The 111,708-nt window shown below is 67.8% G+C and carries 104 protein-coding genes and 1 tRNA gene (1 of these 105 only partly in view); 63 read left to right on the top strand and 42 right to left on the bottom strand.

Annotated elements, in window-relative coordinates; all coding sequences use genetic code 11:
- Both WAS25_RS04200 and WAS25_RS04195 read right to left on the bottom strand, forming a co-directional pair.
- Positions 1-824, bottom strand: the 5' portion of a protein-coding gene (locus tag WAS25_RS04200; protein WP_422310254.1) for a TolC family protein. It extends 490 nt beyond the left edge of the window; 824 of the gene's 1,314 nt are visible here — the first part of the coding sequence; its start codon is at positions 822-824; the stop codon falls past the left edge of the window.
- Positions 825-826: 2 nt separating this feature from the next.
- Positions 827-1,501: a CerR family C-terminal domain-containing protein gene (locus WAS25_RS04195; protein WP_422310253.1), complete on the bottom strand. Its 675-nt coding sequence runs from the start codon at positions 1,499-1,501 to the stop codon at positions 827-829.
- Positions 1,502-1,650: 149 nt separating this feature from the next.
- Between WAS25_RS04195 and WAS25_RS04190 the strand changes: the two genes are divergently transcribed.
- Positions 1,651-2,001, top strand: a complete 351-nt coding sequence (locus WAS25_RS04190; RefSeq protein ID WP_422310252.1) for a hypothetical protein — start codon at positions 1,651-1,653, stop codon at positions 1,999-2,001.
- 67 nt (positions 2,002-2,068) lie between these two features.
- Here WAS25_RS04190 and WAS25_RS04185 read toward each other — a convergent pair whose 3' ends face one another.
- The 4 genes from WAS25_RS04185 to WAS25_RS04170 all read right to left on the bottom strand — a co-directional run bounded on the left by WAS25_RS04185 (position 2,069) and on the right by WAS25_RS04170 (position 6,914).
- On the bottom strand, positions 2,069-2,272 hold the full coding sequence (locus tag WAS25_RS04185; protein ID WP_243287678.1) for a cold-shock protein: 204 nt from the start codon (positions 2,270-2,272) through the stop codon (positions 2,069-2,071).
- Positions 2,273-2,456: 184 nt separating this feature from the next.
- The gene (locus tag WAS25_RS04180) at positions 2,457-3,248 is read right to left on the bottom strand and encodes a hypothetical protein (protein ID WP_422310251.1); all 792 of its coding nucleotides are present in this window, start codon (positions 3,246-3,248) and stop codon (positions 2,457-2,459) included.
- A 41-nt stretch (positions 3,249-3,289) separates the two neighbouring features.
- Positions 3,290-5,416, bottom strand: a complete 2,127-nt coding sequence (locus tag WAS25_RS04175; protein ID WP_422310250.1) for an alpha-ketoacid dehydrogenase subunit alpha/beta — start codon at positions 5,414-5,416, stop codon at positions 3,290-3,292.
- A gap of 262 nt (positions 5,417-5,678) precedes the next feature.
- The gene (locus WAS25_RS04170) at positions 5,679-6,914 is read right to left on the bottom strand and encodes an ammonium transporter (protein WP_422310328.1); all 1,236 of its coding nucleotides are present in this window, start codon (positions 6,912-6,914) and stop codon (positions 5,679-5,681) included.
- Positions 6,915-7,051: 137 nt separating this feature from the next.
- Between WAS25_RS04170 and WAS25_RS04165 the strand changes: the two genes are divergently transcribed.
- From WAS25_RS04165 to WAS25_RS04145, 5 genes are all read left to right on the top strand, one after another.
- Complete coding sequence (locus tag WAS25_RS04165) at positions 7,052-8,959, top strand: ATP-binding protein (RefSeq protein WP_422310249.1); 1,908 nt, start codon at positions 7,052-7,054, stop codon at positions 8,957-8,959.
- On the top strand, positions 8,956-9,654 hold the full coding sequence (locus tag WAS25_RS04160) for a response regulator (RefSeq protein WP_422310248.1): 699 nt from the start codon (positions 8,956-8,958) through the stop codon (positions 9,652-9,654). The genes WAS25_RS04165 and WAS25_RS04160 overlap by 4 nt, the downstream gene beginning before the upstream one ends.
- A 39-nt stretch (positions 9,655-9,693) precedes the next feature.
- Positions 9,694-10,644: a biotin synthase BioB gene (gene bioB, locus WAS25_RS04155; RefSeq protein ID WP_422310247.1), complete on the top strand. Its 951-nt coding sequence runs from the start codon at positions 9,694-9,696 to the stop codon at positions 10,642-10,644.
- Positions 10,645-10,648: 4 nt separating this feature from the next.
- Positions 10,649-11,308: a hemerythrin domain-containing protein gene (locus WAS25_RS04150; RefSeq protein ID WP_422310246.1), complete on the top strand. Its 660-nt coding sequence runs from the start codon at positions 10,649-10,651 to the stop codon at positions 11,306-11,308.
- A 177-nt stretch (positions 11,309-11,485) separates the two neighbouring features.
- Positions 11,486-13,261, top strand: a complete 1,776-nt coding sequence (locus tag WAS25_RS04145) for a methyl-accepting chemotaxis protein (RefSeq protein ID WP_422310245.1) — start codon at positions 11,486-11,488, stop codon at positions 13,259-13,261.
- Here the strand turns inward: WAS25_RS04145 and WAS25_RS04140 are convergent.
- Together WAS25_RS04140 and WAS25_RS04135 are read right to left on the bottom strand one after the other, a co-directional pair.
- Positions 13,252-13,986 (bottom strand): efflux RND transporter periplasmic adaptor subunit, encoded by a 735-nt coding sequence (locus WAS25_RS04140; RefSeq protein WP_422310244.1) that lies wholly within the window; start codon positions 13,984-13,986, stop codon positions 13,252-13,254. The two genes, WAS25_RS04145 and WAS25_RS04140, sit on opposite strands and share 10 nt — an antisense overlap.
- 44 nt (positions 13,987-14,030) lie before the next feature.
- A complete protein-coding gene (locus WAS25_RS04135; RefSeq protein ID WP_422310243.1) occupies positions 14,031-14,390 on the bottom strand; it encodes a cytochrome c3 family protein in 360 nt (119 codons plus the stop codon).
- A gap of 209 nt (positions 14,391-14,599) precedes the next feature.
- Between WAS25_RS04135 and WAS25_RS04130 the strand changes: the two genes are divergently transcribed.
- The 15 genes from WAS25_RS04130 (at position 14,600) to WAS25_RS04060 (ending at position 29,837) form a co-directional block, all read left to right on the top strand.
- Positions 14,600-17,212 (top strand): valine--tRNA ligase, encoded by a 2,613-nt coding sequence (locus tag WAS25_RS04130; RefSeq protein WP_422310242.1) that lies wholly within the window; start codon positions 14,600-14,602, stop codon positions 17,210-17,212.
- A gap of 32 nt (positions 17,213-17,244) precedes the next feature.
- Positions 17,245-17,667: a hypothetical protein gene (locus WAS25_RS04125; protein ID WP_422310241.1), complete on the top strand. Its 423-nt coding sequence runs from the start codon at positions 17,245-17,247 to the stop codon at positions 17,665-17,667.
- On the top strand, positions 17,664-18,302 hold the full coding sequence (locus WAS25_RS04120) for a PolC-type DNA polymerase III (protein WP_422310240.1): 639 nt from the start codon (positions 17,664-17,666) through the stop codon (positions 18,300-18,302). Before WAS25_RS04125 ends, WAS25_RS04120 begins: the two co-directional genes overlap by 4 nt.
- Before the next feature lie 30 nt (positions 18,303-18,332).
- The gene (locus WAS25_RS04115; protein WP_422310239.1) at positions 18,333-18,902 is read left to right on the top strand and encodes a hypothetical protein; all 570 of its coding nucleotides are present in this window, start codon (positions 18,333-18,335) and stop codon (positions 18,900-18,902) included.
- Positions 18,899-19,297, top strand: coding sequence for a YraN family protein (locus WAS25_RS04110; RefSeq protein WP_422310238.1), 399 nt, complete (start codon positions 18,899-18,901; stop codon positions 19,295-19,297). The genes WAS25_RS04115 and WAS25_RS04110 overlap by 4 nt, the downstream gene beginning before the upstream one ends.
- Complete coding sequence (locus WAS25_RS04105) at positions 19,294-20,016, top strand: hypothetical protein (RefSeq protein ID WP_422310237.1); 723 nt, start codon at positions 19,294-19,296, stop codon at positions 20,014-20,016. The genes WAS25_RS04110 and WAS25_RS04105 overlap by 4 nt, the downstream gene beginning before the upstream one ends.
- A 48-nt stretch (positions 20,017-20,064) precedes the next feature.
- Positions 20,065-22,164 (top strand): flagellar biosynthesis protein FlhA, encoded by a 2,100-nt coding sequence (gene flhA, locus WAS25_RS04100; protein ID WP_422310236.1) that lies wholly within the window; start codon positions 20,065-20,067, stop codon positions 22,162-22,164.
- 10 nt (positions 22,165-22,174) lie between these two features.
- On the top strand, positions 22,175-23,458 hold the full coding sequence (gene flhF / locus WAS25_RS04095) for a flagellar biosynthesis protein FlhF (protein ID WP_422310235.1): 1,284 nt from the start codon (positions 22,175-22,177) through the stop codon (positions 23,456-23,458).
- On the top strand, positions 23,455-24,324 hold the full coding sequence (locus WAS25_RS04090) for a MinD/ParA family protein (protein ID WP_422310234.1): 870 nt from the start codon (positions 23,455-23,457) through the stop codon (positions 24,322-24,324). The genes flhF and WAS25_RS04090 overlap by 4 nt, the downstream gene beginning before the upstream one ends.
- 10 nt (positions 24,325-24,334) lie before the next feature.
- Entirely contained in the window at positions 24,335-25,252 is a 918-nt protein-coding gene (locus tag WAS25_RS04085; protein WP_422310233.1) for a FliA/WhiG family RNA polymerase sigma factor, read from the top strand.
- 3 nt (positions 25,253-25,255) lie between these two features.
- Positions 25,256-26,272 carry a flagellar motor switch protein FliM gene (fliM, locus tag WAS25_RS04080; RefSeq protein WP_422310232.1) on the top strand — a complete coding sequence of 339 codons (1,017 nt, stop codon included), beginning with the start codon at positions 25,256-25,258 and terminating at the stop codon, positions 26,270-26,272.
- A 3-nt stretch (positions 26,273-26,275) separates the two neighbouring features.
- Entirely contained in the window at positions 26,276-27,205 is a 930-nt protein-coding gene (gene fliN / locus WAS25_RS04075) for a flagellar motor switch protein FliN (protein ID WP_422310231.1), read from the top strand.
- 253 nt (positions 27,206-27,458) lie between these two features.
- Entirely contained in the window at positions 27,459-29,291 is a 1,833-nt protein-coding gene (gene glmS / locus WAS25_RS04070; protein ID WP_422310230.1) for a glutamine--fructose-6-phosphate transaminase (isomerizing), read from the top strand.
- Between the two features lie 284 nt (positions 29,292-29,575).
- Positions 29,576-29,698 carry a hypothetical protein gene (locus tag WAS25_RS04065; protein ID WP_422310229.1) on the top strand — a complete coding sequence of 41 codons (123 nt, stop codon included), beginning with the start codon at positions 29,576-29,578 and terminating at the stop codon, positions 29,696-29,698.
- A gap of 64 nt (positions 29,699-29,762) precedes the next feature.
- Positions 29,763-29,837 (top strand) — tRNA-Val (locus tag WAS25_RS04060).
- Between the two features lie 38 nt (positions 29,838-29,875).
- On the opposite strand, the gene WAS25_RS04055 is transcribed toward WAS25_RS04060, so the two are convergent.
- A complete protein-coding gene (locus WAS25_RS04055; protein WP_422310228.1) occupies positions 29,876-32,926 on the bottom strand; it encodes a BamA/OMP85 family outer membrane protein in 3,051 nt (1,016 codons plus the stop codon).
- Positions 32,926-33,261 (bottom strand): STAS domain-containing protein, encoded by a 336-nt coding sequence (locus WAS25_RS04050; protein ID WP_422310227.1) that lies wholly within the window; start codon positions 33,259-33,261, stop codon positions 32,926-32,928. The genes WAS25_RS04055 and WAS25_RS04050 overlap by 1 nt, the downstream gene beginning before the upstream one ends.
- 164 nt (positions 33,262-33,425) lie before the next feature.
- Between WAS25_RS04050 and flgB the strand changes: the two genes are divergently transcribed.
- From flgB to yidD, 14 genes are all read left to right on the top strand, one after another.
- Positions 33,426-33,845 carry a flagellar basal body rod protein FlgB gene (flgB, locus tag WAS25_RS04045; RefSeq protein WP_422310226.1) on the top strand — a complete coding sequence of 140 codons (420 nt, stop codon included), beginning with the start codon at positions 33,426-33,428 and terminating at the stop codon, positions 33,843-33,845.
- A complete protein-coding gene (flgC, locus tag WAS25_RS04040) occupies positions 33,845-34,264 on the top strand; it encodes a flagellar basal body rod protein FlgC (protein ID WP_422310225.1) in 420 nt (139 codons plus the stop codon). The genes flgB and flgC overlap by 1 nt, the downstream gene beginning before the upstream one ends.
- Before the next feature lie 73 nt (positions 34,265-34,337).
- Positions 34,338-34,658: a flagellar hook-basal body complex protein FliE gene (fliE, locus tag WAS25_RS04035; protein WP_422310224.1), complete on the top strand. Its 321-nt coding sequence runs from the start codon at positions 34,338-34,340 to the stop codon at positions 34,656-34,658.
- Between the two features lie 49 nt (positions 34,659-34,707).
- The gene (gene fliF / locus WAS25_RS04030; RefSeq protein WP_422310223.1) at positions 34,708-36,396 is read left to right on the top strand and encodes a flagellar basal-body MS-ring/collar protein FliF; all 1,689 of its coding nucleotides are present in this window, start codon (positions 34,708-34,710) and stop codon (positions 36,394-36,396) included.
- Between the two features lie 3 nt (positions 36,397-36,399).
- Positions 36,400-37,404, top strand: coding sequence for a flagellar motor switch protein FliG (fliG, locus tag WAS25_RS04025; protein WP_422310222.1), 1,005 nt, complete (start codon positions 36,400-36,402; stop codon positions 37,402-37,404).
- Positions 37,405-37,416: 12 nt separating this feature from the next.
- Complete coding sequence (locus WAS25_RS04020; RefSeq protein WP_422310221.1) at positions 37,417-38,145, top strand: FliH/SctL family protein; 729 nt, start codon at positions 37,417-37,419, stop codon at positions 38,143-38,145.
- 5 nt (positions 38,146-38,150) lie between these two features.
- Positions 38,151-39,503, top strand: a complete 1,353-nt coding sequence (locus WAS25_RS04015; protein WP_422310327.1) for a FliI/YscN family ATPase — start codon at positions 38,151-38,153, stop codon at positions 39,501-39,503.
- Complete coding sequence (fliJ, locus tag WAS25_RS04010; RefSeq protein WP_422310220.1) at positions 39,503-39,952, top strand: flagellar export protein FliJ; 450 nt, start codon at positions 39,503-39,505, stop codon at positions 39,950-39,952. Before WAS25_RS04015 ends, fliJ begins: the two co-directional genes overlap by 1 nt.
- Positions 39,953-39,967: 15 nt before the next feature.
- Complete coding sequence (locus WAS25_RS04005; RefSeq protein WP_422310219.1) at positions 39,968-40,519, top strand: hypothetical protein; 552 nt, start codon at positions 39,968-39,970, stop codon at positions 40,517-40,519.
- 707 nt (positions 40,520-41,226) lie between these two features.
- The gene (locus WAS25_RS04000; RefSeq protein WP_422310218.1) at positions 41,227-43,386 is read left to right on the top strand and encodes a flagellar hook-length control protein FliK; all 2,160 of its coding nucleotides are present in this window, start codon (positions 41,227-41,229) and stop codon (positions 43,384-43,386) included.
- 39 nt (positions 43,387-43,425) lie between these two features.
- Positions 43,426-44,085 (top strand): flagellar hook assembly protein FlgD, encoded by a 660-nt coding sequence (locus WAS25_RS03995; RefSeq protein WP_422310217.1) that lies wholly within the window; start codon positions 43,426-43,428, stop codon positions 44,083-44,085.
- A 42-nt stretch (positions 44,086-44,127) separates the two neighbouring features.
- The gene (locus WAS25_RS03990; RefSeq protein ID WP_422310216.1) at positions 44,128-45,399 is read left to right on the top strand and encodes a flagellar hook protein FlgE; all 1,272 of its coding nucleotides are present in this window, start codon (positions 44,128-44,130) and stop codon (positions 45,397-45,399) included.
- Between the two features lie 93 nt (positions 45,400-45,492).
- Complete coding sequence (gene ispG / locus WAS25_RS03985) at positions 45,493-46,599, top strand: flavodoxin-dependent (E)-4-hydroxy-3-methylbut-2-enyl-diphosphate synthase (protein WP_422310215.1); 1,107 nt, start codon at positions 45,493-45,495, stop codon at positions 46,597-46,599.
- 73 nt (positions 46,600-46,672) lie between these two features.
- Complete coding sequence (gene yidD / locus WAS25_RS03980) at positions 46,673-46,897, top strand: membrane protein insertion efficiency factor YidD (protein ID WP_422310326.1); 225 nt, start codon at positions 46,673-46,675, stop codon at positions 46,895-46,897.
- Between the two features lie 17 nt (positions 46,898-46,914).
- Here yidD and WAS25_RS03975 read toward each other — a convergent pair whose 3' ends face one another.
- Positions 46,915-47,133, bottom strand: coding sequence for a hypothetical protein (locus WAS25_RS03975; RefSeq protein WP_422310214.1), 219 nt, complete (start codon positions 47,131-47,133; stop codon positions 46,915-46,917).
- Positions 47,134-47,178: 45 nt separating this feature from the next.
- On the opposite strand from WAS25_RS03975, the gene WAS25_RS03970 reads away from it, so the two are divergent.
- The gene (locus WAS25_RS03970; protein WP_422310213.1) at positions 47,179-47,928 is read left to right on the top strand and encodes a lysophospholipid acyltransferase family protein; all 750 of its coding nucleotides are present in this window, start codon (positions 47,179-47,181) and stop codon (positions 47,926-47,928) included.
- Positions 47,929-47,941: 13 nt separating this feature from the next.
- Here WAS25_RS03970 and WAS25_RS03965 read toward each other — a convergent pair whose 3' ends face one another.
- Positions 47,942-50,476 (bottom strand): protein kinase domain-containing protein, encoded by a 2,535-nt coding sequence (locus WAS25_RS03965; RefSeq protein WP_422310212.1) that lies wholly within the window; start codon positions 50,474-50,476, stop codon positions 47,942-47,944.
- A gap of 119 nt (positions 50,477-50,595) precedes the next feature.
- On the opposite strand from WAS25_RS03965, the gene WAS25_RS03960 reads away from it, so the two are divergent.
- Both WAS25_RS03960 and WAS25_RS03955 read left to right on the top strand, forming a co-directional pair.
- Positions 50,596-52,128: a sigma 54-interacting transcriptional regulator gene (locus WAS25_RS03960; RefSeq protein ID WP_422310211.1), complete on the top strand. Its 1,533-nt coding sequence runs from the start codon at positions 50,596-50,598 to the stop codon at positions 52,126-52,128.
- A 28-nt stretch (positions 52,129-52,156) separates the two neighbouring features.
- A complete protein-coding gene (locus tag WAS25_RS03955) occupies positions 52,157-52,918 on the top strand; it encodes a YIP1 family protein (RefSeq protein WP_422310210.1) in 762 nt (253 codons plus the stop codon).
- Here the strand turns inward: WAS25_RS03955 and WAS25_RS03950 are convergent.
- Positions 52,896-53,660 carry an enoyl-CoA hydratase/isomerase family protein gene (locus WAS25_RS03950; protein WP_422310209.1) on the bottom strand — a complete coding sequence of 255 codons (765 nt, stop codon included), beginning with the start codon at positions 53,658-53,660 and terminating at the stop codon, positions 52,896-52,898. The two genes, WAS25_RS03955 and WAS25_RS03950, sit on opposite strands and share 23 nt — an antisense overlap.
- On the bottom strand, positions 53,657-54,538 hold the full coding sequence (locus WAS25_RS03945; protein ID WP_422310208.1) for a tRNA (adenosine(37)-N6)-dimethylallyltransferase: 882 nt from the start codon (positions 54,536-54,538) through the stop codon (positions 53,657-53,659). The genes WAS25_RS03950 and WAS25_RS03945 overlap by 4 nt, the downstream gene beginning before the upstream one ends.
- Positions 54,539-54,625: 87 nt before the next feature.
- Here WAS25_RS03945 and WAS25_RS03940 point away from each other — a divergent pair, with 87 nt between their 5' ends.
- Entirely contained in the window at positions 54,626-55,003 is a 378-nt protein-coding gene (locus WAS25_RS03940) for a hypothetical protein (RefSeq protein WP_422310207.1), read from the top strand.
- Positions 55,004-55,005: 2 nt separating this feature from the next.
- Here the strand turns inward: WAS25_RS03940 and WAS25_RS03935 are convergent, their stop codons facing one another.
- Positions 55,006-55,341, bottom strand: a complete 336-nt coding sequence (locus WAS25_RS03935) for a hypothetical protein (RefSeq protein ID WP_422310206.1) — start codon at positions 55,339-55,341, stop codon at positions 55,006-55,008.
- 57 nt (positions 55,342-55,398) lie between these two features.
- Between WAS25_RS03935 and WAS25_RS03930 the strand changes: the two genes are divergently transcribed.
- On the top strand, positions 55,399-56,100 hold the full coding sequence (locus WAS25_RS03930; protein WP_422310205.1) for a hypothetical protein: 702 nt from the start codon (positions 55,399-55,401) through the stop codon (positions 56,098-56,100).
- A 1-nt stretch (position 56,101) separates the two neighbouring features.
- Here the strand turns inward: WAS25_RS03930 and purF are convergent, their stop codons facing one another.
- Positions 56,102-57,469, bottom strand: a complete 1,368-nt coding sequence (gene purF / locus WAS25_RS03925; RefSeq protein WP_422310204.1) for an amidophosphoribosyltransferase — start codon at positions 57,467-57,469, stop codon at positions 56,102-56,104.
- 78 nt (positions 57,470-57,547) lie between these two features.
- Between purF and WAS25_RS03920 the strand changes: the two genes are divergently transcribed.
- Positions 57,548-58,282 carry a hypothetical protein gene (locus tag WAS25_RS03920; protein WP_422310203.1) on the top strand — a complete coding sequence of 245 codons (735 nt, stop codon included), beginning with the start codon at positions 57,548-57,550 and terminating at the stop codon, positions 58,280-58,282.
- Between the two features lie 9 nt (positions 58,283-58,291).
- Here the strand turns inward: WAS25_RS03920 and WAS25_RS03915 are convergent, their stop codons facing one another.
- The gene (locus tag WAS25_RS03915; RefSeq protein WP_422310202.1) at positions 58,292-58,885 is read right to left on the bottom strand and encodes a hypothetical protein; all 594 of its coding nucleotides are present in this window, start codon (positions 58,883-58,885) and stop codon (positions 58,292-58,294) included.
- Between the two features lie 65 nt (positions 58,886-58,950).
- On the opposite strand from WAS25_RS03915, the gene WAS25_RS03910 reads away from it, so the two are divergent.
- Positions 58,951-59,592 carry an HAD family hydrolase gene (locus tag WAS25_RS03910; protein WP_422310201.1) on the top strand — a complete coding sequence of 214 codons (642 nt, stop codon included), beginning with the start codon at positions 58,951-58,953 and terminating at the stop codon, positions 59,590-59,592.
- A 12-nt stretch (positions 59,593-59,604) separates the two neighbouring features.
- Here WAS25_RS03910 and WAS25_RS03905 read toward each other — a convergent pair whose 3' ends face one another.
- Genes WAS25_RS03905 through WAS25_RS03895 form a run of 3 tightly spaced genes read right to left on the bottom strand, consistent with a single transcriptional unit; the run spans position 59,605 to position 61,946 of the window.
- On the bottom strand, positions 59,605-60,111 hold the full coding sequence (locus WAS25_RS03905; protein WP_422310200.1) for a hypothetical protein: 507 nt from the start codon (positions 60,109-60,111) through the stop codon (positions 59,605-59,607).
- 33 nt (positions 60,112-60,144) lie between these two features.
- On the bottom strand, positions 60,145-61,389 hold the full coding sequence (locus WAS25_RS03900; protein WP_422310325.1) for a tetratricopeptide repeat protein: 1,245 nt from the start codon (positions 61,387-61,389) through the stop codon (positions 60,145-60,147).
- A gap of 2 nt (positions 61,390-61,391) precedes the next feature.
- Complete coding sequence (locus WAS25_RS03895; protein ID WP_422310199.1) at positions 61,392-61,946, bottom strand: TlpA family protein disulfide reductase; 555 nt, start codon at positions 61,944-61,946, stop codon at positions 61,392-61,394.
- A 97-nt stretch (positions 61,947-62,043) separates the two neighbouring features.
- Here WAS25_RS03895 and WAS25_RS03890 point away from each other — a divergent pair, with 97 nt between their 5' ends.
- Together WAS25_RS03890 and WAS25_RS03885 are read left to right on the top strand one after the other, a co-directional pair.
- Positions 62,044-62,874 carry a sulfurtransferase gene (locus tag WAS25_RS03890; protein ID WP_422310198.1) on the top strand — a complete coding sequence of 277 codons (831 nt, stop codon included), beginning with the start codon at positions 62,044-62,046 and terminating at the stop codon, positions 62,872-62,874.
- On the top strand, positions 62,838-64,043 hold the full coding sequence (locus WAS25_RS03885; protein WP_422310197.1) for an MFS transporter: 1,206 nt from the start codon (positions 62,838-62,840) through the stop codon (positions 64,041-64,043). The genes WAS25_RS03890 and WAS25_RS03885 overlap by 37 nt, the downstream gene beginning before the upstream one ends.
- 50 nt (positions 64,044-64,093) lie before the next feature.
- Here WAS25_RS03885 and WAS25_RS03880 read toward each other — a convergent pair whose 3' ends face one another.
- From WAS25_RS03880 to rocD, 4 genes are all read right to left on the bottom strand, one after another.
- Positions 64,094-64,759 carry a tetratricopeptide repeat protein gene (locus tag WAS25_RS03880; RefSeq protein WP_422310196.1) on the bottom strand — a complete coding sequence of 222 codons (666 nt, stop codon included), beginning with the start codon at positions 64,757-64,759 and terminating at the stop codon, positions 64,094-64,096.
- Complete coding sequence (locus WAS25_RS03875) at positions 64,756-65,358, bottom strand: tetratricopeptide repeat protein (RefSeq protein WP_422310195.1); 603 nt, start codon at positions 65,356-65,358, stop codon at positions 64,756-64,758. The genes WAS25_RS03880 and WAS25_RS03875 overlap by 4 nt, the downstream gene beginning before the upstream one ends.
- A 118-nt stretch (positions 65,359-65,476) precedes the next feature.
- Entirely contained in the window at positions 65,477-65,938 is a 462-nt protein-coding gene (locus WAS25_RS03870; protein ID WP_422310194.1) for an MOSC domain-containing protein, read from the bottom strand.
- A 79-nt stretch (positions 65,939-66,017) separates the two neighbouring features.
- The gene (gene rocD, locus WAS25_RS03865; RefSeq protein ID WP_422310193.1) at positions 66,018-67,229 is read right to left on the bottom strand and encodes an ornithine--oxo-acid transaminase; all 1,212 of its coding nucleotides are present in this window, start codon (positions 67,227-67,229) and stop codon (positions 66,018-66,020) included.
- A gap of 219 nt (positions 67,230-67,448) precedes the next feature.
- Here rocD and WAS25_RS03860 point away from each other — a divergent pair, with 219 nt between their 5' ends.
- From WAS25_RS03860 to WAS25_RS03845, 4 genes are all read left to right on the top strand, one after another.
- On the top strand, positions 67,449-68,189 hold the full coding sequence (locus tag WAS25_RS03860) for a YIP1 family protein (RefSeq protein ID WP_422310192.1): 741 nt from the start codon (positions 67,449-67,451) through the stop codon (positions 68,187-68,189).
- An 82-nt stretch (positions 68,190-68,271) separates the two neighbouring features.
- Positions 68,272-69,654 carry a 1-acyl-sn-glycerol-3-phosphate acyltransferase gene (locus WAS25_RS03855; protein ID WP_422310191.1) on the top strand — a complete coding sequence of 461 codons (1,383 nt, stop codon included), beginning with the start codon at positions 68,272-68,274 and terminating at the stop codon, positions 69,652-69,654.
- Positions 69,655-69,681: 27 nt separating this feature from the next.
- Entirely contained in the window at positions 69,682-71,040 is a 1,359-nt protein-coding gene (locus WAS25_RS03850; RefSeq protein ID WP_422310190.1) for an acyclic terpene utilization AtuA family protein, read from the top strand.
- 101 nt (positions 71,041-71,141) lie between these two features.
- The gene (locus tag WAS25_RS03845) at positions 71,142-72,383 is read left to right on the top strand and encodes an FG-GAP repeat domain-containing protein (RefSeq protein ID WP_422310189.1); all 1,242 of its coding nucleotides are present in this window, start codon (positions 71,142-71,144) and stop codon (positions 72,381-72,383) included.
- 139 nt (positions 72,384-72,522) lie between these two features.
- On the opposite strand, the gene WAS25_RS03840 is transcribed toward WAS25_RS03845, so the two are convergent.
- Positions 72,523-72,981 (bottom strand): Hsp20/alpha crystallin family protein, encoded by a 459-nt coding sequence (locus tag WAS25_RS03840; protein WP_422310188.1) that lies wholly within the window; start codon positions 72,979-72,981, stop codon positions 72,523-72,525.
- 175 nt (positions 72,982-73,156) lie between these two features.
- Between WAS25_RS03840 and WAS25_RS03835 the strand changes: the two genes are divergently transcribed.
- Positions 73,157-74,251: a S1C family serine protease gene (locus WAS25_RS03835; RefSeq protein WP_422310187.1), complete on the top strand. Its 1,095-nt coding sequence runs from the start codon at positions 73,157-73,159 to the stop codon at positions 74,249-74,251.
- On the opposite strand, the gene WAS25_RS03830 is transcribed toward WAS25_RS03835, so the two are convergent.
- The 6 genes from WAS25_RS03830 to WAS25_RS03805 all read right to left on the bottom strand — a co-directional run bounded on the left by WAS25_RS03830 (position 74,248) and on the right by WAS25_RS03805 (position 81,750).
- Positions 74,248-74,682, bottom strand: coding sequence for an SRPBCC family protein (locus WAS25_RS03830; protein ID WP_422310186.1), 435 nt, complete (start codon positions 74,680-74,682; stop codon positions 74,248-74,250). The genes WAS25_RS03835 and WAS25_RS03830 overlap by 4 nt on opposite strands.
- A gap of 58 nt (positions 74,683-74,740) precedes the next feature.
- Positions 74,741-76,516, bottom strand: a complete 1,776-nt coding sequence (locus WAS25_RS03825) for an NADH-dependent [FeFe] hydrogenase, group A6 (RefSeq protein ID WP_422310185.1) — start codon at positions 76,514-76,516, stop codon at positions 74,741-74,743.
- A 74-nt stretch (positions 76,517-76,590) separates the two neighbouring features.
- Positions 76,591-79,632: an NADH-ubiquinone oxidoreductase-F iron-sulfur binding region domain-containing protein gene (locus tag WAS25_RS03820; RefSeq protein ID WP_422310184.1), complete on the bottom strand. Its 3,042-nt coding sequence runs from the start codon at positions 79,630-79,632 to the stop codon at positions 76,591-76,593.
- Positions 79,633-79,646: 14 nt separating this feature from the next.
- A complete protein-coding gene (locus WAS25_RS03815; protein ID WP_422310183.1) occupies positions 79,647-80,147 on the bottom strand; it encodes an NAD(P)H-dependent oxidoreductase subunit E in 501 nt (166 codons plus the stop codon).
- 221 nt (positions 80,148-80,368) lie between these two features.
- The gene (locus WAS25_RS03810) at positions 80,369-81,178 is read right to left on the bottom strand and encodes an MqnA/MqnD/SBP family protein (protein ID WP_422310182.1); all 810 of its coding nucleotides are present in this window, start codon (positions 81,176-81,178) and stop codon (positions 80,369-80,371) included.
- A gap of 50 nt (positions 81,179-81,228) precedes the next feature.
- Positions 81,229-81,750, bottom strand: a complete 522-nt coding sequence (locus tag WAS25_RS03805; RefSeq protein ID WP_422310181.1) for a tetratricopeptide repeat protein — start codon at positions 81,748-81,750, stop codon at positions 81,229-81,231.
- A gap of 73 nt (positions 81,751-81,823) precedes the next feature.
- Between WAS25_RS03805 and WAS25_RS03800 the strand changes: the two genes are divergently transcribed.
- From WAS25_RS03800 to WAS25_RS03770, 7 genes are all read left to right on the top strand, one after another.
- On the top strand, positions 81,824-83,677 hold the full coding sequence (locus WAS25_RS03800) for a tetratricopeptide repeat protein (protein WP_422310180.1): 1,854 nt from the start codon (positions 81,824-81,826) through the stop codon (positions 83,675-83,677).
- Between the two features lie 83 nt (positions 83,678-83,760).
- On the top strand, positions 83,761-85,200 hold the full coding sequence (sufB, locus tag WAS25_RS03795) for a Fe-S cluster assembly protein SufB (RefSeq protein ID WP_422310179.1): 1,440 nt from the start codon (positions 83,761-83,763) through the stop codon (positions 85,198-85,200).
- A gap of 14 nt (positions 85,201-85,214) precedes the next feature.
- Positions 85,215-85,979 (top strand): Fe-S cluster assembly ATPase SufC, encoded by a 765-nt coding sequence (gene sufC, locus WAS25_RS03790; RefSeq protein WP_422310178.1) that lies wholly within the window; start codon positions 85,215-85,217, stop codon positions 85,977-85,979.
- Positions 85,976-87,253, top strand: coding sequence for a Fe-S cluster assembly protein SufD (sufD, locus tag WAS25_RS03785; RefSeq protein WP_422310177.1), 1,278 nt, complete (start codon positions 85,976-85,978; stop codon positions 87,251-87,253). The genes sufC and sufD overlap by 4 nt, the downstream gene beginning before the upstream one ends.
- A complete protein-coding gene (locus WAS25_RS03780) occupies positions 87,250-88,485 on the top strand; it encodes a SufS family cysteine desulfurase (RefSeq protein ID WP_422310176.1) in 1,236 nt (411 codons plus the stop codon). Before sufD ends, WAS25_RS03780 begins: the two co-directional genes overlap by 4 nt.
- Positions 88,482-88,931 (top strand): Fe-S cluster assembly sulfur transfer protein SufU, encoded by a 450-nt coding sequence (sufU, locus tag WAS25_RS03775; protein ID WP_422310175.1) that lies wholly within the window; start codon positions 88,482-88,484, stop codon positions 88,929-88,931. Before WAS25_RS03780 ends, sufU begins: the two co-directional genes overlap by 4 nt.
- Positions 88,932-89,037: 106 nt before the next feature.
- Positions 89,038-89,595: a NifU family protein gene (locus WAS25_RS03770; RefSeq protein WP_422310174.1), complete on the top strand. Its 558-nt coding sequence runs from the start codon at positions 89,038-89,040 to the stop codon at positions 89,593-89,595.
- Here WAS25_RS03770 and WAS25_RS03765 read toward each other — a convergent pair.
- The 3 genes from WAS25_RS03765 to WAS25_RS03755 all read right to left on the bottom strand — a co-directional run bounded on the left by WAS25_RS03765 (position 89,592) and on the right by WAS25_RS03755 (position 92,125).
- On the bottom strand, positions 89,592-90,335 hold the full coding sequence (locus tag WAS25_RS03765; protein ID WP_422310173.1) for an NRDE family protein: 744 nt from the start codon (positions 90,333-90,335) through the stop codon (positions 89,592-89,594). The genes WAS25_RS03770 and WAS25_RS03765 overlap by 4 nt on opposite strands.
- A 79-nt stretch (positions 90,336-90,414) precedes the next feature.
- Entirely contained in the window at positions 90,415-90,825 is a 411-nt protein-coding gene (locus WAS25_RS03760) for a hypothetical protein (RefSeq protein WP_422310172.1), read from the bottom strand.
- A 10-nt stretch (positions 90,826-90,835) separates the two neighbouring features.
- The gene (locus tag WAS25_RS03755) at positions 90,836-92,125 is read right to left on the bottom strand and encodes a hypothetical protein (protein ID WP_422310171.1); all 1,290 of its coding nucleotides are present in this window, start codon (positions 92,123-92,125) and stop codon (positions 90,836-90,838) included.
- Between the two features lie 233 nt (positions 92,126-92,358).
- Here WAS25_RS03755 and WAS25_RS03750 point away from each other — a divergent pair, with 233 nt between their 5' ends.
- Positions 92,359-94,116, top strand: a complete 1,758-nt coding sequence (locus tag WAS25_RS03750; protein WP_422310170.1) for a 30S ribosomal protein S1 — start codon at positions 92,359-92,361, stop codon at positions 94,114-94,116.
- A gap of 106 nt (positions 94,117-94,222) precedes the next feature.
- Positions 94,223-96,574, top strand: coding sequence for a prolyl oligopeptidase family serine peptidase (locus WAS25_RS03745; protein WP_422310169.1), 2,352 nt, complete (start codon positions 94,223-94,225; stop codon positions 96,572-96,574).
- On the opposite strand, the gene ggt is transcribed toward WAS25_RS03745, so the two are convergent.
- Positions 96,575-98,227, bottom strand: coding sequence for a gamma-glutamyltransferase (gene ggt / locus WAS25_RS03740; protein WP_422310168.1), 1,653 nt, complete (start codon positions 98,225-98,227; stop codon positions 96,575-96,577). It lies immediately after the preceding gene.
- Between the two features lie 56 nt (positions 98,228-98,283).
- On the opposite strand from ggt, the gene trhA reads away from it, so the two are divergent.
- The 3 genes from trhA to WAS25_RS03725 are packed head-to-tail and all read left to right on the top strand — an operon-like array spanning position 98,284 to position 101,320.
- Positions 98,284-99,039, top strand: coding sequence for a PAQR family membrane homeostasis protein TrhA (trhA, locus tag WAS25_RS03735; RefSeq protein ID WP_422310167.1), 756 nt, complete (start codon positions 98,284-98,286; stop codon positions 99,037-99,039).
- 7 nt (positions 99,040-99,046) lie between these two features.
- Positions 99,047-99,763, top strand: a complete 717-nt coding sequence (locus WAS25_RS03730; protein ID WP_422310166.1) for a helix-turn-helix domain-containing protein — start codon at positions 99,047-99,049, stop codon at positions 99,761-99,763.
- 39 nt (positions 99,764-99,802) lie between these two features.
- Positions 99,803-101,320: a sigma-54-dependent transcriptional regulator gene (locus tag WAS25_RS03725; RefSeq protein ID WP_422310165.1), complete on the top strand. Its 1,518-nt coding sequence runs from the start codon at positions 99,803-99,805 to the stop codon at positions 101,318-101,320.
- 318 nt (positions 101,321-101,638) lie between these two features.
- Here WAS25_RS03725 and WAS25_RS03720 read toward each other — a convergent pair whose 3' ends face one another.
- The 7 genes from WAS25_RS03720 to WAS25_RS03690 form a co-directional block, all read right to left on the bottom strand.
- Positions 101,639-102,595, bottom strand: coding sequence for a YihY/virulence factor BrkB family protein (locus tag WAS25_RS03720; RefSeq protein ID WP_422310164.1), 957 nt, complete (start codon positions 102,593-102,595; stop codon positions 101,639-101,641).
- A 9-nt stretch (positions 102,596-102,604) separates the two neighbouring features.
- Entirely contained in the window at positions 102,605-102,805 is a 201-nt protein-coding gene (locus WAS25_RS03715) for a hypothetical protein (RefSeq protein ID WP_243287799.1), read from the bottom strand.
- Positions 102,806-102,838: 33 nt separating this feature from the next.
- Entirely contained in the window at positions 102,839-105,283 is a 2,445-nt protein-coding gene (gene lon, locus WAS25_RS03710; protein ID WP_422310163.1) for an endopeptidase La, read from the bottom strand.
- Between the two features lie 9 nt (positions 105,284-105,292).
- Positions 105,293-106,537: an ATP-dependent Clp protease ATP-binding subunit ClpX gene (gene clpX / locus WAS25_RS03705; RefSeq protein WP_422310162.1), complete on the bottom strand. Its 1,245-nt coding sequence runs from the start codon at positions 106,535-106,537 to the stop codon at positions 105,293-105,295.
- Between the two features lie 25 nt (positions 106,538-106,562).
- Positions 106,563-107,033: a GreA/GreB family elongation factor gene (locus WAS25_RS03700; protein ID WP_422310161.1), complete on the bottom strand. Its 471-nt coding sequence runs from the start codon at positions 107,031-107,033 to the stop codon at positions 106,563-106,565.
- 50 nt (positions 107,034-107,083) lie between these two features.
- Positions 107,084-108,061: a lysophospholipid acyltransferase family protein gene (locus tag WAS25_RS03695; protein ID WP_422310160.1), complete on the bottom strand. Its 978-nt coding sequence runs from the start codon at positions 108,059-108,061 to the stop codon at positions 107,084-107,086.
- 119 nt (positions 108,062-108,180) lie between these two features.
- Positions 108,181-109,482, bottom strand: coding sequence for an arginine deiminase family protein (locus tag WAS25_RS03690; protein ID WP_422310159.1), 1,302 nt, complete (start codon positions 109,480-109,482; stop codon positions 108,181-108,183).
- Positions 109,483-109,724: 242 nt separating this feature from the next.
- Between WAS25_RS03690 and WAS25_RS03685 the strand changes: the two genes are divergently transcribed.
- Together WAS25_RS03685 and WAS25_RS03680 are read left to right on the top strand one after the other, a co-directional pair.
- On the top strand, positions 109,725-110,306 hold the full coding sequence (locus WAS25_RS03685; protein WP_422310158.1) for a peroxiredoxin: 582 nt from the start codon (positions 109,725-109,727) through the stop codon (positions 110,304-110,306).
- Between the two features lie 335 nt (positions 110,307-110,641).
- Positions 110,642-111,708 (top strand): patatin-like phospholipase family protein (locus WAS25_RS03680; RefSeq protein WP_422310157.1); only part of this gene is annotated, 1,067 nt, incomplete at its 3' end.

The raw sequence follows: 111,708 nt of genomic DNA, 5'->3' as shown, positions 1-111,708 counted from the left end.
TCGTTGGCGCGGTACATCGCCTCCTGCTGCTTCAGCTGGGCCAGTTCGCTGCGCTCGGCGCCTGCAGGCTTGGCGGTGGCTTCCGGCAGCCCGAGTCTGCCAAGGGTGAGCGGCGTCTTCGGATCCAGCCCCAGCTGCCCATTCAGGACCTCAAGGGCCCGCTTCACCTGGGCATCGGCCTGGAGGGCCTCGGGAATCACGGCCAGGAACTCGCTCTCAGCCCGTAGGCGGTCCAGCTCGGTGGCCGTCTGGGCCTCCAGCCGCGCCTTCACGTCCGACACGAACTGCTCGGCGGTCCTGCGTCGGCTTTCGATGACCTCTTGTTCCGCCTGGGCTGCCAGGACCGCCAGGTAGGCCTTGGCCACGCCATGGAGTACGTCCAGCTCCGAGGTGGTGTAGGCCAGGGAGGCTTCCTGCTCACCCATCAGGGCGATGTCCACGGCCGTGCCCAGCTTGCCCCAGTAGAAGAGGGGCTGCGTGAGGTTGGCCTGGGTGGTGTAGATGCTGCGGGCCCCCACCAGGGAGTCCGGGGACAGGCCGAAGTTGGCGGCGCTGTCTGCGAAGCCGCTGTTGAGGATGGACACGTCCCGCGCCCGGGTGAAGTCGCCCACCAGGGTCAGCTGAGGCAGTGCGTCGGCCCGAGTGGTGGTGATGAGGCCGCGGCGCTCGTCGATGCGGGCCTTGGCGGCGCGGAGCATGGCGTTCTCGGACCGGGCCCGGGACAGGGCCCCGGAGAGGTCCAGCGCAAGCGGGGCCTGGGGCCTCTCCGCAGGGGGGGGCGTCAAGAGTGGAGCCTGGAGCGCAGGCGGTGAGATCAGGAGCATGGTCAGTTCCTCGGCTGCGGGAAGGCCTCGGGGACGCCAAGTCCCCGCAGGCTGAAATCGATGAAGTGCTGGATGACCCTGCCCAGGTCATCGGGGTAGGCCGGGTTGCCTCTAATGAGGCGGATGATGCCCAGGGAGTTCCGGAAGTGGATCATCAGTCCCTGGATGCTCACGCCCATGGCGAAGAGCGCGTCCTCATCCAGGTCCGGCCGCAGGATCTGGAGGCAGTTTGTCAGATAGGTGACGTAGGGCTGGATGTGTTCGACCAGCAGCGCCGAGGAGGCCGCCCGGGGGGACTGCATCTCCCTGGACATGAGCACCATGGCCGCCTCATCGATAGGGTCGGCCCCCTGGCAGGACATGATCTCGGTGGTGAAGGCGCGGATGTAGTCCTGGAAGCCCTGGAGGGCGGCCTTCCGGGCCCCGGGCGACCCGGGCGGGGGCAGACCGGCCAGCAGGGATACGGGCGAGACCTTGCGGGAGAAGATCGCCTTGAGGGCCTCCAGGTAGAGCCCCTCTTTGCCGCAGAAGTGGTAGGCCACCAGGGCCGAGTTGGCCTGGGCGCTTTTGGCGATCTCCCGGATGCCGGTGCCATCGTAGCCCTTGGCCGCGAAGTGGAGGATGGCCGATTCGATGAGGCGGGTCCGGGTGTCTGCCTGCAGGACGGGAAGGTTCATGGAGGTGCCTCGCACTATCAATCAATCGAATGATTAAGCCACGAATTCATATTAATCAATCGTTTGATGTTGTCAACCCGGGAATTTTGTCCTGCGCCATCGCATCTATGACTACCCCATGCGATCCTGGATCCCTTCGGAGTCAGCCCATGCTCTTCCTGGTCTTCTATTTCATCCTGTTCGTCGTCCTCATTTTCCAGGGCACCCATGTGGCCGGTGAGATCAAGACCCCACTCGGCACCCTGCCCGAGGAAGTGGGCCAGAGCCCGGTGGCCGCGGCACGCTGGGGAATTCTGCTCATCAGCATCGGTTTTATCGGCGCCATCCTCGGCCTCCTGGGCTTCCGCGCCCCCGGGCTCGCCGCCCTCCGTCCTGCCTTCATGGCGGTGGGGCTAGGAGCCCTGGCCCTCTACGGCCTCTGGGTGATCTTCCTGGGCCGAAAGGCCGAGTTCATCGGCAAGCCCGCCGTGGCCGACGACCACGGACACGGACACCACTAGAGCGGATTAAAGCCCAACGAAAAAAGGCAGCCCAGAAGGCCGCCTTTTCTGTGTGAAGCGAGGGTGACTAGAGCTTCTGGACGTTGGTGGCCTGAGGGCCTTTCTGGCCCTGGGCGACTTCGAAGCTGACGCGCTGGTTCTCGTCCAGGGTGCGGAAGCCACCGCCCTGGATGGCGGTGTGGTGGACGAAGAGGTCAGCGCCGCCCTCGTCGGGGGTGATGAAGCCGAAGCCCTTTTCAGCGTTGAACCACTTGACGGTGCCTTGAGCCATGACTGTTTCCTGCAGTATGTCTGGTGATGTTGTAGCGATGACTTTCCCCAGACAAGGCCGTCATTGCATAGGCGTGAGGTCCGCCCCTGGCGGGTCACGCGAACAGCATGACAGGATTGCCCCGGTCCATACTTTTTTTTTGCAACCAATCCTGTTCTGGGCGCACTGAGGTCCTGGCGCTCTCTCAGAAGCGGATCACCAGGCCCAAACCGGACAGTCTGGAATCCGCCCGGAGGTCCAGGTTGCCCTGGGTGGAGCCGGCCGGCGCCTTGGCGGTGGCCGCCTCGTAGAAGACCCTCAGGCCGAACCGGGGATACAGGTAGGCCCGGGCATCCAGTCCATAGCGGGAAAAACTGGCTCCGTGCAAACGGAAATAGCGGTAGAAGACCCGGGACTCGAGGAGCCCCCCGGCCCCGGAAGACCACCCCGAGATGCCCACCTGGGGGAGGACCAGGGTTGGACTGATGGCAGAAGAGGCGGGTGGTCCGGAGAGTGTGAGGGCGGAGAGCTCCGTCTTCAGGACCTGGGCTCCCAGGTCGAGCCCGACCCAGGCATCGGCCTGGCGGAGGAATTTGTAGGTGTAGAGCCCCTCGAGCACCATGAACTTCGCCTTTGACCGGAGACCCGTCCCGGCCGAATAGGGCTGGCCATCCAGCATGATGTCCCGCGTCAGGGTCCGTTCCCCCTCGAAGCGGAGGGCGTCGTAGCCCAGCCTGAACCCATGCGCTTGTCCCGAGTATTCCAGGAAGGCGCCGGTGGGGCTGCCCGAGCGGCCCAGCCCGAGGTCCGCATCCGTATCCACCAGCGAGGCCTTGCCATCCTTGGTGCCGACCGCCGTGGCGGAGAAGGTGGGCTGGCTCCGGTGGACCCCGAAGGTCCAGTCCAGCTGCGGTGCTGCGCTGTATTGCGACGAGCTGCCGATTTGGGCGAAGGCGGTCACCCCACCGAGACAGAGCAGGACCAGAACCTTGCGCATGGGGCCTCCGGACACAGGCCCATCCTAGCGCCCTTGTTCGCTCAGACCGCCATGAGCTTCCGGTAGGCCTCGAGGAAGTCCTTGGGCTGGGGCAGGATCTCGTCCTCCAGCGCGGGGTAGTAGGCCACCCAGGTGTCCTTGGCCGCCACCCGGCGCACGGGGGCATCGAGGTGGAAGAACAACTCGTCGGCGATGCGCGCCGCGATCTCGCTGCCGTAGCCCCAGCTGAGGGTGTCCTCATGGGCCACGATCACGCGATGGGTCTTCTTCACGGTGCGCTCGATGGCGGACCAGTCGTAGGGATTGAGACTGCGGAGATCGATGATCTCGACGGAGATCCCTTCCTTCTCGGCCTCGCGGGCAGCCTGAACGGCCCGGTGGACGGTGCATCCATAGGTGATGACAGACAGGTCGGCACCCTCGCGCACGGTGCGCGCCTTGCCGAAGGGGATCATGAAGTCGGGGCCGGGGTCATTGCCCTTGTTGTGGGTCTGCCGATAGAGGTGCTTGGGTTCCAGGAACAGCACCGGGTCGTCGCAGCGGATGGCCGTGCGCAGAAGGCCGGCCGCGTCCAGGGCGTTGCTGGGGCAGATCACGCGCAGGCCCGGGATGTGGGTGAAGGTGCTCTCGCCGCACTGGCTGTGGTAGGTGGCGCCGCCCATGAGGTAGCCCGCGATGGGCACGCGGATCACCATGGGTGCCTTGAAGGCGCCGTGGGAGCGCCAGCGGATGTTGGCCAGCTCGTCCCGCAGCTGCTGCATGGCGGGCCAGATGTAGTCGAAGAACTGGATCTCGGCCACGGGCTTGAAGCCCCGCGCCGCCAGGCCGATGCCGCGGCCCACGATGGTGGCCTCGGCCAGGGGCGTGTTGAACACCCGGTGGGCGCCGAACTGTTTCTGCAGTCCGTGGGTGGTCTTGAAGACGCCCCCCTTGCCCTTCACCTCGTCGAGGATGTCCTCACGGCTGGCATCGGCCACATCCTCGCCGAAGACCAGAATGCGCGGATCCCGCGCCATCTCGTGCTTCAGCGTGGCGTTGATGAGGTCGAGCATGGTCTTCTTGCCGACTTCCTGGTCGCCCGGGGCGTACTCGGTGTCGAAGGCGATGGAAGTCGGATCGACCTCCTCGCTGTAGAGGTGGCGGTAGTAGCTGCCGGGCTCGGGCCGGGGGGCGGCGTCAGCCTCCTCCCAGGCCGCATCGATCTCGGCCTGCACCTCTTCTCTCAGCATCTGCAGCTGGGCTTCGGTCAGATCACCCGAAGCCACCAGGAACTCGGCGTAGGTGAGCACCGGATCCCGCTGGGCCTCGGCCTCGCGCTGGGCCTTGGATTTGTAGAGCTGCTCGTCATCCGAGAGCGAGTGGCTGTAGGGACGGATCACCTTGGCCCGCACCAGGGCCGGCCCCTTGCGCGAACGGGCGTGGTCGGCGGCCTGCTTCAGGGCCTCGTAGCTGGCGATGGGATCGCAGCCGTCCACCTCGTCCAGGATCAGCAGGCCGTGCTCCGCATAGCCCTGCAGGAGGGCCGCCACGTTGCCGCCGGGGTATTGCACTTCGCTGGGAGTACTGATGGCGTAGCCGTTGTCCTCCACCAGGAACACCACGGGGGCCTTCAGGTTCACGGCGTTGCTGATGGCCTCCCAGAACTCGCCCTGGCTGCAGGTGCCGTCGCCGGTGGTCACCAGGGCCACCTCGTCGGCCTTGATGCCGAGCTGTTCAGAGACACCGCACTGCTCGGCGCGGACCACCGCCTCGACCGCGCCCACGGCCTGCAGGAACTGGCTGCCGGTGGGGCTCGACGTCGTGAAGATGTTGAGGCCCTTGTGGCCCCAATGGCTGGGCATCTGGCGGCCGCCGCTGGCGGGGTCGTCCACGGCACCCACGGAGCCCAGGAACATCTCCCGCGCCGTGTAGCCCAGACCGTAGGCCAGGGCCCGGTCGCGGTAGTAGAAGAAGAACCAGTCGTGGCCGGGACGGAACACCATGGCCGCCGCAGCCTGGACCGCCTCGTGCCCCACGCCGTTGATCTGGAAGAAGACCTTGTTCTGGCGCTTGCCCGTGATCTCCTTGTCGTCGATCCGGCGGGCCGCGTAGATGGTCCGGTACAGCCGAACCCGTTGCTCGCGGGTCAAGCTTGTGGCGATCGCAGGCTGGACAGCATGTTCGGCCACAGGCACTCCTCTCACCAGGGTGGTCAGTGGCCCAATCTAGCACGTGGAATGATTGCCCGAATTCCTACCGGTATGTTCCATGTTCTAGGGGTTCATTCCACAAGAAATGAGGCGAGAGCACAGACCGCCACAGATCAATTAACGACACTGCGGTCGATAAACTTCCCGCCTGAACGAGCCTCCCGAAAGGGCAAGGGGCGGCCCCACGAAGGGACCGCCCCTGTTGTGCTGGCAGCCCCCATTCTCTCAGGGCCCCGAAAACTCAGAGCCCCTGAGGGTAGGCCTCCTCGCCCTGCAGCTCGGCATCGAGGCCCTTTTCCTCGGCGGCCAGGGTCACACGCACCGGGGTGATCCGGTCGATGATCCATAGCATCACGTAGGTGAAGCCGAAGGCCCAAATGGAGGAGATGGCCACCGCCGCGCACTGCTTGAAGAAGAAGGACGGGTTGCCCCGGAACAGGCCATCCACACCGGCGGGATTCCATGCCTTCGAGGCGAAGAGGCCGAGGAAGATCACACCGATGAAGCCACCGACCCCGTGCACCCCCCAGACGTCCAGGGCATCATCCCAGCCCAGCTTGTTCTTCAGGGCCACCGCGTAGTAGCAGATGACACCGGACAGCACGCCGATGAGGGCGGCGGTGGCAGGGGAGACAAAGCCGGCGGCGGGGGTGATGGTGGCGAGACCCGCCACGGCGCCCGTCAGCAGGCCCACGAACTTGGGTTGGCGCGCGTTCGTCCATTCCACAAAGAGCCAGGTGGCGGCGGCGAAGGAGGCGGCGATGTCTGTGTTGAGGAAGGCGGAAGCCGTGACACTGTCTACCCGGAACTGGGACCCGGCGTTGAAGCCGTACCAGCCGAACCAGAGCAGGCCGGTGCCCAGGGCGATGAGGGGCACGCTGTGGGGGATGTTCTCCACCACCTTGCGCTTGCCCACGTAGAGGATCGACGCCAGGGCGGCCATGCCCGCGGTGTTGTGCACCACGATGCCGCCGGCGAAGTCCAGCACGCCCCACTTGGCCAGCAGGCCGTCGGGATGCCAGACCATGTGGCAGAAGGGGAAGTAGACGAAGACCAGCCAGGCCGTGAGGAAGATCATGTAGGCCTTGAAGGTCACGCGGTTGGCGAAGGCGCCGGTGATGAGGGCGGGGGTGATGATGGCGAACATCATCTGGTAGGCGATGTGCACCACCAGGGGGATGCCGGCGTCGTTGCCACCCAGGGTGAACATGGCGCCGAGATCCACGTGATTCAGGAACGCGTAGTACGAGGGGCTGCCGATGATGCCGTGCCAGCTGGGGCCGAAGCTCATGGAATAGCCGAAGGCGAACCACAGCACCGTGGTCCAGCCCAGGCTCACGAAGCTCTGGATCATGATGGCCAGGGTGTTCTTGCGCCCCACCAGCCCGCCGTAGAAGAAGGCCAAGCCCGGCGTCATGAGCATGACCAGGCTGCAGCAGATCAGCATGAATGCTGTATTTCCGGTATTGATTGGCATGGGCGCCATAAAAGAAACCTCCGAATCCGAACCTGCCGGAAGTCGGAAGTATGGTGATGAGGGCCTGTGACCTGGGTCCGCCGCAGCCACTTTTTACGCGCTTTTTATGCGGGCCCAGCGTCTACCCTGAAACCTCCATGGAAGCACCGGCTCGCCCCATCCTCGTGGCCCTCGGATCCGAGGCCCGCTCGCTCCGCCTGATCCAAGCCGGGCTCCGCCTGTCCCGGGAGCGCTCGTCACCCTGGATCGCCGTCCACGTGGAGACCGGCAGTTCCAGGTTCACAGAGGATGCCGAGCAGGTCCGGGTCTGGCTCCAGGAGGCCCAGCGCCTCGGGGCGGACATCCGGATCGTCCAGGCCCCGACCCTGGCCCAGGGGCTGACCGAGGTGACCCGCAACACCCATGCACAGGTCCTGCTTCTTGGTCGTTCCCAGGACCGGTGGCCCTGGGCGCGGATCGGCCATTCTACGGCGGACGAGTTGCAGCGCCGGGGACTGGACGCCCACATCGAGGTCATGGACGACCGGAGCCCCGCCACGGTTCAGGCCGCCCAAGGCACTGGGTTTGGCGCCATGGTGGGGGCCATGACTGTTCTGGGAGCCGCCTCGGGCGTGGCCTGGCTGTTGCCCGGGGAAGGCGACATCGCCCTCGTCCTTCCGGTTTACCTGGCTGCGGTGACCTACATCGCCCACCACTGGGGTCAGCGGCTGTCCTTGCTCGCCTCGGTCCTGGGCGCCCTCCTCTACAAATTCCTGCTGGAGACACCCCGGTTCAGCAGCGCCTCCGGCCACTGGCCCAACCTGCTCTTCTTTCTCGCCATGCTGCTCGCCGCCCAGGCTGTGGTTGGCCTCCTGCACCGCCTGCGCCGACAGGCCCGCGAAGTGCACCGCCGGGAGGTGCACACGGCCTCCCTCTACCTGCTGGGCCGCGCCCTGGGCCGGAGTCGCAGCCCCGAGGAGGTGGCGGCCACTGCTGCCGAGCACATCCACACGGTTTTCAAGGCCGAGGCCTCCCTGCTGCTGGCCCTGCCGACCGGTTGGCAGACCTCCCCACCCTCCTCCCACGCCATCGGATTGCCGCCATCGGCAGAGCTCCTTGCCCGGCTCGACGCGGGGGAACACCCCGGTGACCCGCTGGAACCCCTGATCCTCGGGAATGCCTATTGCCTCTCCCTGACCGGGACCGATCGCAGTGAGGGCGTCCTCCATGTGCTGCCAGAAGAATCCACCGGCCTGCCGCCGGAGACCTGGGAGTTGCTGAAGGCCTTCGCCGTTCAGATCGCCCTGGCCCTGGAGCGCTTGCGCTGGCTCGAGGAGGCCCGCAGGGCCCAGGTCGAAAGCGAGACCGAGCGCCTGCGCAGCACCCTGCTGGGCGCCATCGGCCATGACCTGCGGACGCCCCTGGCCGCCATCCACGGCGCGGCGGGGAGCCTTCTGCTACCCGGATACCTCACGGACTCCGCGCGCCGCGACCTGCTCACCATGATCCAGGACGAGAGCGAGCGGCTGGCCCACCTGCTAGGGAACATCCTCGACCTCACGCGCTTGGAGAGCGGGGCGATCCAGGTGCAGAAGGAGTGGCAGCCCCTGGAGGAAGTCGTGGGCTCATCCCTGGGCCGGTTGGAAAAACGCCAGGGCCTCCTGCCGGTGCGGGTGGACCTTCCGGAAGCACTGCCCCTGGTGCCGCTGGACGCGGTGCTCATTGAGCAGGTGCTGGTCAACCTCCTGACCAATGCCCAGCGGCATGCCCCAGGGCGGGACATGACCCTGCGGGCCTGGGAGGAGCCGGGCTGGGTCCACCTGGAGGTGGCCGACCGCGGACCGGGCATTCCAGCGGGCTACCAGGACCGGATCTTCGATAAGTTCTTCCGCCTTCCCGAGGCGCGCGAAGGCGGTGTGGGCCTGGGTCTCGCTATCTGCCGAGCCATCGTCCAGGCCCATGGAGGCAGGATCCACGTGGAGGACCGGCCCGGCGGCGGCTCCTGCTTCCAGCTGGCCCTCCCCCTGGACGGCGTCCCCCCCGACCTGCCCGAGGTCGCCCCGTGAACCAGCCGCTGATCCTCATCGTCGAGGACGAGGAGGCCCTCCGGCGCTTCCTCGTTCCCACCCTCACCGGCCAGGGCTACCAGGTCCTGAGCGCCTCCACCGCCACCGAGGGCCTCGCCATGGCGCGCAGCCACAACCCGGAATTGGTGCTGCTGGACCTCGGCCTGCCCGACCTCGACGGCATGGCGGTGCTGAAGGAGCTGCGGAGCTGGAGCCGGAAGCCGGTGATGATCCTCAGCGCCCGCAACCAGGAGCGCGACAAGGTGCTGGCCCTCGACCATGGCGCCGACGACTACCTCGCCAAGCCCTTTGGCGCCGGGGAATTGCTGGCGAGGATCCGCGTGGCCCTGCGCCACACCCTTCAGCCCGATGTGACCGAACCGGTGGTGTGCAGCGGGGGCCTTCGGGTCGACCTCGAGCGGCGCGAGGTCAGCCTGGAGGGAAGTCAGGTCAAGCTAACGACCCTCGAATACCGCCTGCTCGAGGCCCTGACGCGACGCCAGGGCAAGGTGGCCACCCACAGCCAGCTGCTGGCCGAAGTCTGGGGTCCCGGGGGCGAAGGCAACACCCACTACCTGCGCATCTACATGGCCATGCTCCGCAAGAAGCTGGAGGCGGATCCCACCCGGCCTCGGCATTTCATCACCGAGCCGAACGTGGGCTACCGGCTGAATCTGGAGGCGCCCGGGGATTGATCGCAGGATCAGGTACAATCGGCGTTTTGCGAGCTGCCCATGTCCCTGTCCCCCGCCGAGATCCGCGCCATCCACGACCTGCCCGTGCCCGAGCTGCTCTACCGGGCGGCCACGGCCCACCGGCAGCACTGGAACGCGGAGGAGATCCAGTTCTGCACCCTGGATTCCATCAAGACCGGCGCTTGCCCAGAGGACTGCGCCTACTGCCCCCAGAGCGCGCGCTACAACACGGCGCTGAAGGTGGAACCCCTCAAGGATGTGACGAAGGTGCTGGCCGGGGCCGCGGAGGCCAAGGCCAACGGCTCCACCCGTTACTGCATGGGTGCCGCCTGGCGTGAGGTGAAGGACGACGCCAACTTCGACGCCGTGCTCGGCATGGTGAGCGGCGTATCCAGCATGGGCATGGAGGTCTGCGTCACCCTCGGCATGCTCAACGAGGCCCAGGCCAGGCGCCTGAAGGCCGCGGGCTGCCAGGTCTACAACCACAACATCGACAGCAGCCGCGACTTCTACGAGACCATCATCCACACCCGCAAATTCGACGAGCGCCTGGAGACCATCGCGGCCGTCCGTGCCGCAGGGCTGGAAGTGTGTTCGGGTGGCATCGTGGGCATGGGCGAGACCATCGACCAGCGCATCCACTTCCTCCAGGAGCTGACCGAGCTCGATCCCGCGCCGGAGAGCATCCCCATCAACCAGTTCGTGGCTGTGGACGGCACGCCCCTGGCGAACGTGGAGCCCCTGCCTCCGCTCGAACTCGTGCGCATGATCGCCACGGCCCGCATCCTGTTCCCCAAGAGTCGCATCCGGCTCAGCGCGGGGCGCACGCAGATGAGCGACGAGTTGCAAGCCCTGTGCTTCTTCGTGGGCGCCAACAGCATCTTCACCGGCGAGAAGCTCCTCACCACCCCCAACCCCGGCGGCAACCACGACCACTGGCTACTGAACGCCCTCGGCATGCGAGTGGAAGGCGCCACGGCGAGGGTCTGACCCCATGCAGCTCATCGAAGACCTCCGGCAGGAACACGAGCTCATCGAGCAGGTGGTGGGCTCCCTGCGCACCTTCGTGACGGCCCGCTTGGCTGACCAGGGCGATCCGATGGATGGGGCCCGGTTCCTGGCCTTCTTCCGTCGCTATGCCGGGGACTTCCACCACGACAAGGAGGAAGTGATCCTCTTCCAGGCCTTGGCGGAGCGCGCCGAGGTACCGGCGGATCGGGGGCCCCTCGCCGCCCTGACCGGCGAGCACCGGCGGATGGGGGGTCTGCTCGATGCCTTGGAAAGGCTGCTGGGCTCCGCCCTTTCAGACCCCGACCGGCCCCGCCTGGAGGCCCTCGCCCTGGACTACAGCCACGCCCTCTGGCGCCACATTGACGCCGAGAACTCGGTCCTGTTCCCGGAGGGCCAGGAGCGCCTACGGCGCTTCCACATCCTGGAACTGCCCTCCAGGCCCATGACCGCAGAGGAGGCCACGGCTCGGGAAGGCGGGCTGGCCCTGATCTCCCGCTACCCCCCCTACCTGGATCCCGAGGTCCATCGCGGCGATGGCTGCGTGGCCTGCCCCTCCTACGGCACTACCTGCCAGGGCCTTGAGCGGGAGTGGTGGACCGAGCTGGAGTGGGAGGACATGTGGGATCGCATGTCGAGCGATTAGGCTCCTGACCGGCTTCCAGCAGGGCACAACCCATCCAGATTCATTCAGGGCCCGCCGCTTCCCGATCCAGAAGAGTTGGATCGGCCCTTGGGACAGTTTTATCCCTCCAGAGGGGCCGGGTTCCTGGAGGATGGGCATGCAACGCCAGGGCAACCAGAGCGGACCGGGGAGCTCCCCATGCGCCTGATCAAAGGCCTCTACCAGTGGGTTGAGAAGCTGCTGTTCAACTCCCTGCTGCGCAAGCTCCTCGGCTGCATGGTGCCGATCTACCTGATGCTCCTCGTCATGAGCGGCTACACCCTGCAGGTCACGCGGACGCTCCGGTCCAGCCTGTCCGCGGCCGGCCGCCTGGATGCCGCCACCCTGGAGCACCTGGCGCGGACGGAGTCCATGGCCATCGCCATCCCCATCGTGGCCCTCGTGATCGCGGTTGGGGCCTTCCTCATGTTCCATCTGTCCGTGGCCATTCCCCTGCGGAAGATCACTGGGATCATCCAGGGCGGTGACTTCTCCAAGGACATCGACCTTGAGGCGCATGACGAGATCGGTCGGCTGGCCGCCGGCTTCAACCGCTTCGCCGGCGAGATCCGGGACATCCTGGACAGTTCCAAGCGCCTGGGTCTGGCCATCGCGGTGGGTTCCACCCGCACCACGAAGCTGGCTTCGGATGCCGCCCTGGACGCCCAGCACCAGGGGGCCCTGTCGGAGCGCATCACCCGGACCAGCCAGGAAGTGGCCGAGGCCGTCGGCAACGTGGCCCAGGTCACGGGCCACATCACGGCCTCCACCCTGGAGAACCTGGAAGCGGCCAGGGAGACCCGCACCGAGCTGCTGGAGGCGGGCACCTCCATGGCCACGACGAACCAACGGTTGACCGAGTTTTCGGAGCTGGTAGTGCGCCTCAACGAGCGGTCGGAGCGCATCATCGACGTCGTCCAGCTCATCGAGGGCGTGTCCGAGCAGACGAAGCTCCTGGCCCTCAACGCCTCCATCGAGGCCGCCCACGCGGGCGAGGCGGGGAAGGGCTTCGCGGTGGTGGCCGAGGAGGTGCGGAAGCTGTCTGGCAACGTCGGCGAGGCCGCCGAGGAGATCTCCCGAAACCTGGGCGACATGCTCAAGGAAGTCGAGCTGACCTCCCAGGGCATCCAGGAGATCACCGCGGATTTCCAGGGGACTTCAGGCATCCTCGGCCGGGCCTCGGAACACTTCGCCAAGCTCGTACGGGATTTCGAAGAGAACAGCGTCCAGCTCACGGGAGCCACCTCGGCCGTGGACGGCATCTCCAGCACCAGCGTCGAGATCCATCACCAGGCCCGGGACATCCAGAACCTCAGCGTGACGGCCGAAGGCCGCCTCCAGGAATCCACCCGGTTCTCCAGCGACATGAACCGTGCCACAGAGCGGCTGCTGGAGCTGGTCTCCCGCTTCCGCACCGGCACCGGCGAGCTGGAATCCGTGATTCAGCGGACCCTCCGCTGGCGGGACGCCATGGAAGCCCGGATCCAGGAGCTCGCCGCCCAGGGTGTCGATGTCTTCGACCAGAGCTACCGGCCCGTCCCCGGCACGAACCCCCAGAAGTTCATGACGTCGTACGCCGCCGTCTTCGGCCGGGAACTCCAACTCCTCTTTGACGAGGCGCGCCAGGACCTTGGCTCCATCTATTCCGTGGCCCTGGACGTCAACGGCTACCTGGCGATCCACCACTCGGGGGTGTCCGAGCCACTGACCGGCGATCCCAAGGTGGACGTCCTGAAGAGCCGCCACCAGCGGATCTACTTCACGGTCGAGACGGAGAAGCGGCGCGCGCGGAACACCGAGGCCTTCCTCTTCCAGACCTACATGCGCGACACCGGGGAGATCCTCAATGACCTGGCCCTGCCCATCCGCATCGGGGGACGGCACTGGGGGGCGATGGTCAACGGCTTCAACCCCGAGCGCTTCCTTCAGGGCTGAGGCGGTAGCGCCAGTTCCACCACGGCCCGGATCCCGGAGCGAATCCGGCGCTCCGGGTTCTCCACCAGCACCTTCACGCGCACCAGCCCCCGGGCGTCGGCGCAGGGATCCAGGAGCACCACCTCGCCCTCGGTGGTGAGGGGCTGGGCCGCCAGGGGAAAGGAGACCCGCACCCGGTGCCCCAGGGCCGTGGCGGCCAAGTCCCTCGGTTCCACCTCGACCTGGACCACCACCTTGCTGAGATCGAGGATGCGGAAGAGCGGCTGGGCGCTTGCAACGGTTTCGCCCGCCTCACGAGCCCGCGTCACCACGACGCCATCCATGGGGGAGAGGATGGTCCGGAGCCGCACCTGCTCGGCCGCGGTCTCGTACTGCAGCCGGGCCAGATCCAGGTCGATGCGGGCTTCCAGGGCCTTGGCCTCCGGGATGATCCGGCTCTCGTAGAGCTTCCGGGCCCCCTTGGCCTCGAACTCCCGGCGTTCCAGCAGGATCTTGGCCCGCTGGGCCTCCAGTTCCTCCAGCCTTCCGTAAAGGAGGGCCAGGGGCTGCCCCTCCTTCACGGCTTCGCCCTCTCGAACCTTCATCTCCGTGATCCGGCTCGAGACCGGCGCCGCGACCTCCACCTGGCGGAAGGGCAGCACGAGCCCCTCCACGGGCAGCGCCGCGCAAACCGGTCCGGAATAAAGGCTCAGCGCTGCAATGAGGATCAGGGCTGGATTGGACATGCGGCCACCCACGAGAGACCTCTCATCCTGTCATGTCTGGTGGCTTACTTGACCTTGAAGGCGTACTTCCCCTCGTGGCATTCCAGACATTTCACCACTGGCGGCTTGTGCTGGCGGTGGCAGTCCGTGCAGGTGACGGAGACGTGGGTCGCGGTCTGGGGCGGGTCGTGGGGGTTAGGCTTGGCGTCCCGGGTCAGGGCCTTCATGGCCGGGTAGTCGCCGTGGCAGATCATGCAGGCCTCATCCGGCACCGCCGCCGTGGACGGCTTCTCCTTCTGATGGCAGTCATGGCAGCTGACCTTCGCCTTGACGTGGGGCGCCGGCAGGGGCTTGTCCTCGGCCGCTCGAACTCCCACCGCCAGGCAGCTCAGCAGTCCCAGTGCCAGGATCCGAATGAAACGCATGTGCCCTCCCGCCTCGACCCGGGGCGAATGGCGATCATCTTATCGCATTGCGCTGAACCCCCGCGTCACCCGTGCAGACTCCGCGTGGAAGGGCCCTGGTTCCATGGGTAAACTGGTTCATTGGGTTGACGGTTCCAATCATGTCCGTTCTCTCGCCCGGAATTGGCGCCGCCGAGCTCGGGGTTGCAAGTGCCCAGACAAGGATTCACATGCGTGACATGGACAAGGCTTTCGACTTCAGGACGGCGCAGACCCGCTGGTACTCGGTGTGGGAGGAGTCCAGAGCCTTTGAGGCGGCGCCCACGAGTGGCAAGGAGCCCTGGTCCATCGTGATCCCGCCCCCCAACATCACCGGCAACCTGCACATGGGGCACGCCCTGGTGAACACGCTGCACGACGTGCTCACGCGCTTCAAGCGCGCCCAGGGCTTCGACGCCCTCTGGGTGCCCGGCACGGACCACGCGGGCATCGCCACGCAGATGATGGTGGAGCGCCAGCTCAAGGCCGAAGGTACCGACCGCCACCAGCTGGGCCGCGATGCGTTCGAGAAGCGCATCTGGGACTGGAAGGAGAAGAACCAGGGCGCCATCGAGCACCAGCTGAAACGCCTGGGCTGCTCCGTGGACTGGACCCGCAACCGCTTCACCCTGGATCCCGCCCTCAACAAGGCCGTGCGGAAGGTCTTCGTGGAGAGCTACAAGGCGGGCCGCATCTACCGCGGCCCCCGCATGATCCAGTGGGACCCAGCCCTGCAGACCGCCCTGAGCGATCTGGAAGTGAAATACGAAGAGCGCAAGGGCAAGCTCTGGTACTTGCGCTACCCGCTCGCGGATGGCAGCGGCGATGTCATGGTGGCCACCACTCGCCCCGAGACGATGCTGGGCGATACGGCCGTGGCCGTGCATCCCGATGACGAGCGCTACCAGGACATGATCGGCAAGGTCATGGACCACCCGCTGACGGGCCGCCAGATCCCCGTGGTGGCCGACACCTTCGTGGATCCCGCCTTCGGCACCGGGTGCGTGAAGGTCACGCCCGCCCACGACCCCAACGACTTCGCCGCCGGCCAGCGCCTGGGGCTGCCCTCCATCATCATCATCGGCTTCGACGCCAAGATGACCGCCGAGGCGGGCGCCTACGCAGGCCTGGATCGCTTCGAGGCCCGCAAGCGCGTGGTGGCCGACCTGGAGGAGCAGGGCTTCCTCGTGAAGGTGGAGGACTACGTCAACAAGATCAGCCTCAGCGACCGCAGCGGCGCCGTGCTGGAGCCGCTGGTGAGCGAACAGTGGTTCATGGATGTGAAGGAGGCCGCCGCCAAGGCCCTCGACGCCGTGAAGTCCGGGGCCATCCAGTTCACCCCCGAGCACCACGCCGCCGTCTGGAACCACTGGCTGACCAACATCCAGGACTGGTGCATCAGCCGCCAGCTGGTCTGGGGCCACCGCATCCCGGCCTGGACCTGCGACGTCTGCGGGCACCTGCACGTGGAGCTTGAGGCTCCGGCCCTCTGCCTCAAGTGCGGCTGCCACAAGCTCACCCAGGACCCCGACACGCTGGACACCTGGTTCTCCTCGGCACTATGGCCGTTCAGTGTCTTCGGCTGGCCCGATGAAACCGAGGACCTGAAGCGCTACTACCCCACCAGCGTGCTCATCACTGGCTACGACATCCTGTTCTTCTGGGTGGCCCGCATGGCCATGGCGGGCCTCACCTGGATGGGCGAGGTGCCCTTCCGCAAGGTCTACTTCAACAGCCTGGTGCGCGACGCCAGCGGCCAGAAGATGAGCAAGACCAAGGGCAACGTCATCGATCCGCTCGAGGTGATGGAGGAGTACGGCACGGACGCCCTGCGCTTCTCCCTGGCCATCATGGCCGCGCCTGGCACCGACATCGCCATGAGCACCGCGCGCCTGGAGGCCAGCCGCAACTTCTGCAACAAGCTCTGGAACGCGTCCCGGTTCGTGCAGATGAACCTCGATGACTCCATCACGCTGGCCACGGTTCCAGAGTTCGGCGAAGCCGAGTTCTGGATGATCGGCCGTATGCGGGAGAGCCTCACGGCGGTCACCAAGGCCCTGGAGGAGTTCCGCTTCCATGAGGCCTCGGACCTGCTCTACCACCTGGTCTGGGACGACTTCTGCGCCACCTACATCGAACTGGCCAAGGTCCAGCTGGTCAGCGGAACGGCCGGTCAGAAGGCCGCCATCCTGCACTTCCTCGACATCCTCCTGCGGGCCCTGCACCCCTTCGTGCCCTTCCTCACCGAGGAGATCCACGAGGCCATGATGGACGGCCGTCTGCGCGCCGGTGAGCCGACTCTGCTGGCCCAGCGCTCCTGGCCCATGGACGAGCCACTGCTCCAGGTCCAGGGCGGCGATGCCACCATCATCCCCCGCTTCCAGGACATCCTCTCGGCGCTCCTGCGCCTCAAGGCCGAGCAGGGCGTGGATCCCGCCAAGCGCGTGCCCGCCTTCTGCTCGCTGCTGGAACTGGAACCCTTCATGGAAGCCCTGAAGTCCATCGCCCGGCTGGAATCCGTTGTCTTCTCCAAGGACGAGCTCGCCTCCCCCACCCGCACGGTGGCCGTGGTGGCGGGTGGCGCCGTGGCCCTGGAGTTGGCGGGCCTCAAGGATCCCGTGGCCGAGAAGGCCAAGCTGGAGAAGGAACTGGCCAAGCTGGAAAAGGAGCTGGAGCCCCTGCGCGCCCGCCTCGCCGACGACAGCTTCGTCACCAAGGCCCCTGAGGCCGCCGTGGCCAAGCTGCGCGGCCAGGCCGAAGAGCGAGAGCAACGCCTGGCGCAGGTCAAGGCGCTACTGGGCTGACCTCGGCTCTCTGCGGATGCTAGTCTGAAGCCATGCAGAAGACTTATTACGCCGGCCAGGATGTGGACGCGCCCTGTGGGCGCTGTGGCGGCGAGACCCGACACCAGGTGCTGACCGTCACCAATGGCGTTCCGGACCGGCTCATCTGCGGGAACTGCCGGTCCGTCCACAAGTTCCGGGTGGCCAAACCCGAGCCCCTGCCCCGCGCCCCGCGCATCCCCGCCGCCGCCAAGGCCGGCGGTCCCCGCCCGGGCTCCCTCGTGTCCCAGTTCCAGCAGGTGCTGACGCAGGAGCAGGGCGGCGCCAAGGCCCGCCCCTACCGGGTTTCCGAACCCTGGCCGGAAGGGGCCTGGATGGACCACCCCAGCTTCGGCCTCGGCCGCGTGCAGCGGAAGATGGGCAAGAAGGTGGATGTGCTGTTCAAGGACGGCCTCAAGACCCTGGTCAGCGCATGAACCAGCAGCCGCTCCTCGAAACCGGCTCCCCCGCCCTGCGGGAGTTGCGGTTCGCGGTGCTGGACCTGGAGACCACCGGCGGCAGCCCCAAGGCCCGCTGGGGCAAGGACGGGCGCTTCCTCCAGCCCTCGGAGATCACGGAGGTGGGCCTGGTGCGGCTCTCCGGAAGGGTGGTGGAGGACCGCTGGTCGAGCCTGGCCTCCATCCAGGGTTTCCTGCCCGAGGAGATCCAGCGCCTCACGGGCATCAGCCTGCCCATGCTGGCGGGCGCGCCGCCCTGGGAGCAGGTGGCCCTGAAGCTGGCTCCGAAGCTGGAAGGCCGCGTCTGGGTGGCCCACCACGCCCCCTACGACGGCAGCTTCCTCAAGGCCTGGCTGCCCGAAGGCGTGTGGCGCCGCCACCGCCTGATCTGCACCCGCCTGCTGGCCAAGAAGCTCATCCCCGAGCTGCCCCGCCGCGGCCTCGCCGAGCTGTGCGCATTCCTCGGCATCACCAACACCCGCGCCCACCGGGCCCTGCAGGATGCCGAGGCCACCGCCGAGGCCCTCCAGCACCTCCTCCAGCGGGCCGAGGATCAGGGCCTGGACGGCGAAGCCTTCCTCACCATCGGCGAGGTTCCCTGGAACAAGGTCTGACCGGACGGTCCCCGTCGTAAGGTGTTACCCATGGATCTCGCCCGCTTCCTCGAACTCGTCCGGACCCAGGGCTGGCAGGGCTGGTCCCTTTGGGTGGTACTGCTGGCCCAGGCCCTGCTCTGGGTGGGGATCGTGCGCCTGCATCTCTCGCTGCAACGGGAGGAGGCGCCTTGGGAGGAGTGCATCGGGAAGATCCGCTCGGCCTTCCTGCGCAAGGTGAACGGCGAGGAGGAGATTCAGGAGCTGAAGGTCCACCGCTATGCCCCCCTGGTGGATCAGCTGCTCGCCCTGCACTTCGCCGAGGAGAAGACCGACCGCTTCGACCGCTGGCTGCTCATGCGCTGGAAGGTGAAGGAGGGCCTGCGCCCCTACTGGATCCGCTGGGGCTACCTCATCATCGCCTTCGGTGTCGTGGTGTGGTACCTCCAGGGCCTGCGCCTGGACATGGGCACCGACCTGCTCAAGCGTACCCCCGTGGATCCCCGCCTGCTGTGGGTGTGGCTGGGCTACGCCATGGTGCTCGCCTGGAAGATCGTCCGCATCCACGGCAACCTCGAGCGTGTCCAGCGCAGCCTGCTGCTGCCGAGGCGGGATGAATGAGGCGGTCCCGGCGCGGTGAGGCCGCCCGGCGCTTCGGCCTGCAAGCCGAGCGGCTGACGCTCTGGCTGCTCTGGCTGCTCTGGCTGCTCTGGGCCCGGGGCTGGGACCTGGTGGCCTGGCGCCAGAAGCTGGGCCACTGGGAGCTGGACCTCCGGGTGAGCCGGGGCCCGGAGCTGCGGCTCCTGGAGGTAAAGGCCCGGCGTCCCGGGGCATGGGTGGGGGCCGACACTGCCCTGGAGCCCGAGCAGCGGCTCCGCCTGCAACGCGCGCTGCGCACCTGGCTGGACCGGGTGCCCTGGCTGGGCGCAGTCAGCTTCCAGCGGATGAGCTGGGCCGGCTGGCGGTGCCGGTTCCACCCCCCTGAGGGTTGGGAGGGGCTGAGGATTCCTCGATGAACCGACCCGGGCCGCAGCTTCCCTTGCTGCTCTTCGCGATGCTGTCCCTGAGCGCGTCCGCCGTGGCTCAGCCCTTCTCCCCTGGCCTGGACGGGAAGCTCCGGGCCCTCCTCGGCATCCCCTACGTCGAGGATGCGGGCCTGGACGAGCGGGGACGCTGGACCCGTTTCTCCCACCCGGACCAGGCCCTGGACCAGCCCGGCCTCAACTGCTCCGGGTTCTTGGTGGCCGCCGCCCGGCGGCTGCTGGGCTTCCAGGGCAGCCTGGCGGAGGCGGCCCGGGACCGCCTGGGCGACAGCGGCCCGGGAGCCAGGGGGGGCCCGGACTGGGACTTCGGCTGGGACCTGGTGCTGAACCTCAGCGAGTGGCACCCCCGCTGCTGGGTTCTGCCCGGAGCGGATCACCCGGCCCCAGGTGTTTCTGGGAATTCCCTGCCAGGATTCCGGGTCCATGATCGGGCAGCCTGGACGCAGCTGTCGGCCCGATGGCGTCTCGGTCGGGTCTATCTGGCCACCCTGAGGCGAGGGACGGGCGCCAGCCTCCGGCATCACCATGTGGCCCTGCTGCTGAAAGGCGAGGCCGGGGAGCTGGGTTTCTACCAGACCCTGCCCGGGGGCCGGGTGCACCGACTGGCCCTGGACACGCCTGAAGGCCTGGACCGGCTCTGTGCCATGTTCGGCCCCGGGGAGCGGATCCTCATCCTTGAGGTTCAGCCCTAGGAGAGCCGCTGTGGCACGGCCCTCGCCCCGCACCCTGTGGGTGTCGGTATGTTGACCTTCCTGGATCGTCTGCTTCCATATATGGGCCGCTTGGCCAGGCGGTCGGACCTCGCTGCGCCCGTCTTCGTAATGATCGTCCTGGTCGTGATGATCCTGCCCCTGCCGGCCTTCCTGCTGGATCTGCTCATCGTGCTGAACATCACGCTGAGCCTGGTGATCCTGATGGTGGGCATGTATGTGCGCCGGCCCAAGGAGTTCAGCTCCTACCCTTCGGTCCTGCTGGTGGTGACGCTATTCCGGCTGGCCATCAACGTGGCCACCACTCGCCGCATCCTGCTTTATGCGGGCGATCAGGGGGCCGACGCCGCCGGCCACATGGTGAAGGCCTTCGGCCAGTTCGTGGTGGGCGGCAGCTATGTCATCGGCCTGGTGGTCTTCCTGATCCTGCTGGCCATCCAGTTCCTGGTCATCAACCACGGTGCCGGCCGCATCGCCGAAGTGACGGCCCGCTTCACCCTGGACGCCATGCCCGGCAAGCAGATGGCCATCGACGCGGACCTGAACGCCGGCTACATCGACGAGCAGGAAGCCCGCCGGCGCCGCAAGGACCTCCAGGAGGAGGCCGGCTTCTACGGGGCCATGGACGGCGCCGTGAAGTTCACCCAGCGGGACGCCGTGGCCGCCTTGATCATCCTGGCCGTCAACATCGTGGCGGGCATCCTCCTGGGCGTCGTGCGCTACAACCTGCCCGTGATGCAGGCCCTGGAGGTCTACACCCTCCTCACGGTGGGTGACGGCCTGGTGACGGTGATCCCCAGCCTGCTCATCAGCGTGGGCGGCGCCATCCTCACCACCCGCAGCGGCAGCGACGCCTCGGGCCTGGGCAGCGAGGTAATGGGGCAGCTGGGCGCGGACCCACGCCCCCTGGCCATCGCCGCTTCGGTCCTGTTCCTCTTCGGTGCTGTGCCGGGCCTGCCCCTCTTCCCGTTCTGGGTCATGGCCGCCATCTTCGGGATCATGGCCTACGCGGCCTGGAAGCTGCCGCAGGCCGTGCCGGCCGCCGTGGCCGAACTGGCCGCTGCCGAAAAGGCCAAGACTGCCGCGGCCGAAACCAGCGAGAAGGTGGAGGGCCTGCTCAAGGTGGACCCCCTGGGCCTGGAGGTCGGCTACAGCCTCATTCCCCTGCTGGATGTCAACCAGGGCGGCACGGTGCTGGAGCGCATCAAGGCCGTCCGGCGCCAGATGGCCTCGGACCTGGGCATCGTGGTGCCCCCCGTGCGCATCCGGGACAACCTGCAGCTGCCACCGCACACCTACCGCATCCTGCTCCGGGGCGAAGAGGTCGCCCGAGCGGAGCTCCAGCCCACCCAGTTCCTGGCCATGAACCCGGGCACGGCCACCGAGGACCTGGCCGGCACACCCACCTCCGAGCCCGCCTTCGGCCTGCCCGCCTACTGGATCCCGGATGCCCAGCGGGACCGGGCCCAGATGCTGGGCTACACCGTGGTGGAACCGGCGACCGTCCTGACCACCCACCTGTCGGAGCTCATCAAGCAGCACGCGCCCGACCTGCTGGGCCGGCCCGAGGTCCAGCACCTGCTGGACACCCTCAAGGAGACGACCCCCCGCCTGGTGGACGACCTCATCCCGAACGTCATCAGCGTGACCACCCTCCAGAAAGTCATGCACAACCTCCTCCGCGAGCGGGTCCCCGTGCGCGACCTGGCCCGCATCCTCGAGGCCACCGCCGACGCCGCCACCATGACCAAGGACATCGGCTTCATCACCGAGTATGTCCGCCAGGCCATGGGACGTGTCCTGACCGGGCCCCACCTCTCCGAGAATGGCGATCTGGGGGTCCTGGTGCTGGATCCCACACTGGAGCAGACCCTCCAGGGCGGCATCGAACAGACGGACCGGGGCAGCTTCCTGGCCCTGGAGCCCGGCCGCACGCAGGAACTGCTCACACGCATCGCCAACGGCATCGCCGCCCTGCTGCCCGGGGCCCAGCCCGTGCTGCTCACCAATCCTGTCGTGCGCCCCCACCTGCGGCGCCTCCTGGAGCGCGCCCTGCCCCACCTGGTGGTGCTGAGCCACAGCGAGGTCCCAATGGACGTCCGCGTCGTCAACCTGGGAACCGTCTCATGAAGGATCGACCATGCGCGTGAAGACCTTCGAAGCCGGGTCCATGCAGGACGCCCTCGACGTCGTGAAGAAGGACATGGGCGAGGAGGCCTTCATCCTCTCCACCCGCACCCGGCGCCGCCCCGCGGCCCTGGGCATGGGCGAGGAGTCCGTCATCGAGGTGACCGCCGCCGTGGACGAGGCCCAGGCGGGCGTTCCGCCCCTGGCCACCGGCACTCCCTCCACCTATGGCCTGCGCCCCGCCCTGGAGTCTCCGGCCCCGAGCCGCCGGACCGCGACGCCCGCGCCCCTGGCGCCCCCGGCGCCGCCCATGGATCTCCAGCCCCTGCGCCGGGAGCTCCTTGAGATCAAGGGTGCAGTGGCGGCCCTCAAGGACAACGACCAACGCAATGCCTCGATCCTGAAGGAACTGGATCAGATGAAGTCGCTGCTCAGCCGCATCCAGCGGCAGGGCATGCCGCCGGCGCAACTGCATCTGCCGCCGAGCCTGCTGGAGCTCTATGGCGACCTCGTCGCCAACGATGTGGAACCGCTCATCGCCCTGCGCCTCTGCGAATACGCCCAGCGCGCCCTCACCGACCAGGACGGCGACGCCTCCATGGGCACCGTGGATCCCGAGCGGGCCAGGCTCTTCCTCCGCCGCGTGATCGCGGACTTCATCCCGGTGGCCCCCCCGATCCAGCTGGAGCCCGGCAAGATGCGCGTCGCGGCCCTGGTGGGCCCCACCGGCGTGGGCAAGACCACCACCCTGGCCAAGCTGGCCGCCTACGCCCAGATCCACCTCAAGCAGAAGGTGGCCCTGCTCACACTGGACACCTACCGCATGGGGGCGGTGGACCAGCTGCAGCAGTATGCCCAGATCCTGCAGGTTCCTTTGCATGTGGCCCTCACCGTCGAGGACCTCCGCAGCGCCCTCCGCTTCTATCAGGACCGCGCCCTCGTGCTCATCGACACGCCGGGCCACAGCCCCAAGGACACGGATACGCTCAACCAGCTGCGAGGCCTGATGGACGAGCTGCCGGAGGTCGAGACGCACCTGGTGCTGTCGGCCACCACCAAGCCGCGCGACCTGACCGAGATCGCCACGCGCTACGAGCCCCTGCATCCCACGCGGCTGCTCTTCACCAAGCTCGACGAGACCTCCACCTACGGGCCCATCCTCAGCACCCTGGCGCGGGTCAAGCGACCCCTCAGCTACCTGGGCACGGGCCAGGAAGTTCCCGAGGCCCTCGAACTGGCCACCAGCCGGCGCGTGGCCGACCTCATCCTCCCCGCCACCATGAAGGAGGCCGAATGAGCAGCGACCAGGCATCCCGGCTCCGCACCATGGCCCAGGGGCAGCGCACCGAGGCGCCGCTCTTCGCCGCCCGCGTGGTGGCCATCACATCCGGCAAGGGCGGGGTGGGCAAGACCAATGTCGTGGCCGGCCTGGCCCTGTCGCTGGCCCAGCAGGGCCAGCGGGTGGTGGTCATGGACGCCGACTTTGGCCTGGCGAACCTCGACATCCTGCTGGGCCTGTCACCGAAATACACGCTGGAGCACGTGCTCCGCGGCGAGAAGGTGATCGAGGAGATCCTGCTGGACGGCCCCATGGGCATCCGCATCATCCCCGCCAGCAGCGGCATCCAGGAGCTCACCCGCCTCGACACCATGAGCGAGCTGCGGCTGGTCCAGGGCCTGCAGCGGGTGGCGGAAACGGCGGACTGGCTGCTCATCGACACCGCCGCCGGCATCCACGACTCGGTCCTGAAGCTGCTCATGGCCGCCCAGGAGGTGATCCTGGTGACCACCCCGGAGCCCACCAGCCTGGTGGATGCCTACGCCATGGTGAAGGTGCTGCACCTGAGGGAGGCGACCAAGCCCCTGTGGCTGCTCATCAACAACGGCCAGAACATCGACGAGGCCCAGGAGACCATCGAGCAGCTGCAGGCAGCCACCGAACGCTTCCTCGGCAAGCAGCTCAAGGTGCTCGGCATGATCCCCAACGACCCCCACATCCTGCAAGCGGTGCGCCAGCAGCGGGGAGTGGTGGACCTCTTCCCCCGGAGCCCCGCCACCCTGGCCTTCCAGGCCCTCGCCCGTCAATTGCTGGGCCAAGTGTCCTTGCAGCCAGACGGCTTTGCGTCATTCTGGAGGCAGCTCGCCTCCGATGAACCCCAGTAGGACCCGACGAATGTCCCCGACTCCGGACCAGCCCTCCGACCCCGGCCTGCCCCTCAGTGGCGAGGCCCTCCGGGCCGTGGAGTTGGCTCCTGCCGCGCTCCGGCCCTGGGCCGCGCTCGCCGCGGCGAAGGCCTACGGCAAGCCCCTGCCCCTCCACGTACCTGCCCTGCCGCCGCCCTCACTGGCCACGGAGTCCGCCGAACCCCCCGAGCCCTTCGATCGGGAGAACCGGGAACAGATCATCAAGGACTATGTCCCCCTGGTGAAGTTCGTGGCCCACCGCATCGCCGCCCGCCTTCCCTCCCACGTGGAGCTGGACGACCTCATCAACAGCGGCATCCTGGGCCTGATGGATGCCATCGAGAAGTTCGAGCCGGCCCGCAACATCAAGTTCAAGACCTACGCCGAACTCCGCATCAAGGGGGCCATCCTGGACGGTCTCCGGGACCTGGACTGGGTGCCCCGCAGCCTCCGGCGCAAGAAGAAGGACATCGAAGGCGCCTACCATTCGCTCGAGCAGCAGATGGGCCGGGCCGCCACGGATGAAGAAGTGGCTGTCCACCTGGGCATGCCCCTGGAGGAGTTGCACAAGAACCTGGACGACCTGAAGGGCGTCACCCTGGGCACCTTCGTGGAAGTGGGCGAAGACGGCGAGGGCGAGAGCCTCATCAGCTTCGTGCCGGACCCGGACGCGGAGGATCCCCACCAGATCTTCCAGTCCACGGAGATCAGGGAGATCCTCCGTGGGGCCATGGAGGTCCTGCCCAAGAAGGAGAAGTTCGTGGTCCAGCTCTACTACTTCGACGAACTGACCATGAAGGAAATCGGCACCCTCCTGAACATCACCGAATCCCGGGTATCCCAATTGCATACCAAGGCCATGCTGCGACTCCGGGGCAAGCTCCTGGAGAAACACATCGAAGGGTAATCCATGGCCAAAATCCTAAGCCAAGAGGAAGTAGACGCACTACTTAAGTCCCACACCAAGCCGGCCGGAAAGGCTTCGGGCGGAGCGGGGGTGGACCGGGGTGCGGCACCGGTCCAGGCAAAAAAGGCCCAGGTTCAGCGCAAAGTCACCCTCTACAACTTCCGCCGCCCCGACCGGGTGAGCCGCGAACAGATGCGCTCGCTCCACTTCATGCACGACCGCTTCGCCCGCAACTTCTCCAGCTCCCTCAGCGCCTACCTCCGAACCATCACGGAAGTGAACCTGGTGAGCGTGGAGCAGCTCAGCTACCAGGAATTCCTGCTTTCGGTGCCCGATCCCACCTGCTTCAACGCCATCTCCATCAAGCCGCTGGAGGGCGCGCTGGCGCTGGAGGTGAACCCCACCCTGGTGTTCCCCATCATCGACAAGATGCTGGGCGGCCCCGGCGAGCCGCTGAAGCAGCTGCGCACCATGACCGACATCGAGCAGAGCATCTTCGACGGCATCCTCAAGCTGCTCCTCGAGGACATCCGCGAAGCCTGGCGCGGAATCGTCGATCTGGACTTCCGCATCCAGGCCCGGGAGACCAGCCCCCAGCTCATCCAGATCGTGGCACCCAATGAGGTGGTGCTGCTGGTGGTCTTCGAAGTGAAGATGGGCCCGGTGAGCGGCATGATCAACCTGGCCATCCCCAGCATCATCCTGGAGCCCATCTCCAACAAGTTCGACCAGGAGATGTTCACGGGCTACAAGAAGTCCTCCAGCTTCGAGGAGGCCCGCCTGCTCATGACCAGCCTGAAGCGCTGCGGCATGGAGGCCGCCGCCGAGATCCGCGGCACCAGCCTCAGCATGGAGGAGGTCCTCCAATTGAAGACCGGCGACCTCATTCCGCTCACCAAGCGCTTCGATGCGGAGCTCGATCTCTGCGTGGACGGACTTCCACGCTTCATGGGCCTGGTGGCCCTGAATCCCAACGGGAAACGCGTGTTCCAAGTGACCGGCAGCCGGTCGGAGGGGTGAACGATGGATGCCCGAGACACTGAATTCTTCCAGAAGATCGGCGGTGCCTTCGCCGAGAGCATGGCCTCCGTGTTCTCCATGCTCACGGGGCGAGAGTTCCAGATCAAGTCGGCCCCCGGCGAGCTGCTGGAGACCGCTGGGGTCGCCGCACTGCACGAGGGTGCCGGCATCCTGGTCAAGGCCAACTACCAGAAGGGCCTCAACGGCACCCTCTTCTTCACCCTCCCCCTCAAGGAGGGCACCATGCTGGTGGACCTCATGCTGGGTGGCGAGGGCGCGCCCGCCGAGGAACTGGTCGGCGACTCCAAGGACGCGTTGGCGGAGACCTTCAACCAGGTGCTGGGCAGTGCCAACCAGACCCTGTCGGATCTGGCCGGGGAGACCTTCGCCATCGCCAATGTGGAGATCCTCGCCATCCAGCCCGATGCCGCCGCCTTCGCAGAGCAGTTGGGCCAGGGCGGCTTCCAGGACCTCGCCCTGCCCACGACTCAGGATTCCCTGAGCACCACGGTCCACCTCCTCTTCCCCGACCTGCTGCTGCAGCAGCTGAAGCGGAAGCTCGGCCTGGTGGAGACCCCTGCCGCCCCCCCCGAACCATCCCCCGCCTCTGTGGCCGCCACCCTGGCCGCCCCGGCCCGGCAGGCTCCCGTGGCCTCGGGGCCCCCCACGGATTCGGGCAACTTGGACCTCCTCCTCGACATCCAGCTCCCCGTGGTGGTGCGCATGGGGCAGACGGAGATGCAGATGGGCGAGCTGCTAAAGCTCACGCCGGGCTCCATCCTAGAGCTCAACCGCAGTGCCGACGCCCCGGTGGAGCTGCTGGTCAATGGCAAGCTCATCGCCAAAGGGGAAGTCGTGGTGGTGGACGGCAACTTCGCCTTCCGCATCACCGAGATCGACACCCGGGCCGCGAGGATCCGCAGCCTGGCCTAACTTCCCCCCGGGGTCCCCGCAGCGTATGCGCGGCGAGGATTTATTGTCTGGCTGCGCAAACTCGGGGACCCCGCACTCTGCCAGGTGTCGAGGGTGGGGCTCTCCAGCGTCAGCTCTGGTGGGGATTCGGCCCAGAGTGAGGCCGATCCGCCACAGGGTGTGTCCCTCCGACCGCCTCAGAATAGGTGCCTGGCACTACATTGGATCAGGTGCCCCTCCGCGCTAAGTTGGGACCTGTGATCGGGAGTCCTCCATGTGCGGCATCGTCGGATACATCGGACAGCAGGGTGCCGCCGGCATCCTCGTGAATGGCCTGCGGAGCCTGGAATACCGGGGCTACGACAGCGCGGGCATCGCGCTTTCCTCCGGCTCGGGTGCCTTCGACGTCATCCGCGCCTCCGGCAAGCTGGTGAACCTCGCGAACAAGGTGGATCTGGCCGACCCCACGCCCCTGGGCATCGGGCACACGCGCTGGGCAACCCACGGCCGCCCCACGGAGGAGAACGCCCATCCTCACCGCAGCGCCGATGGCCAGGTGGTGGCGGTCCACAACGGCATCTTCGAGAACTTCCTGGAACTCCGCGCAGAACTGAAGGCCGCCGGCGAGACCTTCCAGTCGGAAACGGACACCGAGTGCTTCCCCGTGATGGTGTCCCACCTGATGAAGGAGGGACGGTCCTTCACGGAGGCCTTCCGGGAAGCCGTGGGCCGAATGAAGGGCATCTACGCCCTGGCCTGCCTGCACGCCACCGATCCCGACCGCATCCTCGCCGCCCGCAGCGGACCGCCCATGGTGCTGGGCCTGGGCGAGGGCGAAACCTTCCTGGCCTCGGATGTCGTGCCCCTGCTCCCCCACACCCGCCGCGTGATCTTCCTAGAGGATGGCGACCTCGTGGAGCTCACCCGTAGCGGCGCCCGGATCTTCGCCCTGGATGGCAGTGAGCTGCAGCGCCCGGTGCTCACCATCCCCTACGACCCCGTTGCGGCCGAGAAGGGCGGCTACAAGCACTTCATGCAGAAGGAGATCTTCGAGCAGCCCCAGGCGCTCTCCAACACGCTGCTGAACCGGCTGCCGCTGGACGGGGAGGACATCCCCCTGGACCTGCCCTTCAGCGAGCAGGAGCTGGCCGACCTCACCCGCATCCACATCGTGGCCTGCGGCACCAGCTGGCACTCGGGCCTGGTGGGCAAGTTCCTCATCGAACAGCTGAGCCGCGTGGCCGTGGAAGTGGACTACGCCAGCGAATACCGCTACCGCGAACCCGTCATCCAGCCCGGCACGCTCATCATCGGCATCACGCAGAGCGGCGAGACCGCCGACACCCTGGCCGCCATGAAGGAGGCCGCCGCCCGCGGCGCCCGCACCCTGGCCATCTGCAACGTCATGGGCTCCACCGCCACCCGGCAGTGCGAGGCCACCATCCTCACCCATGCGGGTCCGGAGATCGGCGTGGCCTCCACCAAGGCCTTCACGACCCAGCTGGCGGTGCTCACCCTGCTGGCGCTGAAGCTCGGCGAAGCGAAGGGCACCCTGGATCCGAAGCTCAAGGCGGAGTTGCTGCAGGGCCTGCGCGAGCTGCCTGCCCACCTAGAGCGCCTCAACGCCCTGGAGCCGAAGCTCGTCCAGTGGGCCCACCGCTGGAAGGACGCCACGGACTTCCTCTACCTGGGCCGCGGCCCCTGCTACCCCATCGCCCTAGAGGGCGCCCTGAAGCTGAAGGAGATCTCCTACATCCACGCCGAGGGCTACCCCGCAGGTGAGATGAAGCACGGCCCCATCGCCCTCATCGACCAGACCCTGCCCGTAGTGGCCCTCATGCCCCGGGATGCCCACCGGGACAAGACCCTCAGCAACCTCCAGGAGGCCGCCGCTCGCGATGGCAGGATCCTGGCGCTGGTGACCGAAGGCGACACGGGCCTGGCTGGCATCGCCGAGGACGTGCTGGAGCTTCCTCCCGTCCACCCCTGGTTGGCTCCCATCGTCTATGCCGTCCCCCTGCAGCTGCTGGCCTATCACATCGCGGTGCTTCGCGGCTGCGACGTGGACCAGCCCAGGAACCTCGCCAAGTCAGTGACCGTGGAGTAGTTCCGAGAATTTCCCAGAATGTCACGGCGATCCCATGGGCCCGTCCCATGCTTGGGTGTGCAGGTGGCACTGCTGGAGTCTGCCATGGCCGCCCACTTCCTCCGCCGTTTCGATCCGGGCCATGCCGCGTGGCTGGACTGGCTCCTCATCCTGGCCGGCGCCATGCTGGCCCTGCTCTTTTGGCCCGTCACCCATCCCTGAGCGACGGGCTGACAATTCCCGGGCGCGGGAGGGTCCTCGGACCGATCCTTGGGGCGGGCATCCGTCCCGGAATGGAGGTTGTCATGGCCGCCCATGTCCTGCTCCCCCTTCGCCGCTACGCCGCGGGCCACCCATATCTGGCGGACTGGCTCCTCGTCACCATCGGCACCCTCGCCGCGCTCCTCCTCTGGGTTCGGAATTCCTAGCCGGGTCCGCCCCATCCTGGAGGCTCGACAGCCGCTCTGGTTCCGCTAGAATGGAACGTCCCATTGGCGCGTAGCTCAGCGGTAGAGCACCACCTTGACACGGTGGGGGTCGGCGGTTCGAGACCGCCCGCGCCAACCACCAAAGGCCGCTGTTGCGGCCTTTTTTCAAGTGGCGCCCTAGAACTGGAACCCCGCCGAGATGAGCAGGCTCTTCAGTTGGGTGTCCCGCTCGTCCGCCGTGCGGGGCTTGCCCATGATGCGCTTCCAGTCCGCCGCGTACTCGAGCTTTAGGGGGAAGCCCAGTTTGAGGATCAACCCGACACCCACGGTCGTTCGCAGGGCCGGGAAAGGCGCCACAGCCCCCACCTCGGGCCTCAGGCTGCGGTAGACCTGACCGGAGTCCACGAAGACCTCGGCCCAGATGCTCTGGCCGATCAAGGGGAACCGATACTCGAGGTTCACGACGGCCAAGGCCTGGCCACCCAGGGGGATGATCTGGGGCAGCAGGTTGCCGCTGCCATCGGTGCGCCGGACTTCGCCCAGCATGTCCGGTTCCACCCCACGCACCGTGAAGGAACCGCCGCCGAAGAATCGCTCGGACAGGGGCAGATCCTCGGCGGCATGGTCCGTGGGCCGGGCCAGGCCGAGGCGGACACTGGCCATGATCACGCCGTTCTCGGCATGGAAGCCCAGGCCCCAGTTCCATTGGTGCCGGAGATCCAGCTTCACGAAGCTGCTGTTGGAAGACGTGCCGAAGAGCTGGTTCGCCAGTTCCAGCCGCCCCAGGAAGAAGGTCCCCTCCGTCGGATCGTAGGGACGGTCCCGCCGGTCCACCGCGACCTGCAGGTAGGGGGCGGAGATGATGCTGCGGGAGGGGGTCCTGGCGATGAGGAACAGGTCCTGGTCCGAGATCAGCGGAACGCCATTGCTGTCGGTGTTGGCGGCCACTTCCACCCGCTCGAAGCGGTAACCGACCTGGACGGCCTGGTTCTGGCCCAGCTTCCAGTCGAGGCTCGGGGAGAACCGCCGTCGGCGGGCGAAGAAGGCCGCCTGGGCCTCCTCGATGTAGGCGCCCTCCAGGTGGAGCCGGGTGCGGGAAGCCAGCCAGGAGTCGAGGGCATTCGGCAGGAACCACGGGTCGGTGTAGCCGATGCCGTAGCTGTCCACGGAGCGCTTGATGTCGCCAGTGGGGAAGGCCCGGCGAAGGGCCGGGGCGTCGAGGGTCTGGTCCCCAGTGCGCAGGCCGAAGTCGAGGACCCGACCCATCCCGCCGACGTTCAGCCGCTGCGCATTCAAGCCGAAGTGGTAGCCCTGGGTCTTGTCGTAGCCGAAGGATTCCGTGAAGACCCAGGGGCTCCGCTCCTGCAGGCGCAGGGCGAGGTCCCCCCGCTGCCAAGGCTGCTGTTCCTGTTCGGGAAGGTCCTTGAGCGTCAGAAGGTCCACCCGCTGGAAGGCTCCCAGGCCCCCGAGTCGGACCTGACCCTGGTCGAGCTTGACCGGATCCAGCGGAGCACCCAGCGGCAGTTCCACCTCCCTGAGGACAGCTTCAGCCCGCGTGCGATCGCTCCCCTGCACCACCAGGCGCTTCACGTGGTCCAGTGGCTGGGGGGGCACCTGGATCCGCACGATGGGTTTGTCGCCATCATCCTCGAAGGCCAGCTTCACGACAGGATTGGCGGCACCGGCCGAGGAGAGCCGCTGGCGCAGGTCCGAGACCACCAGGGCCAGGTCATTGCGGACCAGGGGCAGGGGGGGCTGGAAACTGAGCCGGACCCCCTGGGGCGTGGACGCCAGGGTGCCCTTGAATCCCTGGAGGTGCCGCCGATCCGACCGGTACCAGGTGTTGCCAGCCACGGGAACCGGGCGGTCGGACATGGCAAGCAGGAGGCTCTGCGACAGCCCTTCCCGGGAGAAGCCGGGCAGGTCGGGAAGATCGAGCAGCAGGGCGTCCAGGTAGCGTCGCTGGCCCTCCCGGATGATCAGACGCACTTCGACCGACCCATCCGGAGTTGTGTCCACTCGGCGCCGGACCCTGACTTCGGGAAACCCCCGCTGGAGGTAGAACGCGGTGAGCCGATCCTCCAGAGCCTTGACGGCCTCCGCCTTGGCGTGGGGCCGCAACACCAGGAACCGCTTGGGCAGGGCCACCGCTGCCCGCAGTTCCTCTTCGGGCAGCTCCTTCTGGCCCTCGAATGAAAGCTTCCCGAGGGCCCGCCTCGGACCCTGCTCCACGGAATAGGTCAGGGTCACTTCTTCCGGCCGCTCCGCCGTGCCTGAGGTGACCGTCCGCTCGTAGCTGACCTTCGCCTCAGGGAACCCCTGGTTGCGGAAGTAGGTCGTGATCCGACCTGCGCCCTCGTCGAGCAGACTTGGTGCGTAACGTTCGGCCCGCGCCAGGGGTACGAATTCTGAAAGCCTGGGTTGTCCCCAGAGGGGCGCGAAGAAATTCAGGCCGTTGGCCTTGAGGTACACCTTGGGGCCTGGCCGGACCTCGAGCAGCATCACCTCGGGCTCGCTGGCAGGTTCCAACCGGACGGCCCCCTCGAGCCGGCGGTCCTTCACGAGCCTCTGACGGATCCGCCGCTGCGCTTCCCGCGCCACCGTGGGCGTCCAGAAGGAGGTCCCGGGTCGCAGCCCGGCCACCTTCAGGAGGGTCTCTCGGGAATACGGACTGGGGTCGCCCTCGATCCGGATCTCCCGAATCCTGGCGGGCGGACCCAGTTCCAGGGCCAGGCGCAGGTGGCGCCCGCCCTGCTCCAGAAAGGCTAGGACCTTGGCCGCAGGGTAACCGGCCTCCCGCAGGCGCTGCTCAGCAATCCCAATCAAGACGGACCTTCGCTGGGGTCCCAGACGCTGGCCCTTCCGCAACTCGGGCAGGAGGGTCTTCCTGAGCTCCGTCGGGATCGCGTGGCCTTCCCAACGCCACGTGGCCAGAGGCAGCAGCGGCTCGAGCCGCAGCAGCGCGAGCCCATCCGCACCAAAGGTTCCCTCGACCGAGTGGTAGCGATCCACCAGGCGTACGGCTGCCAGGGCCTGCTGGAAGCCGGCTGCGTCCAGTTCCTGACCGGCTTTCAGTCCCAGGGCCGCCGCGGCAAAGCGCTGATCATCAGCACCTCCGCCTTCGATCCGGACGGCCGTCACCCGACGCAAAGCATCGGCCTCCTGGGCGCCAGCAGTCGCCAACGCCAGGAGGCCGATACTCAGGGCGGCGCGAAGACGCACCGTCATTAGAATCCGGCCAGGGCCTCGTCCTCGGTGTCCTTCACTTCGAAGACCGAGTGCAGGCTGGTCATCTTGATGAGGCTGAAAATCTTGCCGCTCATCCCGCAGATGCGCAGTTCCCCGCCCTTGCCCTTGATGGAGGTGTAGCAGCCCACCAGCTCGCCCACACCGGAAGAATCCAGGTAGCTCACCTTGCTGAAGTTGATGACGATCTTGCGCTCCCCGTTGGCCAGGGAGGTCCGCACGGCCTCGCCCAGTTCCTGGTCCCCATCACCCAGGGTGATCTTGCCTTCGGGGTAGAGGATGAGCACATCGTTGTGCTTGCGCGTATTCAGAATCATGGGGCCCTCGAGGTGAGCGGCCAGTGTAGCAAGCCTTCCCGCCCTCATTGCAAGCCGAAGGGGTCCTGAACCGTCCGTCTCCCGAGGGCCACCTTCGAACGGCACGGGCCCTGCTTCTCAACCTGGGAAGCCGGGCCCACCCGGCCCATTCTGCAGGGTGCACCATGTTCGACCTGACCAGCGGCAACGGCATGATCCAGGCCATGGATCGCGGTCTGACTCTGGCTTCCCGGCGCCAGACGCTGATCGCCTCCAACCTGGCCAACCTGGACACGCCGGGCTACCGGACCCGAGACTTCAGCTTTGAAGGGGCCATGAAGGCCGCCCTTTCTGGGCAATCCTCGCCCAGCTCCCTCCAGGTGACCCACACCAAGCACCTCCAGGGGAGCACCAGCGCCTCCTTGCCCCCGACCACGGACGCCCTCCGCCCGAGCTCTGAGCGCAACGATGGCAACGACGTAAGCCTGGACCGGGAGAACATGCTCCTCTCACGCACGCAGGGCAACTACCAGATGGCCTCCACCTTCATGCAGGTCGAGCTCCGGAAGCTCTATTCCCTCATCCGAGAAGCGGTGGCGCACTGATGAGCATCTCCCAGATCTATGACATCGCGAGCTCCGGCATGGCCGCCCAGCGGCTGCGGGTCCAGCTCATCGCCTCCAACGTCGCCAACAGCGAGACCACCCGGACCAAGGAGGGCGGCCCCTTCCGCCGCCGGGATGCGGTTTTCCAGGCGCAGGACCTGGGCTTCTCCGGGGCCCTAGCCAACGCCAGTGTCCGGGTCGCCGCCATCCGCACCAGCGACGAACCCTTCCTCACACGCTACGAACCGGGCCACCCGGACGCCAACGCCGATGGCGTCGTGAGCTACCCCAACATCAACCCCACCGACGAGATGGTGAACCTCACCGAGGCCAGCCGCGCCTACGAGGCCAACATCGCCGTGGTCCGCTCCGCCAAGGCCATGGCCACCTCCGCCCTGGAGATCCTCCGCGTCCAGTAGCCTGTCGGAATTTCGACTTGCCCCCTGGCCACCCCCGACCGATCGTGTAAAAGCCCCTTCACCCGAGCCTCCCATGGACCCCCTCCAGAACTTCCCCCAGCTGACCCCGCTCAGCCCCCTCTCCGGAACCCCCAAATCCGGCCAGGGCAGCGCTGCGGGCGGGGCTGACGGTGACTTGGCTTTCGGCGACCTCCTCAAGCAGGCCCTCCAGGAAGTGAACCAGGCTTCCGCCCATGCCGAGGATGAGGCACGGAACTTGATGACAGGGGAGAGTGCAGACATGCACACGGCCATGCTGGCAGTCCAGAAGGCCGATCTTAGCTTCCAGATGATGATGGCCGTCCGATCGAAATTGATCGATGCCTACCGCGAGGTCATGCGCATGCAGATGTAGCGCAGGCCGAGCTTCCCGGCGCGGCCTCACCCCTGACTGAGGAACGCCTATGGCCGGGGAATCGAACCTCGCTGAACAACTGACCAGCGCCTTCAAGGGCATGAGCGCCACCCAGCGCGTCATGGTATTCGCCATTTCCATGACAGTGCTCCTGGCCTTGGCCGGCTTGGGCATCTGGGCAGGCCAGGAAACCAAGGGCGTCCTGGTCTCCAATGTTTCCTCCCAGGAGGCCAGCTCCATCGTCGCCCAGCTCGACAAGATGCAGGTGCCCTACGAGTTGAGTGGGGACCAGCGCACCATCCTGGTGCCCGAGAGCAAGGTGGGCCCGCTGCGCCTGAAGTTCGCCGGGGATGGCCTGCTGACCGGCGACAAGCTGGGCTTCGAGAAACTGGAGAATGCCGGGCTCGGCACGACCGATTTCTCACAGAAGGTGATCCATCGGCGGGCCATGGAGGCCCAGCTGGCTCAGACCATCAAGGGGCTGCAGCAGGTGGCCGAGGCCACGGTCCACATCACACCGCCCAACGACAGCCCCTTCCTCACGGACAAAGAGGACGCCAAGGCCAGCGTCCTCTTGAAGCTCCGCGGATCACGCATCCTCCCCGACGAGAACACCCAGGCCATCGTCAACCTAGTGGCGGCCAGCGTGGAGGGCCTGAAGCCCGAGCAGGTGGTCGTCATCGACCAGTTCAGCCGCATCCTCTCCCGCACAGGCAGGGATCCCATGGTGGGGGCCAGCGATGCCCAGAAGAAGGTTGCCCGCGAGGAGGAGGATCACCTGGTGCGCCGGGTGACCGAACTCCTCGAGCCCGTGGTCGGCATCGGCAAGGTGCGCGCGACGGCCCACGTGGACCTGGACTTCGACAAAGTGAAGATCAATTCGGAGACGTTCGATCCCCAGGGCCAGGTGGAGCGGAGCGTCCAGCAGAAGGATGAAAAGGTCCAGAAACGCGATGCGGGAGCCGGCCTGCCTGGAACCGCCAGCAACGTGGCCCCGGCGACGGGCGGTGCCACCGCCAACGTCACGGAGAGCTCCGAGAAGAAGGAGACCACCACCAACTTCGAGATCACCAAGACAGTAAGCGCCACGGACAAGGCCACCGGGACCGTGAAGCGGGTCACCCTGGCGGTCATCGTGGACCACATGTCCGCCTGGGACAAGGATGCCAAGGGCGAGCCCGTCCAGAAGTTCACGGCCCGCAGCGCTGAGGAGCTGAAGAAGATCCGCGACCAGGTGTCCGCCGCCGTGGGCATCCAGCCCAAGCGCGGCGACGAGCTCACCGTGGAGAACATGGCCTTTGCCACCTTCCAGACGAACCCCAAGGAGGAGGCCGATGCGAAGAAACAGTTCTGGGTCGACCTCGGCTTGAAGGCCCTGCCCTATGTGGCCTGGGGCGTGGTGGGCTTCATCGTCTTCTTCATGCTCTTCCTGCCCATGCTCCGGCGGATGTCGGCGGCCATCAACCGGCCGACACCGCTGCGCGTGGCCAGCGCCGAGGGCGGCGAAGCCTCCATGGCAGGAGCAGGTGGCGGTTCCACCCGCAAGCCGATCCAGGTGAAGTCCATGTCTGAGATCGAGGCGGAGATCGAGGCCGAACTCAACGCTGACGCGGCCTTCAGCGCGCCCGAGGCACGCCGCCGTGAGCTAATCAAGAAGCGCCTCCAGGACAGCTCGAACGAGGACCCCGAGACCATGGCATCGCTGGTGCGATCCTGGCTCCTCGAGGAAGGACGGTAGGTCATGGCGAAACTCACCGGCATGCAGAAAGCCGCAGTCCTCATGGTCACCCTCGGCGACGAGACTGCCTCCAACATCTTCAAGTACCTCGAAGAGGATGAGATCCAGACGATCTCCCGCGAGATCGCCATCACCAAGCACGTGCAGCCCGAGATCGCGGAAGAGGTCATGGAGGAGTTCCACACCATGACCCAGGCCCGCAGCTACATCAGCCAGGGCGGCATCGAGTACGCCAAGAAGCTGCTCATCAAGTCGGTGGGGCCTGAAGTGGCCCGCAAGATCATCGACCGCCTCGTGAAGGCTCTGGAATCCAGTGCCGGATTCACCAGCCTGGAACGCGCCAATCCCCAGCAGCTCTCCAAGTTCATCCAGAACGAGCATCCGCAGACCATCGCCCTGATCCTGGCCCACCTGAACGCCTCCCAGGCGGCGGAGCTCATCTCCAGCCTGCCCGAGGTGCTCCGCAGCGACGTGGCCATGCGCATGGCCAGCCTGCAGGAGATCAGTCCCGAAGTCGTCCGCCGCATCAGCCTCATCCTGGAGCAGAAGCTGGAAGCCCTGGGCTCGTTCGCGACGGAAGCCTACGGCGGCGTCCGCGCCGTGGCTGAACTCTTCAACCGCATGGACCGCAACACGGGCCGCGCCGTGCTGGAGAAGATCGAGACCGAGAACCCCCAGCTGGCCGCCAGCATCCGCGACCTCATGTTCGTCTTCGACGACATCCTGCTGATCGATGACAACGGCATCACCGAGATCCTCAAGCGGGCCGACAAGAAGACCCTCACCATCGCCCTGAAGGGCACCAGCGAGGAGCTCCAGAACCAGTTCTTCCGCAACATGTCCAGCCGTGCAGTGGAGCTCATGAAGGAGGAGATGGAGTTCATGGGCCCCGTGAAACTGAAGGACGTGGAAAAGTCCCAGCACGAAGTCGTGGAGATCGTCCGGCAGCTGGAGGAGGAGGGCGTCATCAGCATCGGCGGTGGCGGAGGCGAAGACTATGTCACCTGATCTGGACAGTCCATGAACAGAAAGGGGTTCATCCGCTCCGAGGACCTGCGGGACACCCGCCTGGAGGCCTACCCGTACTTCCCCGTGGACGCAGTGATGGGACAGGGTTCCTTTGACGAGGGCTCGGATTCCGTGGCGTCCGACCTCGGCGACAATGGCGCCCACGTTCCCGTCGAGCAGCGGATCGTGGACCGTCTCCAGGAGGCTGAGCGGCAGGCCCAGGACATCGCGCGGCGGGCCTATGAAGAAGGCTTCGCCTCGGGCGAGGCGGAGGGCCACGCGTTCGGGGAAAGCCAGTACAAGTCCTACATGGCGCGGCTGGAGGAGCACCTGACCGAACTGGCCGCCACCACCCAGATGCTGCGCGAGGCCCTGAACGAAGAGCTCGTGGCCCTCTCCCTGGCCGTGGGCGAGCACCTCGCCGTGCAGCAGATCGAGCAGTCACCCGGTGCCGTGAAGGCCCTGATGGAGCATATCCTCGAGGAGCTGCCCTTCCCCCTGCCACGGGGAAGGCGGGACGGCGAACTGCCGGTGCAGATCTTCCTCAACCCCGTGGACCTCGAGCGGCTCGGGGATCACTTCATCGGCCATGCCGGCCTCACCCTGTCGGCGGACGGCAGCCTCTCCCGCGGGAGCCTCCGCATCGAGGCGCCCCACGGCATCCTGAACGGCAGCCTGGAGCGGCGCCGCGAGCGCCTCATGCAGCTCATCGCCCGCATGCGGGAGGGTGGCGCGCCGTGAGCTCCGTGGTGGACCTTGCCAGCCTCGCGACCCGCCTGCGCGGGTTGCCCAAGGGTGACTGGATGGGGCGGGTCACCAAGGTCGTGGGCCTTGTGGTGGAGTCCAGCGGGCCGGACTGTTCCGTGGGCGAGCAGATGCTGATCCACAGTGCGGATGCCGCGGGAAGGCCCCGCCTCATCCACGCCGAGGTGGTCGGCTTCTCCGGCCAGCGGGTCTTGCTCATGCCCATCGAAGAGACCGAAGGCATCCGGCCCGGCCTCTGGGTCGAAGGCACCGGCCACCAGTCGGAGCTGCCCCTCGCAGAGGCCCTCCTTGGCCGCGTCATCGATCCTCTCGGGCGTCCCCTGGATGGCGGCCCGCCCATCGAGCCCACGGCCCATCTGCCCCTGCAGGGACCGCCTCCCAACCCGATGCGACGCAAGCGGATCGATCAGGTCCTGTCCACGGGCGTGCGCGCCGTGGATGGCCTGCTGACCCTTGGCAAGGGGCAGCGCGTCGGCATCTTCTCCGGCTCCGGCGTGGGCAAGTCCACCCTGCTGGGCATGGTGGCCCGCAATACGTCCGCCGAAGTGAATGTGATCACCCTGGTTGGGGAGCGGGGCCGCGAACTACGCGAGTTCATCGAGAACGATCTGGGAGAAGAGGGGCTGAAGCGCAGCGTGGTGGTGGTGTCCACCAGCGACCAGAGTCCCCTGCTCCGCCTGCGCTGCGCAATGGCCGGCACCACCGTGGCCGAGTACTTCATGCGCCAGGGCAAGGACGTCTTGTTGATGATGGACAGCGTGACGCGCTTCGCCATGGCCCAGCGCGAGGTGGGCCTCAGCGCCGGGGAGCCGCCCAGCTCCAGGGGCTATACCCCATCGGTGTTCGCCCTGCTGCCCCGCCTCATGGAGCGGGCCGGCACCTTCGAGGGCATGGGCTCCATCACGGGCATCTACACCGTACTGGTCGAGGGCGACGACATGAACGAGCCCATCAGCGATTCCGTGCGCGGCATCCTTGATGGCCATGTGGTGCTCTCCCGGAAGCTGGCCTCCAAGAACCACTTCCCCGCCATCGATGTGCTGTCCAGCCTCTCCCGGCTCTTCAGCGCCCTGGCGCCTCCCGAGCAGAAGCAGCTCGCCAGCAAGCTCCGCGACCTCATGGCCACCTACCAGGATGCCGAGGACCTGATCCAGATCGGCGCCTACACTAAGGGCTCCAGCACTGCCATCGACCAGGCCATCCAGTTCCAGCCGGCCATCCAGTCCTTCCTCCGGCAGGCGACGGCTGAAGGTTCCGACCACCACCAGGCCATGCTGGCCATGGGGCAGATCTTCGGCATCGACCTCGCACCCTTCTTGAAAGGGCGTGCCTGATGGCCGCCCGCTTCCACTTCCGTCTCGAGCCGGTCCGCAAGCTGCGGGAGGCCCTGGAGCGGGAAGCGGAACGCGCCCTGGCTCGAGCCATCCAGGCGGAGCGCGACGTGCGGGCCTACCTCGAGTCCCTGGAGGTGCAGCGCCTCGCCCTCTTCGAATCCCGCCGCCTCGCCGCAGGTCAGCTGCTCGACTTGGAGCTCTGGCGCGCCGGCGAGCGCTTCCTGGTGGTGCTGGAGCGCCGCCAGCTCGAAGGCTACGAACGGCTCCGCCAGGCCTCGGCCCAGGTCGCCGCGGCGAGGGAAGCCCTGACCCACGCCCACCGGGATCACCTCATGCTCGTCCGCCTCAAGGAACGCCGGGCTCTCCAGCACGCGAGGGAGCAGCAGCTGCGCGAGGCCCTGGAAATGGATGAGCTGGCGGTCCTTCGCCACCCCCGACCGAGTGCCTAGCCCTGAGGAGTCCCCATGAACGCCCGCTTCCTGCTCTGGATCTCGGCGCCCGTTGCACTCTCCGCAGGCGTACTCTGGCTGTCGGCCCAGGAACCCAAGGGAGAGCCGAAGGCGGCCCTGGCCGAGGGCGTGAAGGTCGCCGAGCTGGCCTCGCAGCTCCAGAACCGCGAGAAGGCCATCGCCCAGAAGGAGGCCGAGCTGCGCCAACTGGAGCAGCGCCTCACCACCCTGCAGGCCACCCTGGACAAGGACCGCGGCGACCTGGCGGCCCGGGAGAAGGCCGTCCAGGAGGCCCTGGCCAAGGTCGAGAACCTGAAGGTGCGCCCGGCCATCGATCCCCAGATCATCCGCACCTATGAGGCCATGGATCCCGCCGCCGGGGCCCAGGCCATGAAGGAGCTGGCAGGCCAGAACCTGGACATCGCCGTGGCCCTGCTTGCGGGCATGACGCCAAAGAAGGCCGGCAAGCTCATGGACCAGCTGGCACCTCTGGATGCCAAGCTGGCGGGCCGCCTCTCTGAACGCGTCGGGATGTCCCGCCCCAAGGATCCCGCTGCCGGGGCCTGAGCGGCCGATAGTCCCTTTCTGCCCAATGGCCGCGGCACGGTCCTGGCGCTTGCACCTCGTCCGGATGATCCGGAACCGAGGCGGTCATGGCGCAGGTCAGTGGAGTATCCGTTCTGCCGGTCCCCGACCGGCAGGCAACGGAAAGGCCCGAAGCCAAGGTTGCTGATGGTTCCCACGGCCCGTTTTCCGGGCTGATGGCGCACTACCTCCTGCCCCCAGCCGCCAGTCTCACCCTCAATCCCCCGGCGGAGACGACCCCCGAGGGCCAAGGCGAGCCAGCGGACTTGGGCTCATCAAAGGATTCACCCAGCTCGGCCGACCTCGCCGTCCCGGAGGATCCGGTCGCCCCGGGGCTCCGCACGAACGCCCCGCGCACCCGCCCCACCCCATCCTCGGCCCGCCGGAGCAAAGCGGTCTCTGCCAATGCCAGCTCCGCGGCGGAGGGCCAAGAGGTGGCCCCGCCCCAGGCAGCCGTGGAGGCTCCGGAAGCCCAGGCTCCGACCCCTATGGCCGCGCCCGCGTCCGTCCTACAGGCCGGGGCAGCCCCAGTCTCATGCCCACCTGCCCTTGCCCCATCCGCCCAGCCTCGAACCCCGGAGAATCACCCAAGCCTTCCAACCATTACCAAGGTCTGGAGGGCACCCGCACCAGAAGCCTCGGCAGAAACAGCCCAGACCCAACCCGGCTCCCCTGCGCCCAGCCAGCTCGTGCCCCTGGGTGTTTCCGCCGTCGCCCTTCCTGCGTCCCAGCGCGATCCCATCGACCTTTCCGCTCTGACCGAGGCCGCACCGGAAAGCGTGGTGCAGTCGAAGACCGGCGCACCGATTCCCACACCGCTCGTTGTCACGCCTTCCTCTGCCTCGCCTGCGCCCCAGCTTGATCCCATCGGCTTTCCCGCCCTGCCCAAGGCCGCACCGGAAGGCCTGGTGCAGTCGAGGCCCGATGCGACCGTTCCCGCTCCGAGCGCCTTCAAGCCTTCCTCTGCCCAGCCCTCGTCCCGGCTTGATTCCGTCGACCTTCCCGCCCTGACCCAGGCCGCACCGGAAGGCCAGGTGCAGCCGAGGCCCGATGCGGCGGTTCCCGCTCCCGCCTTCACGCCCGCATCCACCCAGCCAACGACTCAGTTCGATCCCACCGACGTTCCAGCCCTGCCCAAGGTCGCACTGGAAGGCGTGGTGCAGTCGAAGTCCGATGTGGCGGTTCCCGCTCCGAGCGCCTTCACGCCTTCCTCGGCCCAGCCTGCGCCCCAGCTTGATCCCATGGACCTTCCCGCCCTGCCCAAGGCAGCAACCGAAGGCCAAGTTCAGCAGAAACCCGGCGTGACGGTTCCCGCACCGCTCGCATTCACGCCTTCCTCCGCCCAACCGGCGCCCCAGCTTGATCCCATCGACCTTCCCGTTCTGACCAAGGCCGCACCGGAAGGCCAGTCGCAGTCCACGACGGGCACGACAATTTCCGCACCGCTCGCCTACATGCCTTCCTCCGCCCAGCCCACGCCCCAGCTTGATTCCATCGACCTTCCCGCCCTGCCCAAGGCCCCACCGGAAGGCCAGTCGCAGTCCACGACGGGCACGACAATTTCCGCACCGCTCGCCTTCACGCCTTCCTCCGCCCATCCGGCGCCACAGCTTGATTCCATCGACCTTCCCGCCCTGACCAAGGCCGCACCCGAGGGCCAAGTGCTGCCGAAGCCCTACGCGACGGTTCCCGCACCGCCCGCCGTCACGCCCGCTTCCGCCCAGCCCACGACTCAGGTCGATCCCAACGACGTTTCAGCTCTGCCCAAGGCCACACCAGACGGCCAGGTGCAGCCCAAAGCGGGAGCGACGGTTCCAGCCCCGGGCACCTTCGCGCCCGCCTCGGTCCAACCGGCGCCCCAGCTCGACCCCATCAACCTTCCGGTTCTGCCCAACATCGCGCCTGAAGGCCAGGGGCAGGTGACTTCAGCAAGGCAGAACGCCTTTGCCCCTGCTTCCACCCAGCGCACCCCAGAAGTCAATCCCGGCACCCTTTCCTCCCTTCTGTCGTTGGCGGCCGAGACGAGCCTCCCACCGGCGACCCGGGCCAACGAGGTGTCCCGTCCTGGGCTGCTGCCATGGCCGCTGGAAGCTCCCACCCCCGGAATCCTGCCAGCGGATGTGAAGGCAGCCCACACCATCGAAACGCCTAAGGCCGCCCCGACTTCGCTCCCGAGCCCCCTGACGGTGCCTGCGGCTCCCGTGGTTCCGGCCGCGCGCCAGCCAGGCTCTCCGCAGGGCGGCGGCACCCCAGCTCCGCCCATGCAGAATCCGGAGGCACTCCTCGCCTCGTCAAATGGGCCGGCCGCGCAGCGCGAGGCCCAGGGGTTGCCTGTTCTGCCCCAAGTTTCAGATGGCGCTCCCCTCGCAGCGCTCCACCCCTTCTCCAGGGTCCAGGTTCCCGACGCGGCCGTTCCGCTCCCCGCGCCCTCAACCCCTGTAGCGCCACCACCGGCCCTGGTCACTCAGGTGGAGACCGGCCTCAAGTGGATGCTGAAGGGCGGCAGCCAGGAAGCTTCACTCCAGCTCCACCCAGATTCCCTGGGCCAGGTGACGATCCACCTGAAGGTGGAGGGGGGCGAGGTTCATGCCCGCCTGTGGATCACCGAGCCTGCCTCGGTGCAGGTGGTGCGAGAAGGGCGCCCCCATCTGGAGCAGGCTCTCAGGGAACAGGGACTTCAACTGGGCAGCTTCGATCTCCAGCAGGGTCACCGTCCCTTCCAGGACACGCCCTCTGCCCCGGCCTTCCGGGAACCCGCCGTTCCGGAGCCCGTCATCACTCGGCAAGAATCACCCGCGACTCTGGTGCCATCTGTCCTGAACCCGCACCACGTCGAGCTCTACGCCTGATCGGCACGCTTCCTGTTCTGCCCTTCCCTGGAGGTCCCCATGCAAACCGGCATGATCACCACGACCGCACCTACCGTCACCTCAGCCTCGACCACCACCGCCAGGAACGCACTGGACAAGGACGGCTTCCTGAAGCTGCTCGTGGCTCAGCTCCAGAACCAGGACCCCACGGGTGCCGGGCAGGATCCGAACCAGATGGTGCAGCAGCTGACCAGCTTCTCCAGCCTTGAGCAGGCCCAGCAGACGAACAGCCTGCTGACGGGTCTCCAGACCCAGACGGCCGGCCTCTTCCAGGCCCAGACCGCAGGCCTGGTGGGCAAGACCGTGAAGGTGGATGGCTCCGGCTTCAACCTCAAGGCAGGCGCCGCCAGCATGAACATCGAGCTGGGCGCAGCCGCGAACGTGACCCTGACCGTGAAGGACGCCAACGGACAGGTGGTGGCCACCCTTCCCCAGGGCCATCTCAACCGTGGCCTCACCGCCATGGCCTGGGACGGCAAAGACGCCAGCGGCAATGTCCTCCCGGACGGACCCTACAAGGTCGAGGTGACCGCCACCGCTGACGACGGGAAACCCGCCGTCTTCCGAACCAGTCTGAGCATGAAGGTGGACGCCGTGACCTTCAGCAACGGTGGCATCTACCTGGCCTCCGGCGGCAATGTCTTCTCCCTGTCCGACGTCCTCGAAATCACCGCCTAGTCCCCCTTCCCCCCACACGCCCCCAAACCCAAGGAGCCACCCATGAGCCTTTACTCCGCCTTCTACTCCGGCCTCTCCGGCCTCTCCAGCAACGCGAGCGCCCTGAACGTGATCGGCAACAACCTGTCGAACATCAACACGGTCGGGTTCAAGGGCTCCACCATGACCTTCCGGGACATCTTCGCCTCGGCGGGAGCGACGGCCACCCAGGGCAACGGCAACCCCATCCAGTTCGGCCTCGGCGTGCAGACGAACTCCGTGAACCAGGACTTCGCTCAGTCCTCCTTCCAGGCCACGGGCAACGCACTTGACATGGCCCTCCAGGGCAACGGCTTCTTCACGCTGCGGACACCAAGCGGGACCCAGGTCTTCAGCCGCGCAGGAAACTTCACCCGGGACAGCCTCGGCTACCTGGTGGCCAGTGACGGCTCCAGCGTCATGGGCTGGAACCGCGATGCGGCCGGCAATGTGGTCACTACCACCGCCATGGTGCCCGTCCAGGTCTCCGCCGCCACCCTCGGGGCCCAGGCCACCACCGACATGTCACTGGGCGTCAACCTCAACGCCGCCGCCACGGCCGGCACCACCTTCCAGACGGCCGTCCAGGTCTACGACAGCCTGGGCAACTCCCAGAACCTGACCATCACCTACACCAAGGGCGCGGGCAATGACTGGACCTACGCCGTGGCCGGCCCCGCCGGCGCGGTGATCACCGGCGCCCCCGCCCTGCCCGGAAGCATCACCTTCGACGCCACCGGGAAGATCTCCTCCCTCAACGGCGGTCCCACACCGCCCGTGCCGGGGGACAACAGCGTCCTGACCATTGCCTGGCCCGGGGGTGCGGCCGCGAACAGCACCATCAACTTCGACATAATCAACACTGACGGCAGCCAGACCTTCACGGGCCTCAGCTCCGCCAGCACGACGGTCAGCAGCTCCCAGAACGGCTTCCCGGCCGGCACCCTGCGCGACCTGACCGTGGACTCGGACGGCATGATCACCGGCACCTTCACCAACGGCCAGATCCTCAAGATGGCCCAGCTGGCCGTGTCGAGCTTCACCAACGTGAACGGCCTCGAGCAGTCGGGCAACAACCACTGGAGCCAGACCCTGGCCTCGGGCGCGCCGACCATCGGCCTGGCCAACCAGGGCGGCCGCGGCGCCATCCTCGGCTCCAACCTCGAGCTGTCCAACGTGGACGTGGCCAGCGAGTTCACGAAGCTCATCGTGAGCCAGCGCGGCTACCAGGCCAACTCGCGCATCGTGACCACCACCGACGAGCTGCTGCAGGAAACCCTGAACCTCAAGCGTTAATCCGCAGCCGAATCCGCCGCGCGGCCCCACCGGGCCGCGCGCTGCGTACGCTCCTCCATAGGTGGGTAAACTGGGGTCTTTCACCGAGGCCCCATGTCCGAGCAGGAAGTCCAGCCCCTCGCGCCGCGCCGCCAGACGCGGCAGATCCTGGTGGGCAAGGTGCCCGTGGGCGGGGATGCGCCGATCACCGTCCAGAGCATGACCAAGACGGACACCCGCGACGTGGAGGCCACCGTCAACCAGATCTACGGCTATGCCAATGCCGGCTGCGAGATCGTGCGGGTCAGCGTGCCCACCAAGAAGGCGGGCGAGGTCTTCCACGAGATCTGCGACCGGAGCCCCATCCCGGTGGTGGCCGACATTCACTTCGATTACCGGCTGGCCCTCGTGGCTGCGGATGGCGGCGCGGCCTGCCTGCGCATCAATCCCGGCAACATCGGGGGCCAGGATCGGGTGAAGGCGGTGGTGGACAAGGCGGGTTCGCTGGGCATCCCCATCCGCATCGGCGTCAACGGCGGCAGCCTCGAGAAGGATCTGCTGGACCGGTTCGGCACCGCCACGCCCGAGGCCATGGTGGAGAGCGCCCTGCGCCACATCGACGTGCTCGAGCGGGAGGGCTTCCACGACATCAAAGTCAGCCTCAAGGCCAGCGACGTCATCCGCACCGTACAGGCCTACCGGCTGCTGGCCAAGCAGGTGGACTACCCCTTCCACCTTGGCATCACCGAGGCGGGAACCCCCTTCGGCGGCACCATCCGCTCCAGCGTGGGCATGGGCATCCTCCTGGCCGAGGGCCTGGGTGACACCATCCGCGTTTCACTCACGGGTGAAGGCGAGGACGAGTGCCGGGTGGGTCACGAGATGCTGCGGTCCCTGGCGCTGCGCTCCGGCGGCTTCCGCATGGTGAGCTGCCCCAGCTGCGGCCGCGTGCAGATCGACCTCAACCGCGTGGCCAACGAGATCGAGGAGGGCCTCAAGCTCATCAACCACGAGAACATCACCTACGCGGTGATGGGCTGCGTGGTGAACGGCCCCGGCGAAGCCAAGGATGCCGACCTCGGCGTGGCGGGCGGCGCCGGCGAGGGACTCATCTACCGCAAGGGCGAACTCATCCGCAAGGTGAAGGAGGAGGATCTGGTCCCCGCCTTCCTGGAGGAGGCCCGGAAGGTCAAGGCCGAGGCCGATGCGGCGAAGGCCTAGGTCTGTGGACTGGCTGCTGTCCCACCCCCTGGCGGCCATCGGGCTCTGCCTGGTCCTCGAGGCCTTGCTGCCGGTGCGCTTCCAGCCCACGGCCTGGGTCTGCCGAGGCCTGATCCGCACCTACCAGGCCGCCCTCTCCAGCCACCTGCCCACCCAGTGCAAGTTCACGCCCACGTGCAGCCACTACGGCCTGGGCTGCATCCAGCGATATGGCACCCTGCGCGGGGGGCTGCTCACCACCTGGCGGCTGATTCGCTGCTCACCTCTGACGCACGGGGGACCGGATCCGATCCCCTAGGAGTCCGGGATCCCAGGTCAGTGGGCGTCCTGGACGCTCCAGCGGTCCGTGCACCCGTGGCTTTCCACGACCTGATGGGCCTTCTTCAGGCGCAACGTGTGCTGGACGGTCTGCATGATGGTGAACAGGTGATCCTGGATGCCTAGGCGCTTCAGGTCCTCAGCGGTGAACCAGGTGATGCCTTCGGCGCTTTTGCGCACCGCATGATCAGCCAGGATCTGCTTGGTGATATCCACTTGGAACCTCCACTACTGCTAGCTTAGTCGGTACGGGGAGGCGGTGTGGCCAACTGGCGGGAATCCACATTCGGCGGGTTTGTGATCATGGGCTGGGCCCTGGTGACGGTACCCATGACCGTGTTCGGGATCCTGCTGGCCCTGCCATTCCTCGGCCGCCGGCGCGCCTTCTTTACGGTCGGTCCCCTGTTTGCCCTCGGCATGGCCCGGTTCTGCCGCATCCCCTTTGCACTCTATGGCTGGAATCGTCTGCCGGAGGCCATTCGGGAGGGTCGCCAGCCGGTGATCTTCATGTCGAACCATGAGAGCCAGATGGACCCCCCGATCCTGGTCGCCGCCTTGCCGGTACCTGCGGTCTACATCGCCAAGCAGGAGTTGAAGTACATGCCCTTCATCGGCTGGGCGGCCTGGGCCGCCGGTGTGATCTTCATCGACCGCAGGGACAGGGAGCGGGCCCTTCGCAGCATCCATGAAGCCGCCTTGCAGATCCACGGAGGCAAGAGCGTGGTGATCTTCCCGGAAGGCACCCGGAGCCGCACTGGCCAGCTCCTGCCCTTCAAGAAGGGCGGCTTCGCCTTGGCCCAGGATGCGGATGTGCCCATCATCCCCATGGCCACGGTGGGGGGCTTCCAGGTATTGCCGGTCGGTGCCTTGAGGTTCAGGCCCGGGCGCTACGCCGTTGTCGTGGGTGAACCCGTCCGGCCCTCTGACCACCCGGACCGCGAGTCCCTCATGAAGGCAGTGCGGGCCCGCATCGAGGCCCTGGTCGCCGAGGCCCGGGCATCGATCGCCTGAGGACGGCCTGGATCTACCGGAAGGCCGGATCCTGCTTAGCCACGTGCAGCTTGCCAGGATGGAAGCGATCCGCCAGTTCCACGATGGACTGGGCACCGGAGCGGTCACCCAGCCGCGCCGTCATTCGGGCCATGAAATACAGGTTCACCGAGACGACCCGCCGCTCGCTGTGCTTCCGCTGGGAGAGATCCGCCACCGCGAGCTTCTGCCGGTAGGCTTCGAACCCGGCCCTGGCCCCGGCGCCGTCCCCGGCCACGGCCCGCTTCACCCCGGTCAGCAGGACGGTGTTGGAGTGATCCGCTGGCCAAGCACCCTCCAGCTCGCGGAGGTAAGTCTCGGCCAGCGGCCGGTCGTTCCGGTCCCAGGCCGTATAGGCCATGAGGCTGCGGAGCACGTTGGAGCCGGGGATCTCGCGGAGCCCGGCCCGGAGCCGCGCCTCGGCCTCCTGGGTGCGGCCCATCCACAGCAGGGCGTCGGCGGCGGTGACGTAGGCGTACTCTGCGGAAGGTCGAAGCGCCACGGCCCGGTCCGCATGCACGAGGGCCGTGGCGAGTTCGCCCTCGTTCTGGAGCAGGACGCCGAACCGGTGGTGGGCCTGCCAGCCTTCGGGGAAGAGGGTGAGGGACTTCTCGAAATAGCGCCGGGCCGCCTGGTGGTTGTCCTCGCCTTCCAGACCGGCAAAGACATCGGCCAGCACGTCATAGGCCTTGTGGTCCGCAGGATCGAGGCGCACGGCCTGCAGGGCCGCCCGGCTGGAACCCTCCATGTCCCCCATCCGGAGGAGGATCGACGCGAGGGCCCGATAGGCCTGGGAGGCGCTGGGGTCCAGGGCGATAGCCTTCTCCGCCGCAGTTCTCCCCTGCTTCAGGAGCGCCTGGGCCTCGTCGTAGCGGCCCTGGCCAAGCGCCGTGGTGGCGCCCAACTCTGCCAGGGTCCAGGCGAACTCCGCCCGGGCCGGGGCATAGTCCGGTTCCAGCTCGATGGCGGAAGCGAGCAGGGTGTTGGCCAGGCGCACGGAATCCTGGTTCCCGTCGGTGATGACCTGGAGGGCCTTGGTGTAGAGCTCACGCGTCCGCGGCAGCTTGGCCTGGGAGCGCAGGGAGCCGGGGTCGCTGCCCAACCCCATCTCCTGGGGCAGTCGCTGCTGGAGCTCGTCCTCGAGCTTCAGCAGGTCGGCCACGGGCCGGTCCATCTGGAACTGGTGCAGGGTCGCGCCCCGCAGGGCATCCACCACCCGCACGAACATGCGGAGCTGGCCGCCCACCACCTGATAGCTGCCTAGTACCATCAGCTCGGCCTTGAGCTGGCGCCCCAGCTCGCCGACAGCCTTGGGCGCCTGGCCGGGCGTATCACCCAGCTGATGCATGGCCTCCACCACCCGCAGCCGGTCCACGACGGCCATGTCCTCCCGCCGCACCAGGCCGAAGGCCATGGCGTCGGCAAAGCTGTTGCTGAGCCAGGCGTGCTCCGCATCGGGCTGCATCTGCTCCAGGGGCAGGATGGCCACCACGCGCCGCCCCTTGGTGAAGTCTTCGCGGGAGGCCCGGCGCGCTTCGCCCAGGCCGGTGCCATCGCTGCGCTGCGACCACGCGAAGCCCGCCAAGGCGACGAGGCCCAGGCCCGCGACCGCCGAGGCCAGGGGCCAAACCCAGCGGCGACGCCTTCGGAGCAGCGCCACTGGATGGCTTAGGTGGGGCACCGCGGCCGTAGCGATGTTCTCCGAGAGGCCCATCGCCAGGGCCTGCAGGTTCGGGAAGCGGTCCTTGGAGGACTTGGCCATCAGCCGGTGGATGGCGTCCTGCACCGTGCGGGGCAGGTCGGGCCGCAGTTCGGCCAGCGGGCGGGGTTCGTCCCGGGTCACGGCGTAGAGGGTGTCCACCAGGTTGCCGCGCAGGAAGGGGTGCACGCCCGTGGCCAGCTCGTAGAGCACCACGCCCAGGCTGAACTGGTCCGACTGCCCGGTGAGAGCCTGGCCATTGGCCTGCTCGGGACTCATGTAGGCCGGGGTTCCCTGGCTGTAGCCCGGCGCCGTGCGCTCCACCAGGGTCAGGTGGTGCGAGGTGGGGCCGAGGCCCAGTTCCTCGGCGCCCCGCCGCGCGATGCCGAAGTCGAGGATCTTCAGCTGACCCTCGTTGGTCAGCAACAGGTTCTCCGGCTTGATGTCCCGATGGACGATGCCCTTCTGGTGGGCATGGGACAGCGCCGAGGCCGCCTGCCGGGCCAAATCTTGAAGGGCCTCCGCCTCCAGGGGCCGACCCACCAGGGCCCGCAAAGTGCGCCCCTCCACCAGCTCCATCGCAATGTAGGGCGTGCCGTCCACCTCGCCAGCGTCGTAGATGTGGGCGATGTTCGGGTGGTTCAGCTGGCAGGCCAGCTTGGCCTCGCCGATGAGCGCCTTCCGCCGGAGGTCATCGGCATCCTTCAGGATCTTGAGCGCCACCTCGCGCTCCAGCCGCAGGTCCAGGGCCCGCCAGACCTCGCCCATGGCACCTTCCCCAAGGGGAGAGAGCAACCGATAGGAACCGAAGTGGGTGGCGTCGGAGGACAAGCGCTTCCTTAGGAAGGGTGATCCCGAAGTATACCTTTCGAAGGACGGATGTGATTCTCCAAGGCGGAAGCCCCTTGACCTGCCTCTCGAAATACCGAGAATCAGGCCCGGAGGTACCCGTGCCCATCCCGGATCTCGACGCCGCCCTCACGGGGGCCCGCCTGGTGGAAGAGGCCGGCGCACTCCTCACCCTGGGCGAGGAGCCCGACCGCATGGTGGCCCACGCCTTCGAGCGGCTTGGCCAGCTGGTGCCCTACGACCTGGCCACAGTCCTGCTGCGGGACGGCGACAGCCTCCGGGTGGCCCACGCCGTCGGCCCCCTCGCCACGCCCCAGCTGGCGGAGGCCCGCATTCCCGTGCGCGGCAACCTGCGCCTCCAGAACGCCCTCAAGGCCCGCTCCAGGCCCGCCACCTTCGAAGAGGACGACCCCGGTGAGGACACCTTCCACGGCCTCCTGGAGATGCCCCATGGGCACAGTTGCCTGGTGGCGCCGTTGCGCAGCCGGGGTGAGACGTTCGGACTCATGACCCTCGACGCCATGGTCTGCCGACAGTACCCGGCCAGCGTACTCCACCACGTGGGCGTCTTCGCCTCGCTGCTGGCCCTGGGCCTCAAGCAGGCTGAGCACCTGGCCCGGCTGGCCGAGCGGGAGCGCAGCCTCGCGGAGGAGGTCAGCTACTTCCGCGAGGTGCAGCGCCGGGACGTGCTGCAGGAACCCCTCCGTGCCGAGAGTGTTGCCATGCGGGGCATCCTCGACCAGGTGCGGCAGGTGGCGGCCACCGCCGCCACGGTGCTCATCACCGGTGAGACCGGTACTGGTAAGGAGAAGGTGGCCCAGACCCTCCACCACCTCTCGCCCCGCCGCGAGAAGCCCTTCATCAAGGTGAACTGCAGCGCCCTGCCGGCCACCCTCTTCGAGTCCGAGCTCTTCGGGCACGTGAGGGGCGCCTTCAGCGGCGCGGCCGCCGCCCGCAAGGGACGGTTCGAGCTGGCAGACGGGGGCACGCTCTTCCTCGACGAGATCGGCGACCTGCCCCTGGACCTCCAGCCCAAGCTGCTGCGCGCCATCCAGGAGAAGGAGGTCGATCCACTCGGCAGCGAGAAGTCCCGCAAGGTGGATGTGCGGCTGGTGGCCGCCACCCACACAGACCTCCGGGTGGCGGTGGCCGAGGGCAGGTTCCGTGAGGACCTCTTCTACCGACTCAGCGTATTCCCCATCCACCTGCCACCCCTCCGCGAGCGGCCCCAGGACATCGCCGCCCTGGCGGAAGGGTTCCTGGACCGCTTCGCCCGGGAGAACCGCCGTCCGGCCGTGCCGCTGCCGCCGGGGGTGCGTGAGCAACTGGAGGCCTACACATGGCCGGGCAACGTGCGGGAGTTGCACAACGTGCTGGAGCGTGCGGCGATCCTCTCGACGGGCCGGGACCTGAAGCTTCCACCGGGCGCCCTGCCCGCCCGGGGCGAGCGGTCCAGCCGCCCCCTCACCTGGGAGGCCCAGGAGCGTGCCTATCTGGAGCGCCTCCTCCAGCACACGCAGGGCAAGATCGCGGGTTCCGACGGGGCCGCGGCCCTGGCGGACCTAGCGCCCTCCACCCTGCTCTCCCGCCTGGAGAAGCTGGGGCTGCGGCCCAGGGACTTCCGCGAAGCGTGATAGCGTACCTCAACCTCTGGAGCGACGGATGAGCGACATCACCGGCCCCAATGACGCGATCCCCCCGGTCATTCAGCTGAATGAGCCCGCGGTGCACCTGCCGCCCCCCTTCACCGAGGAGTCCCCCGCGTTCGCCCCGGCCCTTCGGCCCGTGCCCTTCGAGGATCCCGAAGCCTTCCCGACCTTCTGGTCCCGGGTGGGCGGCATGTTCCGGCTGGTGTTCAGCAACCCCTTCGAGTTGTTCGACCGCGTGCCCGTCACCGAAGGTCTGGGCGCGCCCTGGCGCTTCCTCCTGCTGCTCTCCATCCCGGCGTTCCTGCTCGCGGCCTTGGCCTTCTCCCTCCTCGGGGTGGGCGCCATGTTCGCGGCGCTCGAGCAGACGGGAAAGGGCGGCGGCAAGGCCGTGGCGGCGGTCCTGCCCCTGATCTTTGGCGCACTGCTGCTGCTCCTGCCGCTCTTCAGCTTCCTGGGGATGGTCATCGGCGGCGCGCTCAACCACTTCTTCCTCTGGATGTGGGGCGGACTCCGGCCGGGCGTCGGCACCGGTCAGAGCATCCGCGCCTACGGGTATGCCCATGCCTTCCTGCAGCTCGGCGGGTTCATCCCCTTGATCGGGGTTCTCATCCAGATCGCCGGCCTGATCGTCACCGGCATGGGCCTCGCCCGGATGCACAAAACCGATACCTGGCGTGGCATCTGCGCCGTGTTGACGCCCCTCTTCCTGCTCTGCTGCTGCGGCCTCCTGGCCGCCCTCAGCATTCCGGCCTTCATCGCCGCGGCGAACCGCTAGCGGCCAACCACGCCCGCGCCTCCCCCTCGACACAGTGGGAATCGAGGATCCTGTGCACGGCGCCCGAAGCCTGGGCTGTCTCCTCACCCCAGGTCTCGAAGTGCCGGAACAGACGATCCGCCCCGTCTCGCCCCAGGAGCTCCGGAAGCCGCACGGTGCCGCCGAACCCTGTGAGGATGCCATGCCTCGCGGCCGGGTGGGCCAGACGCAGGCCATGCCTGCCTTCGCCATCGGCCGCCACGGCCCAGCGTTCCTGGCCGTGCAGCGCGAGGTCGCAGCCTCCCCCCATGGCCACGCCAGAGATCACCGTGAGGCTATGCCAGCCGGGCCAGAGCAGGTGCGCCATGACCCTCTGACCCCGCCGGGAGAAGGGATCGGCGGAGACGGCATCCAGCGCGCCCACTTCATGCAGGTCGGCTCCGGCGGAAAAGTGATGCCCGCGTGCCAACGCAGCCCGGGGGGACCGCCTGCTCGCTGATGCTCGCGATGTCCCCCCCGGAGCCCCCTGCGTGCTGTCCAGGCAAAGCCCGGACGGCACGCCTGCCATCCACCCCGCGCCACTGAGCGCCACCCGGCGCGTGCCCGCCCAGCGCAGCTCGATGAACAGCTGGTCCAGGGCCACCAGCAGGTCGCTGTGCAGGCGGTTCAGGCCATCGGCGGAGCGCAGCCCGATCCAGGCCCAGCTTTCCCCCTGCAGCAGCTCCAGCGAGGTCCGGCCCTCGTACCAGATCCCCGGCCTCATCGCAGCCCCAGGCGTTCGAAGGCCGCCTCCAGCGGCTCGAGATCCGGATCCCAGGTCGGAGCCGCCGGCAGCTGGTTGCGGAACCAGGTGGCCTGTCGCTTGGCATAGGCCTGGGTCTCCAGGATCACCTGGTGCCGGGCCGCCTGGAGGTCGCCGCCCGCCATCCAGGCCGCATAGCCCAGGGGCCTCAGGGCGATCAGGTCATCGGCATGGCCTGCAGCCACCAGACCCGCCACCTCCTCCAGCCAGCCTGACTCCAGCTGGGCGGCCACCCGAGCCACCACGCGCTCGCGCCGCCGCTCACGGCCGGGGGCGACCACCAGGACCCGCCATCCGGGGGGAACATCGGTGGCCGGCCCGGAGAGCAGACCTGAAGGGGCGCCTCCGGTCGCCAGGTGGAGGGCCAGGGCCCGCTGGACCCGGGCGCTGTCGTGGGGATGCAGGGCCGCGGCGCGGGCCGGATCCACGGCGGCCAGGTAGCGGTGGAGCACGGGCATGCCCAGCCGGACGCCCCAGGTTCGCACCCGGTCCACCTGAGCCGGGTCCACCTCGGGAAGATCCGAGAGCTGGTCCCAGATGCCCCGCAGGTACAGACCGGATCCCGTCACCAGCACCGGGTCAGCAGTCTCGGCCAGCCACCCCCGGACCAGCGCTCCGAAGGCCTTGGGGTTGGGCCGGGCCGACAGGGGCAGCACCCCATAGCCCAGGTGCGCCACGCCGCCCTGCTCGGCCGCATCCGGCTGCCCGGTGCCGATGGCCAGTCCCTGGATAGCCTGGAAGGGATCGCCATTGACCACCGCACCGCCCAGGCGGCGCGCCACGGCCACTGCCACGGCGGATTTGCCGGAGGCCGTGGGTCCTAGGATGGCGATGGGCATGGGGTGAGTTTACTGAGTCCGGAGCCTGGACTCCGGACGGAATACCTCCCCCGGGAACCTCGCCCCGCATGGCACCATTTCAAGTCCATGCGCGTCCTGCTCTGCCTCTGCCTCGCCTCCGGCCTCCTGGCTGGGGAGCCACCCTTGCCGGGGCGCGATGGCGCTTTCCTCGCCACGATCCTGACACAGTCGGAGGGTGCTCCGAAACCCTGGAAGACCTTCCGCCTGCCCGAGGCCGGCGCCTCGGCCGTGGTGGAGGTGTTCGGGGAACTCACCCGGGAGGAGCTCCGCCAGGTGGCTTTCCAGGAGTTCATCGTCTGGTTCCGGGAGGACCTCCGACGGTTCTGGCACTCTCAAGGAGCCGCCATGCCAGCAGGCAATCTGGCGTCGGCCACCCTGCCGGTGGACCGCTTCGGCGGGAATCCGGTTCCGCAAAATGTCCCGCTGGGCCGTCTGGACTTCTGATCTCAGCCAAGGAGCCGCGGCAGTAGGAGCGACGCCTGATCCCGGGCCAGCCTGGCCGCCTCGAGGGCATGGCGGGCCGCCGCCTCGGGGCTCTGCCTGGGCGTGAGCAGGGCCTCCAGCTGGCCGCGCAGACGGGCCGTCGCGCCGTCCGGATCCGGCAGGTGGTGCCGGGCGGCCGCCTCGAAGACAGCGAGGAAGCACTGGATGGCATCGCAGCCGGCCGAGACGATGGCCGCGCTGTGGCGATGGTCGATTTCCAGGGCGAGGGCCGCCGCGAGGAAGCGGAGACCATCCTCGAATCGCGCCTGGGGCGTCCCTGAGGGACCGGTGCCGGACATGGCTCCAGCTAACCACGGGCCGCCCCAGGCCCGTAGGCCATTCATCCCGGAGCCCCGATGACCCGTCTGATCCTCGCCACCGCCCTGGCCCTGTGCGGCACCCTCCTGCAGGCGGACGGCCTCACCGACCTGAAGGCGGCCCTGAAGGCCCTGCCCCAGGCCCCGAAGGTCCGTGTCCACATCGAGGAGGAGAGCCGGGAGTTCGAGGGGGGCAAGGATCGCCTCGAGCGCCGCACGGTGCGGCTGGAGGATGGGCCCGAGGGTGCCAAGATCCTGGAAGACAGCCGCCCCGTGGCCCCGGCGAAGAAGTCGAACCCGGGCGCTGCCACGGGCAGGAAAGGGGAGAGCTCGTTTCAGGGGATCCTGCATCCGGCGGTGGCGCTCCTCGAGCAGCTCGACAAGGCCCGCCTGGTGGAGGAGAAACCCGAGACCCGGGAGGGCAAACCAGCCCGCCGCCTGAACCTGGTCATGGACCTGGCCCTGGATGCGGAGGCGAAGGCCACCCTCAAGAAGGCGACCCACGAGGCCACGGTCTGGATCGGGGCGGATGGCGTGCCCCTCGCCATGGACCAGCGGATCGAGATCAAGGCCCGGGTGCTGCTTGTGGCCAGCGTCTGGACCAAGGTGAACATCCACATTCGCTATCAGCTCAACCAGGGCCGGCTCCTGGTGCTGGAAGAGCGTTCGGATGTGCAGGGCTCCGCCGTGGGCAAGTCCTTCAGCGCGCAGGAGACCATCCGCTGCAGCGTGCTCCCCTGAACTACATCCCCGACGGCGCCACCGGGTATTCGCCGGTGAAGCAGGCATAGCAGAAGCCCGAGCCATCGTCGCCCATGCAGCCTTCGAGGTCCTCCAGCTCGAGGTAGCCGAGGGTGTCGGCCTCCACGAACTCGGTGATCTCCTTCAGCGGCATATACGAGGCGATGAGGTGCTGGCGCTTGGGCGTGTCGATGCCGTAGAAGCAGGAGTGCGTGGTGGGCGGGCAGGCGATGCGCATGTGCACCTCGCTGGCACCGGCCTCGCGGACCATCTGCACGATCTTCTTGCTGGTGGTGCCGCGCACGATGCTGTCATCCACCAGCACCACGCGCTTGCCCGCCAGCAGGTGCCGAACGGGGTTCAGCTTCACCTTCACGCCAAAGCTGCGGATGTTCTGCTTAGGCTCGATGAAGGTGCGGCCCACGTAGTGGTTGCGGATGATGCCGAAGTCGAAGGGGATGCCGGACTGCTCGGAATAGCCCAGGGCCGCGCTCACGCCGCTGTCCGGCACGGGCACGATCAGATCAGCCTCCACGGGATGGCGCAGGGCCAGGCGGCGCCCCATCTCGCGCCGGGCCACCATGACGCTCTGGCCGTAGACCAGAGAATCCGGCCGGGCGAAGTAGATGTGCTCGAACACGCAGGGCCTGGGATCCACCTTGGGCAGGGGGAACCGGGAGCGGATCTCGCCAGTCCTCCGCGAGACCACCACCATCTCCCCGGGCGCCACATCGCGGTCGTAGGTGGCGCCCACCAGGTCGAAGGCGCAAGTCTCCGAGCTGAAGGCGTGGGTCTCGCCCATGTGGCCCATGGCCAGGGGCCGGAAGCCGTGGGGATCCCGCGCCGCGATGAGTGCATCGTCGGTGAGGATCAGCAGCGAAAAGGCCCCCTTGGCTTCCTGAAGGGCCGCGACCACAGCGTCTTCGAGGGTGCTGGCCTGCGCCCGGTTGATGAGGGCCAGCAGGACCTCGCTGTCGGAGGGACTGGTGAAGGTGTGGCCATCCGCGATGAGGCGCTCGCGGAGCGCCTCTGTGTTGGTGAGGTTGCCGTTGTGGCACAGGGCCACCTGGCCGAAGCGGCCGTGGATGAGAAAGGGGTGGGCGGCCGAGGCCACGTTGCCGCCCGTGGTGGAGTAGCGCGTGTGACCAATGGCCCCATCGCCGGGTAGGGCGTCCAGCACCGCCTCGGTGAACACGTCTGCCACATAGCCCTGGGCCTTGTGCAGGTGGAGGCCCTGCTCGTCGCCGGAGCAGATGCCAGCAGCCTCCTGGCCGCGGTGCTGGAGGGCGTAGAGGCCCAGGTAGGTCTGGCGGGAGGCTTCCGTCTGCCGGCAGATCCCGAAAACCCCGCATTCATCCCTGAACGGCATGCTTCCCCCGGGTTTCAGGATAACCTCCGGGAACCTCGGGCCGTAGCTTCGGCATCCCTGGACCGCCCCGGAGCCACCATGCGCCTGCCCATCCTTCTGCTATCCCTGGCCTTGCCCATCGGGGCAACTGGCCTGGACGACCTGAGGTCGTCCCTGCAGAAGCTTCAGGGTGCCGAACCGGTGAAGGCCACCCTGGACCACAGCTTCTGGCGGCAGACCATGGATGACAAGAAGCCCGTGATCAGCCAGGGGAAGGTCACGGCGCAGCTCGAGGACGGCCCCCAGGGCCTCAAGGTGACCTGGGGCCGGGGCACCCTCCAGCAGGCCGCAAAGGAGCTCGCCGCCCAGGAACGCGAACCCGATCGTCCGGCCCCCACCCGCACCGCGCTGCGCAACGTGGATCCCCTCGAGGTCGGGGAAGCCCTGAACCACGCCGAGGCCCTGCTGCGCGACCTGGCCCAGGCCCAGGTCCAGGAGGAGAAGGCCGACACCTGGCAGGGCAAGTCCGCCAGGCTCCTAGTGCTGAAGCTGACGCCGAAGATCCCCGAGAGCCAGAAGAAGTATCTCAAGGAACTGAAAGTTGAAGCCAAGGTGTGGGTCGGTGCGGACGGCCTGCCCCTGGCCTTCTCCAGCAGCGTGAGCTACAAGGGCAGCCGCATGTTCATCAGCTTCGAGGGTGGCAACACTCAGGAACTCCAGTTCACCCGCATCGGCAACCGCCTCGTGGCTGTGCGCACCACCAGCGAGGACCGCAACTCCGGCTTCGGCGCCTCGTCCCAGACGAAGAAGACCACGACCCTGACGGTGCTGTAGAACGAAGCCTCAGCGCACCGTCACGCTGCTCTCGACGGCCTGCCCGGCCTCCAGCGCCCAGGCCTGGAGCGTGCTGAGCAGTGTGGTCCCGGCTTCCGCCGGCGCGAGCCCGGCCGTTCCATCCAGCCCTTCCAGGTGCAGCTCCAGCCGGGTGATGTCCCCCTGCTCGAACCGCACGCTGAAGTCGCAGAGGGCGAGCAGCCTGGGTGCCACCTCCACCAGCACGGTGGAGGCATGAAGGTTCCGCGGCATCTCGAGGCTCCATACGGGCAGGCTGCGGTGGCCGAAGCGGAGGGCGATGGGCTCGGGCCGGGTCTGAGGCGAGGGGCCGGCGAGGTAGAGCAGGCGTTCGGCCCGGCCCAGCAGCATCACCTGCGCATAGGGCGTGCCCTCCGTGCGGTCCGCCTCCAGACGCCACCCACCCATGCGGGGCTTCTGGACCTTGTTGTGACTGCGGGTTCCGGCCGTCGAGTGGAGCCTAAACCTGGCCTCCATCGGCTGCGCGTCCCCGCGCATCCAGAGCTGGATCCGATAGCGGAGCCCATCCTGGGCGCGGATGGGCAGCGAGAGGGTCAGGAGGAGCAGAACGATCAACCGGCGCACGGGTTACCACCTTCCCTTCCAGGGTGCCATCCCGTGCGATCCTGGGCCAGCGTGGGAGAGCGTACGTGCCGATCTGCTTTGACCTCGACGGGACCCTAGGGCACTTTAGCTCCGGCTTCGTGCTGCTGCGCGAGGCGCTGGGCGCGCTGTGGGGGGCGACCCCCACAGTGGAGCAGCTGCGGCTCTGCCAGGGCTCCACGGACTGGGAGATCGTGGACGACCTGCACCGAATGCGCTTCGGCCGCGACCTGGACGAAGCGGGGTACGCCGCTTACGAGGACGCCTGCGTGGCGCGGTTCCGTGTCACCTTCGCCCCGGGGGCCCAGCAGGCACTGAGGTTCGAGGGTGTCCTGGAGGGCATGCACCGGCTGGCCGCCACGCGGCAGGTCTGGCTCGTCTCCGGCAATGCACCCGGATTGTTGGCCTTCAAGGCCGAGGCGCTGGGCGTGGACCCGAGCATTCCGAGGCTGGGCTCGTTGCCCCGCCACGACCGGGCTGGTCTCCTGAAACGGGCCCTGGGCGGCGGACCGGGTCCCCATCTCTACGTGGGTGATCGCCCCCACGACCTGCTTGCAGCCCAGGCCGCCGGTATGCCCTTTGTATGCATTGGCGAGGCCGTTCCGGGCACGCACCCGAGCCTGGCGCCCGACGCCGAGGCCGAACACCTGGTCGCCGCCGTGGAGGCGTCGCTGCTGGAACACTCCTGAACCGCGACCGACTCAGCGCGTCCGGACCTCCAGGTCGCCCAGGAAGGCCTCGGTGCGGGGGTCGCCTTCCTTCCTTACGATGGCCTGGGCGTGGTGCAGCCTCCCCCGGCGCACCACCACGACGCCTTCGACCACTCCGCCATTGGGACTCTTCACCTTGTAGCGGAATCCGGGTCCCTTGGCCGCGGGCAGCTCCGTGCGCTGGAGTGCACCGAAGCGGTAGCCGAGGAAGTTCTGGTAGGTGGTGAGGATCTCCCGGGGCGTGGTGCCACCCTTGTCCCCCGGAGGGAGGTTGCCCACCGCGACGCTGAAGGTCTCATCCAGGCGGCCCGCCGGGCTCATGGCCAGGTCGAACCACTCCACGTCGCCGAAGGGCCCGGGGTCCGTGTGCCGGTGCAGCTTGGGCGGTCCCGGGAACGTGGCCGCGATGCCCAGGTTCTCGTTCTCGATGCGACGCGGATCCTCCTTGCACCCCGCAAGGGTGAGCAGCAGCGCCAACACCAACCAAGACCGGGACATGACTCCCCCTGCCATCATCATCGGGCCATGGTCTCAGGAAGTTGACTCGCGGCGGGCCGCCTCGGCCCAGCGGGCGGCCTCCCGGGCATCCCGCAGGATCCCATGTCCGCCCAGGTAGGCCTCCGAGAGCGCCAACATGGCCTCCCGATGGCCCAGCTCAGCGGCCTTGCGGAACCAGAGGACGGCGCTGTGGTCGTCCCTGAGCCGGGTGGAGCTGCCCTGGCGGTAGGCCAGCCCGAGGCGGTGGCAGGCCTCAGAATCACCAGCCTCCGCAGCTTCCAGGAGACGATCCCGACCGCTCCGGGGCCGGTCCTTTCGCATCTGCCAGGCCTGCCACCCAAGCATGAGGAGCAGGGGCGCCAGCATCAGCAAGGGCATGTGGTGAAGGCCGGAGGAACCCGCCCAGAAGAAGGAGCCGAGCACGAGCAGCCCCAACCCACCCAGGAGCAGCCCTCCCAGGAGCAGGCCCCAGCGCCCCGCCCGGTGGGCGACCACCCGGTCCGCGGCCGTCTCCAGCCGCTGCAGCGTGGCGGCCGAGGCCCGCACGAAGGCATCGACCGGGGCCGCATCGTGGCGCAGGAGGTTGTGCGAGAGCGGGGGATGGGGCTGCAGGTCCGCGGCGACCCGGGCCCAGTGCCGGGCCTTGGCCTCGTCTACCGGAACGCCATCACCGACCGCATGGGCCCGGGCCAGCCAGGCCGCCGCCGGGCCAAACCCCATGGCGGCCGAGCGCTGGTACCAGGTCTCCGCTTCGGCAGCATCCCCGAGGACCTGGCCCTGCCCGGTCCGCAGCGCCTCGGCCAGGCGGAAGGCGGCCTCGGGATGCCCCCTCAGGGCGGCCCGCCGGAGCCGGTGTACGCCAGCAGTCTGGCCGCCGGGACCCAGGCCGCCCTCCAGGAACACCAGGGCCTCGTGGAACTGCGCCTCACGCCCACCCAAAAGGACGGCCCGCTCCAGGTAGAGACGCCCGAGGGCGGGATGGTGTGCCTCCCGGGCCCACTGCAGCCAGAGTCGCTCCGGTTCAGGCGAGCACCAGGCCACCCACCTCCGCACCAGACGCTCGACCATGGAGAGGGCGGGCATCGAAGCGTGGGTCATGGCGCCCACGAGGGCTCCCACCAGGAACACCCAGGTCGCCAGAGTCAGAAGCACGAGCCAGCCCTGGGCGACGACGCGCAGGGGCGTGGGCAGCAGAAGCAGAGGGCCGAAGATGGCCAGGGCCAGCCAGGCCATGGGACGACCCCAGACCCGCCAGCCGCTCGAAGCCCGAGGGGTCATGGTCACCGGCCCGTCAGGGCCTCCTCCAGGGCCCGCTTCGCCAACCCCTCCCCGTAGCCGGACCAGCGTTTCAGGAGCCGGCCCTGCCGGTCGATGACCAGCGTCGTCGGGATGCCCCGGATCTCGCCGAAGGGCTCCAGAGCCCCGCCGCCATCCGGAAGGTAGGCCGTGAGCCCCAACTGGGGGTTCTGGGTCAAAAAGGGCTTCACATCCCCCCACCCCCCGCGGTCCACGGAGATGGGCAGGACGACATAGCGGTCTCCACCGGCCTTCTGCAACTGCGCGACCTCGGGCAGCGACTGGCGGCAGGGTCCGCACCAGGTGGCCCAGACGTCCACCAGCACCACCTTGCCTCTGAACTCGGCCAGCGTGCGGCGGTTGCCCTCGGCATCCCGGAAGGCGACGCGGCTCACGTCCGTTCCGGTGGACGCGCCCTCGCTTCCCCCACCGAACACCCCTCGAACCAAGGCCACCCCACCGAGAAGGAGCCCCCCACCCACCAGCAGGGCTGCTGCTGCCATGCGCCAGCGGGATTCGGGAACGTAGGTGTCGGACATGGGTCCTCCAGGGCTTCCTCTGGCAACGCAGGCGTTGCCCGAGATCTAAGGGCAGGCTTCAGAGTACCGTCCCGCTCGACCGCTTCATACTGGGGGGATGAGCCTGATCTCTGCTTCCGACCTTCGCTCCCAGCTTGCCTCGGTCCGCCTCCTGGATGCCCGCCCGGACCCCGCCGACTTCGCGGCGGGTCACCTGCCGGAAGCCCTGCACGCGGATCTCAATCGCCAGCTCAGCAGCGCCTCGGAGCCCGGTCACGACCCGGCCAGGGGAGGCCGCCATCCCCTGCCCGCTTTACCTCCCTTCGCCGCTCAGGTGGGCGCCTGGGGCATCGGTCCTTCCACCAGGGTCGTGCTCTACGATGCGGCCGGCGGCGGCAACGCGGCGGCCCGACTCTGGTGGATGCTGCGGGCCCTGGGCCACGAGGAGGTCCACGTGCTGGACGGAGGGCTTCCGGGGGCCCTCAGGGCCGGGATGACCCTGACCTCCGAACCCACCACCGTGACTGGGCGCGCACCCTATCCGGCGAAGAGCTGGCAGCTTCCCACCGTGGACGCGGAGGCGGTGGAAACTCTGCGGAAGGATCGCGGTCACAAGTTGCTGGATGTCCGCTCCCGGGAGCGCTGGCACGGCCATACGGAGCCCTTCGACCCCCTGGCCGGCCACATCCCCGGCTCGCTGAACCTGCCCTGGAACGAGAACCTCGAACCCGACGGCTGCTTCAAGAGCCCCGAGATCTTGCGCGCCCTGTACAGCCCACTGCTGGATGGCACACCGCCGGAGCGCCTCGCCGTCCACTGCGGCAGCGGGGTCACCGCCTGCCATACGCTGCTGGCCCTGGAGGTGGCAGGCCTCCCCGGCGCCGCCCTCTATGTGGGCAGTTGGAGCGAGTGGTGCCGCAGCGGCCGCGAACGCGGCCCCCGCCCGTGAACCCCTGGCGCGGCCTGCGCGGCCTGCCCCGCGAAGTCTGGCTGGTCTGCGCCAGCACTCTGATCAACCGCCTGGGCACCATGGCCCTGCCCTTTCTGGTGCTGTATCTCACCGAGGGCCGCCGCTGGACGCCGGCGGAAGCGGGCTACGGGATGATGGTCTACGGCGCCGGCGCCCTGACGGCAGGACCCTTCTCCGGCCGCCTGGCGGACCGGCTGGGCCATGTCCACGTCCTGAAGGCGAGCCTCTGGACCTCCGGCGCCCTGCTGCTGATCCTGCCCTACGCCACCACCAAGCCCATGCTCTTCGCGCTGATCTTTCTGTGGGCGGGCCTCACCCAGGCCTTCTGGCCCAGCGCCATGGCCCTGCTCACGGGCCTCGCCCTACCCGAGAAACGCAAGGCGGTCTTCGCCCTCCACCGCCTGGCAGTGAACCTGGGCATGGCCGTGGGTCCGGCCATGGGCGGCCTCATCGCCCACCACAGCTACCGCTGGGTCTTCTGGACCGACGGCCTCAGCACCCTGGCCGGGGCGGCCCTGCTGACCCTCCTGCTGAAGGCCCCGCCCGCGCCCAGCCTGCCCCACGACCACACCCCCGGCGGCAGTCCCTGGCGGGACCGGCACTTGCTCTTCCTGCTGCTGCCCTTCATCCCGGCGCTGATGGTGTTCTTCCAGATCGAGGGCACCTTCCCCCTCTGGGTGGTGCGCGACCTCGGCCTGGGCAGCCGTTTCTTCGGCCTCCTGTTCACGGTGAACACCCTCCTGATCGTGGCGCTCGAAGTGCCCCTGAACCTCGCCATGGGCCACTGGCGCCATGGCCGGCTGCTGCTCCTGGGCTCGCTCTGCCTCGCCGTCGGCTTTGGTCTCACGGCCTGGGCCACCACCTACACCAGCCTCATCCTCACGACAGTGATCTGGACCTTCGGCGAGATGATCCTGTTTCCCGCCATGAGCGACGCCGTGGCCACCCTGGCCCCCCCGGACCGCAGGGGCGAGTACATGGGCCTGCTCTCCCTGGCCTTCGCCGCCGCCCTGGCCCTGGGCCCCTGGCTGGGCGTCCTGGCCTATGCCAAGGTCGGCCCGAGGAGCGTCTGGCTGGGCACCTTCCTCATCGCCGGAGTCGCGGGGCTGCTGCTGGCGCGGTTCCGGACACCCTCCCGGAAAGGCTGAAACCCCCAGGCAAGGCATCAGTGGCACTGCGAGTCTGGGCCCCCTCTGCCCTACTTGGCTGCCGGTTGCTTGGCATTCCGCAGCAGCACAGCGGCATGGGCATTGGCGACCTCCAGCCACACGTCCACGTCATCGGGATCGGCCTTCGCGGCCCGGGCGAAGTAGAGGGCGGCCAGATCCTTCTCTCCCGCCAGGAGGGCGGCACGGCCGAACTCCAGGAAGTTGTTGGCGTCGGACTTGTCCAACTGGTAGCTGCGCTCCTGGTAGTCCGCGGCCACCTTCACCTCCCCGGCGGCGATGAGGTCCACGGCGGCCTTGTTGAGGATGTTCTTGAGCCGCTCGTACCGCCCAGAGAGCTCCACGGAGACCATGGCATCGTAGGCCTTCAGGGCCTCCGGCCGGAAGCCCTTGCGGAGCCATGCGAGGCCGATGAGGTGGTGGGTCTGGGGGTCATCGGGCTTCGCGGAGACGGCTTTCGCGAAGGCCTCCTCCGCCTTGGGGCGTTCCCCGAGCGCGAGCAGGGTGTCACCGTACTCCACCAACAGGTGCGAGTCCTTGGGATCCAGGCGTAGGGCCTCCTCGGCGCATTGCCGCATCAGCACCTTCCGGTCCTGGGAGAAGAAGGCCGCATCGGGGACCTTGGGCACCTGCGCTGAGGCTGGAACCAGGAGCAGCAGGCCAAGGCAGATGGGATCCATCCAGCCGCGGGCGCTCATCGCTCCACCCCCTGATCCGCGAAGGCCAGGGCGATCTCGTTCCAGAGGCCCTCCGTCTTGCGCCGGGTCGTCATGATCCGCTCGAACCAGATGGCCGCCAGGTCCTGCCTCTTCTGGCGGAGGCAGGCGCGGCCGAAGGCGGTCACGTTCTGCCAGTCGCGGGGCGCCACCCGGAAGGCCCCGGTCATGACCTCGTCGGCCTCCTTGGCGAACCCCGCATCCATGAGGACCACGGCCGCGTCGCGCTGGATGTTTTTGGCGGCGGGATCCTGCTCGGCGACCTTGAGCAGCGTGGCCACACCCACCTTGGGATGGCCGCACTCCAGCCAGGCCTGGCCCATCCACCGGAAGGCCTCCCCGTCTCCGCCGACCACCCTCGAGAAATAGGACTCCGCCTTGGTCCGGTCCCCGGCTATGAGGTGCGCCCGGCCGACCTGGGCCAGCACACGGTCCTTCCTGGGCTTGAGACTCGCGGCCCGCTCGGCGCAGGCCAGCATCACCTGGGTCGGGTCTCCCTTGAAGAACGCCTCCGTGGGGCGCTCGGGAACCTGGGCCCCGAGGACACATCCGAGGGCAAGTGCCAGACCGGTGGCGCGCATGGCGGACCTCCCTGGAGGGCAGGCCCTCCGAAGTCGCAGGCAGATGCCCGCGGAGCGGCTCCAGCATCCGTCAAAGCGATCCATGGATCAACAACGATCCGCTGCGACCAGGCCTGCTTCAGCCGATCAGGTCCCCTACACGGATGGGGCCGCCTTCAAGGATCTCCGCCCGCAGCCCCCCCCTGTGCACGAGCCCAGGGAGGATCTGGGGCTTGCCCGTCATGCGCGCCAGGTCGCCGCAGGGTTCGCAGAGCTCGTGGCCGAGCAGGCGCACCCCGCCCACGGTGAACTCGCGTCCCACCAGATGGTTCAGCGCGACCCCCCGGGTGATGAGGTTGCGGCGGGTTTCCCCGGGCGCCAGCACCATGCCCAGCTCCCGCTCCAGCGCCTCGATGGCCTCGGCCTCGATGAGGGTGATCTGGCGGCCGGGTTTGGGCTTGGCCGAGAAGCTGCCAGAGCGGGTGGCGTAGCGGTCGCCTTCCAGCCCCACGCCGGCCAGGGCCATGACCTGCTCCACGCTCCGCATGGTCGCCTCTGCGGCGGCACTGATGTGGATGGACTCGACGCGCCCCTGGGACATGACTCCTCCTTCAGAACCACTGGAGGGATGGATGGCCGTACCACCCACCCCTCCAGCATGGTGACGCAATGCGCCTGGGCTAGGCGAGCACCGCCTCGATCTGATCCACCGCCCAGTCGATCTGCTCCTTGGTGATCACGAGGGGCGGCGCGAGGCGGATGATCTGCTCGTGCGTGTCCTTCGCGAGCATGCCGCGATCCTTGAGGGCGTAGCAATAGGGGCGGGCCTTGCCGGCGCTCTCCTTGAGTTGCACGCCGGCCCAGAGGCCGCGCACGCGCACGAGCTCCACCTTGTCGGACTTCAGGCCGCGCAAGCGCTTGGCGAAGTGCTCGCCCAATTCGGCGGCGCGCTCCACCAACTTCTCGTCGACCAGCACGTCCAGGGCAGCGCTGGCTACGGCGCAGGCCAGCGGGTTGCCGCCATAGGTGCTGCCGTGGATGCCAGGCGTGAACACATCCATCACTTCGTCGCTGGCCAGGAAGGCGCTCACGGGGTAGTAGCCGCCGCTGAGGGCCTTGCCGATGGTGATGCCGTCGGGACGGATGCCCTCGTGCTCGAAGGCGAACAGCTTGCCCGTGCGGCCCAGGCCGGACTGGATCTCGTCCAGCACCAGCAGGCAGTGGTTGGCGGTGGCGACCTCGCGTAGGCCCTTGAGGAAGCCGTCGGGCGGGATGACCACGCCGCCCTCGCCCTGGATGGGTTCCATGAAGATGGCGCAGGTGTTCGGGTTGATGGCGTTCTTAACCGCCTCCAGATCGCCGTAGGGCACGATCACGAAGCCGGGGGTGAAGGGGCCGAAGCGACTGGTGCTGTCGGGGTCGGTGCTGAAGCCCACGATGGTGGTGGTGCGACCGTGGAAGTTGCCATCGGCCACGATGATCTCGGCCTTGCCGTACTCGATGCCCTTCTTGTCATAGCCCCACTTGCGCATGGCCTTGATGGCGGTCTCCACAGCCTCGGCGCCGCTGTTCATCAGCAGGGCCTTGTCGAAGCCGGTCAGCTTGCAGAGCTTTTCGAGCAGCGGGGGGAACTGGTCGTTGCGGAAGGCGCGGCTGGTGAGGGCCAGCGTCTTTATCTGGGCGATCATGGCCTCGCCGATCTTGGGGTGGTTGTGGCCCTGGTTCACGGCGGAGTAGGCCGCCAGGAAATCCATGTACTTCTTGCCGTCCACGTCGGTGAGGAAGACGCCCTCGCCCTTGGTGCAGACGACATCCAGGGGATGGTAGTTGTGCGCGCCGAACTGGTTCTCCTGGGCGATCAGCGCTTCGGACTTGTCGGCGAGGGTGGCCATGGGACCTCCGGATGGGTTGAGTGGGGACGGGCGAGGTGCAAGGACTAAAACTCTAGTCCCGCCGGGCACCGTTGTCAGGTTTCTCAATGATTTATTGACGAATTGTCAGGGCCCATCCCCCGGGAACGCCACTCCAGCCGGCGGCTGGATCCTGCCGTTGGGCGGTGGCCTGCGACAATGGCAGCCAGCCCCCTCTATCGTGTAAGCCACGGAGCCCCCATGAGCGACCAGCCTGAATCCCTGTACGGCAACCAGCCTGAAGCACCGCGTCCCGAGGCCCCGGGCCTGCTGGACCAGATCATGGGCGTGTTCACCGCGCCCGTGGAGCTCTTCCAGCGGCTGAGCAAGGCCCCGAGCTGGGGCTGGGCCCTGGGCCTGCTCATCGCCTTTGCCCTGGTCATCACCGTGGCCTGGGGCCTCAAGGTGGACGTGGACGAGATGCTGCGGCCCATCCTGGAGCGCAACCCCCAGGTCCAGTCCTCGCAGATCGACATGATCATCGAGATGCAGAAGAAGTTCATCCTGCCCTTCAGCATCCTGGGCGCCCTGTTCGGCACCGCCGCCGCCATGGCCCTCGTGGCGCTGTTCTACTGGCTGATCGGCAAGGCCCTGCCCGAGGACGGCGCCCCCAGCTACGCCCAAGCCCTGAGCGCAGCGGTGGTCCCCAGCTTGGTGAAGCTGCCCCAGATGCTGCTGATCGTGGTGATCTGCTTGGTGCGCCCCATCGGCGGCCTCACGCCCGACAAGATCGCCCCCACCTCCCTGGGCTACTTCCTCCACACCGAAAGCATCAAGCTCCAGGCCTTCTTCTACACGCTGGACCTCTTCTACCTGGTCGAAGCCGTGCTCACCTACCTCGCCCTGCGGCACCTGGTCCGCATGAAGACTGCGGGGGCGCTCCTCTGCGTGCTGCTCCCCATGGCCCTCGGCATCGGCCTGCGCGTGCTGGGCGCCAAGTAACGGGTCCACCTGCGAACCCCTGACTGCCCTCGACCCGAAGTTCGCGCTCCCCCCTGGTAACTGACGGGGTCATACTCCCCCCATGATTCCCAGACACTGGTGGTGGTTCCTCGCCCTGGCGGGGCTGGTGGTGCTGATCCTGTTCCGCCGGATCTTCCGCCGGGCCCTGCGCCGCTGGTCTTGGCGCCACGCCCTGCGGACCCGGCGGGAGCTGGGCTTCCGGCTGAACCCGGTCACCGTCACCCGGAAGCAGCGACTCAAGCTGGACCTGCTGGCCGATCCCGAGCTCCGGGCGCGGATCGCGGAGCAGGCCGAGACTTCAGGCCGGGACGAGGCCAGCCTACTGGCGGACGTGAGCCTCTACCTCGACGAGATCATCCCGAATTTCAACCTCATCACCACCTACACGTTCGGGAAGAACCTCGCAGGCTGGCTGCTGCGCACCTGCTACCGCGTGCGCATCGGCCGCAGCGCAGAGGCCGCCCTGAACCGCATTCCCCGGGACGCCTCCGTGGTCTACGTCATGAACCACCGCAGCAACGCGGACTATCTGCTGGTGGCCTTCCTCCTGGCCAACCGCGTCTCCATTTCGTATGCGGTGGGCGAGTGGGCCCGGGTCTGGCCCCTGGAGCGCCTCTTCCGCAGCTTCGGGTCCTTCTTCGTGCGGCGCCGCTTCCGCGATCCGCTCTACCACGCCGTGCTGGAGCGCTACGTGCAGCGGGCCGTGGCCCAGGGTACCACCCAGGGCATCTTCATCGAGGGGGGGTTGAGCCGGGACGGGCGGCTGCAGGCCCCCAAGCTCGGCCTGCTGGACTACATGCTCCGCGCCGGGGCGAAGGACCTGGTCTTCATCCCGGTGGGCATCAACTACGACCGCGTGGTGGAGGACAGCAACCTGGTGCGAGAGTCCCTGGGCAAGCCGCGACGCACCCCGCTGGCGCTCATCCGGAGGACCTCCCTCTGGCTGCTGGGCCTGGTCTGGCGCGGCGCCACCCGCCGCTTCCACCGCTTCGGCTACGCGGTGGCGAACTTCGGCCAGCCCATCCATGCCCAGGCCGCGCTGGAAGGTGCCGACCTCCGCACCCTGGATTGGGAGGCCCGGAAGCCGCTGCTGGAGGCCTTCGCCGACTCCCTGGCCCGGGCCCTGGGCGAGGAGGTGCCCATCACGCCCGTGGCCGCCGTGGCCTGGGCCTACCGCAGCATGAACGATCCCGCCCCGGGTCGGGCCCAGCTGCGCGATCACCTCCTCGACGTGTTCGCCGCCGCCCAGGAACGGGGCCTGCCCCTCTACCTGCCCCGGGGCTCGTTCCAGCGGGCCTTCGACGTGGGCCTGCGCGTGCTCCTCCTCCGGCGCATCCTCGTGCCGGAGGATGGCCACCTGTTGCTGCCCGCGCACAAGGCGCCCCTGCTGGACTATTACGTCCACGGGGTGGACCACCTGCTGGAAAAGACGCGAAGCCACTAGACTGGAGAGCCGTTCCCCGGAGTCTTCATGTCCAAGCTCGTCCGCATCGCCAATGGCCAAGGCTTCTGGGGCGACAGCATCGATGCCCCGGTGCGGCTCGTGGAGGCTGGCGGCATCGACTATCTGACCCTGGACTACCTGGCCGAGGTCACCCTCTCCATCATGCAGAAGCAGCGCCGCAAAGACTCCCAGCTCGGCTACGCGACGGATTTCGTGGACCTCATGAAGCGGGTGCTCCCCCAGCTGAAGGCCAAGGGCATCCGTGTGGTGGCCAATGCCGGTGGCGTGAATCCCGAGGCCTGCCGCACGGCGGTGCTGAAAGTGGCGAAGCAGCTCGGTGTCACCGGTCTGAAGATCGCCACCGTGACCGGGGACGATGTGCTGGCCCGGCTGCCCGAGTTCCAGGCGCAGGGCCTGAGGCTGGCGAACATGGACACGGACGAGGGCCTCTTCGACGCGCCCCGCGAGATCCTCAGCGCCAATGTATACCTCCAGACCCAGGCCATGGTGGAGGCCCTGGAGACCGGCGCCGACATCGTGCTCACCGGCCGCTGCACGGACCCCGGGCTCACCCTGGCGCCCCTGATCCACGAGTTCCAGTGGGCGGCCGACGACTGGGACCGCCTCGCCGCCGGTACCGTGGCCGGGCACATCCTCGAGTGCGGCGCCCAGAGCACCGGGGGCAACTTTACGCGCTGGTGGGAGGTACCCGAGCTCTGGAACGTGGGCTACCCCATCGCCGAGTGCTCAGCGGACGGCACCTTCGTGGTGACCAAGCATGCGGGCACCGGCGGCATGGTCACGGTGGACACCGTGAGCGAGCAGCTGGTCTACGAGATGGGGGATCCGCACCACTACATCACGCCCGACGTGGTGGCGGACTTCACCAGCATCCGCCTGGAGCAGGCCGGACCCGACCGGGTCCGGGTGAGCGGCATCCAGGGCAAGCCCCGCACCCCCTTCCTCAAGGTGAGCGGCGCCTACCTGAAGGGCTACAAGGCCACCGGCCAGCTGGTGCTCAGCGGTCCCCGGGCCCTGGAGAAGGCCCAGCTCTGTGCCGACATCGTCTGGAAGCGCCTGAAGGCCGCGGGCTTCGACTACGAGCACACGGACGCCGAATTTTTGGGTGCCAGCACGGTCCATGCGGGCATCGCCCCGGCCCCGGTGGAGCCCGCCGAGATCGTGCTGCGCCTTAGTGTGAAGGATCCAGATCGCCGGAAGGTGGAGCGCTTCGGCCGCGAGCTCGCGCCCCTGGTGACGGCGGGCCCGGCGGGCGTCACCGGGTTCGCCGGTGGGCGCCCCAAGGCCCAGGAGATCGTGGCCTACTGGCCCGCCCTGCTGCCCCGGGAACTTGTCACATGGGGCGTGACAGTCGAGGAAATCTGAGCGTTCAACCTGAACGGGACCGCGGGAGTCCAAATCCTGCCCCCTTGCGCAGCCTCCTCCAACCTCCCAAATTTTACTCCTCAAGGTTCACGGAGTTCCCCATGACCATGCGCCACCGTCTTCTCCTTGGCTCCATCGGCATCCTCGGCCTGCTGGGCTGTTCAAGCTCGAACACTGAGGGCCACACCTCCGGCTACCTGGTGAACGCCATCGCCGTGGCCGACATCGACGCCAACGGCCTGCCCGACATCCTCGGGGTGGTGTCCACCGACTTCGACGGAGCCCCCGCTCAGGGCTATGTGTCCACCCGGCTCCAGTCCTCCGCGGGAGCCTTTGTGCTGCCCACCCGCTTCGGCGTGGGCCGGAGCCCCGCCAACCTCGTGGCCCAGGACGTGAACGGCGATGGCCGGCCGGATCTGGTGGTGGCGAACGCCGACGACCACACGGTCAGCGTGCGCCTGGCGGATTCCGCCAGGCCCGGCTACTTCCTGCCGGCCATCCTGCTCTCCACTCCAGACCGCATCCCTCTGGACGTGGCCGTGGGCGACCTGAACGGGGATGGCCTCATGGATGTCGTGGTGGCCGCCGGCTTCGTGCCTTCTCCCACCGGCACCCCGCTTCCCGCTCCCACCGTGCTGGTCTTCCCTCAGGTTTCCCCCATCAACCCGACCCCGAACACGGTGTCCTTCGCAGCCCCGGTGAGCTACGCGGTGGGCGGGAGTCCGCAGGCCGTCACCGTGGCCGACCTGGATGGCAACGGCTTCGCTGATATCGCCGTGGCCACCTCCGCCAACACCATTTCAGTGCTGCTGCAAACGAGCGCCGGCGTGGTTGCCCCGGCCGTGGCCTACGCCACGGGGGTCCAGCCGGCCGCCATCCGCGCGGCAGACCTCAACGGCGACGGGAAGCTCGATCTGCTCACGGCGAACTTCGGCGGATCCGTCAGTCCCGACACGCAGGGCCTGAGTGTGCTGCTCCAGGGCGCCCCCGGCACCTTCGCCGCGCCCGTGCACTACAACACCGGCTACCGGGCCGTGGCCCTGGCCGTGGGCGATCTCAACGGCGACGGCAAGCCCGACATCGCCGTGGCCTGCGAGGGGCTGCCGGGCGATCCCGGCGCTGTGTCCGTCTTCCTCCAGACCCCGCCCGCCGCCGCGACTCCGGGCGTCTTCCAGGGCGCCGTCGACTACCGCGGTGCCTGGGGCCCCATGGGCGTGGCCATCGCGGACATGGATGGGGACGGCCATCCGGACCTTGTGCTGGCGGACGGCGACATTGTGGTCCGGCTCAACAGCGGCACCACGCCGGGCACCTTCGGACCGCCAAATTTCTTCTACAACTAACGTCAAACAGGTTCGGCGTTGAAAAAAAGCAAAGGCCCGGCTCTGCCGGGCCTTTGCGCGGGGGCTCCGGGGGTGTGCGCGCAGCGCGCCCATAGATCCTTGCAGCGCGTGCGCTGCGAGGAGGACCCCCGGACAGCATTCACCCGAGGCTGACATTGATCTTGCGGGGTCGCACCTCCGGGCGCTTGGGTACCATGAGGGTCAGGACGCCGTTGCGGAGCTCCGCCACCACCTTCTCGCCTTCCACATCTTCGGGGAGGGTGAAGGTGCGGCTGAAGCGGCCATGGCTGCGCTCGGAGAGGTGGATGCGCTCTCCTTCCTTCGCCAGTTCCTCCTCGCGCTTGCCGGCGACGGTGAGGCGGCTGCCTTCCAGGCTGATCTCCAGTTCGGCTTCGAGGATGCCGGGAAGGTCCGCCCTGAACTGATAGGCGTCCGGCGTCTCCTTCACGTCGAAGCTGGGCATGAAGGCCGTCGGGGCGCCGAGGTTGTAGTCCAGGAGCGGATCCCAGCGCAGGAAGTCGCGCATGAGACGGAAGGGCTCAAGGGTCGCGGCCGTAGCCGGAGTGGCCTGGGGGGTGCGGGTCCGAAGAATGCTCATGAAGTCCTCCTATGGGAGATGGGCAACGGAATCATCATGCTTCTGTTACCGAATAAAATCTTAGTGTTTGTTAATCATGTGTCAAGAAGGTTCCATAATTTTTGTTAACTCCTTGAATGACATCTCTTGACACTTTTTGTTGGCTGGATAGATTGGGGGCCGCCCTGGAGGTTCCATGCGACGGAGCATGCTGGTCGTCGGTTTGCTGTTGGCTGGCATCTTCGCCGGCTGGTGCGGACACGCGCTCACGCCCAGTGTGGCGAGGTCGCGGGCCGTGGAGCCTCGGGGGACGCTGCCCGAGTGGGAGCTGGTGCCCATCCGGCGCTTCAAGGAGGCCGCTCCCAGCGTGGTCTACATCACCACCACGGAGGAGCGCAGCCGCGACTTCTTCGGCTTCGACGTGGTGGAGGTGCCCGCGGGTTCGGGCACGGGCTTCATCTGGGACGAGCAGGGGCACGTGGTCACCAACTTCCACGTCATCCAGGGCGCTACCCGAGCCTACATCACCCTGGCGGATGGCAGCCGCCACGAGGCTGCCTATGTGGGCGGCGCGCCGGACAAGGACCTGGCGGTACTGCTGCTGGCGAAGACACCACCGAAGCTGCGCCCGATCCCCCTGGGCACCAGCGCCGACCTGCTGGTGGGCCAGGCGGTGCTGGCCATCGGCAACCCCTTCGGGCTGGACCAGACCCTCACCACCGGAGTGGTGTCCGCCCTGGGCCGGGAGATCCAGAGCACGACCAGGCGCCGCATCAGCGGCGTGATCCAGACCGATGCGGCAATCAACCCCGGCAACAGCGGCGGCCCGCTGCTCGACAGCGCCGGCCGCCTCATTGGCGTGAACACCGCCATCCAGAGCCCCAGCGGCGCCAGCGCCGGCATCGGTTTCGCCGTGCCCGTGGACACCGTGAACCGCGTGGTGCCCCAGCTCATCGCCCGGGGTCGCCTGGAGCGCCCGGACCTGGGCTTCGAGCCCGTGGCGCCCCGCCTGGTGGAGCGCGCCTTCGGCCCCCAGAAGGGCGTGATGGTCGGCAAGGTCATCCGGGGCGGAGCCGCGGCCAGGGCAGGCCTGCAGGGGGTGGGCGCCGAGGGGCGCCGAGTCCTCCCGGGCGACCTCATCCAGGCTGTGAACGGCCGCACAGTGGAGGACTGGGACAGCCTGTTGGACGCGGTCGAAGCCCTGCCGCTGGGAAGTTCGGCCCAGCTCGACATCGAGCGCGAAGGCCGGCAGCAGCGCGTGACGATCCGGTTGGAGGCAGGCCGGAACTAGGCGCCATTCTCCAGGGCCTCGGCGATGCGCTTGGTGTGCAGGATGGAACTCTGGATCAGCGCGGGCAGCCCTTCGGGGCCGCGGTCGTCCACGCACCCGGGGCGGGGCCGCCAATCGAGCTCGAAGACCAGCTCGACGCCGCCCGCCGGGGCCTGAAGGAGCCGGTTGATGACCGTCCCTTCGTAGAGTGGGTGGTCCAGCAGGGTGAAGGTGATGGTGCGGGCCACAGAGTCGGAGGAGATGTGCTCGTGGAAGGAGACGCCACCCGGAAGCACCAGCTGGCGGACCACGGAACCGTCGTCCCGGTCCAGGATCTCGGCATCCAGGGCGTCCTCAATGTAGCGCTGGGGATGCGCCATCTTGTCGAGCAGCACCGCCCATACCGTGTCCGGGGAGGCATCCACGGGGCTGCTGACACGGTGAGCGGGCATGGGACATCCGGGGTGGGTCCCAAGGCTACGCCCAACGGCCCTGTCCTGCCAGGGCCTTTCAGTGGTGGACGCCTCGTGGCTCGTAGTGGGTGTGCAGCAGGTGGTGGGAGGTCTCCCCCAGGGGCGCGCCCAGGAAGTCGCGGTAGAGCTCCGCGATGGCCGGGTTGTCGTGGGACATCCGCACGACCTTGCCCTCGTCCTCGGCAAAGATGGCCTTCATGCGCTCGCGGCGCACCTCGTTGGTGGTGAACCGGGGCTGGCCACCACCCCCGATGCACCCGCCAGAGCACGACATCACCTCGATGAAGTGGTAGGCCTTCTGGCCAGACTGCACCTGCTCGATGAGGCGGTTGGCGTTGGCCAGCCCATGGGCGACGGCCACCTTCAGGGTCTGGCCCTTCAGGAAGGCCCACTCGGGCACCGCGTCGGGAATGGTGATGGCCATCTCCTTCACGCCCTCCATCCCCTCGATGGGCGCCACGTGCAGCTTCTCGAAGGGGAACGGCGTGCCGGTGATCAGGCACCAGACCGTGCGTAGGGCTGCCTCCATGACGCCGCCGGTGTTCGCGAAGATGTCGGCCGCGCCAGAGCTGAGTCCCAGGGGCTGGTCCATGGCTTCGTCGGGCAGGGCCGTGAAGTCCAGGCCGGACTGAGTGATCATGCGCCCCAGCTCGCGGGTTGTGAGCACCGCGTCCACGTCCTGGCAGCCGCTGGCGTTCATCTCGGGCCGCTGGGCCTCGAACTTCTTGGCCGTGCAGGGCATCACCGACACCACGTAGATGTCTTCCGGGCGCCGACCGATGGACTGGGCGTACCAGGTCTTGGCCAGGGCCCCGAACATCTGTTGGGGCGACTTGGCCGTGGAGAGGTTCGGGAGCAGGTCCGGATGGAAGTACTCCGCGAACTTGATCCAGCCTGGGCAGCAGCTGGTGAACTGGGGCAGGGCCACGGGCTTGTGCTCCACCATGGCCGCTTTGAGCCGCATGAGCAGCTCGGTGCCCTCTTCCAGGATCGTCAGGTCCGCCGCGAAGTTGGTGTCGAAGACGGCATGGAAGCCCAGGCGGCGCAAGGCCGCCGCCATGCGGCCCGTGACCAGGGTGCCCGGGGGCAGGCCGAAGCACTCGCCCAGGCCTGCGCGGATGGCGGGGGCCGTCTGCACGACGACATGCTTGGTGGGATCGCCGAGAGCCTCCCAGACCCGCTCGATGTGGTCCCGCTCCGTGATGGCCGCCGTGGGACAGACTGCCACACACTGGCCACACTGCACGCAGGCCACGCGGTCCAGGTTCTGGCCGAAGGCCGGGGCCGCCACGCACTCGAAGCCCCGGTCCTGGGCCGATAGGGCCCCCGTGGCCTGGAGCTCGCCGCAGACGGTGATGCAACGGCGGCACATGATGCACTTGGCCGAGTCGCGCACCAGCGCGGGCGTGCTTTCGTCCACGAGGCGGTGGTGCTTGGCCCCTGTGAAATGCAGATCGCGGATGTCCAGGTCCCGCGCCACCGCCAGGAACTCGCAGTCGTCGGAGCGGCCGCAGGTCTGGCAGTCGCCGTCATGGTCCGAGAGCAGGAGTTCCATCACCGTGCGCCGGGCGGCCCGCACCTTGGGCGTGCTGGTGCGAATCCGCAAGCCCTCCGAAACCGGCATGGAGCAGGAGGCCTGCAGGGCCTTGGCCCCTTCGACTTCCACCAGGCAGACCCGGCAGCCGCCCACCACGTGGACCCCTTCCAGGTAGCAGAGGGACGGGATGCGGATGCCCGCCTGCCGGGCCGCATTGAGCACCGTGGTGCCCTCGGGCACCCTCACGTCACTGTGGTCGATGGTGAGCTTGATCATCGAAGTCCCCTGGCTCGGGAGAAGGAAGGAACGCTTGGTTGGTCGGGGAATGACGAGGCATAGCGCATGGGCGCTCAGTTCCCAGATTCCCGGTAGTCGCACCGCAGGCAGCGCCTGGCTTCGCAGACGGCGACCTGTTCGGTCCAGGACTGCTCCACTTCGCTGAAGTTCTCGCGGCGGCGCTCCACGGGCAGCAGTTCCATGTGGGCGCGCGGATGGCACACGGGCTCCGCATTGGGATCGAAGGGCACCGCGCAGGCCTTCTCCTTCTGCCAGAAGGCATGCTCGGCGCCCGTGAACTGGGCGTCGATCGCCACGGCCGCGCGCTCGCCTCCGGCCACGGCTCCCACGACTGAGGAGGGTCCCGTCACGGCATCGCCGGCGCTGTAGAGCCAGTCGAGGGAGGTCCGCCCCGTGTGAGGATCGGCCGCGATGAAGCCGTCCCGGTTGAGGTCCACCTCCAGGTCGCCCATCACCGCCGCTCGTTCCAGCCGCTGGCCGATGGCGGTGATCACCTGGTCGGCCGGCACCACGAAGGGCGCATCCGGTCCCGCCTTGGGGCGGCGTCGGCCGCTTCCGTCGAACTCGCCGAGGACCATGGCCTGGCAGGACACGCCCGTCACCAGGCCATCCCAGGTGAGGATCTCCAGAGGGGCCGTGAGCACCCGGATCTTCACCCCTTCGTGCTCGGCCTCATCGATCTCTTCGGCGTAGGCGGGCATCTCCTCCCGGGTGCGGCGGTAGAGCACCGTCACGGATTCGGCCCCCAGGCGGATGGCCGTGCGGGCCGTATCGATGGCCGCATTGCCGCCCCCGATGACGACCACCTGCTGGCCCACGGGCACGGAGCCGCGGATGTTGTACTCCCGCAGGAAGCGGATAGCGTCGTCGACGCCCGCGGCCTCTTCGCCCGGGATGCCCAGGTGCTGGCCCAGGGGCGCGCCCACGCCCAGGAACACGGCCTCGAAGCCGCGGTCGCGCAGGTCCTGGAGGCTGAAGTCCAGGCCCAGGCGCCTGTCGGTCTCGATGTGCACCCCCAGCCGCTCGATCATGCGCACTTCCTGGGAGAGGATCTCCCGCGGCAGGCGGTAGGCGGGGATGGTCTGGACGGGCATGCCGCCGGGGCGGGATTCGGCCTCGAAGACCTGGGGCCGGTAGCCCAGCCGGGCCAGGAAGTACGCGCAGGAAAGGCCCGCGGGACCGGCGCCGATGATGGCCACCTTCCGCTTGGCGTTGGTCTCGCTGAGCCGCACCTCGGGATGCTGCATGGTAGCTTCCTCGTCCACCATGAAGCGCTTGATGCCACGGATGGAGAGGGCCTCGTCCACCATGCCCCGGCGGCACTTGTCCTCGCAGGTGTGGAAGCAGACCCGGGCGCAAACGGCGGCGAAGGGGTTGCGCTCGCGGTGCAGGCGCAGGGCCTCGGCGATGCGGCCCTGGCCCACCAGGGAGATGAAGCCCGGCACGTCCACATTGGCCGGGCAGGCGCTCTGACACGGCGCCCGCACCAGCTCGGGGCACACGCCCGCAGGACAGCGCTTGTCTTGGATGTGGGCCTCGTACTCGGCGCGGAAGTGGCGGATGGTGGACAGCACCGGGTTGGGCGCCGTCTGGCCCAGGCCGCAGAGGGAGGTCTCGCGGATGATGCGGCCCAGCTCCTCCAGCTTCTCGATGTCGCCCTCTTCGCCCTTGCCGGTGCAGATGCGGTCCACGATCTCCAGCATCCGCCTGCTGCCGATGCGGCAGGGCGGGCACTTCCCGCAGGACTCGTCCTGCACGAAGTCGAGGAAGAAGCGCGCCATGTCCACCATGCAGGTGTCCTCGTCCATGACGATGAGGCCGCCCGATCCCATGATGGCGCCCAGATCCTGCAGGGCCTCGTAGTCCACCGGCACGTTCAGGTGCTGCACGGGGATGCAGCCACCCGAGGGACCACCCAGCTGGGCCGCCTTGAACTTCTTGCCGTTGGGGATGCCGCCGCCCAGCTCGTAGATGATGTCGCCCAGCGGCGTGCCGATGGGGATCTCCACCAGGCCCGTGTTCCGCACGGCGCCTGCCAGGGCGAAGACCTTCGTACCCTTCGATTGCTCAGTACCGAAGCTCGCATACCAGGCGGCCCCGCGCAGAATGATGGCGGGAATGTTCGCGTAGGTCTCCACGTTGTTCAGCATGCTGGGCTTGCCCCAGAGCCCCGCCTGGGCCGGGAAGGGCGGCCTGGGGCGCGGCTCGCCGCGCTTGCCCTCGATGGAAGTCATGAGGGCCGTCTCCTCGCCGCACACGAAGGCGCCGGAGCCCATGCGGATCTCCAGGTCGAAGGAGAAGCCGCTGCCCAGGATGTTCGCCCCCAGGAAGCCCCGCTGCCGGGCCTGCTGGATGGCGATTTCCAGGCGAGCCACGGCCAGCGGGTATTCGGCCCGCACGTAGACGTAACCCTGCCCCGCCCCGATGGCATAGCCAGCGATGACCATGGCCTCGATGACGCTGTGGGGATCGCCCTCCAGCAGGCTTCGGTCCATGAAGGCGCCCGGATCGCCCTCGTCGGCGTTGCAGAGCACGTATTTCACCGTCCCCCGGGAACGGCGGCACAGCTCCCACTTGAGCGCCGTGGGAAAGCCCGCCCCGCCCCGCCCGCGCAGTCCCGAGGCCTTGACCTCGGCGATGACCTCGTCGCTGGACATGGTGCGCAGCACTTTCTTCAGGGCTTCGTAGCCCTGGTGGGCGATGGCGTCGTCGATGCTCAGGGGATCGATCACCCCGCAGTTCCGGAGGGCGATCTTCACCTGCCGCTGGAAGAAGGGATTGTCGGTCACCCGGGCCATGGCCTCGCCGCTGTCGGCCCTTCGCCAGGTCAGCCGCTCGATGACCTCGCCCCGTGCCACCGTGCGCTCGACGATCTCGTCCACGTCCGTGAGTGCGATCTTCTGGTACAGGATGCCCTCGGGCTCGCAGAGCAGCACCGGCCCGCCGGCACAGGGACCCAGGCAGCCGGTCTCCACGATCCTCACGTCGAGACCCCGCCTGTTCAGCGCCTCCCGGAGGGCCATGGCCAGCGGCACTGCGCCCGCGGCCACACAGCCGGCGCCGGAACAGAGATGAAGGGCCTGGATTCGCGTCATGGCAACCTCCCCGCTCACTCGTAGGACTGGAGGATCGAAGCGATCTGGTTGGGCTTGATGCTCTGGTGGACCACGCTGTCCACCATGCAGGCCGGGGCGATGCCGCAGGCGCCCAGGCAGCGCGCCACCTCCAGTGTGAACTGGAGGTTGGGCGTGGTCTGGCCCACCTCGATGCCCAGGGTCTGCTTAAGGCCCGCCAGCACCCGGTTGGCACCCCGCACGTAGCAGGCCGTGCCGAGGCACACCCGGATGGTGTGCCGCCCCCGGGGCTCCGTGGAGAAGAAGCTGTAGAAGCTCACCACCCCTGCCACTTCGCTGTAGGGCTTGTTGAGACCCGAGCAGATCCGCATCAGGGCGGGCTCGGGCAGGTGGCCATAGATGCCCTGTGCGATCTGGAGCACGGGGATGAGGCCGCCGGGCACCGCCTGGTACTGTTGGATGGTCTCATCCAGGCGCAGCATCAGGTCCACCTCGCTGGTCGCGCCTCCGCAGGAACATACGCCACAACCGGTCATGCGCCCTCCGATGAAGGGGCGGGAGCGGCCGGCCTTGGGTGCGCGCGACTCAGTCCCGCATCAAGAACCTGAAAACCTGTTCACCTCGAAGCACCCTCACCTCAGGCTCGAAACCTTCCCGGGCGGGGGGGCGACCCATCCTCGATCAAAAACAACCTCTGAGTCAACAACAACACAACGGACCACCTGGGCGGGTGGTCCTTGCGCCTTGTGAGCCCCCCTCAGCCCTGGATCCAGACCGGCTCGAGGCCCAGCAGCTTCTTCACCGCCGCGCGTCCGCGCGGCCCCGGATCCACGGTGAAGTCGTTCACCCAGGCGTTCACGTAGCGGCCGATCATCTCGCGGTCCATGCCGCGGCCGAAGGACTGGCTGTAGTCCACGCTCTCCCAGTGGCGCGCGCGGGCCAGCTCGACGCTCTTGCGCATGAGCACGGCGAAGCGCTGCTTCACCTCCGCAGGGAGGTCCTTCCGGATGGCGTTGCCGCCCATGGGCAGGGGCAGGTCGTAGGCGTGTTTCCACCAGGCGCCCAGGTCGACCACCAGGCGGAGGCCGGCCTCCCGGTACATGAGCTGGCTTTCATGGATGAGCAGGCCTGCCTGGTATCGGCCTTCCAGCACGGCGGGCAGGATCTGGTCGAAGGGCAGCAGCTCAACTTCCGGCTCGAAGCCGTGCTCCGCGCACCACTTCCGCATGGACAGGTAGGCTGAGGTGCGCCGTCCGGGGATGGCGATGGTCAGCCCCTTCAGGGCCGCCACATCCAGGGGCGTGCGGCTCACCACCAGCGGCCCGGTGCCCTCCTGGATGCTGCTGCCGGCCGTCAGCAGGTCGTAGCGGTCCTTCAGCTCGGGGTAGGCGCCGAAACTGATGGCAGTGACGTCGTAGCAGCCTTCCGTGGCCTCCGCGTTCAGTTGCTCGATGTCCTTGCGGATGAACTCGATCTCGAAGCCGTCCGGGTCCAGCCACCCCAGGGCCAAGGGGGCCATCATGTAGGCGTCGTCGGAGTCCGGGCTGTGGGCGATGGTGAGCTTCATGGCAGTCCTCACCGTCCAGTTCAGCACAGATCCGGCCTGAGGCAGGGGGTTCAGCTGATGGCTTCGGGATTCCGGGCCGCGAGTTTGACCTTCACCCGATCCACGGCCTTGGCGGCGAGGGCGTAGCGGGGGTTCTCCTCGAGCGCCTTGCGGAAGTGCTCGAGGGCCTTGTCGAACTGACCCTTGGCTTCGAAGACGCGGCCCAGGTTGAAGTGGGGGAAGCAGTAGCTCTCATACCGCTTGGCCTTCAGGGCCATGCGCAGCCAGGGGATCGCGTCATCGGGCTCGTTCTGCTCGACGTAGTAGGCACCAATGTCGTTGTAGGGGTTGCCGAACTCGGGATCCAGGTCGATGGCGCGATGGCAGTCCTCGATGGCGGCGGGGTAGTCCTTCTCGAAGGAGCGGGCCCAGCCGCGGAAGGTGTAGGCCTCCGCCGTGGGGCAGATCTCGATGGACTTGGTGTAGAGCCCGATGGCCTTCTCCACCTCGCCCTTCATGTGGAGCTGGTAGGCCTTGCCCACCCACTCCATGGCCTCCTGCCGCTTGTCCTGCCTGTCCTGTGCATCGCTCATCGGACGTTCCTTGACGGGTCCAGGATAAAACCTTCAGACCTCGGCGACCACCATAACCCTCTATCCTGGAACCATGGCCACCGATCTCCCAGGTTCCTTCTGCCAGAACTGCCTCTCCTGGAACCCAGGGGATCGGGAGACCTGCCTGAAATGTGGCACGCGCCTGCTCATCCTGGCGGGGGACCAGACCTGGGAGGACGAGCCCGAGGACTCCGACGGCGGCGAGGACCTGGAAGAGCACCTGCTGGAGCGCATTACGGGGCTGGAGGAGACCCTGCGCAGGGTGGAGACCTACCTGGAGACCGTCTCCGACCAGCTGGGCAAGCTTGAGCGTAGCGAAGTCATGCTGCGCAACGGCCTCATGGCCCTGGTGCAGGAGATGGAGCACAACCGCCAGTTGGACGCCCACGCCTTCTCCGAGCGCTGGGAGAACCTCGTTGAGGAGAACCTGCATCTCATCAGCGCCCGGGAGCTGTTCACCCGCTACCGCGCCCGCATCCTGCCCATCGCCCGCCCCAAGTCCATGGCCCAGCTCAAGCGGGCGCTGCTGGAGACCACGGCCCTGCTGGAGGCCGCCGACCTGCCCGGCGCGGCCCAGCGCCTTGGCCAGGCCCTGCCCCTTGACCCCAAGAACTACGAGCTGCTTTTCACGGCCGCCTCCCTGCACGAGGCCTCCCAGAACTTCGAGGAGGCCGAGGTGCTGGCCCGCAAGGTCGTGGGCCTTAGCCCCCGCCACTTCGAGGCCTGGATGCTGCTGGGCAAGCTGCTCCAGGAGCTGCCTGAGCAGGCGGACCAGGCCATCGAGGCCCTGCACCAGGCCGCGGACCTGCGCCCGGAGGACCCGGAACCCCGCATGCTGCTGGCGGAGCTCCTGCTCGACCAGGACGACCTGCAGGGCGCCCTGGAAGCCGCCCAGGAAGCCGTGGCCCGGCGCAAGGACGGGGAAACGCTCCTGCTGCTGGGCCAGGTCCACGTGGCCCGCGGCGAGAGCGCCCTGGCTGTCCCTGCCCTGAAGGAAGCCAGTGCCTACCTGCCTGGCGACCTGAATGTGCGGGAGGCCCTGGCAGAGGCATACTTGCTGCAGGATGAGCGCCCCAAGGCCTTCGCCATCCTCCAGGAGCTGCTCCTGCAGAACCCCGGCGATCCCCACCTCCTGCTCATGCTCGACGCCGAGAGCCACCCCCAGTTGCGGGAGGCCCGGGATGGCAAGGCCGGCACCCAGCTGATGCTCGACGAAGTGGAGACCCTGCTGGACGAGAGCCAGACCGAAGGGGCCGAGGTCCTGCTCAAGCGGGCCCGCCGCAAGGGCCGGAGCCAGCGCTCTGAGTGGCTGGAGCTGCGCCTGGCCTTCCTGAAGGATCCTGAGCACCAGCTGAAGGCGGCCCTGAAGTTCGCCTGCTCCGACCGCCATCCCCGGCTCTGCTTCCTGGCCCTGCGGCTGGTGCTCGAACACCTGATGGAGCAGAAACGGGAACCCGAGATCACCAGGGCCCTGGATGCCTTCCTCGCGCGGCATCCCAAGAGCACCGGCGCCTGGGAGGCGGCCCTCATGCGACTGGCCTACCGCCTCATGAACGGGGACATCACGGTCCAGGACCTCACTGAAGTCCGCCGGCTCCACACCCACCCGCTGCCCGGCCTGGAGCCCCGCGCCCGCACCCTGCTGGGCCAATACTTGCTGGCCCTCAAGCGCCACCAGGAGGTGCTGGACCTGCTGGATCCCCTCATCGAGAAGGAACCCACCCTCATCAACCACTTCCAGCTCGGGGCCGCCCTGGCGGGCCTGGGGAGCCGGGAAGAGGCCCGGGCCCTGCTCAAGGCGGGCCTCGACGCCGAGGCCGGGGACCTCAACGAGAGCCAGGCCAAGGGTGTCAAAACCCAGATCCGCGGCCTTCTCAAGGAGTTGGACGAGGCCGTTCAGGTCTGAGGGGCCTCGTGACCAGGGGCACAGCCTATTAAGTTGACAATTTTGGTCGAGATTCCAGAATGGAAGGTCTCGGGAGCCTGTCGATGAACTCCACCCTGAACGTGGTCACCAGCCAGGAATACAAGTACGGCTTCGTGACGGACATCGAGGCGGACAGCGTCGCGGCCGGCCTCAACGAGGACGTGATCCGCTTCATCTCGGCCAAGAAGGGCGAACCGGAGTGGCTGCTGGCCTTCCGCCTCAAGGCCTACCGCCACTGGCTGACCCTGGCCGAGCCGGACTGGGCCAAGGTCAACTACCCCCGTCCCGACTTCCAGAAGATCGTCTACTACAGCGCTCCCAAGCAGAAGACCCCCAAGTACGCCTCCATGGACGAGGTGGACCCGGAGCTGCTGCGCACCTTCGAGAAACTGGGCGTGCCCATCAACGAGCAGGCCAGCCTAGCCGGCGTCGCCGTGGACGTGGTCTTCGACTCCGTCAGCGTGACCACCACCTACAAGGAGAAGCTGGCCACGGTCGGCATCATCTTCTGCAGCTTCAGTGAAGCAGTGCGGGAGCACCCAGAGCTCATCAAGAAATACTTGGGCAGCGTGGTGCCCGCCGCCGACAACTTCTACGCAGCCCTGAACAGCGCCGTGTTCACGGATGGCAGCTTCGTGTTCATTCCCAAGGGCGTCACCTGCCCCATGGACCTGAGCACCTACTTCCGCATCAACAACAAGGACTCGGGCCAGTTCGAGCGCACCCTCATCGTGGCCGAGGAAGGCGCCAGCGTGAGCTACCTGGAAGGCTGCACCGCGCCTCAGTTCGACACCAACCAGCTGCATGCGGCGGTGGTGGAGCTGGTGGCCCTCGACCACGCCTCCATCAAGTACAGCACCGTGCAGAACTGGTACGCCGGTGACAAGAACGGCGTGGGCGGCATCTTCAACTTCGTCACCAAGCGCGGCCTCTGCAAGGGCAAGGGCTCGCACATCAGCTGGACCCAGGTGGAGACCGGCAGTGCCATCACCTGGAAGTACCCCAGCTGCATCCTGCTGGGCGACGACAGCATTGGCGAGTTCTACAGCGTGGCCCTCACCAACCACAAGCAACAGGCGGACACCGGCACCAAGATGGTGCACATCGGCCGGAACACCAAGAGCACCATCGTCAGCAAGGGCATCAGCGCCGGCGACAGCTCCAACAGCTACCGAGGCCTGGTGAAGATCCAGCCGAAGGCCGAGGGCGCCCGCAACTTCAGCCAGTGCGACTCCATGCTCATCGGCCACACCTGCAGCGCCAGCACCTTCCCCTACCTCGAGGTGCAGAACCGCAGCGCCAAGGTGGAGCACGAGGCCACCACCAGCAAGATCGGCGAAGAGCAGCTCTTCTACTTCCAGCAGCGGGGCATCCCGGCGGAAGAGGCCATCAGCATGATCATCAATGGCTTCTGCAAGGACGTCTTCCGCGAGCTCCCCATGGAGTTCGCCGTCGAGGCCACCAAGCTGCTCTCTCTCAAGCTGGAAGGATCTGTGGGATGACGACTGGAGAACCAATGCTTTCGATCAAGAACCTCACCGCCTCGATCAACGGCACGCCGGTGCTCAATGGGATCGACCTGGAGATCAAGGCGGGCGAGACCCACGCCATCATGGGGCCCAACGGCTCGGGCAAGTCCACCCTGGGCAAGGTCCTGGCGGGCCATCCGGCCTACGAGGTCACCGGCGGCGAGGTGCTGTTCGAGGGCCAAAACCTCTTCGAGATGGAGGCCGATGCCCGCGCCCGGGCCGGCATCTTCATGGGCTTCCAGCACCCCATCGAGGTGCCGGGCGTGAGTAACGCGTCCTTCCTGCGCCTGGCCTACAACAAGAAGGCCGAGGCCGAGGGTCGCGACGAGCTGGATCCCCTGGAGTTCGACGACTTCATCCACGAGAAGATCAAGGTCGTGGCCATGAAGGAGGAGTTCCTGGACCGCAGCCTCAACGAGGGCTTCTCCGGCGGCGAGAAGAAGCGCAACGAGATCCTCCAGATGGCCGTGCTGGAACCCAAGCTTGCCATCCTCGACGAGCTAGACAGCGGCCTCGACATCGACGCCCTGCGAGTGCTGGGCGATGCGGTGAACAAGCTGCAGCGCGCCGACCGCGCCCTGCTGATCATCACCCACTTCCCGCGCATCCTGGAGATCATCCAGCCCCAGTTCGTCCACGTGCTGTCGGGCGGGCGCATCCTCAAGAGCGCCGGCAAGGAGCTGGCTCTCGAGCTCGAGGAGCGGGGCTACGACTGGGTGCTGGAAGAGGCCGCCGCCGGGGGGGCGCGATGACCTCGGCCGTTGCCGCGAACCTGCTCTCCGACTTGCTCAGCGGGCCCAGGCCCTCGGAGTGGGACAGCTTGCGGGAGGAGGCGGAAGCGCGGCTGGCGAGGCGCGACCTGCCCACCACCCGTGACGAGGACTGGAAATACACGGACCTGAAGGCCCTGGGCGCGATCACCTTCGGCCCTGCGCCGAGGGCCACGGTGGACGTCAGCGGCCACCTGCTGCCCGAGATGGTGGGCACCCGCCAGGTCTTCGTGAACGGACACCACGCGCCCCACGCCAGCTGTGCCTCGGCAGTTCCGGCGGGTGTTCGGTTCCTGCCCCTGTCCACCGCCAGCGAGGCCTGCCACGCCCTCGGCACGGTGGGCCCGACGCACAACCAGAGCCCCTTCGAGGACCTCAACACCGCCCGCTTCGTGGACGGCGCCGTCCTCCTGGTGCCCAAGAACCTGAAGGTGGCCCTGCCCCTGCACCTGCTCTTCCTCACGAAGGCCGAGACTCCCATCACCGTCTTCCCGCGCCTCCTGGTGGTGCTGGAGCGCGGCGCCGAGCTGGAGTTGGTGGAAGAGCACCACGGCGAGGGCACCTACCTGACCTGCCCTGTGGTGGAGATCCGTGTGGCCGAGGGCGCCGTCCTCCGCCACGAGCGCGTCCAGCGCGACAGCGACGAGGCCTTCCACCTGGGCACCCTCAAGGCCGAGGTGGCCAAGGGCGGCCAGTACCACTCCCGCACCCTGAGCTTCGGGGCCCGGCTCTCCCGGCAGCAGCCCTGGGTGCGCCTAGCCGAGGGCGCCGAGGCGACGCTGGACGGACTCGCCCTGCTGGATGGCGCCCAGGTGGCGGACACGCACAGCTTCATGCTCCATGCTGAGCCGCACGCCAGCAGCCACCAGCTGCACAAGTGCATCGTGGACGGCCATGCCCGCGCCGTCTTCAACGGCCAGGTGCTGGTGGCGCCCAAGGCGCAGGGAACCGATGCGAAGCAGCAGAGCCGCAACCTCCTCCTCTCCGAGACGGCCCGGGTGGACACCAAGCCCCAGCTGGAGATCTACGCCGACGACGTGAAGTGCAGCCACGGCGCCACCGTGGGCGCGCTGGACCCCGAAGAGCTGTTCTACCTGCAGAGCCGCGGCCTCAACGCCGACGATGCCCGCAACCTCCTCACCTACGGCTTCGCGGCGGACGTGCTCACGCACATCCCCGTGGCCAGCCTTCGGCGGGCCCTGCGTCAGCTCGTCATGGCCCGCACCCAGGCCGCTTCGCTGGGGGATCTGGCATGAGCACGGTCCTCGACCCCCTCGACGTCGCCGCCGTCCGCCAGGACTTCGCCCTCCTCTCCCGAGTGCTGCATGGCAAACGCGTGATCTACCTCGACAGTGCCGTGAGCGGCCAGATGCCACTGCCTGTCATCGAGCGCATTGCCAAGTACGAGCGGGAGGAGCACACCAACGTCCACCGGGGCGTGAGCACGCTGAGCCAGGAGGCCACGGACTTCTACGAGGCCGCCCGGGAGAAGGTTCGCCGGTTCCTCGGCGCCGGCTCCATCAGGGAGATCGTCTGGACCCGCGGCACCACGGAGGCCATCAACCTCGTGGCCCAGACCTACGGCCGGATGCATGTGAAGGAGGGCGATGAGATCCTGCTCTCCGCCATGGAGCACCACGCCAACATCGTGCCTTGGCAGATGCTGGCCCAGGAGAAGGGCGCCACGATCAAGGTCATCCCCATGACCGATGCGGGCGAGCTGATCCTCGACTCGCTCGATGAGCTCATCACCGACCTCACCCGGATCATCGGTGTGGTGCACGTCAGCAACGTGCTCGGCACCGTGAACCCGGTGAAGGAGATCATCGCCCGCGCCCACGCCAAGGGCGTGCCCGTGCTGGTGGACGGCGCCCAGGCCGTTCCGCACCTGAAGGTGGACGTGGTGGACCTGGACGCGGATTTCTACGCCTTCAGCGGCCACAAGCTCTCGGGCCCCACGGGCATCGGCGTCCTCTACGGCAAGCTGGCCCACCTGGAGGCCATGCCCCCCTGGCACGGCGGCGGCAACATGATCCGCTCCGTCTCCTGGGAGAAGACCACCTACATGGCCGCCCCCGGCAAGTTCGAGGCGGGCACGCCCCCCATCGCTGCCGCCATCGGCCTCGGCGCGGCCATCGACTACCTCAGCGCCCTGGGCCTCGACCGCATCGCCGCCCACGAACACGACCTGCTCACCTACGCCACCGAGCAGCTCTCCGCCATCCCCGGTCTGCGCATCCTCGGCACGGCCAAGGACAAGGCCAGCGTCATCTCCTTCGTGGTGGAGGGCATCCACCCCCACGACATGGGCAGCCTGCTGGACGGCGAGGGCGTGGTCGTCCGCGCCGGCCACCACTGCGCCCAGCCCGTCATGACCCGCTTCAATGTCCCCGCCACCACCCGCGCCTCCTTCGCCTACTTCAACACCCGGGACGAAGTGGACGTGCTGGTTTCCGCCATCCTCAAGGCCATCGAGCTGTTCACATGAGCGACCCCCGCGAGCTGTACCAGCAGGTCATCCTGGAGCACAACAAGAAGCCGCGGAACTTTGGGAAGCTGGAGAACTGCACCCACCACGCGGAGGGGCACAACCCGCTCTGTGGCGATCAGCTGGAGCTGTCGCTGATCATCGAGAATGGCCATGTGCAGGACATCAAGTTCACCGGTACCGGCTGTGCGATCGACGTGGCCAGCGCCAGCCTCATGACCGGGGCCGTGAAGGGCAGGCCCGTGGCCGAGGCCGAGGCCATGGCCGAGCAGTTCCGCGGCATGGTGCGCGGCGAGCTGGAGCCCGGTGCCGGAACCCCCCTGCTCGGCAAGCTCACCCTCTTCAGCGGCGTCAAGGACCTGCCCAGCCGCGTCAAGTGCGCCGTCCTTCCCTGGGCCACCCTCCACGCCGCTTTACGAGGCGAGGAAGAAGCGAGCACCGAATGAAATTAACCGCGAAGCCCACCAAGACCACGAAGGTGTGCCTCCACGCTTTCCCTTTTGTCTTGGGTGTTTCTTCGTGGTCCTCCTGTCTTCGTGGTGAGAATCTCTGATGCCAAAAATTGCCGAAATCGAGTACACGCCCAATCCCAACGCCGTGAAGTTCGTGCTGAAGGAATCGGTGGCCGTGGGCTTCCCCAAGTCCTTCCCCAGCGTGGAGACCGCCGAGCACGACGAGCTGGCGAAGAACCTCTTCGCCGTGGGGAACGTCACCTCGGTGTTCATGCAGGACAAGTTCCTCACGGTCACCAAGACCGACGACAAGGGCTGGCCCGAGATGCTGCCCCTGCTGGCCGCGCCCATCCGCGCCGCCGCCGGCACGGGCGGTGGCGCCGGCGCCCCGGTCGCCCCAAAGATGTTCACGAAGATCGAGGACGAGAACGACCCCATGCTGCGCGACATCCGCATGGTGCTGGAGAGCGCCATCCTGCCGGCCCTGGCTGCAGACGGCGGCGGCCTCGGGCTCATCGGCCGCCACGAGAAGCAGGTCATGATCCGCTATGTGGGTGCCTGTGGTTCCTGCCCCGCCAGCCTCACCGGCACCCTGGTGGCCATCGAGGGCATGCTGCAGAAGGAAGTGGATCCGGAGATCGTGGTGATCTCGGTCTAGGCCAGGCGGAACCGGACCTCGGAGCGCCCTTCGGGCCCCTCGGGCGAGAACCGCTGCTGAAGCACGGACACCGCCTCCCGGCCCAGGCGTAGGATCGTCGAGGCGCGGGTGCCGTAGGTGGGTGTGCGGATGAAGGCCGGCGAGAGGGCCCACTCCCATTCCAGCGCCACGCCGGTGCTGGGCAGACGCTCGTCCGGAAAGGGCTCGGCCTCCTGCAGCAGGGCCAGGAGCGCCGCGTCATCCCCTTCAGCATCGACCAGCCCCGCCTTGAGCTGCTCGACCTTGGGCCAAGGCTCGTCGAAGTCCCCATTGGAGAAGGCGTGGATGCCCGGCGTGAAGGAGACCACCCGATCCCGGCGGCTCTCGAAGCCGAGCAGGTCCCGGCCATCGTAGAGCAGCAGGTTGAAGGGGTTGTAGCGGTCTGCCTCCGTGCGGACCTCATCCAGGAAGGCTCCGACGGTGTGCCCCCCCTCCAGGAACCGCACCGGCAGCAGGCCCCGGGTGGCGCGGTCCGGCCGGGTCCTGGAGGGGTCCCGGTGGTTGGTGAGGGCGGCGAAGCGGCCCCCGGCGCTCACGCCCAGCCAGGTGCCACCGGCCTGGATATCCCGTCCCGCCAGGATGCGGCCCCCCTCCCACCAGGCCATCGGAGCCGTGGGACGGGCGTAGAACTCGTCCCGGTTCGCGGCCACCACCAGGGGCGTCTCGCCGGGGGGATCCCACTGGAAGGCAATGAGGCACATGGCTTCATTCTGCTCCGCTCCCGGTAATACAGAAGCGGGCCTGCAGGCCCGCTTCGTACGATTCCCCAGTGCCTGGAAGCTAGAGCGTCAGGACGACCTTCACGCCGGCCGTGACGGCGCTGGCCTCCACGTAGCCGATGAACTTCGGGTTCTCTGCGACCTGCTTGACGACCTCGGCGCTGGTCGGAAGTGCCTTGGGGGCGCGGGCGGCGCCGGAGAACTCCAGCTTCGACCAGTGGGCCTTCATCTGGGCTGGGGCCTTGTTCGCGATGGCCTGGTAGAAGGCCTTGCGGAGAGGCGCGTCCTCGGCCAGGTCCAGGGCCTCGGCCTGACCACCCGTGATGAAGGTCCGGGACTGGCCGAGGAAGATCTGGGCAGCCTGTTCCTTGGTCAGCTTCGAGATGGGGTTCTTCGCGGAGACGATCACGACCTGTGCGCTGGCGGGAATCACGAGGGACAGGGTGGCGAGCGTGGTGATGAGGATGTTCATGCGCCCCTCCCTAGAACACGAAGTCAAAGGCGAGTGTGACCAAGTTGTAGCTTTCACCTAGCCTGAAGGCCGGTTGTGTGTTCACCAGAGCCCCGTAGGATCCGGTGGCATTCTTCACCCAATCGCACTGGAGCTTCAGATCCATGTTGGCGTGGAAGTCCCAACGCAAGCCTATCGCTGTGCTCGACTGGGCCTGGTTGGTATTCGCGAGGACGTTGGCGATGACATCGTAGGGCCTGGGCGTGTTGCCATCCAGACCAAAGGCAATGGCCGGAGGTGGGTTGGAGATGTGGGTGTCGTTCTTGCGCTGGGCCACCGTCAGGTAGGGGGTCCAGGCACCGAAACGCACGCCAGCCGTAAGGTAACCGGCCGTGGCCTGGGGCAGCATGATCTCGTCCCCGGCATTGCGGGCCAGTTCTCCAGTCACGAACCATCCGCCGGGGTCATAGGTGTAGCCCAGGCTCGTATAGGTAATGGTCTTGTTCTTGATCTGGTACTTGTCCGCCATGGCAGGGTCGTAATAGGGGTTCGGCATGGGCCCATAGCCGACGTCAACGAGCTCCGCACGGAGCAGGTTGAAGGGCGAGAACGGGTCGCTGGAATTGTCGATGCCTGAGTTGTCATACGAGCTCTTCAGGCTGGTGTGGTAGGCCCGGAACGTGGAGGAGCCCGAAGTGACCGTGAGGGACAATGCGCCGCCATTGCCCTTGAACTGGGCCGTGCTGTTGGCACCGGCGGTCTTCACCTTGGAGGACCCGCCTCCTAGCTGCCAGAACAGCGCCACATCACCGACGTTGTGCCGGAAGCCGATGTCGGCACCATCGAAGGACGTGATGGGGTTGAACTGGTAGACCTCCACGGGGGGGCGAACCCAGGGCATGGAGTAGCCCACCATCCGGTAGTCGGAGATGAGGTAGGCGGAGAAAGGCATGCGCCCGACCCGGAAAGAGAGACTGGGCGTGGCCTGGATCTTGAGGTGGGCCATGTTCAGGTAGGGGGTGTAGGTGTCGTCGTAGCGGTGGTCCGAGATGACCTGGAAGGCGGCCGAGAAGACATCCCCGAACTTCACGTCGGCCTGGAGACCCACCCTCGAGTCCACCCCGAAATCCACGCTCCTGGTGAACCCGGGCCCGTTGTATTGGACGGCGGTGGACGTGAAGTCTGCGTTCTTCTCGCTGGACCGGGTGCCCGCCAGCGTGCCGAAGCCGCTGAACTTGAAGGTCGGCCCCGATTGGGCGTAGGCGCTGGTGGCGATGAGTGCCAGCGCCAAGCCCGGGATTGTAAAGGACGTCTTGGCCATGGGGCCTCCGTGAGCAGTAACCTGCATATGCGGGAAGTTATCGGCCCGGGTGACATGTCCTTAAGAAATGGGCCGGCACCCATTCCTCAGATCCGCCACCCAGGCTGGGCCTTCTCCATTTTTCCCTAGCCCTGTGTGGGTTTCCTCGGTAGGCTGTTCGTTCTGCCGGACTTCGTGTGCCGGGATTCCAGCCCACCGCCAGAGCGCGGGGGCTAACCAAAGAGGTGGACTTCATGTCCAAGTTAGAAGCAATCATCAAGGGCCTAGGCTCCAAGCAGATGGGCCGCATCACCGTGCTGGACTCGGGATACGTCGAGGACGGCAGCGAGGAGGGCCAGGAGTTCATGGCCGCCCTGCAGGGTGAGACCCGTGGCCTCCGCGAAGAAGAGGTCGTGCGGGGCGTCGTCGTGGAGATCCGCGGCAAGGACGTCATCGTCGACATCGGCTACAAGGGGTCGGGCACGGTCAACCTCGACGAGTTCAACAACCCCGACGGCACGCAGGGTGTGCAGGTGGGTGAGGTCGTCGAAGTGCTGCTCGAGATGCTCGAGGACGCCAACGGCAACGTTCGCCTCAGCCGCGAGCGCGCCGAGAAGATGAAGATCTGGGACGAGGTCGAGAAGGCCTTCCGTTCCAACATGACTGTGCACGGCACCGTGCTCGAGAAGGTCAAGGGCGGCCTGGCCGTCGACATCGGCATCCGCGCCTTCCTGCCCGGTAGCCAAGTGGACATGAAGCCTGTCCGCAACCTGGATCCCTACCTCGGCAAGTCCTTCGACATGAAGGTCATCAAGGTCAACCGCCGCCGCGGCAACATCGTGCTGTCCCGCAAGCTGTTCCTGGAGACCATCAACGCGAGCCTGAAGGAAGAGACCCTCGCGGGCCTCGAGGAAGGCAAGCTGGTCGAGGGCGCCATCAAGAACATCACCGAGTACGGCGCCTTCGTCGACCTCGGCGGCGTGGACGGCCTGCTGCACATCACCGACATGTCCTGGGGCCGGCTCAACCACCCCAGCGAGATGTTCCAGGTGGGCGACAAGGTCGAAGTGGCCGTGCTCAAGTACGACAAGGAGACCGAGCGCGTCAGCCTCGGCTACAAGCAGAAGTTCCCGGATCCCTGGCTCTCCGTCGAGGAGCGCTATCCCATCCAGGCCACCGTCAAGGGCAAGGTCGTGTCGATCACGGACTACGGCGCATTTGTTGAGCTGGAGCCCGGCATCGAAGGCCTGGTCCATGTCTCCGAGATGAGCTGGACCAAGAAGGTCAAGTCCGCCAAGGGCATGGTCAACCTGGGCGACCAGGTCGAAGCCATCATCCTGCAGGTGGATTCCGAGAACCGCCGCATCAGCCTCGGCATGAAGCAGATCACCCCCAACCCCTGGATGGCCATCGCCGAGAAGTACCAGCCCGGCATGATCGTCACGGGCACCGTGCGCAACATCACGGAGTTTGGCGCCTTCATCGAACTGGAAGAGGGCATCGACGGCCTGATCCACGTGTCCGACTTCAGCTGGACCAAGAAGATCAAGCACCCCGGCGAGATCGTGAAGAAGGGCGACGAAGTCACTGCCAAGGTCCTCAACCTGGACCCCCTGGCCCAGCGCATGAGCCTCGGCGTGAAGCAGATGGAGCCCAACGTCTGGGAGATCTTCTTCGAGAACAACAACGTGGGTGCCGTCATCACCGGCAAGATCGCCCGCCTGACCGACTTCGGCGCCTTCGTCGACCTCGGCGACGGCATCGAGGGCCTGGTGCACGTCTCCGAGCTGAGCCGCAAGCGGGTGGAGGACATCCAGAAGGAGTTCGCCGCCGGCCAGGAGCTCATTATGAAGATCGTGAAGCTCGATCCCACCGAGCGCCGCATCGGCCTCTCCGTCAAGCAGCTGGAGCAGGACATGGAGCGGGGCGACATGGATGCCGCCAAGGCCCGCCAGCCTGAGTTCAAGAAGGCGACCCTGGCTGACGCATTCAACAAGCTTGAGCGCGAGTAGCTCTCAATATCCAACCGTAGGCGAGGCCCCCGCAAGGGGGCTTCGCGCTAGCTGGATCCATACCTCGTGACCCGTGGCATGATGAGGGATTCCCCCGGGAGTCCCCATGCTGCGTGCCCTTGCGCCGTTCCTGAGCCTCGCCCTGCTGGCCCAGCCCACGCCCTACCAGAAGGCGCCGAAGGCCATCCAGGCCGTGCTGGACGCTCCCGGCACGCCCTCGCTGATCCTCAGCCCCAGGGGCGACCGCTTCCTGCTGGCGGAGTTCGAGCGCCACCCCTCCATCAAGGACTTGGCTCAGCCCATGGCGCGCCTGGCCGGGCACCGGTTCAATCCGCGCACCCGCGGCCCCCATGCGCCTCGAAGCCTGAAGACCCTCGCCCTCCAGCAGCTGGAGGGCCCCGCCAAGGCCATCGCCCTGCCTGCGGGCGTGAGCCTCGGCCAGCCGCGCTGGTCCCCAGACGGTTCCCATTTCGCGCTGATCGGTGCGTCGGCCCAGGCCACCGAGCTGTGGCTCGGCGAGGCCGCCACCGGGAAGCTGCATCGGATCCGGGGCCTGAACCTGAACGCCGTGCTCGGCAGCCCCCTCGACTGGATGGCGGACGGCAGCCTGCTCTGCAAGGCCGTGCCCGCCGCCCAGGGGCCGGAGCCCAGCGCCCCCGAGGCGCCCCAGGGTCCCCGGATCCAGGAGAACGAAGGCAAGACCGCCCCCGCACCCACCTACCAGGACCTGCTCCAGAACGCCCAGGACGAGGCCCGCTTCGAGTTCCTCGGACAGTCCCAGCTGGTGCGGGTGAACCCCGCCACGGGTGCCCTCAAGCCCCTCGGCAAGCCCGGCCTCTACGCCAGTGTGCAGCCCTCACCGGACGGCCGCCTCATCCTGTTGTCCCGGTTGCAGCGGCCCTTCTCCTTCCTGGTGCCCAGCCAGCAGTTTCCCGTGCGGGAAGAGGTCTGGGATCGCTCGGGGGCCCTCGTGCACCTCGCCGCGGACCAGCCCCTGGCCGAGGGCATCCCGATCGAAGGCGTGCGCACCGGGCCCCGCCGCCTGCACTGGCGGCCCACGGAGCCAGCCACCCTGGCCTGGACCGAAGCTCTGGATGGCGGCGATCCCAAGCGCAAGGCCGACTTCCGCGATCGGCTCCTCGTGCAGGCGGCCCCCTTCAAGACAGCGCCCACCGAGCTGCTGCGGCTCAAGGCGCGCCTGATGGGCCTCGAGTGGTCAGAGGGCGGCAACCTCGCCGTTGCGCGGGAGGTCGACCGCGACCGCCGCTGGGTGCGCACCTGGCTGCTGGATCCCGGGAAACCCGGCGAGGCTCGCCTCGCCTTCGACCTCAGCAGCAACGACCGCTACCGCGATCCCGGCAGCTTCCAGTCGAGGCTGCTCCCGAACGGCCACGCGGCCCTGCGCCAGCTGGACGGGCGCCTGTTCCTGGTGGGCATGGGCGCCACGCCCGAGGGCGACCGGCCCTTCCTCGACCGCTTCGACCCCGCGACGCTCAAGAGCGAGCGCCGCTTCAGGTGTGAGGAGGGCCGCTTCGAAGCCCCCATGGCCCTGCTGCCGGACGGCCGCTTCATCAACCGCCGCGAGAGCCCCGCGGAGGCCCCGAACTACGTGCTGCACGGCGCAGCACCCAAGGCCCTCACCGCCTTCCAGGATCCCCTACCCCAGCTGCGGAAGATCCAGAAGAAGCTGGTGAAGTACACCCGTCCCGATGGCGTGGCGCTCAGCTTCACGCTGTACCTGCCGCCGGACTACCAGGCCGGCGAGCGGCGTCCCGCCGTGGTCTGGGCCTATCCCATGGAGTTCACGGATGCCGCCACGGCGGGCCAGGTCAGCGGCTCCGCGAACCGCTTCACCACCCTCGGTGGCATGTCGCACCTGTTCTTCCTGCTGTCGGGCTACGTGGTGCTCGACAACGCCACCATGCCCGTGGTGGGGGATCCCAAGACCGTGAACGACACCTTCCTCGACCAGGTCGTGGCCAGCGCCAAGGCCGCCATCGACAAGGCCGACGAGCTGGGCGTCATCGACCCCGGGCGCGTGGGCGTGGGCGGGCACAGCTATGGCGCCTTCATGACGGCGAACCTGCTCGCGCACTCCAGCCTGTTCCGGGCCGGCATCGCCCGCAGCGGCGCCTACAACCGCACCCTCACACCCTTCGGCTTCCAGAGCGAAAAGCGCACTCTGTGGGAGGCGCCCGACATGTACCTGAAGGTGTCCCCCTTCATGGCCGCCAACAAGTTCAATGCCCCGATCCTGCTCATCCACGGCGAGGCCGACAACAACTCGGGCACCTTCCCCATCCAGAGCGAGCGGCTCTACGCGGCACTGAAGGGCAACGGCCAGACGGCCCGCTACGTCACCCTGCCCCTGGAGTCACACGGCTACAGCGCCCGGGAGTCCATCGAGCACACCCTGTGGGAGATGCTGCGCTGGTTCGACAAGCACCTGAAGAAGTGATCACTCTGCCACCGCCCCGCTGTCGGTCCACCGCCTCGTATCCGCAGCGCCTTGGACCTGGCCATCCCACACCAGGATCACTTGGGCGCAGCCCTGCTTTTTCACCTCCTTGAGGGTGTGGCCCATGGCCTTCAGCGCGGACTGCGTGGCGGCAGGCAGGTCCGCCTCCACCTGGATGCGGTCCGGCAGCCACTGGTGGTGGAAGCGGGGCGCGTCCACGGCAGCGCGGGCGTCCAGGCCGAAGTCCACCACGTTGAGCACCGTGTTCAGCACTGTGCTGGGAATGGTGCGCCCGCCGGGACTACCGCTCACCAGCAGCGCCTTCCCGCCCTGCACGAGGATGACCGGACACATGCTGGAGAGCGGCCGCTTGCCCGGCTGGGCCAGATTCGGCACCGTGCCGATGAGGCCCGTGGCATCGGTCAGGCCCGGCCCGGCATTGAAGTCGCCCAGCTCGTTGTTCAGCAGGAAGCCCCCGCCGGGCACGATGCGCTTGAGGCCGTAGCTGTCCTCCAGCGTGTAGGTGAGGCTCACCGCGTTCCCCTTGCGGTCCAGCACCGAGAGGTGCGTGGTGTCGGGGCGGTCGGTGGGCCAGGTGAAGCGGTCCGGCACGGAGGTGGACGCGCGGTCCACGCGGATCGTCGCCCGCAAGGACGCAGCGTGTTCCTTCGAGAGCAGGCGGAGCAGGGGCATGTCCCCGTTGAAGCCCGGATCGCCCAGGAACTGCGCCCGGTCCGCGAAGGCCCGGCGGAGCGCCTCGGAGGCCAGGTGGACGGTTGTCGCCGAGGCGGCCCCCGCGGCCTTCAGGTCGTAGCACTCAAGCACGTTCAGAGCCTCGATCAGCACCTGGCCGCCGGAGCTGGGCGGGGGTGCGGCCAGCACTTCCACACCCCGGTAGCTGCCACGCAGGGGCTGGCGCCAGCGCGGCCGGTAGGCGCGCAGATCCGAAGCCCGGAGCAGGCCGCCCCCGGCCTCCATGTCGCGCAGGATGAGGCGGGCGGTGGCGCCGCGGTAGAAGTCCGTCCAGCCCTTCGCCAGACGATCCAGGGTGCGGGCCAGGTCGCGCTGCACCAGCCGGTCCCCGGCCTTCAGCGGCTCGCCGCCGCGGCTGAACTGGGCCAGGGTGGGCGGGTGCTTCCGGAACTCGGGCAGCTGCTTCTCCAGGCTCGCCGCCTGATTCTCCGTCAGCGCAAAGCCCTCGCGCGCCAGCCGGATGGCGGGACGCAGCAGGCGCGCCCAGGGCAGGCGCCCCTCCCGTTTCCAGGCGGCGCGCAGACCGGCCACGGTGCCCGGCACACCCACGGCGGCCAGGCTCGCGTGGTGCCGCGGCTCATCGTAGGTGCCGTCCTCCTTCAGCCACATCCGAGGGTGGGCTGCGGCAGGCGCGGTCTCGCGGAAATCGAGGAAGGTGGCCTGACCCGAAGTAGGCCGCGACAGCAGGAAGCCGCCGCCACCCAGGTTGCCCGCGGCGGGATGCACCACTGCCAGCGCGAAGGCCGTGGCCACGGCCGCATCCACGGCGGTGCCACCGTCGCGCAGTACCTGGGCGCCAGCCTCCGAAGCCAGCCGCTCCTGGCTCACGACCACGCCCCGCACGGTCTGCGCCGGGGCCGCTAGCGTGAGGACCAGGGCCAGGGACAGAGGAAGGCGCATGGAAGCTCCAGAGGAACGGATGCCTAGAGTCTGTCATCCTCGGAGGCATGTCCCGCATGGCTTCTCTCCCTGGATCCACCTCCCAGACGCGCGGCGAGGAATTGGCCAACAGCCTAACCCACGGGCTGGGCGCGGCGCTGTCCATCGCGGGCCTGGTCCTGATGGTGATCACCGCGGCCATCCACGGCACCGCCCGGGACGTGGTGGGGGCCTCGATCTTCGGCTCCAGCCTGATCCTGCTCTACCTCATGTCCACGCTTTACCACGCCTTCCGCGGTCCGCGGGTGAAGCTGGTCTTCAAGGTCTTCGACCACTCCGCCATCTTCATCCTCATCGCCGGGACCTACACGCCCTTCTGCCTGTCGGCCCTGGGTCGGACGCGACCCGGCTGGGGCTGGACCCTCTTTGGCCTGGTCTGGGGTCTGGCGGTGGTGGGCATCGTGTTCAAGGCCGTGTTCTACGCGCGCCTGGCCAAGCAGATCTTCCGGCCGCCCGCGGTGGACCACCTCCATGCCATGCCCAGCGATACGGACATGGATCCGGCCTTCGCCAAGCGCATGGGCTGGATCTCGACCTGCATCTACCTGCTGATGGGCTGGCTCATCGTCATCGCCGCCGTGCCTTTGGGAAAATCCCTGTCGACCCACGGCCTCTACTGGCTCTTCAGCGGCGGGTTCTTCTACAGCGCGGGCGCCGCAATCTACAGCCTGGAGCGGCTGCGCTTCCACCACGCCCTCTGGCACCTCTTTGTGGTGGCCGGCAGCGCCTGCCACGTGTTCGCCGTGCTCTTCCACGTGTTCCCGGGGAAGTAGGCGCGCGATGCTTTCCCTCGCCCTCCTCCCGGGCTTCGCCCAGTGGGGCGCCCACCTGGAGGAGCTGATCGCCCGTCCCGAGGCCCTGTGGATCCACGGCCCCGTGGGTTCCGGTGTCTCCACGCTGGCGGCGGAGCTGGCCGCGCGTAGGTGCGTGGCGATGCACGAGGCCGCCTCCACAGCCACGGGAGCCCAGTGGCTGGCGAGCGAGCCCCGGGGCGTGGTGGCGGCGCGCTCGGCGCCGGGCCAACTGTCCTGCCTAGAGCTGCGTCTGCCGGGTCTGGACGAGCATCCCGAAGCGATCCCGGCCCTGCTGGCGGCGCTGGCCGCTGAGGAGGGCCTCGCAGGCGAGCTGCCCGTCAGCCTGGGCGCCCTGCCCTGCCCCGGAAACCTGCGGGAGCTGCGGAACCGCCTACTGCGCTGGAAGCTACTGGGCCAGTCGCCCACTTCCGAACAGGCCGGTCCGCCCCGCTTCGAGGCCGAGGATCTCGCCACCAACCTGCATGCACTGGAGCGCTACCTGCTGCACCAAGCCCTGCGCCGCGCCTACGGCAACCGGGTGGAGGCCGCCCTTCGGTTGGGTGTGAGTCGCCGCCAGCTCTACCTGCTCATCCGCCGCCACGGGGACCCTGTACGCGGAGAGGAAGGAAGCGGTGACCTGCCCCATCGGGTCCTGAAGCGCCGCCCGGCACAAAACTCCAGTCCGGACCCCGGGACCCGATAACGGGTTTAGCGGCCGCGCTGGCCGCATGGATGCTCAGCTATGGCGACTCCCCTTCGGGTGCTGGTGGTGGACGACGATCCCGGGATGCGGGATGGCATGGCCATGAGCCTCAAGCGGGCCGGCTTCTTTGCCGAGCAGGCCCGCGGCGGCGAAGAGGCCCTTCGCATGGTGCGGCCCGGCGCCTTCGATGCCGTGGTCACCGACCTGCGCATGCCCGGCATGGACGGGCTGCAGCTGACGGCTCGCCTGAAGGCCGTGGATCCGGGCCTGCCGGTGCTGCTCATCACCGCCTTCGGCAGCCTGGAGTCCGCCCGTGAGGCCATGCGCCTTGGCGCCTTCGACTTCCTCTCGAAGCCCTTCAGCCCGGAGGAGCTCACCGCCGCCCTCCACAAGGCCCTGAAGTCCGAGGGCCACCTCAAGGCCGAGGAGGCCGCCGAGGCCCCCGTTATCCTCACGCAGGACCCGGTCCTGGGCGAGACCCTGGCCCTGGCCCGCCGGGCCGCCGACAGCCGCGCCACCATCCTCATCCAGGCCGAGAGCGGCACCGGCAAGGAGCTGCTAGCCAAGCTCATCCACGGCTCGAGCCCCCGCCGCAATGGCGCCTTCGTGGCCATCAACTGCGCAGCCATCCCCGAGAACCTGCTGGAGTCCGAGCTGTTCGGCTACGAGAAGGGTGCCTTCACTGGCGCCACCAGCATGAAGCAGGGCCGCTTCGAGCAGGCCGATGGCGGCACCCTCGTGCTGGACGAAGTGGGCGAGCTGCCCCTGGGCCTCCAGGGCAAGCTGCTGCGCGTCCTCCAGGAGCGTACCGTGGACCGCCTGGGCGGCACCCGGCCCATCGCGGTGGATGTCCGCCTCATCGCCCTCACCAACCGCGATCTCCAGACCGAGGTGAAGGCCGGGCGCTTCCGCGAGGACCTCTACTACCGCCTAAACGTCATTCCGCTCGACCTGCCGCCCCTGCGCGACCGGCCGGGCGACCTGAGCCTGCTGGCCGCCCACTTCGCCGAGCGCTACGCCCGCGAGAACGACCGGCCCGTACCGGAGCTGGTGCCCAGCTTCTTCGCCGCCCTGGCCCGCCACCCCTGGGCCGGCAACATCCGTGAGCTGGAGAACGTCATCCAGCGCTGCGTGGTGCTGAGCCAGGGCCGCCGCCTCAGCCAGCAGGACCTGCGCTGGCTGCTGCCCTCCGCAGCCTTCGAAGGGCTCCCCGAGGATCCACCGGAAAGCCCCCTCATCGAGGCCTGGACGCCCCCCGTGGCGCCCGTCGCCGTCCGCCGCGACGTGGCCGCCCCCGCCGGCGCCGTGGTGGCCGATCCCCTGAAGCCCCTGGTGGGCGTGCCCATGGGCACCCCCGTGGTGCTGCCCCTGGGCCTTAGCCTGCCCGAACTCGAGCGGTTCTGGCTGCTCTCCACCCTCAGCGCCCTCAAGGGCAACCGCACCCACTGCGCCGAACAGCTCGACATCGCCCTACGCACCGTGCGGAACAAGATCAATGAGTACAAGGCCGATGGCTATGTCATCCCCGCCAGTCAGCGCGGGCGCGAGGACGAGTAAGCCTCATCCCGACCGGGACAAGCAAAAGCAATTTGAGCCACCGATAAACACCGATGAACTCCGATCAAGATCATTCCTTTTTCGGTGTGCATCGGTGTTCATCGGTGGCTGATACTCTTCGTTCTGAAGCTGTCCAGATCCAGTGGTTAGAAGTGTCAATAGCCCATTCAGAATCCGAGCCGTGACTCCATCTCGCCAAGCCCCGCTTTCCTACGTGCCCTCCGCGTGAAGGAGAGAGAAGGAAGCCCACTCAGAGACGCGGAGGCGAATCGAGCATGAGTTTTTCTCCTCACCCAGTGTTCTCGGCATGAAACCGCGCTAGGGTTTCACCGGCTCGCCCGCCTTCATCCGCAGCCACGACGGCACGGTGGTGGCGCCGGTCTCGTGGCGGTAGAAGGCGGCGGTGATCTCGGCGCCCAGCAACAAAATGGCGCAGCTGTAGTAGAGGAACGTGAGGCCCGCCACGATGCCCAGCAGGGAGCCGTACATGATGCCCCAGGTCATGGTGTGCCGCAGGTAGACGCCGAAGCCCCACTTGGCCAGCCACCACAGGGCGGTGGAGATGCCCGCGCCCAGGAAGGCGTGGCGGAACTTCACGTGTAGCCGGGGGAGGTGCTGCAGCACCAGGGTCATCACCACCAGGCCGATGAGGGGCCCGAGGTAGGGCAGGAAGTCCGTCTGCCGGGCGGGGAACACCTTGCGCAGGGTGCCGCCCAGCAGCACCGCCAGGAAGAGCACCGTGGCCAGCAGGCCGCCCACGAGGAAGATCACCTGGCGCAGCAGGTGGTTCTTGCGGGTCTGGCGGTGCTTCTTGATGCGCAGGCCGAACACGTGGGCCAGGCTGGTGTCCAGCTGGCTGATGCCCCAGTAGCTGCCGAAGAGCAGCACGATCCAGGAGAGCCCCATGCCGCCGATCTTCTGGCTGTTGGCCACGGCGTCGTAGACGAACTCCTTGGGGAGGAAGGGCACGATCTCCTGCAGGGTCTTCATGGTGGCGGGCCCGTAGGCGCGGCTGCCCAGGATGGCGCCCAGCAGCTTGAACAGCAGCGTGGACAGCGGCACCAGGCTGACGATGAGCCAGAAGCTGAGCCCCGCGGCATAGCTCAGGCAGTCGTCCTTGTGGTATTTGCCGAGCACTTCGGCGATAAAGTGCCCCACGCGCCCCACGATGGGCACCCGTCGAGCAATCTCCTGCCACAGGTCCGCCAGGAGGCGCCAGATCCGCTGCCAGCCCGCTTCGAGGGTGGCCCAGAGGCCCAGGACCTGCTCGACCACGGCGTCCCCCTAAAAGCGGACCGGATGCCGGGGCAGGAGGTACATGAGCCAGGCCAACGCCAGCCCGATGCCGATGAGCCCCGCCGCATGCTTCAGGATGGATGCCCGCGTTCGCTCCGGCCGGGTGGTCGGATGCAGCAGCCCCAGCACCAAGGAGATGCCCAGACCCATGACGACGAAGTGGATGACGTGGCTCGAGAGAAAACGCATGGGATCAGGGTAGCAGGGCGGGAACGGGCCACCCTACTGCGCCGTCGGGTTCTCCCGCGCCGCAGCCGGGTGGGCCTGGCCCTCAGGGGCTTGGGTAGCAGGGCCGTCTGGGCTCAAGGGCTCGGGCATGCGCGTGAGGGCCAGTTGGATGACCTCGTCCATGTGGCTGACGAGGTGGATGCTCAGCTGCTCGCGAACCTCGGCGGGCACCTCCTCCAGGTGGCGGGCGTTCTCGCTGGGGATCAGCACGGCCTTGCGGCCCTGGCGGTGTGCGGCCAGCAGTTTCTCCTTCAGCCCACCGATGGGCAGCACGCGGCCCCGCAAGGTCAGCTCGCCCGTCATGGCCATGTCCGCCCGGGCGGGGATGCCGGTCAGCACGGAGATGAGGGCCGTGGCCAGGGTGATGCCTGCGCTGGGGCCGTCCTTGGGAATGGCCCCCTCGGGCACATGGACGTGCAGGTCCACGGTGTCCAGGAAGTCGCGCTTCAGGCCCAGGCGCTCGGCCCGGGCGCGGACATAGCTCAGGGCCAGGTTCGCACTCTCCTGCATGACCTCGCCCAGCTTGCCGGTGAGCTTGAGCACGCCCTTGCCCGGCAGCACCGCGGCCTCGATAGTGAGCAGGTCACCGCCTGTGGGCGTCCAGGCCAGGCCGTTCACCAGCCCCGGCGGCGCCGTGTCCTCGGCGCGGTGCTCCAGGATCTTCTCGGGTCCCAGCAGCTTGGGCACGCGCTCGGCGGTGATGACGGGATCGAAGGCCTCGCCCTTCTCGGGCTGCAGCGTGTGCCGCGCCAGCTTGCGGAGGATGTTGGCGATCTCGCGCTCGAACTGGCGGACGCCGGCCTCGCGGGTGTAGGCCTGCACGAGCTTCTCCAGGGCCGCCTTCTCGAAGCGCACGCCCATGTTCTTCATGCCATGGCCTTCGAGGGCCCGGGGCAGCAGGTGGTGCTCCGCGATGGCCAGCTTCTCCTTGGTGGTATAGCCGGACAGCTCCAGCACCTCCAGACGGTCCTCCAGGGGCTCCGGGATCTGGTGGCGCACATTGGCCGTGGCCAGGAAGAGCACCTGGCTGAGGTCGAAGCCCAGGTCCAGGTAGTGGTCCTGGAACGCCGCGTTCTGCTCGGGGTCGAGGACTTCGAGCAGCGCTGAACTCGGATCGCCACGGAAGTCCGAGGCCATCTTGTCGATCTCGTCCAGGAGCATGAGCGGGTTGCGGACCTTGGCCTTCTTCATCAGCGAGATGATGCGGCCTGGCATGGAGCCGATGTAGGTGCGGCGATGGCCACGGATCTCCGCCTCGTCGCGCACGCCGCCCAGGGACAGCCGCACGAAGGGCCGGTTGAGGGCCCGGGCGATGCTGCGGGCCAGTGAGGTCTTGCCCACGCCCGGCGGGCCCACCAGGCAGAGGATGGGGCCACGGAGCGGGGCGCGGCCACCGGCCTCGCCCTCCTTAAGGGGCTCGCTCCGCAGCCGCGCCATCACGGCCAAGTGTTCGAGGATGCGCGCCTTGATCTTGTCGAGGCCCGAGTGGTCCTCATCCAGCACCCGCTCGGCCTCCGTGAGGTCGAGGCGCTCCTCGGCCATGGCCTGCCAGGGCAGGGCCAGCAGCCAGTCCAGGTAGGTGCGGCTGACCGTGGCCTCGGCACTCTGGGGCGGCATGGCCTCCAGGCGCTCCAGCTCCTCCAGGGCCTTGGTCTTGGCCTCGACGGACATGCCCGCAGCTTCGATCTGGTCCTTCAGGCGCGTGCCTTCGTCCTTCTCTTCCTTCTTGCCCAGCTCCTGCTGGATGACCCGCATCTTCTCGTTCAACACGTACTGCTTGTGGTCCTGATCCAGGCGCTGGCGGGTCTTCTCGTCCAGGGTGCGGTCCACCTCCGAGCGGGCGGCGTCGAGCTCCAGTAGCCGCATGAGCGACTCGAGACGCGGGGCGATCTCCAGCTGATCGAGGATCTCCTGCTTCTGCTTTACCTCGGCGGGCACCAGCCCGGCCACGGTGTCGATGGCCTTGCCCAGGGGCAGCTCGCGGATCTGGTCCATGCTCAGCAGGCGCGAAGCATCGGAGTTGCGGCCCAGGAAGGACTCCACGGCCTGGTGGAAGGGCTGGAGGGAGCCCCCGCCCGTCTGGACGGGCTCCGGCAGCAGGTAGGCCTCGGCCTGGATGACCTCGCCGGTGTCGTCGTAGCGGCGCAGGTTCACGCGGGCAATGCCCTTCACCCCCACCTTGTAGTAGTCCTTGGGCAGGGCGATGACCGACTCCACCAGGGCCAGGGTGCCGATGGCAAAGAGATCCTCCTGCCCCGGCGTCTCCACCTTGGCATCCTTCTGCGTGAGCATCAGCAGGTGGTCGCCGGCCTTGATGGCCAGCTCCAGCGTGCGCACCGAGGCCGATCGACCCACCACGAAGGGCACCCGGGCCCCCGGGAACAGCACCATGTCCCGGATGGGGATGGCAGGCAGGGTGAGCGTCTTGGGTGTGGCCATGGGGCCTGCTTATCCCGCGGCTGAGATCGGCTGCGAGGGGAGACCCATCACTTCCTCCACCTTCTGCCGGGTGATCCGCAGGGTTTCGCGGGTGGTGCGCTTGTCCGAGGGCAGCTCGTACATGGGCTCCAGGAGGATCTGCTCCACCAGGCTGCGCAGGCCGCGGGCGCCCAGCTTGCGCCTGAGGGCCTGCTCGGCGATGGCGTCGATGGCGCCCTCCTCGAAGCTCAGGTCCACGTCGTCCATGTCGAAGAGCTTCACGAACTGCTTGGTGATGGCGTTCTTAGGCTGGGTGAGGATGGCCACCAGGGCCTCGCGGTCCAGCGGCGTGAGACCGGCCACCACGGGGAGGCGGCCCACCAGCTCGGGGATGAGGCCGAACTTGATGATGTCCTCGGGCTCCACCAAGCGCAGCAGGTTCTCCTTGTCGTCCTTGGAGGACGGCGTGGAGCCGAAGCCCACGGCCTTGGCGCGGATGCGCTGCTTGATGATGTCGTCGATGCCCACGAAGGCGCCGCCGCAGATGAACAGGATGTTGCTGGTGTCCAGTTGGATGAACTCCTGGTGCGGGTGCTTGCGGCCCCCCTGGGGCGGGACGTTGGCCACGGTGCCTTCCACCAGCTTCAGCAGGGCCTGCTGCACTCCCTCGCCGGAGACGTCGCGGGTGATGCTGGGGTTCTCGCTCTTGCGGCCCACCTTGTCGATCTCATCGATGAAGACGATGCCGCGCTGGGCCCGCTCCACGTCGTAGTTGGCGGCCTGGAGCAGCTTGGTGAGGATGTTCTCCACGTCCTCGCCCACGTAGCCGGCCTCGGTCAGCGTGGTGGCGTCGGCCATGGCCAGGGGCACGTCCAGGAAGCGGGCCAGAGTCTGGGCCAGCAGGGTCTTGCCGGTGCCCGTGGGCCCCAGCAGCAGGATGTTGCTCTTGGACAGCTCCACCTCGGTGGCGCCCAGGGCCTTCCGGGGCGTGAGGATGCGCTTGTAGTGGTTGTAGACCGCCACGCTCAGGCGCTTCTTGGCGGCCTCCTGGCCGATGACGTAGTCGTCAAGGAAGGCCTTGATCTCCTTGGGCCGGCTGAGGCGGGCCTCGTGCTTGCCCAGGGGCTTGCCCTGGCGGCTCATGCGTAGCTGCAGCTGCCCGGCCTCCAGGCACTCGTTGCAGATGAAGGCCTCTGGGCCCGCGAGGAGCTGCTCCACCTCGTGGGGCTCCTTGCCGCAGAAAGAGCACTTCTGCTCACGCTTGTACTTGTTCATTTCAGGCTCCCCTCCTGGGGACGGTCTAGGCTACATCGTGAATGGTCTTCAGTTCCAGGATCTCGAAGCGCCGGACTCCCGCAGGGATCTGGACACGGACCTCATTGCCCTCCTCCTGGCCCACCAGCGCCATGCCGATGGGGGAGCTGATGCTGAGATGCTGGGGATGGCCATCCAGTTCCTCCGGAAGCACCAGTGTGTAGGTGAACTCCTCATCGGAATCCAGGTCCAGGATGGTGACTTTGGACCCGTAGGCAGCCCGGGACTTGGGCAGGCGGCTGATGTCCAGGCTGGCCACCTCGGAGATGCGCTTCTCGAGGGTGACAAGCTTGTTCTGGAACATGTCCCGCTTGGCCAGGGCCTGCTCGTATTCGGCGTTCTCCGACAGGTCGCCCTGCCCGGCCGCCCGGGCGATCTCCTGGGGGATCTCCACCAGCAGGGCCTGCTTGATGTCCTTGAGTTCCTTCTCGAGCTTGGCGAGCACGTGCTTGGGCATGGGGACTTCCGGGAAAGAAGGGTCAAAAAAAGGCGGGCCATTCGGCCCGGTCAGACAGGAGAGGTTGAGATCGATTCTACCCACTCCGGGGGGGGAAGCGGAGCCGGAAGCGGGTCGCCCTCCCCGGGACGGGTCTTGAAGCGGCGGTGCATCCAGAACCACCAGCGGGGGTCTTTTCTGATCTGGGCCTCGATGCGGGCCGTCATGAGCTGGGTCGCCACCCACCCGTCCCGGGCTGCATCGCCGGTCACGGGCACCGTGAAGGATGGCTCGAAGCGCACGGTGATAGTGCCGTCCGGATTCGGCCAGCTGAAGACGGGCAGCACCGGCAGGCCGTACCGGGCGGCGAGGCTCCCGGCGGTGCCGAAAGTGGAGGCCCACTGGCCCAGGAATCGCACCCACACGCCCATGGTGAGGGCGTCCTGGTCCAGCAGGAAGCCCACGCCGCGGCCGGCCTTGAGCGACCGCAGGGTCTCCCGCATGGCGCCGTCCTTGAGGATCACGCGGTTGCCGAAGCGGGTGCGGAAGCCCAGGGAGATGGGCTCCAGCAGGGGGTTATCCAGCTCCCGGCCGATGGCGTCGATGGTCCGGCCGTGGCGGCTCTGGGCCAGGGCGACCGCCTCCCAGTTGCCGTAGTGCCCCGTGAGCTGGATGAAGCCCTTGCCGCCGGCCTGCGCCGCATCGAAGTGCTCCAGCCCCTCGACCTTGATCCAGCGGTCCAGCTCCTCGGGCGTGGCCTGCCGCAGCCGGAGCAGGCTGATGAACAGCGCGCCGAAGTGCCGGAAGCAGGCCTTGGCCATGGCCCGGGTCTCGGCCTCCGTCAAGCCGAGCTCCGCGAAGCGCAGGTTCTCCCGGACGATGCGCCGGTGCTTGGGGTCCACCAGGTAGAAGAGCTCCCCCGCGGCCTCGCCCAGGGTCTGGACCGTGGACCAAGGCAGGCGTCCCAGGACGCCGTCCAGCAGGCGAAAGACGCCGTACTCCAGGCGGTGCTGGAGCGTGGGGGCGGGAGTGGGGGTCAGGTCGGCCATAAAAAAAGGGGCGCCTCGGTGACGAGGCGCGAGGCTGAAGCTTAACAGCAACCAGATTCAGGATTCATTGCCGAGCCATTTCAGTATTTACGCCTCAACCTGGAAGGGGTTTGGCCGGTTCAGGCGCCGTCCCGGGCCAAGGGCATGGTCATGCAGCGCGGGCCGCCCCGGGCCCGGCTCAGCTCGCCGGCCTGGATCTGGACCAAGTACTTGCCCCCGTCCAGCAGGTCCAGGGTGGGATCGGTCAGCACTTCCTGAGCCGTCACCACGTGGTAGCCCGCCCGGTCCAGCGCTGCGGCCGTGGCGATGTTGCGGCCGTAGCTGGTGATGACGCCCGGGGCCAGGCAGAAGGCGTTGGCGCCATCGGTCCACTGCTCCCGCTGCTGCATGATGGGATCGTCGCCTCCACAGGCGATGGGCTTCAGGTCAATGCCCAGCTTCTTCAGCGATTTCAGGAGGCTCGGCCCGGTGCTCATGCGCAGTTCCTTATGGCGCAGGTCGATGCTCGTCACGTTCAGCAGCTCCCGACTGCCCTCCCGGAAGTAGGGCGAGAAGACCAGGCACTCGTCCTCACTGGTGCGGGTGAAGATGGTGTCCAGGTGCATGGCGCTGCGCTTGCTCGGCATGAGCACCATGACCAGGTGGTCGAAGCTGGCGTTGTCCTCGGCGTGGTGGGCCCGCAGGCTCTCGGCCAGCTGATGGATGGCATCGGCCTGGGTGCGCTCGCTGCAGCCCACCGCTAGCACCTTGTGGCTGAGTACCAGGATGTCGCCCCCCTCCAGGCTCACCGGGGCCTTGATCTCGCCTCGCACCAGGGGGGTCACCTGGTCGAACCACTTGTCGTGGTCCGTGTGGTGCTTCAGGCGCGGGTGGTGCCGGAAGACGTAGCTGAGGATGAGTGGCTCCCGCTCCCGGGCCCAGGTGGCCATGGAGTTCACGCTGTAGCCGTCGCCGATGACCGAGGCGGGGTCCCGCATGAACAGCAGGTTCGGGATGGGGCGCACCCGGTAGTCGAACTCCTCCTCCCAGCGCGTGTGGCTCGGCATGTCGTCCCAGGGCAGGCCGCCGATGACGCTGCGGGCCACGTCCGACGGGCTCATGTCGTTCAGGAGGATGCAGGTGTCTTCCGGCAGCCCCACCAGGGCCCGCAGGTCTTCCAGAAAGGCCCGCTTGACCGGCTCCTCCTGCAGGGCCTCGGTGAAGAGGTCCTGGATGTCCAGCACCTCATCGGCCACCTTCGCCAGCACCTGCCGAAACTGCCCGTGCTCGTACCGGGCCAGGTCGCCGTGGAGGATGTCATCGAAGAGGAGCTTCTCCATCATGCCCGGCACCATCAGGTCCACCTCAGGACCGGGGTTGTGCACCACCACCTGCCTGAGCCGTGCGGTTTCAGAGAAGACGGAGAGCTGGATGGGCTGCATGGGGTGCCTCGGAGCGCGAAACCTCGGAGCGTAGCACGGGGTCCAGAGCCAATGGCGGCGGGCGTTCGGGCGTTGACAGTCCGCAAAGGCGCGCGCCTTCCGGGGGAGGTGTCAAGCGACCCGTAGGTTTTGAATATCTGACTGATTTGGTCAGACATTTTCCTTGAACCCCCTCCGGGCCCGCCGTAGCCTGATTCTTCCGACCGAAACCCCCGGGGCGAGTCCCCACCATGGAGGCACCAATGGCCGCATTCGTCACCCAGCCCGCACCCGACTTCAAGGCCGACGCCCTCGTCAACGGCGAGTTCAAGCAGGTCTCGCTGTCCGACTACAAGGGCAAGAAGGTCGTCCTGTTCTTCTACCCCCTCGACTTCACCTTCGTCTGCCCCACCGAGATCCTGGCCTTCGCCGACGCCGCCAAGGAGTTCGAAGCCCGCAACACCCAGGTCATCGGGGTGAGCGTCGACTCCAAGTTCAGCCACCACGCCTGGGTCAACACCCCCCGCAAGGACGGTGGCATCCAGGGCGTCACCTTCCCGCTGGTCTCCGACCTGAACAAGACCATCGCCCAGGACTACAACGTGCTGCTGCCCGCGGGCATCAGCCTGCGCGGCCTGTTCATCATCAACAAGGACGGCATCCTGAAGCACATCACCGTGAACCACAACGACCTGGGCCGCAGCGTTGAGGAAGTCCTTCGCCTCCTCGACGCCGTGGACTTCAGCGAAGAGCACGGCGAAGTCTGCCCCGCCAACTGGCACAAGGGGCAAAAAGCAATGAAGCCCAATGCCGAGGGCCTCAAGGCCTACGTCGCCGCTAAGTAGCACGGCGGAGAGCGAAGGAAGCGGGCGCCGACTGGCGCCCGCGGCGTGTACGCAGAGTCGGAATGGCCTTCAGGGGAACCACCCGGATGGCCGGGCAGCGCAGGTTGCCCCTTCGGTTCAACCGTCCAGGACAGTTGTGGTGGCGACTCGCCGCTTGCCATCTAGAATCGGGACAGTCTCCGACGCGCTTCCCTGCCCGCCACCCCTCGCCCAAGGCCTCCGACATGGTCCCCATGCTCTGCCGACTGCGCCGGTTCGCCCCGCACCTTGCCTTCGTTCTGGGGACGCTGATCGGCCCGACGTCCACTGCCTCGCAGGGGGCGACTCCTGCCCCGATGGTCCTCCGCCTCGAACGCCGGGAGCCCGACTACCGCTTCCGCTTCCACAGTGAGTACCGCGTGCCCGGCCAGAAGCCCGTCGCCCTGTCCCTCCGGGGCGGCAGCGGCAAGGGACTGGCCCACCTGGGCGTGCTCCAGGGACTCGACCAGGAGAACCTCCCCGTGGATGCCATCACCGGCACCTCCGCCGGCAGCATCATGGGCAGCCTCTACGCCTCCGGCTTCTCCGCGGATGGCATCGCGCGGATCTTCAAGGACCATGACTTCGGCCGGGCCCTCGATGACCGCCAGCGCGAACCGGGCTACTCCCTGTCCGAGGACGAGGTGGTGCACGCGACCCCCTTCGGGCTGACCTTCCGGTCCGGGAAGCTTGACCTGCTACCCGGGGGCACGCGCAGCCGACGGGTGCGCCTGGAGCTGATGCCGATGCTGGCCCGCGCCTCCTGGCTGGCGGGCGGTGACTTCGACCGGCTCCGGATGCCCCTGCGCGTGGTCACCAGCGACCTGACCGAGGGGAAGGGCCGAGTGTTCGCCAGCGGCTCCCTGGTCGACGTGGTGATGGCCAGCACCTGCCTGCCGGGCATCTTCGAGCCGGTCATGATCCAGGGCCACCAGTACGTGGACGGCGGCCCCTACGAGAACCTGCCCATCCTCACGGCCAGGCAGGCCTTCCCGGACATGCTCCAGATCGGCGTGGCCATCGGCCGGCCCTGGAGCCCCGAGCCGAAGACCAACCTCGCCTCCCTCCTCGACGCCTCGCTGGACCTGGCCATGGCCCAGACCGAACGTCGCAGCGAGGCCGCCGCGAACCTGGTCATCCGCCCCAACGTCAGTGCCGCGGACGAGTTCGACTTCTACCACCAGGTCGATCGCATGGTGGTGGCGGGCCGTCAGGCCTTCGACCTGAACCGGGAGGTGCTGGAGGCGCTGATCTACGGCCCCGGCGCGCGGTCCGTGGCCGCCAGCGGCGTTGATCTGGAGGCCGAGGGCGTCCCGGGCGCCACGGTCTGGCTGGGCGCCACCGGCACTCCCGAGCGGCCGGTCCTGCGGGACCTCTACCGGCT

It is taken from the genome of Geothrix sp. (assembly GCF_049292215.1).
GTDB lineage: Bacteria > Acidobacteriota > Holophagae > Holophagales > Holophagaceae > Geothrix.
Note: the sequence above shows the minus strand (reverse complement) of the source record. Positions and strands in the feature narration are given on the sequence as shown.

Coding starts and splice junctions, on each gene's coding strand:
- WAS25_RS04195 (WP_422310253.1), bottom strand. CDS start 1,501: ATGAACCTTCCCGTCCTGCAGGCAGACACCCGGACCCGCCTCATCGAA.
- WAS25_RS04190 (WP_422310252.1), top strand. CDS start 1,651: ATGCTCTTCCTGGTCTTCTATTTCATCCTGTTCGTCGTCCTCATTTTC.
- WAS25_RS04185 (WP_243287678.1), bottom strand. CDS start 2,272: ATGGCTCAAGGCACCGTCAAGTGGTTCAACGCTGAAAAGGGCTTCGGC.
- WAS25_RS04180 (WP_422310251.1), bottom strand. CDS start 3,248: ATGCGCAAGGTTCTGGTCCTGCTCTGTCTCGGTGGGGTGACCGCCTTC.
- WAS25_RS04170 (WP_422310328.1), bottom strand. CDS start 6,914: ATGCCAATCAATACCGGAAATACAGCATTCATGCTGATCTGCTGCAGC.
- WAS25_RS04165 (WP_422310249.1), top strand. CDS start 7,052: ATGGAAGCACCGGCTCGCCCCATCCTCGTGGCCCTCGGATCCGAGGCC.
- bioB (WP_422310247.1), top strand. CDS start 9,694: ATGTCCCTGTCCCCCGCCGAGATCCGCGCCATCCACGACCTGCCCGTG.
- WAS25_RS04150 (WP_422310246.1), top strand. CDS start 10,649: ATGCAGCTCATCGAAGACCTCCGGCAGGAACACGAGCTCATCGAGCAG.
- WAS25_RS04145 (WP_422310245.1), top strand. CDS start 11,486: ATGCGCCTGATCAAAGGCCTCTACCAGTGGGTTGAGAAGCTGCTGTTC.
- WAS25_RS04140 (WP_422310244.1), bottom strand. CDS start 13,986: ATGTCCAATCCAGCCCTGATCCTCATTGCAGCGCTGAGCCTTTATTCC.
- WAS25_RS04135 (WP_422310243.1), bottom strand. CDS start 14,390: ATGCGTTTCATTCGGATCCTGGCACTGGGACTGCTGAGCTGCCTGGCG.
- WAS25_RS04130 (WP_422310242.1), top strand. CDS start 14,600: ATGCGTGACATGGACAAGGCTTTCGACTTCAGGACGGCGCAGACCCGC.
- WAS25_RS04125 (WP_422310241.1), top strand. CDS start 17,245: ATGCAGAAGACTTATTACGCCGGCCAGGATGTGGACGCGCCCTGTGGG.
- WAS25_RS04120 (WP_422310240.1), top strand. CDS start 17,664: ATGAACCAGCAGCCGCTCCTCGAAACCGGCTCCCCCGCCCTGCGGGAG.
- WAS25_RS04115 (WP_422310239.1), top strand. CDS start 18,333: ATGGATCTCGCCCGCTTCCTCGAACTCGTCCGGACCCAGGGCTGGCAG.
- WAS25_RS04110 (WP_422310238.1), top strand. CDS start 18,899: ATGAGGCGGTCCCGGCGCGGTGAGGCCGCCCGGCGCTTCGGCCTGCAA.
- WAS25_RS04105 (WP_422310237.1), top strand. CDS start 19,294: ATGAACCGACCCGGGCCGCAGCTTCCCTTGCTGCTCTTCGCGATGCTG.
- flhA (WP_422310236.1), top strand. CDS start 20,065: ATGTTGACCTTCCTGGATCGTCTGCTTCCATATATGGGCCGCTTGGCC.
- flhF (WP_422310235.1), top strand. CDS start 22,175: ATGCGCGTGAAGACCTTCGAAGCCGGGTCCATGCAGGACGCCCTCGAC.
- WAS25_RS04090 (WP_422310234.1), top strand. CDS start 23,455: ATGAGCAGCGACCAGGCATCCCGGCTCCGCACCATGGCCCAGGGGCAG.
- WAS25_RS04085 (WP_422310233.1), top strand. CDS start 24,335: ATGTCCCCGACTCCGGACCAGCCCTCCGACCCCGGCCTGCCCCTCAGT.
- fliM (WP_422310232.1), top strand. CDS start 25,256: ATGGCCAAAATCCTAAGCCAAGAGGAAGTAGACGCACTACTTAAGTCC.
- fliN (WP_422310231.1), top strand. CDS start 26,276: ATGGATGCCCGAGACACTGAATTCTTCCAGAAGATCGGCGGTGCCTTC.
- glmS (WP_422310230.1), top strand. CDS start 27,459: ATGTGCGGCATCGTCGGATACATCGGACAGCAGGGTGCCGCCGGCATC.
- WAS25_RS04065 (WP_422310229.1), top strand. CDS start 29,576: ATGGCCGCCCATGTCCTGCTCCCCCTTCGCCGCTACGCCGCGGGCCAC.
- WAS25_RS04055 (WP_422310228.1), bottom strand. CDS start 32,926: ATGACGGTGCGTCTTCGCGCCGCCCTGAGTATCGGCCTCCTGGCGTTG.
- WAS25_RS04050 (WP_422310227.1), bottom strand. CDS start 33,261: ATGATTCTGAATACGCGCAAGCACAACGATGTGCTCATCCTCTACCCC.
- flgB (WP_422310226.1), top strand. CDS start 33,426: ATGTTCGACCTGACCAGCGGCAACGGCATGATCCAGGCCATGGATCGC.
- flgC (WP_422310225.1), top strand. CDS start 33,845: ATGAGCATCTCCCAGATCTATGACATCGCGAGCTCCGGCATGGCCGCC.
- fliE (WP_422310224.1), top strand. CDS start 34,338: ATGGACCCCCTCCAGAACTTCCCCCAGCTGACCCCGCTCAGCCCCCTC.
- fliF (WP_422310223.1), top strand. CDS start 34,708: ATGGCCGGGGAATCGAACCTCGCTGAACAACTGACCAGCGCCTTCAAG.
- fliG (WP_422310222.1), top strand. CDS start 36,400: ATGGCGAAACTCACCGGCATGCAGAAAGCCGCAGTCCTCATGGTCACC.
- WAS25_RS04020 (WP_422310221.1), top strand. CDS start 37,417: ATGAACAGAAAGGGGTTCATCCGCTCCGAGGACCTGCGGGACACCCGC.
- fliJ (WP_422310220.1), top strand. CDS start 39,503: ATGGCCGCCCGCTTCCACTTCCGTCTCGAGCCGGTCCGCAAGCTGCGG.
- WAS25_RS04005 (WP_422310219.1), top strand. CDS start 39,968: ATGAACGCCCGCTTCCTGCTCTGGATCTCGGCGCCCGTTGCACTCTCC.
- WAS25_RS03995 (WP_422310217.1), top strand. CDS start 43,426: ATGCAAACCGGCATGATCACCACGACCGCACCTACCGTCACCTCAGCC.
- WAS25_RS03990 (WP_422310216.1), top strand. CDS start 44,128: ATGAGCCTTTACTCCGCCTTCTACTCCGGCCTCTCCGGCCTCTCCAGC.
- ispG (WP_422310215.1), top strand. CDS start 45,493: ATGTCCGAGCAGGAAGTCCAGCCCCTCGCGCCGCGCCGCCAGACGCGG.
- WAS25_RS03955 (WP_422310210.1), top strand. CDS start 52,157: ATGAGCGACATCACCGGCCCCAATGACGCGATCCCCCCGGTCATTCAG.
- WAS25_RS03950 (WP_422310209.1), bottom strand. CDS start 53,660: ATGAGGCCGGGGATCTGGTACGAGGGCCGGACCTCGCTGGAGCTGCTG.
- WAS25_RS03945 (WP_422310208.1), bottom strand. CDS start 54,538: ATGCCCATCGCCATCCTAGGACCCACGGCCTCCGGCAAATCCGCCGTG.
- WAS25_RS03940 (WP_422310207.1), top strand. CDS start 54,626: ATGCGCGTCCTGCTCTGCCTCTGCCTCGCCTCCGGCCTCCTGGCTGGG.
- WAS25_RS03935 (WP_422310206.1), bottom strand. CDS start 55,341: ATGTCCGGCACCGGTCCCTCAGGGACGCCCCAGGCGCGATTCGAGGAT.
- WAS25_RS03930 (WP_422310205.1), top strand. CDS start 55,399: ATGACCCGTCTGATCCTCGCCACCGCCCTGGCCCTGTGCGGCACCCTC.
- purF (WP_422310204.1), bottom strand. CDS start 57,469: ATGCCGTTCAGGGATGAATGCGGGGTTTTCGGGATCTGCCGGCAGACG.
- WAS25_RS03920 (WP_422310203.1), top strand. CDS start 57,548: ATGCGCCTGCCCATCCTTCTGCTATCCCTGGCCTTGCCCATCGGGGCA.
- WAS25_RS03905 (WP_422310200.1), bottom strand. CDS start 60,111: ATGTCCCGGTCTTGGTTGGTGTTGGCGCTGCTGCTCACCCTTGCGGGG.
- WAS25_RS03900 (WP_422310325.1), bottom strand. CDS start 61,389: ATGACCCCTCGGGCTTCGAGCGGCTGGCGGGTCTGGGGTCGTCCCATG.
- WAS25_RS03895 (WP_422310199.1), bottom strand. CDS start 61,946: ATGTCCGACACCTACGTTCCCGAATCCCGCTGGCGCATGGCAGCAGCA.
- WAS25_RS03890 (WP_422310198.1), top strand. CDS start 62,044: ATGAGCCTGATCTCTGCTTCCGACCTTCGCTCCCAGCTTGCCTCGGTC.
- WAS25_RS03880 (WP_422310196.1), bottom strand. CDS start 64,759: ATGAGCGCCCGCGGCTGGATGGATCCCATCTGCCTTGGCCTGCTGCTC.
- WAS25_RS03875 (WP_422310195.1), bottom strand. CDS start 65,358: ATGCGCGCCACCGGTCTGGCACTTGCCCTCGGATGTGTCCTCGGGGCC.
- WAS25_RS03870 (WP_422310194.1), bottom strand. CDS start 65,938: ATGTCCCAGGGGCGCGTCGAGTCCATCCACATCAGTGCCGCCGCAGAG.
- rocD (WP_422310193.1), bottom strand. CDS start 67,229: ATGGCCACCCTCGCCGACAAGTCCGAAGCGCTGATCGCCCAGGAGAAC.
- WAS25_RS03860 (WP_422310192.1), top strand. CDS start 67,449: ATGAGCGACCAGCCTGAATCCCTGTACGGCAACCAGCCTGAAGCACCG.
- WAS25_RS03855 (WP_422310191.1), top strand. CDS start 68,272: ATGATTCCCAGACACTGGTGGTGGTTCCTCGCCCTGGCGGGGCTGGTG.
- WAS25_RS03850 (WP_422310190.1), top strand. CDS start 69,682: ATGTCCAAGCTCGTCCGCATCGCCAATGGCCAAGGCTTCTGGGGCGAC.
- WAS25_RS03845 (WP_422310189.1), top strand. CDS start 71,142: ATGACCATGCGCCACCGTCTTCTCCTTGGCTCCATCGGCATCCTCGGC.
- WAS25_RS03840 (WP_422310188.1), bottom strand. CDS start 72,981: ATGAGCATTCTTCGGACCCGCACCCCCCAGGCCACTCCGGCTACGGCC.
- WAS25_RS03835 (WP_422310187.1), top strand. CDS start 73,157: ATGCGACGGAGCATGCTGGTCGTCGGTTTGCTGTTGGCTGGCATCTTC.
- WAS25_RS03830 (WP_422310186.1), bottom strand. CDS start 74,682: ATGCCCGCTCACCGTGTCAGCAGCCCCGTGGATGCCTCCCCGGACACG.
- WAS25_RS03825 (WP_422310185.1), bottom strand. CDS start 76,516: ATGATCAAGCTCACCATCGACCACAGTGACGTGAGGGTGCCCGAGGGC.
- WAS25_RS03820 (WP_422310184.1), bottom strand. CDS start 79,632: ATGACGCGAATCCAGGCCCTTCATCTCTGTTCCGGCGCCGGCTGTGTG.
- WAS25_RS03815 (WP_422310183.1), bottom strand. CDS start 80,147: ATGACCGGTTGTGGCGTATGTTCCTGCGGAGGCGCGACCAGCGAGGTG.
- WAS25_RS03810 (WP_422310182.1), bottom strand. CDS start 81,178: ATGAAGCTCACCATCGCCCACAGCCCGGACTCCGACGACGCCTACATG.
- WAS25_RS03805 (WP_422310181.1), bottom strand. CDS start 81,750: ATGAGCGATGCACAGGACAGGCAGGACAAGCGGCAGGAGGCCATGGAG.
- WAS25_RS03800 (WP_422310180.1), top strand. CDS start 81,824: ATGGCCACCGATCTCCCAGGTTCCTTCTGCCAGAACTGCCTCTCCTGG.
- sufB (WP_422310179.1), top strand. CDS start 83,761: ATGAACTCCACCCTGAACGTGGTCACCAGCCAGGAATACAAGTACGGC.
- sufC (WP_422310178.1), top strand. CDS start 85,215: ATGCTTTCGATCAAGAACCTCACCGCCTCGATCAACGGCACGCCGGTG.
- sufD (WP_422310177.1), top strand. CDS start 85,976: ATGACCTCGGCCGTTGCCGCGAACCTGCTCTCCGACTTGCTCAGCGGG.
- WAS25_RS03780 (WP_422310176.1), top strand. CDS start 87,250: ATGAGCACGGTCCTCGACCCCCTCGACGTCGCCGCCGTCCGCCAGGAC.
- sufU (WP_422310175.1), top strand. CDS start 88,482: ATGAGCGACCCCCGCGAGCTGTACCAGCAGGTCATCCTGGAGCACAAC.
- WAS25_RS03770 (WP_422310174.1), top strand. CDS start 89,038: ATGCCAAAAATTGCCGAAATCGAGTACACGCCCAATCCCAACGCCGTG.
- WAS25_RS03765 (WP_422310173.1), bottom strand. CDS start 90,335: ATGTGCCTCATTGCCTTCCAGTGGGATCCCCCCGGCGAGACGCCCCTG.
- WAS25_RS03760 (WP_422310172.1), bottom strand. CDS start 90,825: ATGAACATCCTCATCACCACGCTCGCCACCCTGTCCCTCGTGATTCCC.
- WAS25_RS03755 (WP_422310171.1), bottom strand. CDS start 92,125: ATGGCCAAGACGTCCTTTACAATCCCGGGCTTGGCGCTGGCACTCATC.
- WAS25_RS03750 (WP_422310170.1), top strand. CDS start 92,359: ATGTCCAAGTTAGAAGCAATCATCAAGGGCCTAGGCTCCAAGCAGATG.
- WAS25_RS03745 (WP_422310169.1), top strand. CDS start 94,223: ATGCTGCGTGCCCTTGCGCCGTTCCTGAGCCTCGCCCTGCTGGCCCAG.
- ggt (WP_422310168.1), bottom strand. CDS start 98,227: ATGCGCCTTCCTCTGTCCCTGGCCCTGGTCCTCACGCTAGCGGCCCCG.
- trhA (WP_422310167.1), top strand. CDS start 98,284: ATGGCTTCTCTCCCTGGATCCACCTCCCAGACGCGCGGCGAGGAATTG.
- WAS25_RS03730 (WP_422310166.1), top strand. CDS start 99,047: ATGCTTTCCCTCGCCCTCCTCCCGGGCTTCGCCCAGTGGGGCGCCCAC.
- WAS25_RS03725 (WP_422310165.1), top strand. CDS start 99,803: ATGGCGACTCCCCTTCGGGTGCTGGTGGTGGACGACGATCCCGGGATG.
- WAS25_RS03715 (WP_243287799.1), bottom strand. CDS start 102,805: ATGCGTTTTCTCTCGAGCCACGTCATCCACTTCGTCGTCATGGGTCTG.
- lon (WP_422310163.1), bottom strand. CDS start 105,283: ATGGCCACACCCAAGACGCTCACCCTGCCTGCCATCCCCATCCGGGAC.
- clpX (WP_422310162.1), bottom strand. CDS start 106,537: ATGAACAAGTACAAGCGTGAGCAGAAGTGCTCTTTCTGCGGCAAGGAG.
- WAS25_RS03700 (WP_422310161.1), bottom strand. CDS start 107,033: ATGCCCAAGCACGTGCTCGCCAAGCTCGAGAAGGAACTCAAGGACATC.
- WAS25_RS03695 (WP_422310160.1), bottom strand. CDS start 108,061: ATGGCCGACCTGACCCCCACTCCCGCCCCCACGCTCCAGCACCGCCTG.
- WAS25_RS03690 (WP_422310159.1), bottom strand. CDS start 109,482: ATGCAGCCCATCCAGCTCTCCGTCTTCTCTGAAACCGCACGGCTCAGG.
- WAS25_RS03685 (WP_422310158.1), top strand. CDS start 109,725: ATGGCCGCATTCGTCACCCAGCCCGCACCCGACTTCAAGGCCGACGCC.